Below are 115,343 nucleotides of genomic sequence, written 5' to 3'. Positions count from 1 at the left end.
ACAGCCATCCAGAGGTGCTACGGGCTATGAACCGTCCCTGGCAAACGGATGTGAACGAACGGCTCTTGGATCGGATTCGTGAGCAGCTACCAGACGCAGTCCTGCGTACCACGCTCATCGTCGGCTTCCCAGGGGAAACTGAAGATCACTTCAATCACCTCGCCGCGTTCATCGAACGGCAGCGTTTTGATCACGTTGGCGTGTTCACCTTTTCTCCAGAAGATGGAACCGCCGCAGCCGATCTGCCAGACAGGGTAGACCCTTCAATCGCCGCAGCCCGCAAGGATCGATTGATGGCGCTTCAGCAACCCATCTCAGCGGAAAGGAACCAACGATGGGTTGGACGCACCATCGATGTGCTGATCGAGCAACACAACCCCGAAACCGGAGCGATGATTGGCCGCTGCGATCGTTTTGCTCCGGAGGTCGATGGCGAGGTGTTGGTACTGCCTAGTGAGAAAGGTCTTCAGGCCAGTCCAGGAACGATGGTTCCTGTCTTCATTACCGGCTCTGATGTCTATGACCTCACCGGCCAGCTGGTAGACACCAACGTCATGGCGGTCACAGCCCAGACGTCTAAGTGAGTCCATTCCCCTGTTTGCGAGCCCATCAACGCAACATCTTTCTGACAGCCTCTGGCATCAGTACAGCAGGCTCGTTCGCTGGCATGACTGCAAAAGGCTGGATCCTCATGGACGGCACCAACAATCCAATGTTGCTTGCCGCCCACTTCGCCGCCCTTTCCCTGCCAACCCTGCTGGTCAGTGGAGCAGCAGGTACCTGCACAGACCGATTCGGCTGTGAACGGGTTCTTGTGCAAGCACAGTGGGGCCTTTTAGCAGCTGCGTTACTGGGAGCACTTGCCATTCCTCTGATGACAGGAACCGCGCTCGTGACAATGCTATTAACCAGCACTTTGCTTGTCGGGATCGCGAGTGCTTACGAACTCACTGCCCGCAATAAATACTGCGCCCTATTGATAGACGAGCCCAATCAACTGGCCCCCTATCTCTCTAGTTTTGCGATTGTGTTCAACGTAGGCAAACTCCTTGGGCCTCCCATAGGAGGATGGTTACTGGTCATCACAGGACCTGCGGCTGCTCTCAGCATTGATGCCGCAAGTTACTTACTACCGATCGCCAGTCTCCTCTGGTTACTCGATCCAAACCGAAGCCAAGAACAACGCAGCGTTCCGGGTAAGCAATCAACAATGCTCTATGCATGGCACAACAGCAGCTCTTCGCTTCGACATGTGCTGGGCTTCACCGCAACACTCTGCTTGGTAGGTTTTTTCCACCCTGGTCTAGCCCCTCTAATCGCCGACCAGGTATTGGGTTCAGATCCAAGAGATCTTGGCGTGTTCACCAGCGTGCTTGCAGCAGGGAGCATTGCTGGGGGGGTGGTACTACAACGCAATAGCCAACGATTCTGTAGACGCCCATTTCTCACTCTGAGTGGGTTCGCTCTCATCACTGCCATCGCCCAATTGGGAATGGCTCAAACTGAAAACACGCCACTAGCATTCAGCCTCACAATGACCCTGCTGATTGGAGCTGGTACTGCAGGCCTATTGAGCAGCTGCAACATGATCACCCAAGTGGGGTCCCCTCAGGTCTTGCGTGGGCGCATGGCAGGGCTAAGTCAAATCGCCTTCCTTGGGGGAGGAGGGCTAAGTGGCCTTCTTGCCGCTCAGATGGTGATTTCAGCGGGCATATCCACGACCTTCGCCACCGCAGGTGGAATCGGACTTGGCCTAGCCCTCTGGGGGTTCTGGCAAAAAGGCAGAACCGTACTAGAAGAGGTCAGATCAGCTTGATGCCTTTAAGAACCTTGGTTAGTGCGAATGCCGCCACCAGGCCAACTGCTACGAACACCAAATAAAAAACGACGCCCATGTGCAACAAATCAGGTGAACACCATTAGATCAGAAATCGGGACGGCACTTCCTCAAAGCGCCTAAGGTTTCAGCAATTCCCTATCCAACACTCGGAGAGGTTTCAGCCCCGAGTCGACCTTCCACATCTCTTCTCTGTCGCATAGATCTGCATGCGCACTCTCTTTATCTACCCTAAGTTCCCCAAAACATTCTGGAGCTACGAGAAGATCCTCGAGCTGGTGAACCGCAAGGTGCTGCTTCCACCTCTCGGACTAGTCACCGTGGCAGCCCTGCTGCCTCAAGAATGGGAAATGAAGCTCGTTGATCGCAACGTCCGAGAACTCAGCGAGGCCGAGTGGCAATGGGCCGAGCTTGTTGTGATCTCGGGGATGATCGTTCAAAAAGACGACATGCAGCGGCAAATCGCTGAGGCCAAAAGACGTGGGCTAACGGTTGCTGTTGGAGGTCCATTCGCCAGCTCTACGCCAGAAGCTCCCGAAATCGATCTGGCAGATTTCAAGGTGCTGGATGAAGGAGAGATCACCCTGCCAATGTTTGTAGAGGCCATTCAACGCGGTGACACCAGCGGCCGATTCAGTGCTGAAGGGGACAAGCCGGATGTGACCTCAACTCCCATCCCTCGCTTCGACCTTCTCGAGCTAGATGCCTACGACTCCATGTCCGTTCAGTTTTCAAGGGGTTGTCCATTCAATTGCGAGTTCTGCGACATCATCGTGCTGTATGGGCGCAAACCACGTACGAAAACACCAGAGCAATTAATTGCCGAGCTTCAGTCGATTTACGACTTGGGCTGGCGACGCTCGATCTTTCTTGTGGATGACAACTTCATCGGCAATAAACGCAATGCCAAGTTGTTGCTACCAGCCATTCGACAATGGCAGGAAGAAAAAGGCTATCCCTTTAGTTTCGCTACGGAAGCTTCTGTAGATCTCGCCGATGACAATGAGATGATGCGAATGATGCACGAAGCGCGTTTCGAAAGTGTTTTCTTGGGAATTGAAACACCTGATGAGGCCAGTCTAGAAACAGCTAGAAAGATTCAAAACACACGCCATCCTCTGGATGAAGCTGTCGACAAAATCACCGCAAATGGGATCCGAGTGATGGCAGGATTCATCATCGGATTTGATGGTGAAAAAGATGGAGCAGGAGCTCGGATTGTTGATTTCGTAACCCGCACTGGCATCCCCGCCGCAATGATGGGAATGCTCCAGGCCTTGCCAAACACAGCCCTATGGCATCGACTAGAGAAAGAGGGTCGCCTGATTGAGGACAAGGATGCTGCCAAAGGAGTCAATCAAACCAATCTGCTGAACTTCCAGCCCACCAGACCCATCCGAGATATCGCCAACGAATACGTCGAGGCCTTCTGTGCTCTTTATGAGCCCAACGCCTATATGGATCGCGTCTACTCCTACTACCTAAAAATGGGAGCTCCTCGTTGGCAAGGAACGGCAACATTACCCAGCTGGATCGATCTTCGCGCTCTAGCCATTGTCGTCTGGAGACAAGGCATCAAACGCAACACCCGTAGCCGTTTCTGGCGCTACATGCTGGGCATGGCACGAAACAATCCAGCCATGCTTGAACAGTTCTTAGTTGTACTGGCCCACAACGAACATTTCATGGAATACCGATCCATTGTGCAGCGAGAGATTCGCGAACAACTTGAATCAATTCCACCAGAGGAGCCCAGCCCCCAAAAAACTTTGCAAGCTGTCTGAATTGAACCTCAAAGCTCAATCTTGAACATAAGGCGTACCGCTGAGAAGACAGCTCTCAGCGCGTTGCAGTTCCCGCCCCAGATAAAGAGCATGATCAAGCTTGCTCAAGGGATATGGACCCTGCCCTTCTGTGAGCTTAATCCCTAGCTGCTTGGCAGTTCTTCCCCTGTAGACAGTCGCTGGGGATCGTATGCCTCCCCGACAAGCAAGAACCTCACCAGTCACAGGATCGGTAGCTCGGCCCAGTTCATCAACATCGTTCAGATAATGCTCCACGACCAGTTCTGCAGCTGAAGCATCCACCTGAATCAAGAAATAGCCACTTGGATCAAGCGCAATAAAGCGCTGCGAAAGCTGATCATCTATGGCACTGAGGGCATCAGACATCACTGGGAGGTCAATGGTTCTCTGGACTATTTCTTAAGCCTACAAATCAGAGCCTTGAATTACAAGCTAGAAGCATGGAATCTGCTCCTGACAATCCTTGAGTAGCCAAAGATAACAATCAATCCACGCTCCTCTTCACCATTGACCTCCTGATTCGAAAAGTAAAATGGCCACCTTCCAAGATCAGTTAAAATTTCACCGCATAGGTTCATTACTTAACACCTCCGAAGCAGAGGGAAATTCATCAGGGCCTTAACTTTGTCGGCGAGCTCAAGATCATAATCTTGAAAAATGCAAAAAAAAAGGCATCATCACTCTTCCCAAAATGCAGCACTAGCTATATTTGCGTGAGCATAAAGGCAAATAAACAGTTACAAGCCTGGAAGCACTGGTTTACAGCTTGGATATCTCTTTGCAGTTCGCTCAATAACCCATGCATACATATCAGCCCCATGCTCTTTTTCGATTTCTTCTGTGATAACCGAAATACTTGTCTTGGTATTCTCAAGACTAAGATGCCCCCATCCAAACCAGGAGCAAGTTGCATCTATCCAACCAATATCTCGTCCTAGATTAATCATCTCAGTGTCTCTCGTAATCTCAGTTGAGTTTTCTTTATTCTCTTCGACTTGAAGCTCAGGCCTAGCATCCACAGGCAGAGCAGTGAGAACCAGGTGCAAGAACAACAGCGAACGTATCATCGAACAGAAGACCATCGTAGGCGCTCTGAGTATTCTAGCTTGGCAACATCTGTGATCATCGATTAACAAAAATTGGGCTCAAGCAATCGCAATGAGGACTGGGCCAGATGAATGGAGCATGAGTGAAAGTTATTCCACAATTAACTGAGGGGTAAGCTCAACCCGAAACGGCAAATCAGCATTCACCGCCTCAATCTCCTCGAGCATTAGAGGATTGACCTTACGCAGCCAGCCGCGGATCAAAGCATCCATGCGCGGGTCATACCAACGATGCAAGCTGGCATGGGGCTTCGCCACAAAGCCCCTACGGCGCTTGTGTTGACCGCCTGCACCAGGATCAAAATTCTCTAAACCATGTTCCAACGCCCAGGCAATCGGCGCGTAATAACAAACCTCGAAATGAAGGCAATCGATCTCCTCCCTGCTCCCCCAATAACGCCCCCACAACATTTGTCTATCCTGTATACAAAGAGACATCGCTACAGGCTCTCTAGGGCTCTCACGATGAGCACTAAACAACACCACCTGATCTCTGAGCGACGAATCTGCCAAGGCCTCAAAAAACGCTTCAGAGAGATACTTGCTTCCCCAAGGCCCCCAACGAGCGCAATGCTGCTCATAAAAGCCATGCATGCACCTCAACAGCTGCACATCAAGTTCTGCGCCTGTCAACGCTGAAACCTTGAGCCCCGCCTGCATGACGGCCTTGCGTTCACGCTTGATATTGCGCCGCTGGTTGGCATTAAAGCTATTGAGATAGGCAGAGAAATCAGACTGTCCATCTGCTGACCAAAGGCTCTGCTGGTTCAACCAAGTGGCACAGCCAGCAGCTTCCGCCAAAGGCCGCCAATGCGGATCAACATAAAGAAAGTTACAGCTGAGAATCTGGTTGCGACGCGCAAAAGCATCGATGGTCTCCAGCATCAAAACTGTCAACTCTGCCTCGTCCTCCCCTGGCACCACATAGAAGCGATAGCCCTGCACAGGGCTCACAGGACTCATCCCCAGCAGTTTTGGGTAATACCCCAAACCAAGATCACCTGCCAGGCGAGCAAAGGCCTGATCAAAAACAAATTCGCCATAGCTATGCCCCTTGAGATATAGAGGGGCAACCGCTACAGGCGTGTCGTCTCGCCACAGGGCTAAGTGCAGGGGTTGCCAACCATGTTTGGCGGAAATGCTGCTTGAGTCTTCAAGAGCAGCAAGCCACCGCCAGCGAAAGAAAGGAATCGCCTGCTCACCAACCAGGCTTTCCCAGTGATGCAATGGGATCTCGTGAATGGAGCGGTGCCAGCGGGCTGAGAGGTTGGCGATTTGCAGCGCGCCTTAGGCACAGACTCAATCGACCATAACCAGCGGCCAGAGAGAAAGGGTATGAGTATGTTCGGCATTCGTAACTATGGTTTTTTCACCGTTGCATCAATGGTGTGATTCCAATAGCTAAGCAGCATCGACGGCCACTGCTGCAATGACACCGAGGAAAACCACAGCTGTGGGGAAGATTGCGGCTACTCCATCAACAGCAATACGGTGCAACAAAGTTAGAGTTTTTGGATCACAACTATCTGCGACAGAAAAGCCTTTGTGATCAGAAAAGAACTGAGGAGGAGATGCGAGCAGCGATGCTAATCGAAGCCCAGAAAAGTTTTCCTGGAAGATGGCGCCCACCATCTAAAGCAAACCTAGCCTGACAAGCTTGGAAAATTGGTGATCCTGACTAAAGCCTGATGAAGGCTTATCACAGGCAAAATCAAATCAAATGCAATGACTGATTGACTCAAATAAACTCAATTCCATCAGTAGCCAGGACCTCATCCTTATCCACATCAAGCAGTGTGGTGTGAATACCATCTGCTGTGAGCAATAAATCATCTCCGACTTGCTTAAAAGAAAGCTCCATTCCATTGCCAACAGAAATTCCATCGTTTCAAGCTAGTGAGAAGCTGTCAATCACATCATTAGCACTAGTAAGTTTATAGGAATCAGCTCCTCGATTACCTTTAATGGCGTCATCTCCATAGCCATAATCAAGGCGATGAGCATCAGTGTCTAGCATTCTTAGTTCACTCAATCTATAAGCAGGAACACCAAAGAATGATTTCATGTAGAGCTCAATCAACTAGGCCCGTCCGCACGGGAACCTTCAACGCGATTGCGGTCGTAACGCAGCATTAGTTCATTATCAGTTAAGGGCTCAACGGTTTGCAAATGCCAAGCCTCAGCGTCGCCAAGATCATCTGGCAAACCACCGCCTTCAAAGGGAACCCATGCATGCATGCCACCAAGCAATTTTGGTGTGAGGGTGAGTTGCAACTCATCGACAACATCAGCCTGCAATAGCGATGCGGCCAGCTGAGCTCCACCCAACAAAACAAGTCGAAACAGCCCAAGCTCAGCCAATCGATTGAGTGCCTGAGGCCAATCTTGCTCAAACAACACCTGACGCTCGTAACCAACAGGAAGCAAAGGATCTTTCGATCCCTTTGCTTTAGCTAAATGAGGGCTCAACAGCCAACGCTCAAGCGGCTGTTGAAAGAAAGGCAACTCTGCTGCATACCACTGCTGACGACTAACAACCACCGCCGTGGGCTGCGCACTATGCCCCGCAGACTTGCGCTGGTTCAACAAGTCCTGATCATGAATCAGACAAGTGCTGCGATGGGCACGCAACGTTCCGGCACCGAGCAAGGCCCCATCAGCCCAAGCCAAAGCCTCTTCTAAGACCCGTCGATCACCAACTCCACCCAATTGGGCCGGCCCACCAATCGCAGGTGCCAGCCGGCCATCCAAGCTGATCGCTAGGACAAGACGAAGCCAAAACTGCTTTTGCAAATGCTTGGCTAGTGAGCCGCCATAGCATGCAATACCTCAGGGATGGCTTCAAGCCTTGGGGTTTCCGCATAGACTTCAGCTGCATTATTAGGGCTTTCCTGCAACCGCACCTTGTGGAGATGGGCTCCGATCGCTCGGATCGGTTTCGCTAAACAATCAGAAATGTACAAGGCAATATTCTCTGCCGTTGGTACACAGTTAGCGAAATGAGGAATGTCTTTATTTAAGAAGGTGTGGTCAAAAGGTTCCACAACAATGTCATTCACAAGGCTTTGCAAAGCACCTAGATCACAGACCATGCCTGTTCGAGAATCAATTTCTCCGCGCACGGTGACATCCACAAAATAATTATGACCATGCCCATGAGGCCGCGCGCATTTGCCATAAATACGTTCGTTTTCCTCCTGACTCAGTTCGACCCTGGCAAGCCGATGGGCAGCCGCAAAATGAGTACGGATCGTTAAATAGGCGTCCATGGCATCTCCGTGATAATCAGCCCAGAGGTTTTCTTGTTCGTAAAGCCGAATGGCCACGATTGGCAGATGAGGCACTAAACGAGTCCAGATGATTCTTAGCAGAGCCTCCGTGGTTGGCAGGCAGCCCTCTGGCCTGGAAAGATCAAATTCCGGCCAAACATCGTTAAGGCAGCGAAAATCAAGCTGATCGGTTACCTCAGAGCGGATGGCATGCTTCACCTCAGAGAGGTTCAACACCATGCCATCGACATTAAGCCCGCCAGCCATGGCGACGATCAGCTCATAATTGTGTCCATGCCCAGCAGGCAAAGCACAGAGTCCAAAACGAGCTGCATTGTCATCGCTTGACAGTTCCGGTAAGTAATAGCGATGGCTAGCACTGAAAGCAGCTTTGCGAGTGATCACACAGCCGCGGCCATGACCATGGCGTTCCAAATCGGGGACGTCAGTCATCGCTCTCTCGGACTAGAAGTCATCCTAGAGATCTATAGACATTTGCGAACCAATGAACGACAGCCCAGCCCCTCACCCCCTCAAGCAAAGGCTTGGTGGTCGCAACCTCTATTTGGTGGGAATGATGGCCAGTGGCAAGAGCAGCACAGGCAGGCCTCTAGCCCAACAACTCAGCTATGGGTTTGTTGATACAGATGCCGTCATCGAACAACTTGCTGGCCAACCAATCCCGAAGATCTTTAGCGAAGAAGGAGAAGAAGGGTTTCGAACAATGGAGTCTCAAGTACTCAATGCCATTGGCCAACGCCATTCACTTGTTGTTGCTACTGGCGGGGGGATAGTGAGTAAGCCAGAAAACTGGGGGGTCTTGCATCAGGGCATCGTGATCTGGCTAAACCCAGGTCGAGAAGAACTACTCAGACGCTTACATGCCGACAGCGGCAATAGGCCTTTACTCCAAACAGAAGATCCAGAAGCAGCCTTCGACTATTTATTTGCCGAGCGCCTACCCCTTTATTGCGAAGCAGACTTGCATGTGGAAGTGAGAGCAGAGGAACCAGACGGGATTGCGCTAAAGATTATTGAGCTCCTGCCCCAGCTGTTATCGCCCCCTCTAAAAATGAATGATTGAAGCAAGTAATTTGTCGATACTAAAGAATATACCATTTAAGTCCAGAGGGTTGTGCTGATAGCCTATCCCAATCAAAAAAAAGACGATCCATCCTTAACTTGACAATAAACTAAAATCCCAAAGGAATTGAAGATAGTAATTACCAAGCGTCTTATAAGGATTCACTGTGCTAACACACATTAATCACATGACAAGGCAGACATTGCTGTCTTTAATAGTTGTCAAAAAACAACCATGCAAATCAGCAAGAACGATAACTAGAAGCACATCCATATCGGAGATCTAATCAATACAAACAGAAAAAACAATGAAATCTAATTAAAACAGAATCGGCCAGAGCGAAATACTCAAGCATTGCAGTCAGAAAAAATCATCAAGAAGATAGACGGCTATCTTCGAGGAAAGATAGACATCTCAATCTATAGATTGAGAATTCAGCTTGACTTAGCCTCAGGCGTATCAGGGTGAAAATCAACTTCCTTTCTCAAGCTAAATACGCAAGGTGCAATACATGCAACCAAGCGAAAGGCCGTCTACAATACAACCAGCAGAAGGAATGAGAAAATCAACCTAACAGATTCGATGAACCACTACTAGTGGCTGATTAGAGGCTATGGCACATCGAGATGTGATAGATAGCAAATAGCGTTTTCTCAATAAAAACAGTCGGCCAGAAGAACTGCGATCTCTAAATAGAGGCAACACTACGACAAATTGAGCCGGTGGCTTGAAACATAAACTGTGTTGCAGAGAAGAGTATCTGCTACAAGAACAAGCCAAGAAGGCTGCCAAAAGCTTTATCCGATTCTGAAAAAAGTACATTCAGGCAAGAAAGTAGCAACCTGGAAGACAGTGAATCAGCATCCAGGACGATGCTGGTAGGGCGCGGCCCTGCGGCCCGCTTTCGACAAGACAGGCATCTAAGTATATATACCTAGAAGTCTGCCTGAATGGGCTGGGTCTCTAAGAAAGCAACTTGGCGCCAATTAGAGCTAAGCTAAGCTAAAGCAAACAGATGGCGACCAGAAATTACATTAAACTACTGAGCACTGAAAATATTTTCAACAAATAACTTAAATCAATCTGCTATAATATAATAAATATCGGCATTAAATCTTAGTGAAATGATCGAAATTGATTTATGCTTTGATTGATTTCTAGAGCTTTTAACGATGGAGAATACAATTTCTGATTGCAGTGTCTTCTAAAGTTTATTCGGAGGCATCTCAGATGCGCATCCTTGAAAAAGGATGGACCCTCTTTAACAATTATTGGAATCAGTATTACAGAAAAAAGCACCCTATATTAAATTTATTTGCGCATTATCGAAAATATAGGTTGTCAATGATCTATAAAAGAGAATTAAATATTCAATCATTAACGTAAGCCTCTTGCTACTCTTCTTCTAAATTTATCTAAGATGTCTTCGTTAAAAAATAAAAGCAATCCAGACCCTTAGAGAGATATTCCAACCCAGACAATAGCTAAAAATCTCTAAGATTCTGCATTAATTAAAGATTATACTACATATGTTTGACTTTGAATAAGGCTATAAGCATTAAAGCATGAATAATGTTTTTTTACTGGGCATATAGACAATATATGCAGGACTAAATACATTTACCCAAAGCAGTCGCAAAAAACACTATCTATTGGGATAGTAATGAAGGATCAAGAAATATTTCTACGGCAAGAGGAAGGCAGCATACTGAGCATGAGAAATATTCGAATACTCACTGGCAATATTCTATCAAGGAGAAGGCTAATACACTGGATATCCTCCTAAGAGAAAGGCCTGTAGATGAAACGGATAAGTAGGAATAGAATATGATACCAATAAATAACATTAGCGATGGAAATCTGAATGTAATTCACATTATAAATCGATTACTAGAGGCAGTTAAATATAAATAAGATAAGATCTATGGCAGCATCGATCTAAATATACATAGCATGTGAAAGCATGTGGCAAAAGAGATGGGCTTGTCTATGTTAACTTTATTCTAAGATAGCAAGGTACCTTGATAGATCAATCATGAAGCGCTATTGGTAATATTAATTGGCAAAGCTAAAGACAGACATTAATAGATTAAACTAAGGGAAGCAAATCGAGGAAGTCTCAAATGTCTCTTCAGGTAAATCAACTCTAGAGGTGGGCGAATGATGGCCTGGCAAAGTAGTTCAAAAATACTCCATTTGAACGAGTCGTTCAAATGCGCTAGCGTATTGATAGCGGAGCGCCTCAATGACTGATTCAGCGATCGACTTCAAAGTCATCTCGCCAGATAGGCATAGTGCGGGGTCCGAGTCAATTGTCCTTCCTGAGACGCTTACGGAAGGGTTGAATGACGTTCAGATAGGTATCATGAGAGATACGGTTCATGCTGTCAATGTCAATTCAAGAATTGCAGCAGAGCTAGTTCGAAGCACTGCCGCTGAGCTCTATCGGCTTAAATGTGTTCTTAAGAAGCAACAGCAATGGACAAGGTTCAGGGAATCTGGAGTTATTCCAATGACTGCAGGCCAGATTAGAGACCTAACCTCGGCATGGGAGTCATGGCTCAAGAATACAGATGTGACCGACCAAGAACTGGTTGGCACTAGCATGAGAACGCTAGCAGCAATTGGGAAAGCTGATCCTGGAACTCGAAGAGATGCAGTAGGTAAAATGAAACGAGGCGAAAAGGTTACAGAGAAAGAGGTCAGCGATAAAGCCATTGAGGAGTTGGTTAAAGGCAATAAGGAGTGGGAAATAACCACATCAATGAAAAGGACAGACCTAATGAAAGTATGTACAGCTCTAAGAGATGAGAATAAAAAGCTAAATGCAAAGATTAAAGAATTGCAAGACGTTACAGTTTAAGAAAAACATGATGCCAAATACTCCTACGATTCAAGCTGCTCTTCACGAGCTAAACAAACAGATGAACGATCATTGCTTAAAGGATATTATAATAAATGGAAACATTGGACTATTGAGAGATGACAATCCAATGGAATATACAGAGAAGGAATGGAATGCAATCATGGACTATCTGAAGGAAAATATCAATATTGAGATTATCGCTCGGGTCAATTAGCAGGAGGCCGATTTAATAATTTTAGATTATTAGATATATTACAAGGCATTTGATTAATAAATCAAATATTTTATGCTTTTAAAGCAACCAAAGGTAGCATAACAAAAAAAGGTAAGCTAATAAGGAATATGGAGGCATCAATGATGACCTATATGCAAATATCAGCATAGATTTTACATAATCAATCAAATTAGAAAGCTAGTATTAGATAAATAGTCATTATTGGTGAAATGTATTCTTTCATTCTATTTATCATCTTGGATAGTCGTTGACTAAGTCTCTACTAGTTGTTGCACTAGCTAAAATGCAGAAGTTTTATACAACTAGATTCATAGAAAAATCTATTATAGTTATTTAAAAACATGCGATTAATATTATCGAAACAACATCCTCGAAGCTTAAAATAAATATATTGATTTTGTTGCTATTAATATAGATAAATATATTCGAATAAGCAAGTATTTAATATTTTCAATGTCTACACTAATCAATAGGCAAGAGCTAAAGCCTTGTAGGATTTGAGACTTTTCATAATGCGTTATACTTTCGAGTATGTTGTTGGTAGATTGAAGTATAATATGCTCTATAATGTAATGTAGGTAAATTATTTGTCTTTTATTGCCATAGGGTCCAAAAAGATAATTCATTGTAGATGAAATAATAGAAATATGATCATATATATTATGAGAAAATATCGTTTCTATCAACATTTCACCTGGCTGATGGTGCTATCCTAAATATTTATGAGACCTGATAACTAAGGCTATAATTCTTATAAAGGCTAGAGTTCATGCTACCACTTCCCATCTTTTTTGATCTTTCCCCTATATATTTTCAATATCTATTGGCAGCCTCAGTTATAGCCTTAGGGATACTAGTTTCGAGTATATTATATGTGAAGACTAAAGATCGGTTATGAGTAGTAATCTGCAAAGAGATCCTTCTATCATAATTAGTTTGTATTCTGGATAAATATAAAAAAATATCTATTAATATGCAGAATAAGTTAACTGAAAAGAGAATTGGTTTACTTTGCTCAAACTTTTTATACAGATATCAAAGATTCAGTCCATCTCTTTATGTTTCTTATAAGTTTAGGGGAATAATCGTATTAAATAAGATTACCAATCAATATTAAATGCTCTCTGATTTTCATAAAGCTTGATATATATATTCCACTTATATAGCATATAGAACAAAGCATTAATCTGTATTAGTTTTTATATTACTAATCATTCAACATCATGAAGTACATGAACATTTATTTCGATTAAAAGCTTGCAATCGACATTATCTGCGAATCAATCGATATGATTGATTTCAAAGCGATGATGTACGAAACGATCTCTATAGGAATAGATCAATCCCTTCGTTCTCATCAACTAAAATCTAACTTCAACAGCTAATGGCCTTAACAAAGGATGGTGTTCTGTCAAGTTGCGTGATCCCTACCAACTGTGTGCTTATCGAATGGAAGTTTGATAATGTAAAGAAATCATACGACAGGCTTATTAACATTTCCGAATCCCTGCCAAGGGTAAAAGTATTAGAAAAAACAGAAAATTATTGGCATGGTATTGTACGAAGCCTAATTTTTAGGTTTCCAGATGATCTTGAGATCCTAAAAATACCAAATAAAGGCATTATTCAAGTCAGATCTGCTTCTAGACTAGGACTTGGAGATCTAGGTGTTAATAGAAAAAGAATTAAAAGCCTTTACTCGCAATTACAAATGGATAAAAAACTATGATACAACTCTATTTGCCTATTATGGGAAAAATCCTAGATCCGGATAAATATATATAATTATCTTAAACCTATAGTAGGTCATCCATAACATTTGTCGCATGCGAATGCTATTATTAGGCCCTAATAATAGCATTATAGTAAGAATCTAACATCTTCTGTTTATCGATAAGAAAAATCATTTATGCAAAACAGATCATTACACTTAGGACTAAAGGTTCACTAGAGTCTCGTTCTGAATTTACCAATTCACTTGACCATTTCTTTTCTCCCACTACTTCATCGATAATCCTGAACCAGAAGATTGTGCATCTTTAAGTGATTTCCATCTCTCCTGGCATTCAGACAAAGTCCATTCTCGTATAGCATCTTTTCGATCTTGACTTGACAACTCCTTACACATTTCATCTGAAGGCTTCTTAATCTCTGAGTTGGGTTCTTCTGGATTAGGCTTGGTGTAATACAACTTTTTATAGCCTATTAAGCTATAAAAATTCAGGGCAAGGACTATATCTTATCAACTTACTTATACAAAATGTAGAAATTACTGATTTATAATCAAATCGCTTATATGTCAATTTTCTATATTAGATTAGCAAAGCACGCTTAAATATTGGCAGCAAAGGAATTATCGGACGTCAGTAAAATCTAATCAATATAAAAATCACTTGCTACTTATATTTCTTCAGATACTCTTCAAGATGCCGAGCAAACATCCTGAGTGAAAGCTTATAAAAAGAATTTCTCATTCTAAAATAAATTTAAAAATTGAAATAAAGAATAAAATGAAGATCTAATCATTATTAAAGGCATTTTGAACAGCACTGTAGAGATATATCTTTTTATTTTAGCTTGCTAGTGAATCCTTCACCCACTCAGTGTATGCTATGCGCAGATCATCAGTCGTAATCGAAAAACCAGCTTCCTTAGCGATAGAAACTAGGTCAGCATTTTCTTTCTTAACTTGATCTTGCAAAGTTTTATCTTGTTTGACTTTAGTCAAAAATTCCTTTAGTTGCTCATAGGACATTGAATCTGTGCAGGTTTCAATAAACTAGCAGCTCGGCAATTATAAAGATACATTCTTAATTAATCAAGATGGTAAGTGAATATGTATTCAAAAACCTAGATTTAGCAAACATATTTTTAATTCAAAGGTTTAGTACCTTTGTTCCAGTCAAAAGCCTCCTGTTGCTATTACATTGCTCTTTTTTTAAATCCTTCAACCACATACCCGAGTCTACAAATTGTTGTTTTGAAAAAACTGCTGGCTCTATCAGAATTTGCAATATAGATCGATTCTCACCTGTTTTAGAAAGTAAGCTCTTCAAAATTCAATCTGATATACTCATTTAGTCATCATATGCTATATATTTGCTATATTATTCTGTTGATTGCGAGATTTCAAGAGCTAGTTATTCTATAGGTGACAGATTTGAAGTTTCTCTAATGAGAATATGGCCATCTTTGTAATAAGGTTTTAAGTAATAGAAGAAATCATTCAAACCCTTTTTGCATGAGTAGATTGTTCTATTGAATGGCATTCAACCCTTGACTAAGACATAGAATAGATAAGAACAAGCATGCCTACGATGTTCTCAGATTTTTTTAGTCAGGCAAATCTTATGACGATGGCTTGCAATGCACTTTTAACACTCATCATAGGATTTATGATCATCACAGGTCAGCAAAAAGCACACTAACTATTAAAAACACAATTTAAAACCAGGTTGATGATCAGTCCATTCGACTAAACTGATCAAATAAATGCAGTCATGGCTAGATCTCTTAATTATTAAATTGAGAATTGATCGATAATCTCAACTACAAGCGGAATAAAGGTAAGTCTTATTAAGATTTGCCGAAAAATAACGTATCCCATATGAATTAGATGTAGTCATACCAACATAAGTTGTGATTTTTGAAAATTGTACGCTTCATGATCTCGAATAATAAAGCTAAAAAGCTCAGCTTGTAGGCATACGGTTGCCATAGATCATCATTGGCGCATTGTATGTCTCCATCACTAGCAAACTTGGTAAGATTTACACTTTTATCCTAAAAGCCAAACCCTAAATTAGTTGTTGAAGGAGAATTTTTAGAAATAAGTGGTGGCTTTACTGATTCAGGAAAGCATAAAACTGCTTGTGACCCTGCCAAGCAACCGATCAAAAAGATGCTGAAAACCTGTAAAAGCTTCATAGCTTAAGGATTGAGCTTCCCAATAATAAGCACTATCCAATGTATTGCCAATATCATCATGCAAAAATGTCTAAATCCAATTATTACTAGGATTGGATGCCCGAATCTATCCATTTAGATTGCGCTAAACTACATATGATTAATCTTAAACTTGATCGTGAATCAGCTTAATATCCCATATTTCTAATTATCTCAGCTCTCACTGTGACTAGATCTCTTGTCTTAGGTATTTTTCTAGCAATTAAGATTGATTAGGGCTAATTATATACCACCTCTAACAAAGTTCTAGCCCTTTAAGTAAAAACATTAAAGAGCTTTCAGCCTTCAGTAGATGTCCTAGAACACTGATAAGTGATTGATTTGACAAAAGCATAATCCAAACAATCAATTCGCTAGCCCAGGCAACAGCCCTAGCGCAAATATTAGGTATAAATACTTGTCGATAGAGCTATCTTGCTGCCATGCTCTAGGCATCGGCACCCCTCTTCTAGGGTTTTGCGCAAGTCCTTTCGTGGCTGAGGCAATAGCGATTCAAGCAACTTACTGAGAGGTAAGAGGTCATCAGCAGTCAATTAAGCATCTTCAAATTAAAAAATCAGGCCCGGCAAGGGCGCATAGCGCTTCGCCAACATTGAGAACGTTCACAACAGTTAGTGAATGAATTGGCAACGAAAAGATAAGTCTCACTTTGATGCCTGCAGCGTGATCAATACGCTAGATGTGTTGACCAAAAAATTCTCAATGACGGTAAAATTACTGGGCTATAGTTTTTTGCAAGAGGCAAATCTAAAGGCCCAATCATGCAAGATGTATAGCACCCAGCGAGAAGCGAGCAGGTCTTAAAGCAGATCGCTATTGCCTTTTTAAGGTTGCCAATAGGAAAAACTTTAACGCGCAAATAGCTTGCCATCTATTTATGCTTGCCTATAAAATCTAAACCTTATAACGGCGAATAGTCTAGAATTCTAATTATTTTATTCATCGCATCATGGCCAAATGCATTCTCTATGCAAATATCACATAAGAGTCAAGCAAGTGATGATTTGATTGTTTCACCCTTCTAGGCTGACAACTCAGCTTTCCCTTTACTTTTTAGAGATTTTTCGAGACCTTCAAGATCCTCATCCGTAATTTTGGTCTGCATTGGGCAATGCTTTGGACCACACATTGAACAAAACTCAGCTTGCTTGTAAATGTCAGCTGGCAAAGTTTCATCGTGATACTGCTTGGCTCGCTCTGGATCAAGTGAAAGCTCAAACTGTTTGTTCCAATCAAAGTTGTACCTTGCTCGGCTTAATTCATCATCATGATCTCGAGCACCCGGACGGTGACGAGCGATGTCAGCGGCATGTGCTGCAATTTTGTAGGCAATCAAGCCCTCACGAACATCCTCAGGGTTTGGCAGACCCAAATGCTCCTTCGGGGTCACATAACACAGCATGGCTGTTCCATACCAGCCTGCCATCGCCGCACCGATGGCACTCGTGATGTGGTCATAACCCGGTGCGATGTCTGTCACCAAAGGGCCAAGCACATAAAAGGGTGCCTCATTGCACTCTTCCATCTGCTTGCGCACATTGAATTCGATCTGATCCATTGGTACATGACCAGGACCCTCGACCATCACCTGCACGTCATGTGCCCAAGCTCTCTTAGTCAATTCTCCAAGGGTCTTCAGCTCGGCAAGTTGAGCTGCATCAGAAGCATCGTGCTGACAACCAGGGCGGAGAGAATCACCAAGTGAAAAACTGCAGTCGTAGCGCTTGAAGATCTCGCAGATGTCGTCAAAGCGGGTAAAAAGAGGGTTCTGTCTGTGGTGATAAAGCATCCACTGAGCAAGAATTCCACCCCCGCGACTGACGATGCCTGTCAGGCGTCCCTTCACCAGCGGAAGGTGCTCAATCAACAAACCGGCGTGAATGGTTTGATAGTCGACGCCCTGCTGGCAATGCTTCTCGATGATGTGTAGGAAGTCATCTTCGTCGAGCTTCTCAATCGAGCCATGCACGCTTTCCAGCGCCTGATAGACAGGCACAGTGCCGATCGGCACGGGTGAAGCATTAATGATCGCCGTGCGCACCTCATCAAGATTGACCCCTCCAGTGGACAGATCCATCACGGTGTCTGCGCCATATTTAACTGCCAGCTCGAGCTTCTTGAGCTCTTCAGCTACATCACTGGCGTTAGGTGAGGCGCCAATGTTTGCATTCACCTTGCAGCTGGAGGCGATACCAATCGCCATCGGCTCTAAATTTGCATGATTGATATTGGCAGGAATAATCATCCTGCCCCGGGCCACCTCCTCCATGACAAGCGATTCAGGCAAGTTTTCACGCTTGGCCACGTAGTCCATTTCTTGAGTGACAACGCCCTGTCGAGCGAAATGCATTTGCGAGACATTGGCCTGACCCTTACGGGCAGCCACCCAAGAGGCGCGCATGATCAAAAGGCGAAATGGATACCAGGGTTTGGCGAAAAACCAATGATCACGTCATTTCACTTCCCTGCGCCGGCACAACCCGTATCAGGTTCGGAGGGTGTGATCTCAGCCACTCAGAGATTGTTGAGTGGCACCCCTAGTGTTTTGCAAAACCTAGCAGTGGTTTTTGATCCGAGCCGCAATCCATTCCGCTAAACGTGCAAAACCGCATCGATCTTGTCCTGCAGCGCTTAAAGGTCCAACTCTCATAAAGGCATGGCTGTGTTCAACATGAAGTCAGTGCTCCTGCTCCTCGGTTTGGGTGCTGTGAAGTGCTGCAAGCAGCTTGCTACGGCGACTGCGGCGGCCCACAGCCCCGCTGATAATTAGACCCGCACCCACCAAAACTGCTGGTATTGACTGCAATCGATCGCTGCCCTGCCGATGCATCAAACAGAGCATGGCCAAAACGATCAGCAAAGGAGCTGCAAGAGATAACAAGGGATAGCCAAGACGCTTCATGTCCTCTCCAAAGCCAGCCTTGAACGCTCATCCATCCAGGCCAATAGGGTCGCGGTTAGCACCCGAATACCAACTCCAAGACTGCTCTCCTCTAGGCAGAATTGACCATTGTGTAAAGGCGCGCACCCATTAGGACCGCTCACCCCTAATCGGAACATTGTTCCACGAACATTTTGCAGTAGTTCTGCAAAGTCTTCCGCACCAAGAGAGGGCTGTTCAAGCCGCACCACACACTCTTTTCCTATCTGAGAGATAGCACAACTTTCCAATAGGTCTGTGAGTTCAGGATCGTTGTAAACAGGCGGCGTAATGCTGCGATAGCGCACGATCGCCTCTGCCCCAAAACTTCCACAGATGGCCTGAACAATCTGCTCGATCCAAGCTGGGAGCTTGTCAAAACCAGCCCCGTCCAAACAGCGGACCGTACCCAGCAGCCGAACTCGATCTGCAATCACATTGAAAGCCTGACCACCTTCGATCTTCCCGAAACTCACCACCACAGGATTCAAGGCATCCAAGCGACGACTGATCGCCTCCTGCAGTCCACAAACAACTCGAGCGGCAAGCCAAATGGCATCCATAGCTTGATGAGGCCTTGCACCGTGGCCTCCTTCACCGATCACTTCGATATCCAGCTCTCCCGCCGCAGCCGTCAAGCACCCACTGCGTACACCGATACTTCCAGTCGGCAATTCGGGACAAACATGAACCCCAAACAGGGCCTCGAGGCCATCGGTCGCCCCGTCCATACGCATCCAACGAGCCCCTTCGCACAATTCTTCTGCCGGTTGAAACAACAGCCTTACGCCTATTGGCAACGACTCCTCTTTTGCCAAAACCCTTGCAACCCCAAGACCAATGCAGGTATGCAGATCATGGCCACAGGCATGCATCACCCCCTCTCGCCGTGAGGCATAAACAAGCCCTGTGCGCTCTTCCACTGGCAGAGCATCCATATCCACCCGCAGGCCCACACATGGACCATCGATTGGCCCCAACTCCGCCAACACACCTGTGCGCCCAACCCCCTCAGACACCCGCCAACCATCCCCCCGCAACTGACCTGCTACAAGGACTGCCGTCTGATGCTCCTCACCACTCAGTTCTGGATGAGCATGCAGATGGCGCCGCAACTCAATCAGCTCGGGCAAAGCTTGATCAAGACGCTCGCTCCAATGAAGAAGAAGAGTCATGGAGCCTCCAACAAAGTAAGAAAATCCATCAGATCAGCCGTGGGCTGTGGTGGCCATCGGCGGATCTCCAACAACCAATCCCGTTGGCGATAGCGGTTATCCAGCCCGACTGCGGCATTCCAGTGGCTTTCAGCTTCACCAAATGAGCCGTAATGCCATAAAAGACCGCTAAGGGCCGCACGGGGATCGGCAAACATGGGATACCTGCGAATCAATGCACGCAATTCCTTCTCCGCCAGATCAAATTCGCCCAGCTGATAAACCGCTAACGCCTTGCTGGAGCTAGCCATAGCAAAGTCTGGGCTGGCGTCAGAGGCCTTTCTGTAAAGAGCTTCTGCCTGCAACCAGTCGCCCTGAGAGCCCAAAACATTGCCCAGGTTGTAAAGAGCCGATGCATTGACAGCATCGCGCTCAAGAACCCAGTTGTAATCGTTAGCGGCTTGCTGCCAATGATGCAATACCTCCTCAGCGATACCACGGTTGAGATGAGGGTCAAGCTCTGCTGGGGCCAATTCCATGGCCCTAGTCTGATCAACGATCGCACCCTCGGGATCACCCAAAATCAACCTCACATTGCCGCGATTGCTCCACGCCGCAGGCTGCTCGGGCGCAAGCTGAAGAAACTCATCCCAAAGAGATAGGGCTGCTTGAAAATCACCCTCTCGAGAAGCCTCGAGTGCCTGCTCAAACAGAGGTTGAAGTGCTGGGGTAGCTGCTCCAGTGACGGGATCCATGACCAGCAACAGCGCAACCAAAAGCAACCCTGACCATCTAGGCAGCCAATTTTTCAACCCCTGGAGAACGCTCATGGCAACTCCGGCCAACCAAGATGGCGTCGCCCCGCGCCAGTCACCACGCGCCCACGCGGAGTTCGCTGCAAAAAACCCAGCTGCAGCAGAAATGGTTCTACCACTGCTTCAAGAGTGGCTGGATCCTCTCCCAAAGCGGCAGCCAAAGTCTCCAAACCCACCGGGCCGCCGCCATGAGACTCCAGCAACAAGTCCAACAAGCGCCGATCACTGGCATCAAGACCCCGAGCATCGACTCGATGCAAAGTGAGAGCCTCATCCACCAATGCAGCATCGATTAAGCTCTCCCCGCCACAGACACTCGCTACATCACGAACCCGTCGCAGCAATCTGTTGGCGATCCTCGGTGTACCCCTACAACGACGAGCAATCTCCTGGCAGGCTTGCGCAGTTAACTGCAACCTCAGCAGCCCCGCCGCCCGCTCAACAATCGCTTGCAGATCATCCAGGCCATAAAACTCCAATCGCTGAATAAGACCGAAACGATCCCGCAGCGGCGAGCTCAAGGCACCAGCACGAGTCGTAGCACCCACCAGGGTGAACGGAGGCAGCTCCAATGCCCTGGTGCGAGCGGTACTGCCCTTGCCCACGGTGAGATCGAGACGCCTATCCTCCATTGCTGGATAAAGCAATTCCTCAGCAACCCTTGTGAGCCGGTGAATCTCATCAATGAATAAAACCTCGCGAGGTTGCAGATTCACCAACAGACCAACGATGTCACGAGGGCGCTCGAGAGCAGGCGCACTGGTAACCCGACACTTAACACCCAATTCTTCAGCCAAAACCATGGCCATGGTGGTTTTACCCAAGCCCGGAGGGCCGTAGAGCAAAACATGATCCAAAGCATCGCCTCTGCCCATGGCCGCCTTGACGGCAATCGCCAACACCTGCTTAAGCTCACGCTGACCGATGTAGTCCTCCAAACGTCTAGGCCTAAGCCCATCTTCTCGAGCTGGACTGGCCTCTTCCGGCAAAGGTGAAGCATCTACCACCCGAGACTTTGCCGCTGGCGGCTGGGAATCAGCTCGGCCAGCACTGGAAGACACAATCGCCATGTTGGAAGAGTACCGATCCCTGGATAGGGTCGAAAGCATCGGTAAACGCAGATGGCCAAGGGAGGAAACAAAAAAGCGACTGCTGCTGCTCGAGCCGCGGCCAACCGTCTACTCGCAGACAACCGTCTGGCAAGGCATCAATACGAGATCCTCGACACCCTCGAAACTGGCATTGAGTTGGTGGGAACCGAAGTCAAGTCAATCCGGGCCGGCCAAGCCAATCTCCGCGATGGCTTCTGCCTGATTCGCAAGGGCGAACTCCAGCTCCACAATGTTCATATCTCCCCTCATAGCCATGCCGGCAGCTACTTCAATCACGATCCCCTACGAACACGCAAACTGCTCGCGCACCGCCGTGAGATCGATAAACTTCGCGGCCAACTCGACAGAAAAGGGCTCACACTGATTCCCCTCAACCTTCATCTCAAGGGTTCATGGATCAAACTCACGATTGGGCTGGGCAAAGGTCGCAAACTGCACGACAAACGCCAAGAAGAGAAACGCAAACAAGCCGATCGAGAAGTGAAGTCGGCTCTGGCGCGCTACTGATCAGCCAAGGGGGGCAAGGAGGCTGAAGAAAGTTTTCTTTCGCCGAAGCACGAGGCGAGGCAATCTCGGTGTTCTAGAAGGGTGTTCTGATCGACCAAAGAAGCCATGAGCTGAATCCGGCAACGGATTCGGATTCAAAGCTGCTCAAGGCATAGAAGCTTGCTGATCGGCACGACAAGAGAGGGTCAATAGAGCTGTTGCCAAACCCTCGTTGGTCACCAGCACTTGCACAGGCGAGCCTGCTTCTGGCTCAAGGGTCACCACGCGCAACGATCCGCGCTCGGCAATGACATCACCCTGTGAGCCATAGACGGTCATCTGCATCAACGGCGTGCCCTTGATTTCGAGTACTAGTCGATGCCCAGCAGGCACCTGAATAGACATCAAGCGCGCAGCCCCAGGAGAAACCCTTGTAGAAAACACAGTGGGAATTGAATGTTTGGCCTTGAGGGTTTCGATCTGCACATCAGCCAGGCTGCGTAGAGCTGCCGCATACCAGAACTGCAAATAGGGCTCTGGAGGCTTCTGATCATTGAACAAGCCCAAAAGCAGTTTCTGTGCTCCTGCCGTAACCAACTGCTCAATCACACGGCCATGCACACCCAATTCGCTCAGAGCTTCACGCTCCTTCTGCCAGTCAGTGTTCTTCAACTCACCTAAACGCCTGCGCAGCTGAGGTGATAGCTGTTCGATTCTGACCAACCATTCCTCAGCCAAGTCATTCCAGGCCTGACGCAAGGGAACATCGTCCAGTGCATCGGAGGGGAAGCGACCACCTCTATGAGGGAAACGGGCTAGCACACTGGCATCAACCAACTGCAGAAACCAACTTTGTTTGACCTGCAAAGCCCGCAGCCGACTCAATAACTGCTGCCGATGGTCCACCTCTACTGCTGATGGGCTCTCCACTGAGACATTGCCCACGACATCTCTATCCCTGACAGGATCCATCCCTAGCGGGGAACTACGGCTGAGCAAGAACCAGCCAATCGCCGTACCTACCAATGCAGACGCCAACAAGGCACCTACAACAGACCAAAGTCTGCCTTCAGCAGCCTGCTCCCGTTCTTCAGCCCGCAGCCGCCGCCGCGGCTGATGGGCAGAACGATGTTCCGTCAAGAGCGATTGAGACGTACTCGAGGGGTGATCGGATAAAGGCACTGCTTGAGGCGCGAGTGCCAGAGGGCGATCTGCTCTGAGCTTAGGGCCGATGCTTTCGGGCATGATCACAGCTTGAAGGGCAGAAATCACATCCGATGCCTTTTCAAAACGCTGTTCAGGAGCCTCACTCAACATTCGCTGCAACACATCGAGAAAAGACCCATCCAGCTCAAAAGACTCTGGCCAGACCCAAGCCCGAACATCACTTTTCCAAAGTTCCTCGGGGCAACGACCAGTCAGCAAAGTCAGTGCTGTAACGCCCAAGCCATGCAAATCCATCCAAGCTTCAGCTGGTTCGGTGCTGCTCTGTGCAATTGAGCGATACGCTGAAGTCACACCACCCCAAGGGGTAGTCCCTTGGGGCTGCAGTAAGCCAAAGTCCAACAAAATCGGCAAGCCGTCCTGATGACGCCTCAACAGGGCGCTGGGATTGATATCACCATGCACCAACCCCTTGGCATGCAAGGCAATCAAAGGAGGTATCAGCTGCAAAAGCAACTGCAACACTTCTCCAGCGCCGAAGAGCAACTGACACTCGGCCCGTTGCTGCTGAATCTTTCGGTAAGTAACACCGTCCTGCCAGTATCGCACCGCCCAGAGGCTGACCTCCGCCTCGAACAATTCACCACATCGCGGCAACTGAGGATGAGAAAGAGATTGAAGCTCAGGCCAAAACTTCTGAAAGTGCTGCCTTGTAGGGGCATCGCTGATTTGATGAAGCACCACCGATCTCTGACCATCGAGGATGTCGACCCCACGCCAAAGCACACCCTGGATCGGCTTCGACTTCTGGATGGTCGCATCCAACCGATAGCGCTGTGCCAGCACAGTGCCGGCAACCACGGCGCTGGGTTCGCTCACGTGACGCCGAAGCATTGATGGGCTGATCGTACTAATGGCCAATCCATTGCAACCGCTTCCGCAAAGCTAAACAGCAGAATCGACTCGTTTCCAGAAGAAAGATTGCCTTAAAAATAATCTTTATCGCTGAAAATTAAATCGCCATAAACCTGCAGAAAAAGGTCCACGACTGTCAACAATAATATGGACAAAGCTACATCCGAAGGCCCATGCATGAAAACAGCTGTGATTAACCCAAGAGCAGTAACCGGTCCCCAGAAAAATTCATCAGCGACTTGGCTGCATGACTCACCTGACAACGCATTACAAGACCGTCGTCAACAAGTACCAAAGCTGGGCCCGCCACCGCCTATATGCATGCAGCTACAATCGAGACTAGGACGAGGGAAGTCAACTTCAAGGAATCAATCACGATAAGAGTCAAAGCAAATGCAGCCTTGAGAAATGCAAGAAGCGATGGTCTATGCCTGCATGTCCTATCACTCATCCAACCAAAACAGGGTGATGCAAATACATTTAAAATTGCAAACTAGATAATTGCAAAAGCAACTAAGACAAAATCAGCATCTACTCCATAAGCCTATAAGTACCCTACAAAGCAAGAACTCCAATCGCAAATCCTGGAAATGAAGCAACTCAAAACTCTATTGCGACCTTGCTGCTCTCAATTTAGAGCCTTAACCAGGGCCAAGATTGTGCTTCCTTAGACAAGCCCTTGAAAGCATCAAAAGCGCACCAAATCCAAACATTGAAAAAGGCAAGGTTATTCCATGCTCAAAAGATAGAACAGCAATTATCAGACCAAATTCTATACCCGCAGGCGCACGGATATAGATCATTGCAATCGCAAAACCGCGCTTGCTAGAACCACAAAAAATTCTGCTCTACTGAACCAACCTGAACAAACAACTACACTAGAAACCAGCCCATATGTGTGACCATGTTAGCGGAAAGAGATCATCACAAAAATAGACAATGGAAAGCCCTGTTATCAAAAAATTCATGGCAATTAAAGACTTTTCATCCGCACATATCAGAGCAGACAAGCGCACCCAATAACGGATTATTCAGGGCAAATTAATGTTCAAGAACAGCAAATTATAGCGCCACAGCCAGACAAAAGATAGCCTCAGATCAAGCACTAAGAGCACAAATCACAGCACGAAGCCTAGAGGCTGAATTAAAATGAACGCAGAAAATAATGGATTCAGCTGCCTCCAAACTTTACACTTTAGTTTTCAAATCGAAACAGAAACTTCAACCGCCCTGACTGATGATCAATTCAACCCAAGCAGAACATGCGAACCCAACATATTTTGCGACCAGATCGATCGATGCCACTCAGTAGATTGCCTGGATCGTTTTTCCAAGGGAACTTTCCCTATCAGTGCCCTTCGGTGACCAAGAGCTTTTCTATGACCAGATCCATTCGGCCGTGGTGCTTGGGCGCACAAGTGGGGATAAGTAAAACCGTTCCCTCATGCTGAACCTGCTCTTGGCAGTGCGTCAGCGAAGTGAATCGCTGGTTGCACCCCTTGAACCGGAAGATCTCTGCCTTCAGGGCATGGCCGATGCAAGTCCGCCGAAATGGCACCTTGCTCACACCACCTGGTTCTTTGATACCTTTTTGCTTCAGCCCTATCTCAAAGGCTACGAAGGCTGTGATCCACGCTGGAGTTATCAATTCAACTCCTATTACGAAGCGGCCGGGGCACGCCATCCAAGACCCTCACGGGGTGTCCTGACCCGGCCGACAATCAGGGAGATCTTGGCGTGGCGGCAACGGGTGGACGCTGCATTAACGCAACTCCTGACCTCCCCGGACGCTGACCAAGAAGACATCCAGCAACTAGCAGAACTGGGTCTACATCACGAACAGCAGCATCAGGAATTGCTGTTGATGGATCTCTTGGATGGCTTTAGCCGACAACCGTTAGAGCCTGCTTATCAAACTGGCGCCGATCATCATCTGGGACCTTTAGAGCCAACCCAAGCCCGCTGGATCTCCTGCGATGGAGGTCTCTATGAAATCGGCCATGCTGGCGCGGGATTCCATTTTGACAACGAGGGGCCCTCGCATCGCATCTGGCTGGAGGACTTTGCCCTGATGGATCACTTGGTGTGCAACGACGACTTCAGGTGCTTTATCGCAGATGGGGGGTATCAGCGCCCAGAACTTTGGATGAGTGAGGGCTGGGCCGTACAACAACAACTGGGATGGCAGGCTCCCCGGTACTGGCGCGGCGACGGGCCTGCAGATCAATGGCAGGAAGAATTCACCCTGGGAGGAAGGCGGCACTTGAATCCACAAGCACCCGTGCGCCATTTGAGCTGGTTCGAAGCCGATGCCTACGCACGGTGGGGTGGTGCTCGATTGCCCAGCGAAGCGGAATGGGAAGTGGCCCTACAACAGCATCAACCTCTGATCCACGATGCTCACGGCAAGCTATGGCAATGGACGGCAAGTCCTTATAGGCCCTATCCGGGATTCCTTCCCGCCCCAGGCGCTGTGGGTGAATACAACGGAAAATTCATGAGCTCTCAGTTTGTTCTTCGCGGCAGCAGCTGGCTCACACCGGAAGGCCATGAGCGCGACACCTACCGGAACTTCTTTGCACCAGCAAACCGTTGGATGGCAGCAGGACTGCGCCTGGCCCGATGAGCATCGAGCTGATTGACCTACATCCCGCCCCTGCGGATCTGAAGCAGCTGGTGCAGTCAGGCTTCAAATGCCAGCCGCGGCAACTGCCAGCTTGGGTGTTGTACGACGCGAAAGGATCACGCCTATTTGCCCAGATCTGCGAACAACCTGAATACGGCCTAACCCGCACAGAGATCAAACTACTAGAGGAGAATGCACCAGCCATTGCCAAAGCCGTAGGAGATGGCGTCATCGTGGAATTCGGCATCGGCAATGCCCGCAAGGTTTCCCCCCTACTAAACGCAATCCGGCCGTCAACCTTTGTGGCCCTGGACATCAGCCAAGCAGCTCTAAGGGATTCGCTAACCAGACTCGCCAGCACCTATCCCATGGTGTCAATGCTAGGTATCTGCTGCGACCACAGCAGCATGCAAGCGCTACCGCCCCACCCCCGGCTCGAGGGTGTGTGCTGCATCGGCTTTTTCCCCGGCAGCTCCCTCGGCAACTTCACACCAAAAGAAGCAGTGGCAGTGCTTCGTCGGTTCCGAAAGCTGCTTGGAGGTGGTCCCCTGCTGCTCGGTCTCGACCAACCCCGTGATCCAATCCAACTCGAGGCTGCCTACAATGATGCTGCAGGCATCTCAGCAGCTTTCGCGCGCAACCTGTTGCATCGTCTCAATCGTGAGCTGGAAGCAGATTTCAGACCGGACAACTTCTCTTATCGAGCCCGTTGGCAAGAGGAGTTTCATCGCATCGAAATGGCTCTAGTGAGCCGCTGCAGTCAAACAATCGTGATTGACAACAGCACCTGGTCATTCAGCGCCGGAGAACCACTCATCACCGAATACAGCGTCAAATACAACCCAGAAGAGGCAGCCAGACTGGCTGAAAAGGCGGGCTGGAGAATCAACCAACGATGGCACGACTCTGCAGATTCACTCTCGCTGCATCTGCTGGAACCGTCAGACTGAGCTGAGCAGAAAGAAGAAGTGCTAAATGAGCCGAGAGCAGCAACGCCAGAACGTGCGACAAGAACGTGAAAGCCTGATCCGGGAGCTAGAAGCAATCTACCGAAAGGCTTTTGAACGACTGACAGTGCTTGACCTAGGGGAAGGAAGCTTGGCAAGACTCACCCAACTGTTACTGCACTCGCGTGAGGGCGCTATCAAACCCCTGCAAGAAGAGATCGAAGCCCCACTAATCACCCGTGCCCCAGATCAGTCATGAGCTCAACCTGGCTCGACGAACTGGAACGAGTCTTAGAGGAGAGGTTGACCGACTTCCTCCGCGAGAATCCATATCAGGAGTTACTCCTCCACCAACAACACCAAAAAGACCATTACCAAAACCTGAAAAGGCAGCGACAGCAACTTCAAAAAGAAGCAGAGGAACTTCGCCGGCAACTCCTCACCCTTGCCGGCACAGTTCGGGAGTGGAGCACTCGATCAAATCGTGCCAGAAAGGCAGGAGCCTCGGCCCTGGCTGATCGGGCCGATCAACACATAGCCGATTTAATGGAGCAGGGTCGGCAACTTTGGTCCGATTTGGATCAACTGGGCAATCGCTTCAAAGACGTCGAGCAGAAATTTTGCGCACTTTCTGAACAGTCAGCAAGAGATAGCTCCACTCTTGAAGAGGATTGGACACGATTCGCAGCCCAACAAGAACTACAAGAGCTCATGCGAAAACGCGACAAGACTAATTAAGTCAGGCTTTTGGGGCCGGAGGCTCAAGACTCACGTTCTCCGGAGGAGGAGTTGGGTCTGGATCAGCAATCAGCATGTGCTGCAGCACAATTTCTGGACGCTCGCTATCACGCCAGCGAATGCGATAGGCGGGCATCTTGGTGCCGCGACTGGTGGTCTGCTCAACGGGTTCCATCACCCACCCGCGCCTGGATCGACCCTGGGGATTGCGCTTGACCACCGCATCGGCGTGTTTGAAGCGGAAACCTACGCGCTCGCCACTCATAGAAATAGGACCATGCCATTGAGTTAATTATCCACTGCGACGGTTCCCGACCTTGAAGATTAAGTTTTGAGCTCCGGTCGAAGCAGAGGGAAAGCAATCACATCACGTATTGAAGGGCTATCGGTGAACAACATCACTAAGCGATCGATGCCAATACCCAAGCCACCGGTAGGGGGCATGCCCACCTCAAGAGCCTGAAGGAAATCCTCATCAACCCCATGAGCCTCCAGGTCCCCAGCCTGACGACGTGCTTGCTGAGCCTCAAGCCGCTGACGTTGATCAAGGGGATCGATTAACTCACTAAAAGCATTGGCTGTTTCCCGACCCACAATGAACAATTCAAAGCGCTCGACCAATCCTGGTTTGCTGCGATGTTGTCGGGCAAGAGGCGAGATCTCAATCGGATAATCAAGCACAAATGTTGGCTGGATCAGACTTACCTCCACTGCTTGTTCAAAGGCCTCATTAAGCAAGCGGCCCACACTATCGGCCTTAGACGGCACCTCTAAACCTGCCCGCGCCATAGCCGAAGCCGCTACCGCACGGTCAGCAAAACCCATGAAATCAAGCCCCGTCGCCTCTTGCACCAGTTCGTGCATGCTGGCTCTCCGCCAAGGGGGCGTTAGGTCGATTTCTATGCCTTGATAAGTGATCCTCGTAGACCCACAGATCTGAGTACAAACTGAGGAAATCAGCTGCTCAGTAAGGACCATCATGTCGATGTAATCCGCATAGGCCTGATAGACCTCTACAGACGTGAATTCAGGGTTGTGACGGGTACTCATCCCCTCGTTACGAAAGATGCGCCCAAGCTCATAGACCCGCTCAAATCCACCAACCACAAGCCTCTTGAGATGCAACTCTGTGGCAATTCGCAGATAAAGAGGAAGATCGAGTGTGTTGTGGTGAGTAATGAATGGCCTAGCTTCGGCGCCACCGGCCTCAGCCTGAAGCACCGGTGTTTCGATTTCCAAGAAGGCACGATCATCGAGCCATCGACGGATTGCACTCACCATCAATGCCCGGCGGCGAAAAGTCTCACGCGACTGAGGCGACACGATCAAATCCAGATAGCGTTGCCGATAGCGCTTCTCCACATCAGCTAAACCGTGCCACTTATCTGGCAAGGGTTGCAATGATTTGCTCAAGATCTGCCACTGTTGAACCTTCACCGAAAGCTCACCACGGTCAGTGCGACGAAGCACGCCTGTGACCCCAATCCAGTCGCCCGCGTCAACAAGAGTGGTGAGCTGATCAAAAGTTCCTGAAGCCAGCTCATTTGATGCAGCCGCATCAATGGTGGCCTTCTCCAAATACAACTGAATCGTGCCGGTCTCATCCGCCAAGGTATAGAAAGCCAACTTGCCCATGACACGACGGGTCATCACCCGACCAGCCACAGACACAGTGAGAAGCCTCTCCTCCCCCTTGGCCAAATCAGCATGATCCGCCTGCAAGTTAGCGGTGCGATGGCTTGACTCAAAGCGCAGGGCATAAGGACCATTCCCCAGCTCTTTGAGGGCTTTTGCCTTTTCCAGGCGAGTCTCACGCAGCTCAGACAAGGCACTTAGGACTGACCTCGCCATCTTGCCGGTCGATGGAGTCGCTGCTCTACTCACCCCATCGACTTAATCAACTCGCAACGGCAACCGAAGCAGGAGCAGAGGCAGAAGCAGAAGCAGAAGCAGAAGCAGAAGCAGGAATATCCCCAACGCGCTGGGAGGAGTAACCAATTCCACGAACCGTAAGGATTAGCTCTGGATTGCGCGGGTCTGGCTCGAGCTTGCCACGCAAACGAGCTACATAAACATCGACCACACGCAAGTCGGCCGCCCGGCGAGGGGGATAACCCCAGAGCTGCTCCAAGATTTCGGCCCTGGGTACCACCCGTCCAGGTTCACGGAACAACAGTTCCAAAAGACTGAATTCGGTGTAGGTGAGGCCAATACGCTCTCCTGCACGACTCACCTGGCGGCGATTGGTGTCAACCACCAAATCACCAACTCGCAGAACACCCTGCCCAACTGGCAGATCTCTGATTTCAGCCGTAGCGGAACCTGGACCAACCCGACGCAGAATCGTGGCAATACGAGCCTCAAGCTCCTTGGGACTAAAGGGCTTTGGAATGTAATCATCTGCCCCAAGATCAAGTCCAGCCACCCGTTCAGAAATGGCCTCTAATGCTGAGAGGAAAATAATTGGCACACAAGACTCAGCCCTAAGCCTTCTACAAACAGCAAAACCATCCATCTTGGGCAGCATCACATCGAGCACAAGCAAATCAGGCTGTTCTCGATGAAAAATCTCAAGAGCCTCTTCCCCGTCCTCGGCACAAATCACCCGATAGCCAGCCAGTTGAAGTCGCATAACCAAAATCCGGAGGACTGCTGGCTCATCGTCAACGACAAGAATGGTCGCCTTCGGATTCCCGGGAGCCTGCGTCTCAGACCCATCATTGCTTTGGTACTGAGATAACCCCCCCGGATGTGACATATGAGCATTTCCTCATGAAGAAACACAACCTTAACCTTCCGCCTTGAGCAAAAATCGCTAACGAGCTTGAGAAATAGCAGTTTTTCTATTTATTTAAGAATTAAAAGGTACTTATACTTAGGTATCAATTGCTAATTGGTGGCACTTTGGGGCCATCTGGCTTCTGCGTAGCGGTTCCACTGACGAACAGCCTCTTCCACGGCCTCATCGCTGCTGATCTGATCGAGCATCGCCCGCTGTAACTGGGTATAAATAATGCTCTGCAGACGTTTGATCCCCGGAAAAGCCGGAACCAAAACTTTCGCCCGCTTCAAAGTCTTGGCAGACAATGCTCTAGCAGAGCGGATCTGAGCAGCCTCACGCGACTCCGGACGCTCAGCATTAAGAGCAATCTGAACCTGTCGCAAGGCGTTTCTTGACGATGGCAACACCTTGGCTTGCTGCGCAAAAGTTGCCTGATTAACCCCATTGGTTAGAAACAAGGCAAAATCAACGGCTTCCTGCTGGCGCCTGCTCTGACGAGGCACAACCAATGTCATCACAGCGACATTCGCATTGCCATCACTACCGACAAGCGGTGGATAGGAGTTAGTCACCCTCGCCACAGCCGGAGCGTTTGTCTGGATCGTGCGTAGGAATTCAGCCCCGCTCGCCAACATGGCCAACTCACCACTCTGATAAAGCTCTATCGCTCGCTTCTGACCCTGGCTTATCACCTCTCGAGGCAGGAGACCTTGCCGATAAAGATCGGTCCAGAAGGCAAAAGCACGTTGACCCTTTGGAGTATCAAAACCAGCCCTCCTCCGAGAATCCAGCAAAGTGACTCCCATCTGAACCATCGACTCAAGCAGTTCAGTCGAATCGTCAGGGACCACAGTGACGAATAGACCATAACGACCTGTGCGCTCACGAATGCGGCGCGCATAGGAAGGTACATCCTGCCAACGTCGCGGTGGAGCATCAAGTTCGGCTTGTCGCAACAACTGCTGGTTCACCAAACTCAGCCGTACCGTGAGATACCAAGGAATGGCGATCTGTCGCCCCTCAGCATCCAGGCCAGACTCCCAAACCGAGGGAAGGTAGCGGTCGGCTGCATCGTCTGGAAGCAAAGGCGTCAGATCCCTAATCCCCCCTTTGCTGGCAAGATTTGCAGCAAAGGGGGGATTGAGATTGACCACGTCTGGTGCGGTGCGCGCGAACACCGCAGCCAATAACTTGCGCTCCACTGATCCCCAGGGGAGATCTGTCCAACGCACCAGCGCGCCGGGATGATTCTGCTGCCAGTTTTTGATAACCCCCTCCATATAGGTGTTGAACTTCGGCGCCAGTTGCAACGTCCAGAGCTGCAAATCAGTTGAAGATCCCTGCTTCGGTCGACAACCCCAACCAATCAAGGCTGCACCAAGCACCACGAGGCCTGCAACAACAACCTTTCTTCGTGACCGCAGCATTCTCATGACCTGTTCAAGCTCGAACCAGCCGCCGCCAAATCAACAGCATCCATGACACCAGCAGAGGAGCAACCAAACCGGTAATCAACGACTGTGCCAAAAAGGTATGCAACCCCCAGGAATGAAGCCAAGACTCCGAGCTATCGAACTGAATCAAAAGTGTTTGCAGCCAAAGACTCAAGCCAACCAGAGCTGTACCGATCCATGCCAATAATCCGAGATTGAAACTGCCCTGAATCGGTGGAGCACGCCTGCCTAGCCGCCCCCACCACCATCCAAGCGCCATCAACGCCGGCAGTTGACTCGCACCACCAAGGTTAAGGCCATCCAATACCAAGCCAAGACAAAGGCCAGCAGTGAGTCCAGAGACAGGTCCATCAACAAGGGCCCAAGGCAACAACCACAACACCGCCCAGCACGGACCCACCCCAGAAAGGCTCACCCAGGTCGGTGCAGCGAGGGTCAGCCAAGGCACAAAGAGGCTTGAAGCCAAGCAAATCGGTTGCTGATGAAGGCGCGCCATCAGCGAATCTGCACCTGCACCCAATCGATGGCTTCTGGTGCAGCGATTAACTGAACAGCTGCACGAGGAGCCGGAACTGCGCGGTCATCCACTTTCTGAATCACCCCTACAGGCAGGCTGGCGGGCAACAATGTGCTGGCAGGCGAGATGCTGACAAGATCACCTGGCACTGCATAGGGATTCTTATCGAGAAACTCCAACTGAGGCCTACTCGTACCCACACCAACCAAGAGTCCATGACGCTTGGTTCGCGGTATCCAAACTCCAACCCGACTACCTGGCGCAGTGAGCAGTTGAACACGTGCAGTGGCAGGGGTGACACTTTGAATTCTCCCCAGTAATCCTCCTGGCCCCATCACAGCATCACCCTGAGCAATGCCATGCAATCGCCCCTTGCCCAGTTCCAGTTGCTGCCACCACCCCTTCGGGGTACGGGAAATCACAGCCGCGGGAATGCGCCCAGATCCTGAGGCCTGACCAAGAGCAAGCAACCCGCGCAGTCGTTGATTGTCCTGCTCAAGCAACCGAAGTTTGCTCTGCTGCTCGAGCTGAATACCAGACTGGATCCATTCTCGCTGGGCTGATCCAGGCCAAAACGGCCGACTAAGAAGGGCATAAGCATCGGCAAAACCGGCGCCTTTACTCCAACGCACCAAGCCAAGCGCTGCCACTAACAACAGCCAAGGCAAACCTCCACGCCAACGCCTCCAGCGGAAAGATGCCTGCCAAGGGGAAACCCCCATCGATTCAGGCCGTCATTGAAGAGCGAGTGAATTCCGGAGTATCAAGCACCCTGCGAAGTCGCTTGTAATCCTCGAGGACCTGGCCACAACCATTGACCACACACAACAAGGGATCCTCTGCAACATGAGTAAAGATGCCTGTCTCATGGCTAATTAAATCGCTTATCCCGCGCACCAAGGCTCCTCCACCAGCAAGCATGATGCCACGGTCAACAATGTCAGCAGCTAATTCTGGTGGTGTGCGCTCAAGGGTCCGCTTCACGGCCTCCACAATCACGTTGAGGGGTTCTGCTATCGCCTCCCGCAAGTCTCCAGCCTGCAAATTGATCGAACGTGGCAGACCGGAGAGCAGATGCAGACCCCGCACATCCATGGCCTGCTGATCAAACTCGTGATTGGGGAAAGCCGAGCCAATGCGGATCTTGATCTCCTCGGCCGTGCGCTCACCGACGACAAGGTTGTGAACCTTCTTCAAATAAACCCCAATGGCATCACTAATTTCATCACCAGCCACTCGAACCGACTCACTCAACACAGTTCCTCCCAAGCTGAGTACCGCCACCTCGGTTGTGCCTCCTCCTATATCAACGATCATCGTTCCAATTGGCTCAGTAACAGGCAGACCAGCTCCAATGGCGGCCGCAACAGGCTCATCAATCAGATGAACTTCCCGAGCTCCTGCCATGCCTGCCTCCCGCACGGCACGCCGTTCGACACCGGTCACTCCGCTCGGGATACCCACCACCAAGCGAGGAGCCACAATGCCTCGACCTTCATTGCCCTTCTGAATGAAGGTCTTCAGCATCTGCTCAGCTGCATCGAAATCAGCGATCACGCCATCGCGCAGTGGACGCACGGCGCGAATATTGCCAGGGGTACGGCCAAGCATCAACTTGGCATCGTCACCCACCGCCAGAGGCACACCATTCTCCAAGTCCAGGGCTACGACAGAGGGCTCCTGAAGCACAATCCCTCTGCCCGACACGTAAATCAGGGTATTGGCCGTACCAAGATCAATGCCGATGTCGCGTGATAGTTGAAAGCGACGAAAAAACACAAGCTCTGGACTCAAGTCGGCGAATCATAGGTGTCGTAGCCAATGCAGCTTGTTACACCCAGCGATGAGGGTGGAACTCCTTATAAGCAGCCACTTAAACCGTGGCGCATCATTGACCAAACTCAAACAAATAGGTTTCATTCATGAGCGTAAATTCCGTCACACTCGTCGGTCGAGCAGGCCGTGATCCAGAAGTTCGCTACTTCGAATCGGGAACGGTTGTCGCCAACCTCACCATGGCCGTGAACCGTCGCAGTCGCGACGACGAACCAGACTGGTTCAACTTAGAGATCTGGGGCAAACAGGCTCAAGTCGCGGCGGATTATGTCAAAAAAGGATCTCTGCTGGGTATCATCGGTAGCTTCAAACTGGACCGCTGGACCGATCGCAACACCGGAGAAGAGCGAACCAAGCCTGTTGTGCGGGTGGACCGTCTAGAACTTCTAGGTTCAAAACGTGATGCAGAAGCGAGCAACTTTGGCGGAGGGGGATTTGGGGACGGCCCAAGTGAAGAGGAAGTCCCCTTTTAAGACTCATTGATCAATGAGTTTGATGACGCCTGCGCCAAATGCGCAGGCCCAACCACACCACTGCAGCCAACACCGCAATAACCAGGGCCCCCTTAACAACCTTGGAGACAGGATCTATCCACAGCTCCACATTGCTATAACCCTCCCCAAGCCCCAACCCAGCCAGGGTGAGTAGCAAAGTCCAGATCAGGCTGCCTGCTGTTGTCCAGATCAGGAAAGGTGCGAAAGGCATCAATTCAATGCCTGCAGGCACAGAGATCAAGGTACGAATACCAGGCACTAGCCGTCCCCAAAACACCAACGCCGTGCCGTAACGATTAAACCAACGACGGCTGCGCGCAAGTTCTGCCGGACTGACACCGATCCAACGACCATGTCGACCGAGCCAAACCTCAAGCCTTTTCTCATTGATAACCCGCCCAATGCCATACCAAGGGAGAGCCCCCAACAAGGTGCCCAACAAACCGGCCAACACCACTGGTAAGAACTGCAGCTGCCCCTGCTGCACGTAGAAACCGCCAAGAGGCATGATCAACTCGGATGGGATCGGTGGAAAGAGATTTTCCAGAAACATGGCTGCGAATATCGCGCCATACCCCATCCACTGGTTGGCCTCCACCGCCTGGCCGATCATCTCCGGCAACTGAGTAATCAGTTCAGAAAGCCCCATGGAGCCTACGCATAACCAGGCAAGTCTTCCATGAGGCCGGAGTTCCTGATGGTCATGCGATCAGCAACGCTCGCAGAAGACTCACAGAGATCAGCACTCTTCACGCACCTCAACGCCTCTTTAGGCCTCAACAATGTGCCGACGAATCATTCGAAAGGCATCTTTCAATGTTTCCTGATTAATGATGGCCTCACGACCAAAGTATTGACCTACCAAAGTCACTCCAAGCTGACTATTAACAACCGGTCCAGTCAAAAACTAAATTTCACCATAAAATAGGCCAAGAATGCAGGCAGGACTATTCAAGGCCACAAAATATTAAGCTGGCGGAATTAATTCGCTGAAACCAACTTTTTTGTTTTCACATTCAAAAAATAGCGTTTATTCAGCCGCATTGATATCTTTTTAGCACTCAATCTATAACAACTCTTGTGGCATCTTCTTGCCAGGCAGACAAGCCTAATTATGAAAAAACAAGCTTGCCTGCCTGGAAATAATCAGTAGCGATAATGGTCGGGCTTATACGGACCTTCAATAGGCACACTGATGTAATCGGACTGCTGCTTGGTGAGCTCAGTAAGCCTCGCACCGATCTTCTCCAAGTGAAGGCGAGCCACCATCTCATCGAGGTGCTTCGGCAACACATACACCTGATCGGCATACTGATCACCTTTCGAAAACAACTCAATTTGAGCTAACACCTGATTGGTAAAGGAATTGCTCATCACAAAGCTCGGGTGCCCAGTAGCACAACCAAGGTTCACCAAACGCCCTTCAGCCAGAAGAATGATCTTATTGCCGCTGGGAAGAGTGATGTGATCAACCTGGGGCTTGATGTTCTCCCAAGGATAATCCTTCAAAGATGCAACATCAATCTCATTGTCAAAGTGGCCGATATTGCAAACAATAGCCTCATCTTTCATACGGATCAGATGTTCATGGCGAATCACCTGAAAGTTGCCTGTGGAGGTTACAAAGATATCTATATCCTGAACCACCTCATCCAAACGCACCACCCGATAGCCCTCCATCGCTGCTTGAAGAGCACAGATGGGGTCAATTTCAGCAATCATCACAGTGGCGCCAAGGCCCCGTAGCGACTGGGCTGAACCCTTACCCACATCGCCATAGCCCATCACCAAAGCCACCTTGCCAGCAACCATCACATCAGTAGCCCGCTTGATGCCATCCACCAAAGATTCACGGCAACCATAAAGATTGTCGAACTTGCTCTTAGTCACCGAATCATTGACATTGATCGCCGGGAAAGGCAATTCACCACTCTTTTGCATCTGATACAGACGCGCGACACCCGTTGTTGTCTCTTCTGTCACCCCCTGAATATTGCTCTTGATGCGGGAATAAAAATTGGAGTCCTGGGCCAACTTGGTACGAATCGAAGCAAACAATGCCGTCTCTTCCTCGTTGCCAGGGTTATCCAGTACAGAACGATCGCTCTCGGCCTTGCTTCCAAGCATCACCAAGCCAGTTGCATCACCACCGTCATCCAAGATCATGTTGGGAGTGCCACCATCACCCCACTCGAGGATGCGATGGGTATAGGCCCAATACTCATCAAGGGTCTCGCCTTTGGTTGCAAACACAGGCACACCGCTAGCGGCAATCGCAGCAGCAGCGTGATCTTGAGTAGAAAAAATGTTGCATGAAGCCCAGCGCACATCAGCACCGAGGGCCACCAGCGTCTCAATCAACACACCAGTCTGAATGGTCATGTGCAGACTGCCAGCAATGCGAGCCCCCTTGAGAGGTTTTTCGCTGCCATGCTTGCCCCTGAGGGCCATCAAACCTGGCATCTCAGTTTCCGCAATGCTCAATTCCTTGCGGCCAAAATCCGCCAAGTTGATGTCTGCTACGACGTATTGAGGAGGGGCCTGCAACGAGGCCGTTGATGTGGGCACTGCCACCATGGTTCAAAGCTCCCTTGGGGGAATCGTGTACGGAAATCTCAGCGAAGTCACCGAGACTTCGGGATCGCGTAAAGGTCAATCTACAGATAACTCATGGATTCTTGAAAATCTTGATGCCACTCGATGCCTAGGAATAGTCCTTGTACAGCGGCTACCTGCTTTATCAGTGCTGTTGCTAGAGGGGCCGCTGGGAGCTGGCAAAACCTCTGTGGTGCAAGGCATCGCAACCGCTCTCGGCATCCGTGAACCGATCACATCACCTACATACGCTCTTGCTCAGCACTACCCGGACGGGAATCCGCCTCTGATCCATCTGGACCTCTACCGCTTGGAGCAACCCAACAGTGCCAATGAGCTATTTCTGCAAGAGGAAGAAGAAGCCCAAGCACTAGGTGCCCTCATGGCCGTGGAATGGCCCGATCGATTAAGCCTGAACTTGCCTGAAGCCTGGAGATTGCAATTGCAGCATCGAGGTCAAGGAGGCCGTCTGGCTCAGTTCACGTCACCTGAGGCGGACTTCAAAAACGCCTCCACTTGCATCTGAGACGGCTGCGGATCGATACCACCAGCCCCTCCACAAACAAGCGCGCCACAGGCTGCTGCAAAACGAACCATCTCCCGGGCCTTGATCAGATCTCGTTGAGATGAGGCATCCATCAAAAATTGATGCAGCAATCCTGCAGTGAAAGCATCACCAGCACCGGTGGTGTCGACAACTGAAGGGGGAGAAAGCGCTGCAAGCTCCCCCACACAACCCCCTATCCACCAGCGCACCGGACGCGCCCCATCTGTCACAACAACATCCGGCTGCTGCGGAAGGGATCCCACAATCACTGCAGGGTCGTCAGTGTCAAAGAACCAAACGGCCTCTTCCTTAGCCAGTTTGAGCAGAGAAGCACGCTCAAGAAGCGGCGCAATCGCTTGCAAGGCCTTCTCATCAGGGCCACTATCGGGAGAACGGCGAGGATCCCAGAAGGTTGGACGCCAGTTCACATCCAATGCGATCTGAAGACCTGCTGTTTGCGCCTGCTCAACGCACCAAAGCAGAGCTTGGGCTGAAGCTGGAGTGGCCAAAGGAATGGAGCCGATCAACAACCAGCGCGCCTTAAGGACCAGCAAAGGCCAAGTGGCCGCCCACTCCTCTGCAGACAAGGCCTGATCGGCAAAACCGTCTCCGCGGTCGCCTGCAAAACCCTGAAAGACCCTCTCACCATCAAGATCACGGCGCACCAAGACAATGCGACTGGGCCGGCGCTGATCAGTCTGCAAACCAGCCAGGTTCACGCCTCGAGTGTCAAATAATTCGCGAAACCTGGTCCCGATGGCATCGTCTCCAAGACGACCTAGAAAGGACACCTTGGTACCAAGCCGAGCTAACCCACAAGCCACGTTGGCAGGGGCTCCTCCTAGACAATCCTCCACAGGCTGATCAACAGCTGGATCTCCCCCCAACGGGCCAAGACGATCCACCAACGCCTCGCCCAAGCAAATCACCTCAGGCTCATGGCTGTGAACCGGATTGGTCCCCGTCATCAGTTAGCAGCTACTGAGATGAAGCTAGGAACGCTGGCTCAGCGTGTCTGCGCGAAGATGATCAATCAACTCGGCAATCATGCGCGCATTGGCTGCCGGGAAGGGATAGTCAGAAAGATCTTCAGGCTTCACCCAGCACACCTGCTGACTCGCCAAAGGCTTGGGTTCTCCTGCAATCCAGCGGCAGAGATGAACAACAAAGCGAAGCTTCTTATGGCTATAGGCATGGTCAAGAGCAATCAGCTGCTCACCCACCTGCACTTCAATCGCCAATTCCTCCCTGAGCTCGCGAGCAATGGTGGCTTCGATGGTTTCACCTGGCTCCTGCTTGCCACCAGGGAATTCCCACAAACCACCAAGTAAACCCTCATTCAGCCGCTGATCAATTAAGACCTCACCCGCTTCGTTCAATACGACCCCCACACCAATCACCTGGAAGGGAATGGGCTTGCTCGCATCCTTCACGGGGAAGTGGCTTGGCTCTCCAGCAGCGTAGGCAGCACATCTGCGTTGCCAAGGGCATAACCGACAACTGGGACTCCTAGGAGTACACACCAAAGCCCCCAAATCCATCAAGGCCTGATTGAAATCCCTTGGCCGCAAAGGATCGAGAAGGGCTTCACTCCACTGCCAAAAACTGGCCTGTGCTCTTTGGGGTGGCTCCAAGCAAGCATGAAGTCTGGCCAGTACACGACGCACATTGCCATCAAGAATCGGCAATGGCTTGTTCAATGCACTGGAAAGGATGCTCCCTGCCGTGGTGCGACCAATACCCGGAACAGCCTGCCAAGCCTCAAGAGAAGAGGGCAGAGGGGAAGCGGCCAATTGACGCGCCGCCTGATGCAACCTGCGGGCACGAGAGTAATAGCCCAGGCCTTGCCACAGCAACAACACTTGGCGCTCTTCAGCAGCAGCCAAATGCTGCATCGTTGGCAACACCAACATCCACTGCTCCCAGTAGGGACGCATCACCCTCAACTGGGTTTGCTGGAGCATCACCTCAGCAATCCAAATGCCGTAGGGCGAGAGATCTTCGTTTGGTTCGGGCCAACGTCCATCGACGGTGAACATCCACGGCTTGATAGCAATGTCCTTGCGACCATGGACTTGCCACCAAGCCAAAAGCTGCTGACGTATCTCAGGCCAACGTTTATCGAACAACTCTCGGCACTGTTGACTCGAACCTTCTAACCCTTTAACCATGAAGCCGCCAAAATGAATCAAAAACTGGCCAACAAGCTCTCAAGAGTGATCTGGGCTGCACCGAGTTTTTAAGGCACCATTGCAGCGTTCGTTCAACCAGGCCATTGCTTGAAGCAAACGATTCTTGATATTGACCTGCTGGCTTTTGAACAGGGCACGAAACGTCAACAAGCAGCTGTCGTTGACGGGCTAATCCGCAGCCTCGGCACAGGGTTTGTAGTGACCACCAGTGATCTCCCCTCTGCTCTTCTCGATGAGGCCTATGGGATGTTGAGCCGTTTCTTTGCTCTAGAAGCGACAACAAAGCGACAATTCAACGTGCCTGAAGCCTTTGGTCAGACTGGCTATACAGACACACTCGTCGAAACAGCGGCAGGCGAAAAACTTCCCGACTGGAAAGAAATGCTCAACTGGGCATTACCACTACCAGATAACCACCCGTTACGCCAACGTTTCCCCACGCTCTATCCAGAACAACTCCTACCAGAAGTAGCCGTACCAGGAATCACTGGAGTGTTGCAAACCTTCCACAAAACCATCGCCGAGTTGCAGCGTCGCGTGCTGCGAATCATCGCTACTGGCCTTGGTTGCCATGATGATTTTTTCACTGATCTGGTACAAGACGCACCAACGCTCACCAGAGCAATCCGCTACCCACCCATGAACGAAGCCCCTACTGAAGAACACATGTGGGCCGCCGCCCATGGCGACATCAACCTGATTACAGCCTTGCCGCGAGCCACGGCCCCAGGTCTGCAGGTCTACATCGATGGCTCTTGGGTTGATGCCATTGCGCCTGAAGGGCAAGTGATCGTCAACAGTGGCTTGATGCTTGAACGGATCAGCAATGGCCTTATCCCAACCGGCTGGCACCGCGTCTTAGCGCCAAGTCAATCCAATCTTGAGCGGCTCAGTGTTGTTCAGTTCTGTCACCCCAAACCATCCACCCTGCTCACACCCCTCAGCAGCTGCGTCAATGCAAGTCATCCACAACGTTTTGCAGGCGTGATGGCTGCCGATGCCCTCGAAGAAGTGCTTTACCAAATCAAATTGATGGATTAATAGCTCCAATCAGTCGATAACTACCAGATATCAACGTGCCTCGCGATGCATCCAATCGAGTTGAGCAGTTGTTATCTGAGCAACTAAAAGCGTACTTGCCATAAGTCAACTCACAAGTTGACAGAAAAAATAAATGCCTTACACCGACTAACGCACTGAAAAAACTTACTCAATACAAGAGACGTAATTCACAAATCATTAGCAAGAATAAGAAGAGAAGAAATAAACCCTATAATAGGCAAGCAAATGGAAAGGCATTACATCCAACCATTCATGAAAGAGCATATTCAAAAAATGGAAGAAATGAAAATATTGGCAGATGGGGAGGAGATTGCAATTCTCGACATCCTAGACAGGAACATCAACGACATTAAAAGCCAATATGAAAATGCTATGCACAGCATGAAAACAGCCGAAGAGATTCTTCCTGTTGCGTTAGGACTAATACAAGCGTCACTCGCAAAAGAATTCTACCTGAATGCTGGAGGGAAGATATTAGAAGGTGTCTTTAAAGGCATGAATTACCTTCCAGTTTCTCTTGGCTCTGTTCTAATACCTAAATTACTAGGCACTTACGAGAACAAAATAGCCAAATACTTGTCAAAAAAAGCGGAATCATCAGATCACTTTCTTGAAATCGGATGTGCAGAAGGCTACTATGTTGCTGGACTAGCATATAAATGCCATAATTTATATTCATCAGGCGTAGATATAGATCCATCCTCTGTACATTTGGCTTCACTGCTATGCAGCATAAATGGTTTAACTCAGAGAACAACAATAGAATCAGACCTGGAGAAGACTGTTCACAAACTTTCTGGCAACACTCTTGTCCTGATCGATGTTGATGGTGGAGAAATTAATATCATTAGGAAATTCTTGACTTTTGCTAATCAAAATAAAAATATTAACACAATCATTCTTGTCGTTGAAACAGACCTAAATCTCGACGGAACTTCCAATGCCGAGGAAATAAAGATCCTCCTGCTCAGCAACATCTTCGAAATAAAAGAGACTTTGCATCATGACATTAAAGACAGCTTTTCATCATTAACCAAATCCATGTCTGACATAAATAGATTTGCTTGCGCACATGAGCGCGGCATTCCCAATCAATCATGGATAATTGCCGAGTACCAATCAGATTACCCAAGGAATACTTAACAACCACAAGCATCAAAGAGAGAAGTCATCTAGCCATAAGGCTTAATGAATTCACAGAAAATATCCACCTGCAATGGAGCATCCACTGGCAAATAAACATATGCCAATACAAACGCGCAAAGCATGAAGCAATCAGAAATCAACGCTCGCCTACTCAGATTTCATCTGCCACAACTTAAAAACTATTTTTGTTCTCTTTAGCAACAGCAGTGCTGACATTTAGAATAGCCATGTCTATGCTAAACAGCGGGGATAAATAAGATATAAATGACCTTAGAAGCATTCAACAACTTCCTGGCCAACTAAAATGAACAATGACGCCAAAGCATTCGGGATTGTTGACAACGATGGGAAGGAATTAACAGTCTCAGAATACTTAGACATGCCAATCATAGAAGGAGAGTCAGCGTACAAAAATGCTATAAAAGGCGGTGATTTAGCCACTGTATTTAAAATACTTGCAGCACTAAGAAGGACAATACTAGAAAAGAAAGTCTATCTAGAGTCTAGTGGTCAGATCATAGGAGGAGTTTTTAAAGGCATGAAGTACCTTCCCACTGCAAGAAACTCAGTCTTAATGCCTAAGTTACTTGGAACATATGAATCCGAAGTCTCCGAACTTTTAATTAAAAGAGGCAAGACCCTGAACTATTTTATCGATGTTGGCTGTGCCGAAGGCTATTACGTTGCAGGCCTTGCATACAGGTTCCCTGAAATTGATTGCATAGGAGTTGATCTTGAGCCTGAATCAAGAATTCTAGCTGCAACGCTATGCGACATCAATGGCTTAAAAGGAAATACTTCAATTTTTGAAAATATTGATGGTGCCACTAAGACTCTAGCAGGGAAGGTGTTAGCCCTAATTGATGTAGACGGGGACGAGATTAATGTGATCAATAAAGTCATTAACTTTACTAAAGATAATAGAAATATTAGCTCGCTTGAGCTTGTAATCGAGACAGATCGCAATGATTGCGGAACATCAACAGAAGAAGAAATCAAAGAATGCCTTCGATCACTGGGCTTTACAATTCAGCAAATCATTCGACAAGATATACATAACAGGATTTCACCAGTGACCAAATCTTGGGATTATTTAGACCGAGTGATCTGCGGGCACGAAAGAAGTTATTCTGAGCAATCGTGGATTGTAACTAGCAATTCATCAACCTATTATTAGCATCAATTAATACTCCAGTTTGTGCAATCGAGACGCAATCTGTACTTTCCGGTGAACCAGTGAGCTAAATTGGTACGAAGAATGAGCCAAATCAACTCATCTGGGAGTGCTCATTCATGCGAATTATGGATAGCTAATGAATTCGCAAGTAGTCATTTACTGACTTTATTCAGCCCCTTACCTCGCGATGCATCCAGCTGATCCAATCAGCTGAAATTTGCTTCGGGCACACCGCCTCACATTCCAAGTTGCTGCTGCAACTACCAAAACCCTCCTCGAGCATACGCTCTTGCAGCGTTTTCGCCCGGCGTTTGCTCTCAGATTGTCCCTGAGGTAACTGACCTAAATGGGCCAGTTTGGCAGCCACAAACAAACTTGCTGAGGCATTACGACAACTGGCCACGCATGCACCACAACCGATGCAAGTAGCCGTCTCAAAGGCAGAGGAAGCTTGATCCTTCCCTATCAACATGTCATTGCCATCCGGAGCCTGGCCCGTATTCACAGAGCAATAGCCACCAGCTGCAATCAACCGATCAAAAGCCGCACGATCCACCACTAGATCTTGAATGAGAGGAAAAGCTCGTGCCCGCCATGGTTCCAGCGTCAATGTGTCGCCATCAGCGAACTGGCGCAGATAGAGCTGACACACAGTGGTGCCGGTCTGAGGCCCATGGGCCTGACCATTAACAAGAAAGCCACAGCTACCACAAATACCCTCGCGACAGTCGTGATCGAAAGACACCGGGCGCTTGGCTTGAGCAATCAGCTGTTCATTGAGACGGTCAAGAGCCTCCAATAGCGACATGTCGACAGAAATCTGCTCAAGCCGGTAGACATGAAAAGCACCGGAACTGTTGCTTGACGCCTGACGCCAAATACGCAGCGTGAGCGAAATTTTACAGCTCATCGATAAAGACGTTCACTGGGCTTCAAGCTCGTGAAGTTGAGCGCCTCAGCATGGCGAATCGGCTCGCCCCGCCCACGATCTTCCCAAGCAGCAATGTGGGCAAAGTTCTTATCATCACGTCGAGCTTCACCTTCTTCTGTCTGATGCTCTTCACGGAAATGAGCTCCACAAGACTCCTCTCTCGCCAAGGCATCGCGCAACATCAACTTGGCCATCCCAAAGAAATCAGTAACCCTCAACCCCTTCTCGAGTTCAGGGTTAGGTCCCTGAACCTCTCCAGGGATGCTTACCTCAGCATGAAAACGCTGCTCCAGCAATGCCACATCTGCCAACCCAGCACGCAGCCCTTCGGCATCACGGCTGATACCGCAGCGGTCAATCATCACAGCTCCAAGCTCACGATGAAAAGAATCAACCGACCGTTGACCCGCCCCCTTGAGCAAAAGCTCAATCCGCCCACTGGCCCGCGCCAAGGCTTCGCGGCAAGCCAAATGATCACCAGCAACAGGCCTGGTGGTATGGCCTGCTAACCAAGCAGTGACGGTCGCCGGCGCAATGAAGTAGCCATCAGCCAAAGCTTGCATCAAAGCACTAGCGCCTAGACGATTCGCACCATGCTCAGAGAAGTTGGCCTCACCAAGCACAAACAAGCCAGGAATCGAGCTCATCAGGTAGTAATCAACCCAGAGACCACCCATCGTGTAATGGGGGGCTGGAGAGATCCGCATTGGTGTCAGCAACGGATCCTCACCCGTAATTCGCTCATACATCTCCAAAAGGTTGCCGTATCGCTCCACAATCACCTCTCGCCCCTGACTCGAGATCGCATCACTCAGGTCGAGATAAAAGGCTTGGCCACCAGGGCCAACACCATGCCCCGCCTTGCAGAGCTCCCTGGCACGGCGTGAAGCTACATCTCTGGGCACCATGTTGCCGTAGGCCGGATACTGACGCTCAAGGAAGTAATCACGCTGGGCCTCAGGAATCTCAACAGCTGAACGCTGATCTGCAGAATCTGATGGCAGCCAAACACGGCCGTCATTGCGCAAGCTCTCGCTCATCAAGGTTCGCTTGCTTTGATAGGGATCACCACTTGGAATGCAGGTTGGGTGGATCTGGGTGAAGCAAGGGTTCGCGAATAAAGCTCCCTGACGATGAGCCCGCCAAATGGCACTTGCATTGGATTTAAGTGCATTTGTCGAAAGGAAGTAGACGTTGCTATAGCCACCAGTTGCTAACAAAACAGCCTGAGCGGTATGCACTTCCAATTCACCACTAAGCAGGTCACGGCACACCACACCTCGGGCCACGCCATCCACCTTGATGAGCTCCAAAACGTCGCGACGACAAAGCAACTCCACCTGACCAAGAGCCACCTGACGCATCAACGCCTGATAAGCGCCGCAGAGCAATTGCTGGCCAGTCTGTCCGCGAGCATAAAAGGTGCGACTGACCGAAGCCCCTCCCATTCTTCTAGTCGACAGTGTTCCGTCGTACTCACGCGCAAAGGGAACCCCCTGAGCAACGCACTGATCGATGATCGCGCTACTGATCTCAGCCAAACGCTGGCAGCCTGCCTCACGCGCACGGAAATCACCGCCGCGAAGGGTATCGACAAAGAGGCGGCTAACACTGTCACCATCCACAGGGCGAGGGCGAACGGCATTAATGCCTCCCTGGGCGGCCACTGAGTGTGCTCGTCGAGGACTGTCGTGAAAGCTGATCACACGCACCTGGTAGCCCTGCTCGGCCAAGGTTGCCGCCGCCGAGGCCCCAGCCAACCCCGTACCTACCACCAACAACTGAAGATTCCGTTTGCGCAATGGGCTTATTGATGGCAGCGATCCTTGCGTGCGGTTCCATGCATCGGCGATCGTGCCTGATGGGAGACGAGGATCAGGCAAACCATTCATCACTGACCCATCTGCAACGCTGAGGCAGAGACCAGCAACGCCACCACGCTGAAGCCGCCGCCCACAAGCAACGCCAGCATGCGGAAGACGCGCCGAATGCGAAAACCATTAGCTGGATCAAGCAATCCCAAGCTGCGATGAGCTGCCTCACCACCGTGGAACAGGTGCAAGCTGACAGCCACAGCGGCCAATAGATAGAGACCCACGTTTGCAGGCTGAGACAACAAAACACCCAGCGCTAGCAGCTCCTCGCCGGCGGGTGGCCTGGGCCAGCGCAGCTGCAATAGATGCACCACCAGAAAGCCAAGCAAGGTCAAACCACCAATCGCCTGGCTACGTGCTGCTAAGACAGCAAGGAGATCACCTCGGCGGCTCACAAGACCAGCACGATTACCAGCTCGTCGATTAACAATCAGCTTGGCCAGGCTCAGGCCCAAGTGCATCAAAGCTGCAGTTAAAAAGGCAAATTCTGCAAACGGCAACCAAGCAGACTGATGCAAAGCCGCTGCATAAGTCTCAAAGCTCGCCGGTGCAAAAGGCGCCATCGCAACTCCACCCAGATGGAGAAGCAGGAAAAGCACCAACAGCAACCCTGTAGCAGCGCTCCAGACCCTGAGCGAATCCGCCCCCATGAATGCGGAGCACAAAGGTCAAACAACCCTAAAGAAACTCTTGGGTCAGAGAATAGGAGTACCTATACCTATCGTTCATCACGGGTCAACCTTCGCCAGAGCAAGCAGATGCGAGGAAGGTTATCGTCCGCGGAAAAGCACGTTCTGATGGCATCTAGCTCCACCACCTTTGCTCTGCTAGGGGCCGTCTTGATGGTGACGAGCTGCAGCCATAAGGCTGCTCACAAATTCATGACGGTTGAGGCAACCCGAATCACCTCAACCAATTTTGCGCCAATGGTCAGTGCCCTCAGCATGCTGGAGTCGACCAAAAACGTGGCCTTAAAACCACAGACCGACGGCACAGTGATCAAAATTCTCGCCAAGGATGGGCAACGCGTTAAAGCTGGTCAAACCATCCTGGTGCTCGACAACGAGCAACAAAGTGCTGCCCTCGACTCCGCCCAATCCGAAGCAAAGAAAGACCAACTCAATGCTGAGCGTTATGAGTTCCTCTACCAGCAGGGTGCAACATCAGCCAAGACTCGCGACAAATATGCAGTGCAGGCAATCCAGTCGCGAGATCAGGCAAAAGCCGATGCAGCCACCCTCGGCTACAAATTCGTACGCGCACCAATCAATGGCCTAATCGGCGATCTGGACAAAGTGAAACTTGGCGACTACGTGAAGAAAGGGCAAACCATTACAGGCATCGTTGACGATTCGATGCTGTGGACAATGATGCAAATCCCAGCAACGCAAGCCAGCCAGGTGCAACTGGGGCAAACGGTGATGGTTGCATCCCAAACCACACCACCATTAACAGGGCAGGGCTCCGTTGTCTTTATCTCGCCCTATTACGAGCTGAATGGAACAAATAAGTCTCCAAACACACTCATGGTCAAAGCAGCCTTTCCCAACCTCACGGGTAAGTTAAAAACTGGACAATTTGTCAAAAGTCAGATAATAACGGGCCAATTTACAAGCCTTGCTGTTCCTGTTCAAGCGGTATTTATGGAGGCCCAACAACCATTTGTCTACGTTGTTGTACCACTAAGCAAAGCACTCCCAAAAATCAAAGCATCAAGCTCATTACCCGAAGCAACCAAAAAGAAGCTCGAATCATTACCTACTAACACACCGATTGTGTTGCAAAGAGCTGTCACCCTGGGCCAACTGCAAAACAACCTCTACCCATTGAAATCAGGCCTGCAAAAAGGCGAACAAGTTGTTTCAAGCAATACAGCACTACTGCGTAACGGCATGGCCGTGAAGATTGCGCCAGCACAAGCCACCAAGAAAGGAAGCAACTGAATAAAGCATGGCGTTCTCCGACAATTTCATCAAAAGACCAGTTCTGACGACAGTCTGCAGCATCCTCATCGTGCTGGTAGGCATTATCGCAATCCCTTCCTTACCAATCGCAAACCTGCCAAATATAGCCAGTCCACTGATCCAAGTCACAGCAAACTATGGCGGCGGAAATTCGCTAGTCACCGAACAAGCTGTCACCAATCCGTTAGAGCAACAGATCAACGGGGTTCCTGGCGTTAACTACATCTCGTCCACCAGTGACATGGAGGGGCAAAGCACAATCAATGTCTACTTCGATGAGTCAACTGATATCAATATCGACCAAGTCAATGTGCAAAACCGCGTTTCCCTGGCCATGCCCCAGCTACCGGAGCAGGTTCAGGCAACGGGTGTTTCCGTTGAACAAAGCAATCCATCCATCCTACTGGCATACCAAGTTGGTTCAACGCAGGGTCAATTTGACGCTAATTACCTCAATGGCCTTATTTATGAGCAGCTCTATTACCCCCTTGGCAGAGTCCCAGGGGTTGCCAATGTTGCCGTGCTGGGTGGAGCCAATCCAGCCTATTGGCTATTTATCAATCCCGACAAGCTGGCAGCCAACAAACTTACTGCTGAAGACATCATCAATGCTATCAAAAGCCAGAACAGCGTAGCGATTGGAGGCCTTGTAGGTGGCCCTCCTGCAACAGGAGACCAATCCTATACATACCCAATCCTGGTTGAAAATAATGGCAATCTTATCTCCATTGAAGACTTCAATAACCTCATCATTAGTCGCACTACAAGTGGCAATCTTTTGCTGCTAAAAGATATTGGCGAAGTGATTTATGGCTCCAATACTTTTACAGCTGATGCAATCGACGTGAATGGGCACCCAGCCATGACACTGGCTGTCTACCAGACACCTGATAGCAACGCATTAGACGTTTCCAATGACGTCGTGAAAGTAATCGATCAGTTTGCTAGCGCAGCTCCACCAGGGGTCAACGTGTCGCAGATCTACAACATTGGCCAATTTATTGAATCCTCTGTTGAAGGAGTCGTTGATGCCCTTGGGCTTGCAATTGTACTGGTGCTGCTCATTCTCTTTCTTTTCCTGCAGAACTGGCGAGCAACAATCATTCCGAGCTTGGCTATCCCAATCTCTCTCATTGGCACCTTTGCCTTCCTTAAAGTCTTCGATTTCTCTATTAATCAACTCACCCTGCTTGGCCTAGTCCTCGCTACCGGATTGGTGGTCGATGATGCAATTGTGGTGATCGAAGCTGTATCAAAAAACATCGAATCGGGGATGCGTCCTCGCCAGGCAGCACTGGCCTGCATGGGAGAACTATTTGGCGCCTTAGTGGCCACAGCTTTGGCCCTAATGGCCGTTTTCGTACCAGTGGCCTTCTACCCAGGTGGCATTGGCATCATCTACAAGCAATTCGCCCTAACCATTGCCTTCTCAATTGCCATCTCAGCATTTAACGCCCTAACTTTCTCCCCAATGTTGTCAGGCTTGATTCTACGTAGCGACAAGCCTCGAGAACCCAAAGGTTGGGGCTGGATCCTCGCAGGAGTGTTATTGGGATTGGCATTTGGTCGCTTCACAGCAACTGCTTTCGGCAGCTGGACCTACGTACTTGGTGTGGTGTTGGGTGGCATAGCTAGCAGCAACCTCCCTTTCATTTTTCGTCGTTTCAACAGCTTTTTCGATGATTTACAAAAACGTTATTCCCAACTGATCAAATCGTTAATCAGCAAACGCCGCTTAATACTGGCCAGTCTCGCTGGTGGCATCCTGCTGACTGCCTTCGCCTTCACTGCCATTCCCTCTGCCTTCATCCCGGAAGAAGACCAAGGTTATGGATTGGGTTTTTACCAGCTTCAAAATGGCGCCTCACTCAGCCAAACCCAACAAACAGGAAAGCAAATTGCCGAGCTGCTCAAAACCGAAAAGAACATCGATGCAGCGGCAATTGTGAGTGGCTTCGGTTTCAATGGCTCCAGCCCCGATCAGGGTGCATTCTTTTTTGGCCTTAAGCCTCTCAATGAACGCAAAGGCAACAGCAACAGTGCAGCAGCCATCGTCGATCGGCTTAACGCCAAGTTAGAGAAGCTCAGTAGTGCCATTGCGGTTTCTGCCCAACCTCCTGCTGTCCCGGGCTTCTCATCCCAGGGAGGTTTTTACTTCCAGTTCAATGATCTCAGCAACGGGTCCTACAGCTTCAACCAACTGGATGGGCTTGCCAATGATCTGATCAAAGCCGGTCAAGCGAGCAGCGAATTCTCCAACCTTTACACCCAGTTCATTCCCAGCGCTCCGGCCTTCGGACTCCAAGTCGACCGAGCTGTGATGGGAGCCTTAAACGTTGACTATCAGGAGGCAATGAACACCATCGCCACCCTGGCTGGAAGCAACTATTCAGGCCTCACATACGAAAACGGTCAAGTCCGCAACATCTATGTGCAATCATCAGCCGAACAACGTAACGACATTAACGACATCCTGAGTTATTACGTGCGCAGTCGTGATGGCGAGCTTGTACAAGTCTCACAGTTCGCCTCCGCAGACCTGAGCAGTGCGCCCCCAGTCATCAGCCATTACAACCTCTACCGCACAGTGCTCATTCAGGGTGCGGAGGCCGTCGGCAAAAGTTCAGGCCAAGCCTTACAGGCCATTCAAAACCTCTTCCAAAAACAAGACTTCTCCAACATCGGCTACGCCTTCACCGGATTGGCTGCACTGCAGTTATCTGCAGGCAGCGCAAGCATCATGGTCTTCGGACTCGGACTGCTCATCGTCTATCTGGTGCTATCTGCCCAATACGAGAGCTATGTCACACCCGTCATCATTCTGATGACTGTGCCATTAGCGATGCTTGGAGCGTTAGCGTTTCTAGCAATCCGCTCGATCGACCTCAACATCTATGCCCAGGTTGGCCTGGTGACCCTCATCGGCCTGGCGGCGAAGAACGGCATCCTGATTGTGGAAGTCGCCGAACAAAATCTGAAAAGCGGCATGACCCCGAGTGATGCTGTGATTGCCTCGGCCGAATCCCGCTTACGGCCAATCCTGATGACTGCTATTGCAGCCTTAGCCGGCTTCCTCCCTCTAGTGCTAGCCAATGGAGCTGGTGCCCATAGCCAACAATCACTGGGCACTGTGATTTTTGGAGGCCTAGTAGTTGCCACAGTGCTGTCTCTAGGAGTGGTACCGCCCTTTTATGTTGTGGTGAAGCATCTAGAGGAGCGCTGGTTCAGCAGCGAACCACAGATTTGACAAACGCCGAAAATCACATTTGGACTTGGCAGGATTGGCAGGTGGCTTGGAGCAGATCAGGCACTGCAGATCATGCCAATTCAGCAACGCTGCTCATCCACGGCTTTGGAGCCTGCAAGGAGCATTGGCGCCATAACCAATCGGTGTTGGCCCAAATAAGCCCCTGCTACGCCATCGATCTCCTCGGCTTTGGTAGCAGCAGCCAACCAAGGGCACGACTGCGGGGTGAAGCCCCCCATCAAGGTGATTTCTGCTACGACTTTGATGGCTGGGGAGCCCAGGTCGCCGCCTTCTGCCGCGAAGTGGTGCAGATCCCTGTGCGCATTGTGGGCAATTCAATCGGCGGCGTGATTGCGTTACGTGCCGCCCAGCTCCTCGAAGAGGCTTGCGACGGTGTCGTTCTGATCAACTGCGCCCAACGCACCTTGGACGACAAGCGATTAGACGAACAGCCCAGCCTGATGCGCTGGACTCGTCCCTGGCTGAAAAGTCTGGTTCAGCAGCGCTGGCTAAGCAACAGCCTCTTCCGCAACGCAGCAAACCCGATGGTGATCAAGCGGGTGCTGAAGCAGGCCTACCCCAGCGGAAACAATCTCGATCGATCCTTGGTGAGCATGCTGCAAAAACCAGCCGATAGACCAGGTGCTGCAGAAGCCTTCCACGGTTTCATCAACATCTTCGACGACTACCTGGCGCCAGAACTGATGGCTGATCTCAACATGCCAGTGGATCTGATCTGGGGGGCAGCCGATCCATGGGAACCGTTACAGGAAGCCCGTCGCTGGGCTGCGTTGCTGCCTTGTATCCGCTCCATATCAGTGGTCGATGGTGCAGGGCATTGCCCACACGACGAAGCTCCTGAAGAGGTCAATCCGCTGCTGCTCAGCATCATTCAGCAAGCCGCATAGGCCTCAACCGTTTCACTCAACTGGCGCAGACCATTGAGTCCATGGCGCTCCAGATTGCGAACACGATCACGACTGATGTCGAGGATGCGGCCAATCCCGGTGAGGTTCATCGGCTCGCCTCCGTCGATTCCATAACGCATCCGCAGCACACGACCCTGCAGCTCGGGCAACTTTTCTAGCAAGGTACGTAAATCGCCTTTCATGCAATCCACTTCCACCTTCTCACTCGGTAACTCCTCTTCCCCGGCAAGCAACTCAAGCAACTCCGTTTCATCCCCATCTCCCACCTTCATCTCCAAACTCATCGGCTGACGGGCACGGCACATCAGATCCTTCACCTCCTCCTCGGGCAACTCCACAAACTCTGCAAGTTCGCTCACTGTTGGCGTGCGCCCCATCTCCTGACTTAATTCTCGCTGGCCTTTCTTGAGCTTGTTCAGCATCTCCGTGATGTGGATCGGCAGACGGATCGTTCGGCTCTTCTCCGCAATCGCACGCGTGATCCCCTGACGAATCCACCAATACGCATAGGTCGAAAACTTGTAGCCACGTGTTGGGTCGAACTTCTCTACTCCCCTCACCAAGCCGATCGTTCCCTCTTGGATCAAATCAAGCAGCTCCATATTCCGTTTGGTGTACTTCTTGGCAACACTCACCACTAAGCGCAGGTTCGCAGACACCATCCGCTCCTTCGCACGTCGTCCGCTCTGCAACTTCTTCTTGAGCTGCAACGCAGTCAATCCAGCTGCCTTCGCTAGCTCTTTATGACTCGCTGGCTCACCTGTTTGACCTTCCAGTTCAGACTCAAGCTGCTCTAAAGACATCAACTCCTGCACCTGACGACCCAGCGTGATCTCCTGCTCATGGCTCAGTAGCGGCACTCGACCGATATCGCGCAGGTACGAACGCACCAGGTCGACATCTGTGGGCAACTGACGAGCCGGCACAACCGCTGATTTATCAAGGGATTTGGAGGCTGCGGATACGGCCACGACAACTCTATTGCGTTTTGTAAAGCTTACCCCCCAGGCAGGCCAAAAGACCCTACGGAAAACCCACCTCATCGGAATGCATAGGTAGAAATACCTAGAACGCTAGGCCATTTGTTTGCTGAAGCAGCCAAGCCGCTGTCCGTAAATAGATAAAGACCCCAGCCACATCAGTTGCTGTCGTAATAAAGGGAGCCGACATCAGGGCGGGATCCAGACCCATTCGATCGAACAACAAAGGCAAAGCAGCCCCAGCGGTAGCAGCCAGAGTAGTGATCGCCATCAGACTGATCCCTACTGCTGCACCCACAAGAAGACTTTCACCCCGCCACCAAGCAAAGGGAACAACCACAAGCAACATCAACAAACCCAAAATCCCGCCCGCCATGGCCTCACGCAACACCGCCTTCATGCGACCAAGAGCCTGGATGCGCTGAGTACTAAGACCTCGAATCACCACAGTGGAACTCTGAGCGCCAACGTTGCCGCCCGTACCGATCAACAACGGGATGAACGCCGCCAACAGCACAACATGCTTCAGCACATCGTCGTTCATGGCAATCACTTGACTAGTAAAGCCATTCGCTACCACCAATACAGCCAGCCACACCACTCGACGACGCGCAACAACCAACAAATTGCTCTGGAAATAGTCGTCTTCATCCCCCGCCTGCACAGCTCCAGCGGCATAAAGATCGCGTGTGGCCTCCTGTTCAATCACGTCAATCACGTCATCGACGGTGACGATCCCTACCAATCGCTGTTCTCGATCCACAACTGGGACAGCCAAAAAATCGTATCTCTGAATCGCTCGGGCCACCTCCTCTTGATCTGTGTCGGTGCGCACATTCACCACATCGCGGGTCATCACATCCCCGATGCGTGCCTCCGGCTCAGCAGTCACGAGATCTCGCAATGAAAGGATCCCGGTCAGGTGGCGCTCGCCATCAGTCACATAGAGGCTATAAATCGTCTCCGTGTCAGGAGCTCGACGCCTCACGATCGTGAGAGCCTGAGCTGCACTGTGAAATTCCTTGAGGTCAATAAACTCGGTCGTCATCAACCGACCAGCGGTTTCAGGCTCATAACCAAGCAACTGAGCAGTAACCCGTCGCTCTGCTGGGCTCAGTTCTGCCAGCAATCGTCGCACCACCTTGGCAGGCAGCTCATCAAACAATTGCACCCGGTCATCGGGGGACATCTCCTCCACCAACTCGAGCACCTCACCAGAGCGAAGGCGTTCCAGCAGACTCTGCTGAACAGCAGGCTCTAGGTATTCGTAAACCTCAATGGCCTCGTCCTTGCTGAGCAAGCGGAAGGCCAGAGCCTGCAGGGTGCGAGGCAAAATGCCAATGGCTTCAGCGATGTCAACCGGTTGCACCGGATGAAGCAGCATCTTCACGGCGTCATAATTGCCTGCTGACAACAGCGCTTGCAGCTGCTGGGCCACTAAGTCCACCAGGTCAGAGCCGCTGACGACGGCCGCCTCCGGACTGGTTGCCCCCGTTGCCTCGTTCATCGGCCCGCCGTCAAGGCGAGCACACTGTATGGCGGATGGTCCTCGCTAGGGTCTTGAAGACAAAACCAAATGTCCATGGCCATCAACATCAGCCAGATTGTGGTTCGCACTCCAGAGGGTGCTGAGAAATCCCTCAGCGAATACAGCGGCACGGTGCTGTTAATCGTGAATGTGGCCAGCAGATGTGGATTTACCAAGCAATACAAAGGCCTGCAGGCGCTGCAAGACACATACGGCCCTCAGGGACTAAAGGTGCTGGGCTTTCCTTGCAACGACTTTGGCGCCCAGGAGCCCGGCACCCTCGAGGAGATCAAGAGCTTCTGTTCCACCACGTACGGCGCCAGCTTCGAATTATTTGACAAGGTGCACGCCATGGGCAAAACCACCGAGCCCTACACCACCCTCAATCAAACTGAACCAGCAGGAGATGTGGCCTGGAACTTCGAAAAGTTTCTTGTGGGTAAGGACGGCACCGTGATCAAACGTTTCAAAAGCGGCGTGGAACCTGAGAGCACTGAGCTCAAGACAGCTATCGACCAAGCCCTGATGGCCTGAACTGCCGACCAATCAAAAAGCCAAGGGCTGCAACAGCAAGACCTAAGCCCATTGTTAGACCAATCAATCCCAGCGCTGACAACCAAGCACCCTGAGAAATCATGGTGCTGCATTTCACCATCCAGCTGCTGAAAGTAGTGAGAGAACCACAGAAACCCACCCCCAGCAACAACTGACGGCTTGGACGGAACGGCAAACCAACCACCAACCCCAAAATGGCAGCTCCAATCACATTCACCAGCAAGTCGTTCTGAACCTGCCAACGAACCAAGGCCCCAGGCACAGCCCCAAGAGCTACCAGCCACATCTCATTCCATTGATTGGGGAAGGGTTGCGTCGTATTAGCCATCAGCCAAGCCAACGCCTGCAGCTACAGCCAAGAGACCTCCCAAGACCGAGCCCACAGCAAGCACTAGGGCCTCACTCCAGCGATGCTCTCGCAAGGTATTAAGCACCTCTACCGCAAAAGTCGAAAAGGTGCTGAGAGAGCCGAAGAAGCCCACACCAATCAACAAGATCAAAGGCGATGCTCCACTTGCTGGTGCACATTTGGCCTGCAAGGCCAAGACCAAGCCAAGAGCGAAAGCAGCAACCATGTTCACCGTAAAAGTGCCCCAGTGCTTCCTCGGCACCATCGGCGCAAGGTGGTTCACCACTCTGAGGCGCAACCAAGCTCCTGGCACAGCACCTATGGCTACAAGTGAAGCCTGCCATGCTGGCAACGCCAGATCAGACATTGAGCCAGCCACGCCTCACAACCCCGGCCAAGCACTCCCCGCTACCCGAGGCGATCTGTACTTGCAACCAGTCCTTACCATCTTCACCATGCCAACGACGGAGCACATTCAAGGGGGTGCCAACGGCCAGTCTTCGCAAGCTGGGAGCCACAGCCAGAGGGCTAACTCGCAATTCACAGCTTGTCCCAGCAAACAAAGGTCCTGAGCTATCAGAACGACGAATTTCTGGCTGGCGACGCTCACCCCCACCAGCCGGCAAGGCTGCAGGAGCTAGCAAGGCCACCCCTAGGACCCACCCCCAACGGAGCACAACACCCATCAGATATCTAACGCTGCCATATCGAGCTCAGCGCTGTGGGTTTCAATGAACTCCCGGCGGGGGGCAACCTTGTCGCCCATCAAAATTGTGAAGATACGATCAGCCTCTAATGCATCCTGAACCTCCACCCGCTTCATCATCCGGGCAGAAGGGTCCATGGTGGTCTCCCACAACTGCTTTGGCATCATTTCTCCGAGACCCTTAAAGCGCTGAATGGTGTAGTTGGCCTTCTCGGGGAAGCCTGAGAGTGTCGTCTGCAAATCAGCCTCGTTGTAGCAATAGGTATGGTTCTTACCTCGCTCAACCTTATAAAGAGGAGGGCAAGCAATATAGATATAACCACCTTCAACTAATTCTTTCTGGTAGCGGTAGAAAAATGTAAGTATCAGCGTACGAATATGAGCACCATCAACATCAGCATCAGTCATGATCACCACACGGTGATATCTAAGATTTTTTGAATCAAATTCTTCTCCTTTGATACCTAATCCAAGCGCAGTAATCAGCGCCTGAATCTCCGTATTTTTATATATTTTAGCATCATCTGTCTTCTCAATATTTAGAATCTTACCGCGCAAGGGAAGAATTGCTTGAAAGCGACGATCTCGGCCCTGCTTTGCAGAGCCACCAGCAGAGTCACCCTCCACGATGTAAATCTCTGATTCCGAGGGGTCCCTAGAACTGCAATCAGCCAGTTTTCCTGGCAACGTAGAACTCTCAAGTACGCTTTTGCGACGCACTAATTCTCGAGCACGGCGTGCAGCTTCAGCTGCATTGAATGCCTGGATGGCCTTCTCAAGAATAAGGTCAATCACCGCAGGATTAAATTCCAAGTACTGACTCAATGCTTCACCAACCAAGCTGTCGACAATGCCGCGGACTTCGGTATTTCCCAACTTGGTTTTTGTCTGCCCTTCGAATTCTGGATCGGGCACCTTTACAGAAAGAACAGCCGTCAGTCCTTCACGAATATTTTCTCCAGCCAGATTAGAATCGGCTTCCTTGCGTTTGCCCCGCTTACGGGCAAACGTATTGAGAGTACGGGTAAGGACTGTCTTAAGCCCTTCAATATGAGTCCCCCCATCTACAGTGCGAATATTATTAGCAAATCCGAGAATGCTGTCTGAATAAGCATCAACGCACCATTGCAGTGCTGCTTCAACCTGCACATTATCCTTTTCAGCATTCACATAAATAATTTCGGGATGAAGAGCGTCCTTTTCCTCGTTCATATAGGTGACATATTCTTTGATACCACCCTCATAAAAATAGACCTCCTCATGAGGAGCCCCTTCAGCATCTAAAACAGACTGACGCTCATCGCGGAAAACAATCCGCACCCCACCATTGAGATAAGCCAGTTCACGCAAACGAGCAGACAGGGTGGCGTAATCGAAAACAATGCCAACAGTAAATATCTCTTCGTCCGGCTTAAAACAAACGCTCGTGCCAGTGCGCCCCTTCTCTGAAGCAGGCTGGGCTTCGGAACGAAGACTACCGATCGCAGTCCCACGTTCAAAGCGCTGACGGTGCACCTGTCCTTGACGCCGCACCGTCACTTCCACCCATTCACTCAGGGCATTGACGACAGATACCCCAACTCCGTGCAAGCCGCCAGAGACCTTGTAACCGCCACTGCCGAACTTACCGCCAGCATGAAGCACGGTGAGCACCGTTTCCAAGGCACTCTTGCCTGTCCGGGAATGAACGTCGGTGGGAATGCCACGGCCGTTGTCAGATATTGATGCGGAACCATCTGGTCCAAGCACCACGAGAATCTCATCACAGTGCCCGGCCAAGGCCTCATCAACAGAGTTGTCGACAACCTCAAAAACAAGGTGATGCAACCCCCTTGGCCCAGTGGAGCCGATGTACATCCCCGGACGCTTCCTAACGGGCTCTAGCCCTTCCAGCACCTGAATTTGTTCGGCGCCATAGGCAGCCTGGACTTTGGAGTCTTCGCTCATTCAATAAATCCGCAGCCAGGAAGGGTTGTTCTAAGAGGCCTCATCGGCGAGAAACCTCGACCTGGCAAGCTCATTTTACCACTGGCTCACCACTGGCGCTTACAACGGTCACTGAAGCGTCATTGCTCATTAGAGACTACCTAAACGTTGCTGACATGACACTCATCACAGCTGCTCATGCCCGCCTCTAAGCCGCTTCTGATTGCGCTGCTCGGGCCCACAGCAAGCGGCAAAACATGCCTGGCCTTACAGCTGGCAGAACAGCTGAAGCTGAGCGTGCTCAATGTGGATTCCCGCCAGCTCTACATCGGCATGGACGTTGGCACCGCCAAGCCAACCAAAGAACAGCAGCGGCGCGTGCATCATCACCTGATTGATCTTCGTCGCCCAGATCAACCGATCACCCTGCAGGAATTCCAGGCAGCCGCGCAACTGATCCTTGCACAAAAGCTAAGGAAACAAAGCATGCCATTTCTAGTTGGCGGCAGTGGTCTTTATCTCAAAGCTCTCACTTGTGGGCTGCGTCCACCAGCAGTGCCACCCCAACCAGAGCTCCGCAAGCAGTTAGGCGAGCTAGGCCAACGCACCTGCCAACACCTACTCCAAGCCGCAGATCCCACCGCTGCCAAACGAATTGCCCCTGCTGATGCCATGCGGACCCAACGGGCTCTGGAAGTGGTTTATGCCACTGGCAAACCGATCACCACTCAACAAGGCTCAAGCCCACCTCCTTGGCGCGTGCTGGAACTAGGCCTCGACCCACACAACCTGCGCGAACGCATTCGCCAACGCACAACAGAGCTCTATGCCAATGGTCTCATCGAAGAAACCGAACACTTGAGTCAGTGCTACGACACCGATCTGCCCTTGCTGCAAACGATTGGCTATGGGGAAGCACTAAAGGTGATTCAAGGCCTACTCAACCGTGAACAGGCCATCGCCCTGACCACACGTCGTACTCAGCAGTTCGCCAAGCGTCAGCGCACATGGTTCCGCAGACAACATCACCCCTATTGGCTCAAAGGTGAGGAACCGCTGAGCGAAGCGCTATCACTGATTCAAGCGGGTCTAAGCTAAAGGGTGCAGACATAAAACCTTCTGGTCTCCTTGTCGTCTGCTCTATTCCCTTATCTCACTGAATGCCACCACGTCCTCGTTTTGACCGTCGCGCACCCGTCAGGGAGCTCCCCAACATTAATGACCGCATCAATTATCCCAAGTTGCGGGTCGTTGACGCAGACGGAACTCAGCTCGGGGTGATCAACAGGGAAGAAGCCCTTGATGTAGCAAAAGATAGGGAACTCGATCTGGTCCTTGTCAGCGAGAAAGCGGATCCACCCGTTTGCCGAATCATGGATTACGGCAAATTCAAGTTTGAGCAGGAGAAGAAAGCCAAGGAAGCCAAAAAGAAGTCGCATCAGACCGAAGTCAAAGAAGTCAAAATGCGCTACAAAATCGATCAGCACGACTACAACGTGCGCATCGGCCAAGCCGTGCGATTCCTCAAGGCTGGTGACAAAGTCAAGTGCACCGTTATCTTCCGGGGTCGGGAAATTCAGCACACTGCCCTGGCTGAAACGCTGCTACGACGTATGGCAAAAGATCTGGAAGAACAGGCCGAAATTCAGCAAGCTCCTAAGCGTGAAGGTCGGAACATGATCATGTTCCTTACACCGCGCAAAACACCGCTGATCAAAACAGATAAGGAAAACCAAATCCCTACGCGTGCGGTTCGCACCATCACAGCCCCACCTCGAGCCACTGCTGCTGCCAAAACACAGCTCAACAAGGATCAATAAATCCCTAATTTCAGAGAAATCAAGCACCTGCTAGTCCTTGAGAGCAACCTGAACCACTCAGTGTGTTCTGGTCGATCAATTCAGAGGGTTCGACCCCTCTGAATTCCCTATAGCAACAACGCTTTATCCAAAACCTGCTGTGTCCAGTCCAAGCCTGGATAGCCCGCCCACACATCTCGCCAGGCAGAGAGTTGACTTACCAAAGAGATATTGCCACTCTCTCTGCAGCCAAGCAAAACATTCGACCTGAGAGCAGCAGCAAGGCGGGCCTGTATGCAAATTCTTTAAATGAGCTCAACAACAAAACCACTGTCAAGCTCAGCCATGCCAAGGCAAAGTGAACTGTCACAGCATCACAGGACACACGCGCGATTGTCATGAAGGCCTCCTGCTCTTTAAGGTGGCCGCATTGCAACCTGGCCTACCGGCGTGCGATTCCATATTCAGCAGGAAAGCGACATTCCGGCTTCGGCCCAGCTTTACAACCAAATTTGTTTCGCAATCGCCGCACGTCATTACCCACCTGGCCACAGACTGCCCAGCACTCGCCAGTTAGCCATGCAAACTGGCCTTCATCGCAACACGATCAGCAAGGTCTATCGACAGCTGGAAACAGATGGTGTTGTCGAAGCCATGGCTGGTTCAGGTATCTACGTGCGCGACCAGCAAAAGCCGCGCGAAATCAAAACCCCTCCCCATATTCGCAATCGAGGTACCCCTGACCTTGACCAGGAAGTGCGCAAGTGCGTCGATGGTCTGCTCAATGCTGGTTGTACTCTCCAGCAAACTCGAGAACTGTTAACCCGCGAAATTGACTGGCGCCTTCGCTGCGGGGCGAGAGTGTTGGTAAGCACTCCGAGAGAGGATATTGGCGCCTCCATGCTGATTGCAGAAGAGCTGCAGCCCCACCTTGATGTTCCAGTTGAAGTGGTACCGATGGAGGAGCTGGAAAGAATTCTTGAAAGCTCAAGCAACGGCACTGTGGTAACCAGTCGCTATTTCCTGCAACCGCTGGAAGAGCTAGCTAAACGCCACGGAGTTCGGGCCGTCGCAGTAGACCTCAATGACTTCCGCCAAGAGCTCGCCATGCTTAAGGAATTGCGGCCCGGCAGCTGCGTAGGGCTGGTAAGCATCAGCCCAGGCATCCTACGAGCTGCCGAAGTCATCCTGCACAGCATGCGCGGCAATGAACTACTGCTCATGACAGCAACACCGGATGTAGGCAGCCGCCTACTGGCCCTGCTCCGAGCAGCCAGCCACGTGCTCTGCGACCGCCCCAGCCTGCCCCTTGTCGAGCAAAGCCTGCGCCAAAACCGTTCCCAATTGATACGCATGCCCCAACTTCACTGCGCAGACAGCTATCTCAGCACCAACACGATCGAACAACTCCGCAAGGAAATCGGCCTGCTCAGCGCCTAATTAAGCTCACTAATCTGGGCAAATGCTCACAGCCATAAAGACCGACCTAGCAATCATCAAAGAACGAGATCCAGCAGCCCGAGACCTGCTTGAGATCCTGCTTTGCTATCCGGGCTTTCAGGCCTTGACACTGCATCGAATCAGTCACCGACTTTGGCGATCCGGATTACCTTTGCTGCCACGACTACTCAGCCAGATCACACGTGCCCTGACTGGCATAGAGATCCATCCAGGCGCCCAGATCGGTCACGGAGTATTCATCGATCACGGCATGGGTGTTGTGATCGGCGAAACAACGGAGATCGGCAACCGCTGCCTGCTCTATCAAGGCGTAACTCTCGGTGGCACAGGAAAAGAGCACGGCAAACGCCATCCAACCCTGGCAGAAAACGTAGTCGTTGGAGCTGGCGCCAAAGTTCTTGGCGCAATTCACGTGGGGGCCAATACGAGAATCGGTGCCGGATCAGTCGTTGTGCGGGACGTTGAAGCCGACAGCACGGTTGTGGGCATCCCAGGGCGAGTGGTGCATCAAAGCGGTGTCCGTATCAATCCATTAGCCCACTCAGCACTACCAGACGCAGAGGCCGATGTCATACGCAACCTGATGGAGCGTATCGACCAACTAGAAAATCAGGTAACAGCTTTGCATTCTTGCCTACAAGAGCTAAGTACTGATCGTGTTCCTCAAGATCTTCAAACCGGACAAGCTCAAAACCTCAAAGACAGGGAAATCATTGAGTTCCTAGGGGATACTCCCAGTAGCCGACAGTAAGTTAGACAAGCTATTAAATAAACTCAAACATTCGCAGCCTCTTGAGCAGGAGCAGGCTGGAACATAAACATCGAATAAATCACATTACGACGCATATTTGCCATCATCTCGAGAAACATATCGTAGCCCTCATTCTTGTATTCAATGAGCGGATCTTTTTGCCCATAGCCTCGCAAACCTACAGATTCACGCAGAGCATCCATCGCCTGCAAATGTTCCCGCCAAAGTGTATCGATCTGCTGAAGGATAAAGAAACGTTCTGCCTCCCGCATCAACCCAGGTCGCTGCTGCTCAATCTGACCTTCCTTAATATCATAAGCATTGCGCAGTTGCTCCTGAAGAAAAGACTTAAGCTCCTCCATACTTAACCCCTGCAACTGCTCAGGCTTTAGATCCTCAAGCAGGTAGACAAATTGCTGAACCTTGCTAACCAGTTGGCCTAAATCCCATTCTTCAGGGGGCAAGTCAGGGTTCACATAAGCCTCAACAATGTCGTCCATTGTTCGCTCTCCATAACCAATCACCTGCTTCTTGAGCCCGCGACCTTCAAGCACACGGCGACGTTCGGCATAAACGGCACGACGTTGATTGTTCATTACCTCGTCGTACTCAAAAACCTGCTTACGAATGTCGTAGTAATAGGTTTCTACCTTTTTCTGAGCCCCCTCTAAAGAACGGGTCAGCATGCCCGACTCAATGGGCATATCCTCCTCCACGCGGAAAGCATTCATCAACGACGCCACCCGTTCTCCTCCGAAGATGCGCAATAGGTTGTCTTCCAAAGAAAGGAAAAAACGGGTACTACCTAAATCCCCCTGGCGGCCGGCACGACCACGAAGTTGATTGTCAACCCTGCGAGATTCATGACGTTCTGTACCAATCACATGAAGACCACCTGCTTCCCTCACTCGAACCTCCTCCTGGGTCACTACCACGTCGTATTCAGTCTTTACTCTTGCGATCGACTCTCTTAAGGCAGCAATCTGCGCATCATCGGTAGGTGCTTTTTCAGCAGCAGTGGAGATGCGATCCTCTAATTCGATCACGCTCAGTGCCCTATCTCCCCAAACCTTCACAAGCTCACGAGCTAACTCCGCAAGGAACTGATCAGTGTCATCAGTGAGCGAGCAAGGATAGAGACTCCCGATTGCACGGGCCTCGCTTAAGACATGGCCATGAGATCCATTCGAAGCAGCGGCCTTGGCAGCGAACCCACCACCTGTCTCGGCAGCCCTCTGCAATGGCACTGGTGGACGATGACCCTCCTCAGGCCGCACCAATCTTGGTAGCAAAACCTCACGCAATTTGAGGCGTGCCATGTAATCGCTATTTCCGCCGAGGATGATGTCTGTCCCACGGCCAGCCATGTTTGTGGCAATCGTCACAGCACCTGCACGGCCAGCCTGGGCCACGATCTCCGCCTCACGTTCCACATTCTCCGGCTTGGCATTCAAAAGATTGTGGGGAATCTCCTGTTCTGAGAGCAGGGAACTCAACAGTTCGCTTTTCTCAACACTGGTCGTGCCAACCAGAACAGGCCTTCCCTGCTTATGAATTTCAGCCGTCTCGTTGGCCACGGCACGCCACTTGGCTGATTCAGTCTTATAAACCTGATCCACCCAATCCGCACGAGCCCGAGGCTGATTGGTAGGGATCACTGAAGTCTCAAGCTTGTAGGTCTTCTCAAACTCCACCTCTTCAGTTTTAGCGGTGCCGGTCATGCCAGCCAAGCGGGGATAAAGCAGAAAGAAATTTTGATAAGTAATCGAAGCGAGAGTCTGAGTTTCAGGCTGAATCGCTAGCTGTTCCTTGGCCTCAATCGCCTGATGCTGTCCGTCGCTCCAGCGCCGGCCTGGCATCACACGACCTGTGAACTCATCAACAATCACAGCTTCACCATCGCGGACGATGTAATTCACATCCCGAACAAACAACTCCTTGGCCTTTAATGCATTGGTGATGTAATGGGCCCAAGGATCAGCGGGGTCAAACAGATCCCTCACTTTGAGGTTCTGCTCAGCCTTGGCAAAGCCTTCATCTGTAAGTGTGCAACTGCGTTGCTTCTCATCAACCTCGTAGTCACCCTCAGGATCAATGCCATCCTTGCCCTGTTCTGCAGCCCGCTCGAGAGCAGCGGCCACATCTGCAGCCTGCTGATACTTCTCCTGGGGACGCTCCACCTGTCCTGAAATGATCAAGGGAGTACGCGCCTCATCGATCAGGATCGAATCCACCTCATCGATGACGCAGTACTGAAACTCCCGCTGAACCACCTCACTCAGATCGGTGGCCATGTTGTCACGCAGGTAGTCAAAACCCAACTCTGAATTGGTGGCATAGGTGATATCGCAGGCGTAATTGCGCCGCCGCTCAGCAGGGCTCATGTCCTGCTGGATCAAACCAACACTGAGACCGAGAAAACGATGCACCTGGCCCATCCATTCAGCATCGCGCCGTGCCAGGTAATCATTGACCGTAACCACATGCACCCCACGGCCAGTGAGGGCATTGAGGTAGCTAGGCAGAGTGGCTACAAGAGTCTTCCCTTCACCGGTCTTCATCTCACCAATCTGACCCTCATGCAGCACCATGCCGCCAATCAGCTGCACATCGAAATGACGCATGCCGAGCACCCGTTTAGCAGCCTCACGTACAACAGCAAAGGCTTCTGGGAGCAGCTCATCAAGTAAAACTCGCTGCTTAGGAAAACTGACGACAGTCTCAAACTGCTGGCGAAAATCGGCCGTTTTGGAGCGCAGCTGGTCATCGCTGAGCAAGGCGATGTCCTCTTCGAGGATATTGATGTCAGTGACGATCGGCTGGTAACGCTTCAGCTTGCGGGCATTGGGATCACCCAGCAGGAGCTTGAGCATGATGTGAGGGGCTACCAGATATATACCTACACCCTAACGAGGACGATAATCAGCTTCATTCGAAATTTTTGAGTACCATCACTGAACGATAAAATTCATTGCTTACCAACCAACTATCAATTATCTAACGTTGGCAATCAGGAAAGGGTCTGCCCTTAAGTTCTGCGGCATGAAGCCCAGAACCCCAAAGACCAAGAGATCAAAAAGCTTTCCAAGGGTGGCAAGACGGAATGAGCAAAGCCTCAGGACTGATCAAAACGGGGCTTGCCTTACTGCGTCTGGCTAAGGCAATTGAACCAATTAGGCCATCAAGCGCTGAAACCCTTCGTCTAACAACCTTCAAGGCACTGAAGCTGCTCCGCTGCAGCCGCCGAGCAATCGTCACTGGGTTGGAGTTGGTCTGGAGGCTGGGATGGCGCCATCAGTCGAAAAATCCCAAATTTGCACTATGGATGGCCTTGCTAATCCGAATGCCAATGCCAAATCAATAACTCTGGAACGAATCAAGCTTGCCCTCAACGAAATCGAGACATGCCGAAAAGCCAAGTATCAGCTGATATGCAGCCGCTGAAACCATCGCGGTAAGCTCAACCAACCAACTTGCAAAGCTCCTCAGTCAACTGCGCATTCTCTAAATTAAGCAAGTGTTCTTCTAGCGTCACTATGACGTTCGTGGATATGTACCACGCACATGGCGCCCACCTATCAGAACTACGCCTACGCGGCTAGGTAGTGGTCGCATCGAGTTCAAGACTCACAACAACTTTCCCACAGAAAATAATAGATCACGGAATCGTAATCAGCCAGCGCCTCAATCAAGGGCTTTCCCTTGGAGCCTATCGAGACTTCTACTGATTGTTTACTAAAGAGCCCAATCTGACATAGCCCTACAATCAACTTTTACTGGCTAATGACAGCAACCTCACGATTGAAGGAGAAAGCAAGTTGCCAATTGCACCAATGAGATTAGCGAAAGACTCCAGACAAATAATCCAATACTTGCCGAGCAATAGACTCAACCTAAAGAGCTTTCACCACATTTAATTCTATCTTATTGGCATCAATTCACCTCTAATCCGCAATGCTTAATTGCTAAAATTTTGCAGCAAAGATAACCTCATCAATCAAGTAGAAGCCGGGCTCAGCCAAGCAATTATCATTACCGCAGCCAAAACCTAGGCCAGGCAATTCCTAATCCATATACTGCTCAATCAACCTGATGCAGGGACAGACCTCGAGCGATTGAAAGCGCGGGAGCCAAATGATGAAAAAGCAAGTGATTTATAACCTCCAAGGCTATCCAGGCCTACCAATGCCAGTCAGTCAGCTGCTGCCATGGCTTTACAGGCCATGGAAACTGGCCGAGGAACGACCTAGAGCAACTACTTCGTTCCCGCTTCAGCGCAAAAAGAATGGATTGGCTCAACCAGTTCCTTAAACTCAATAACAGAAATCATTGATAGGCTCGGACGTAATGAAGCTGCTCTGATGCGTCTTTCAATTCTGGTTGTGTCACGCACACCCAACCTGCTCAACCAAATGCTGGAGAGCGTGGCAAAAGCCTCCAGCCTTGAGTGTGCAGAGATTGAAATACTCTGCTCATGGAATGGCGCAACGGAAGCCGAACAGGCAATCAGCAATACATCTGGCTACGAATTCCTGATCGCTCAACGTGAGCCTTATCACTTCGCCAGCAACATGAATCGTCTTGCCGAGCAAGCCGAAGGAGAGTTGTTGCTGCTGATCAACGACGACGTCCTCCTGGATGCAGGCAGCATCGACGCAGCCATCAACTGCTTGGAGCACCAACCCAAGGCAGGCCTTGTAGGAGGACGCCTGCGGAGTAGCGAGGGCGAGCTGACCCATGCCGGCATCCTCTTCGATAGCCGAAATTCCCCCTATCATCAACTAGATCGAATGCTGCCTGCAGATGCAACAGCCTTCATGGGATCAAACCGAATCATGCCAGCAGTAACGGGAGCATTAATGCTGATTAGACGCCAACACTTCTTAAGTTTGCTTCTCAATGAGAACTACAAAGTTTGTGGCGAAGATGTAGAGCTTTGCTTAGATCTTCGCCAACGTCATCAATTAGAAATTTGGTATTGCCCAGCGGCAAGTGGAGTCCATGAATCTGAGAGTACGCGGCAACAAGAGAGCGAACAAGCAGGCAATACAGAAGACCTATGTCGTATACGCAGGCGTCGCCGACAATTCATTGAACAAGCTAACAATGTTCAACTGTGTCATGACCTACTCGCTAGCAGCCTAGAGACAGAAAGCCTGCGAACCCTGGAGCTCCAGCGGCAACAGTACTTTAATGACCAAAAGAATCATCTGAAGCATAGGAAAGATAAAATTAAAGATGAGCTGAAGCATTGGCAAGATCAAAGCCACTCCTTACAGCTCACAAGACTCCGTCAACAACAGGAACTGGAAGAAAGCAAGCGGGAGTTAAGCCAGTTGCGCAGAGCTCAGTCAACACCAGTAGCGACATAGCATGCGGTTTATATACTTACTGACAAGCCAAGAATTAACCTTTCAATATCAAATCATCCAAATAGAGATAAGCCGGTTCGAATTTATTCCCATCTTTCCTACTCAATCAGTGCCAGTTACTCCCCCAAGAATTCTCATGGCATAACACCCCTTCCTCTCAAGGGGGTAGGGTTTGGCCGATCGCCTGGCCTTCATGGCACTGCTCACAAACGATCCCAACCATGCAAGCCGCCTTGCAGGCAAGCGCATCGTCATAACCGCCTATGACCTTGAACAGAGCGAACACAGGGGCATTGCTGTTTACTCCAAGGCCCTGATCCGTAGCCTCAGAGAGACAGGGGCGGAGGTTTGGCTGCTAACAGAGTTTGACTTCCCGATGAGGAGTGCAGGTCTTCATCGACTACCGGCGGAGATGCAAGAGCTTCTACATAGTGCCAAGGTTCTCGACTCACTCGCAGAAGGAGACAGTGGCCCCGCAACTAGCTGGCTGGAGAAAAAAATCAATCTTGCAGGTAAATTTCGCAAATATTGGCGATGGCTCGAAGACATTTGGGAATTCGCACGCCGTCCGCGCTATTACCCAGCCCGCAAGATTAAAAAGATCAGGCTAAATAAATTGTTTGACAATCCATACCTACGGCACGATCGTCTAGGCTACCTGCAATACGTTGAAGGGATATTATGCGCGCGCAAAATATTCTTCTCAACCCAAGTCGCTGCTCTTCTCAAAAGCCAAAAGCCTGTTCGCGTTGATCTCGAAGGGTTTGATGCACTTATAACGTGCTGCCCACTGAATATTAAACCGCTTTATACTTCAACTTTCGTGCAAACTGTGCACGATCTAATCCCAATTGAATATGCCCAAACATCAGATAATCTTCTGGGTTTTAGTCACCGCTTGCAAGCCTGTCTACCTGCAAAAAGGATTTTTGTCTCTGAATCAACAGCAATCAAATTTCATGAGCGAATCAAAAGACAAAAAACTATCGGCCATGCAATTCATAAAAAAAACCAAAGACAACAATGCAACGAAAAAATCCTGGTCCAACCACCTTCTCTGATCATCCCTAGTTGGATCGCCGAGGATCCGAACAGGGTTAGTGACCTCAGGCCTGTCAGCTATCTACTTCGAAAAAAAGGAAAAAGAAAAAGGAAAGGCAACCAGAAAGAGAAAGAAATACTAGAACCTTTTAAGTTTTTACTTTTCAACTCATCAGTAGAAGCACGCAAAAACCTTTTATTCCTTGTCAAGGCATACTCTGAATCCAATCTAGGCAGTAAAGGAATTCGACTTTGCGTCACAGGAAAACTAAAGAAAGATACCTACAGCAAGGCAGTAAGGGAAATAGTTATGAATGAACCAGGTATTTTACTAGCTGGCTACATTGATGAAAGCACAAAATTAGACCTCTATCTTAATGCAATGGCCTTACTGAGTCCATCACTAGTTGAGGGCTTTGGCATCCCAGTTCTCGATGCTTCATGCCTTGGAATGCCTGCAATTGCAAGCAACTGTGACTCTCATCAAGAAATCCAAACGCAATTCGATTTCAACCAATACGTATTGCTAATCAATACACTCGAAAGCCGTGATTGGGCAGCGGCAATGCAATCAGTCTATGGGGTCTCGACTGGTTTATGCGATCAACCATCTGAAGAGAGAAAACGCCGAATTAGCAGGTATCAGAATAAGTACAAGCTGATCAACAGACAATTCCAGAATGGCCTAGAAGAGTTAATTGAATAACTTAGTCCACATTGACTGAACACAATCAAACCGACACCCTATTTTAGACCAAAAAAGGTAAGTTTGGCCGCTCATGATTGAGCAAGCGCAATGCAAGCCAGATGCCTACCAGGTTGACTAGCAACAAGAACAGACCATCTGACCATTGCAATTCACCCGACATCAACGTGTGTCGAATGGAGCTGAGAATCCGATAAAGCGGATTGAGATTAGCCGTCCAAGCCATGTGTCGGAGAGTTTCTTTCCTATACAGAATTGGCGAAAGCAAAAAACACAACTGCAAAACAATTGGAACCAATTGATAAAGATCGCGATAGCGTGTACCAAGCAAGCAAACCAATACTGGCAACCAGTAGAGGAATAAAAACAAATTAAGCAATGGCAACCAGCCAACCAAAAAAAGATTGGCCAAAAGATTATGTTGAAAAATACTCAAGGCAAGTATTACCAATACAAACGACTGCACAAAAGTCTGCAACTGAAATGCCCACTCCTCAAGGGTATAAAAGACAGGGTTAAGGTTGCTATTATGCAGATGACTATGATTATGCTCAAAAAGATTAGGTGCTGTACCAATAGCACCAGCAAGGCTATTCCAAACCACCAAACCGACGCCTAAATACACCACATAGGAACTGAAATCCGGAACCTTAAACACGGTGCCGTAAACAAGTGCTAAAGCCCCAATCGAAAAGAGATTGGAGAGGCCGAGCCAAAAGCTACCGAGCAGCGTGCGCACAAAGCGTGCTCGAGTGCGAGCAGTCGCCGTAAACCACCAGACCCTACGCAACCTCCAAGCCTCACGCAGAGTATGGCGCACGGATCGCGGCCGAAAACCAGAGCTAACCGTCACGCGCTTTTTTGATATTGAGTAAGAGCCTCTTCAAGAGGACCATCAAAAACGATTCGTCCCTCCTTAAAAACCAAACCACGCTGACAAAAACGTCGCAGCAACTCGTTTGAATGAGAAGCCAAAAAGAGAGTCCCGGTGGTACTCAGAAAGCTGTGCATGCGCAGCTGAGCCCGCTCATAAAAACAAGTGTCGCCCGCACCAAAACCCTCGTCCAAGGCCAAACATTCATGAGTACAGGCTGTCAGCACAGCGAACAACAAGCGAGCAACCATCCCCTGGCTGTAAGTCTTGACAGGCAAGTGAATAAAGTCTCCTAAGCCGGAAAAATCAACCACATCCTCTGTGAAAGCTTGGAAGCCGCCCAGGTTGCCCTTCACCCACAGATAGTGAGCCTTGATCGCCTGCATGCCACTCAACTCAGGGCTAGTAATGAAGCTCTTGTTGATCATCGGGAACACCCGAACACGTGCCTCCAAAAAACCGGCGGTGTGCTGATAGATCCCTGAGATCAGCCGTAGAAACGTTGATTTACCAGCACCGTTGTGGCCGATCAATGCCACCCTCTCCCCCTCGCGCACTGTACAGCTCACATCCTGCAAAGCCGTAATCACGGCCCCCCCCCGACTGCGACTGAGTTTGCCACCAGTGACAGAACGAATCAATGTCGCCTTGAGAGTTCGGGTCTCTGTTGTACAAACCGGGATATCAAGCCGCACATTCCGAAGAGTCAACACCACTGGGCGTTCATGTCCGTCAGAAGCTCCGCAATGCTGGCTGTCTGGCGCTTCAGGCTGAATTGCTTGGCGTGGGTCAGGCCCGCTAGTGAGAGATGCTGCCAAAGGCTGTTGTCGCAAGCGAGTTGCTGGAGCTCACCTGCAAGGCTAACCCCACCATCATCTAGGTCGAATATCAACGAAACGCCATCGTGGAGTTCGGTATGTACAGGAATCCGGCTCGCCAAGGTTGGCAAGCCGCTGGCCTGGGCCTCGAGCAGAGGATAATCAAAACCCTCCATCAGGCTGGTGGAGAGCAAACAGAAGCTCGAGCGCAATTTCCGCCCCAAAGCATCTTCCGATACATAGGACAACCATTCCACCCGACCAGTTAGCTCTAAACGTCGTTCCAAGCGAAGCAGCTTCGAACTCTCACGACCACGTCCGCCCACAACAACAAGATTGCCCAGCCAATCTGGCTCTAAAGCAAGCAACTTGGCAAAACCTCTTAAAGCCAAAGAGATGTTTTTATTTCGAGCATGACGTGCTATCAGCAGCACGTCTTGACTAGCAGGTTCACGAATGGGATCAGAACAAAGCTCCACACCATTCGGGATGACGGTGACACGCTTTGCCGGCAGGCCCTCTTCCAACAAGAGATCAGCCACATGACGACTAATGGCGATCACCCTTGTGGCACCCTGCAAATGCCTTGGCAACCAAAGACGGCTACGCCAATAAGCCCGACGACTACTTGGGTAATAAAGAGGAGTGACGTCATGGCAGGTAATCACCTGAGGTCTATTACGGACTCCCAACAGCCGATCGGTGTAAGGGGAATAAATCACAGCCGGATCGGCTTCTGCTACCAACTTCCGCGTCGGTACAGCGTGCTGCACGAGTGAATTTGCCTGTAGCCAACGCATGCGTCGAGATTGCTGCTCCTGTGGCAACAGCGCATCAACGGCCAATTCAGCCTGACCATCAACTCTCAGTCGTATTTGCTTTGGAAGTGACTGACCAGTCGCCGTTGGCCAAGCCATAAGCATGCGCTCCACATAGCGACTAAGGCCTGTTGGTGCAGGTCTATAGAGAAGCAGATTGAATAGAAATGGCGAATTCATCTGCACATCTGACAGGCCAAAGAAAGCAAACAAAGGTCGAACAAATCAGCTTGCAAGCGATCCAATTGCTGATGACCTCGCCAAGTCAAAGTCGCCGGAAGCATTTCCTCGCTGAAGGGATGCATCAACAGCTCCAACTAACAAGCCATTCTGAGGGCGCACTGCAGGGCGAAGCGCATCGCAGTATTGCCGCCAAGCTCACTTAAACCCCTTGAGAGCATCTCCAAAACAATTTCTACTGAAGCCAATGAATCAACCACCGAAAGACCGATCTACACTATCCGGCATAAAATCAATACCACCAAGAGATCGAATACATGGTGAGGAAAACACCAATTACGAGTCCTTGAGACCTAGCTTTAACTAAATCCATGCAAATATGGTGCGTGGTGACTCTTCGAACACTCTCCTTATTGATTATTAAGTTGTTCAAGTGAGTGGCTCTTGCCAGCAATTTCTGCGGCCGTGAATCGGATTGAGAAAGTGGATGGACAGCACACTTCAGCAACCTTAAAAGCTTCAGTCAGCATTAGATAGCTATCACGACAAAAGGGAACTTTCTGGAACTAATTCTTGGAGCAATACAGTTAAGAGCCAACTATTACAAACCTGCTAACATGCCACCACGATGTCGCCATGCGGCCTCAAAAGCAAAAGGCCCTCCACACGTATAGACGGCCCTGATTCACCATGCGAACAAGCGCGCAACTCATCCAGCAAAGAGGCCCCTAATACCTGCGCAAACTTCTGATCAGGGTCAAGCTGTTTGCGAATCCCTTGGGCCCGCCAAACCTGCAAGAGCGACTAGCCACTTAGTCGTTACGCAAGCAGCTCGATGATTAACTTGCTTCAGTCAGAGAGAAGATCTAATTGGAGCAACTTCTGTCGCCAAACCGCGTGGGCGAATTCGTGGTCATAACGATTAATAGCCTGCTGACAAAGCCGAGCATGCAGTCCTGGGTTAGCAAGCACCTTCTGCAAGACCCCAGACAGATCAACAGGAGAACCACTCCATGGCAGTTCCGGCAAAGCACTCACCCAGTGCATTCCCGATTCGGGTAGGTCATAAGCCAAAGAAGGTATGCCACTGGCCATGGCCTCCAACTGAACAATGCCAAAGGCCTCATTACAACGATCAGAAGGCAGCACCATCACATCAGCCTTTGCCAGCAACTGAAGTTTCCTTCTCTCACTCACCCGGCCCTGAAATAGCACCTGCTGGTTAGAGCGGCGATGCAAAGCAGCGAAATCTTCTAGACGTGAACGATCTGGTCCATCGCCCAGAACCAGCAATCTCTGAGCAGATTCAGTAAATGCGAAAGACTCCAATAACCAATCGACACGCTTATAACTTTCAAGACGGCCGATGAAGATGATTGTGCCGCTAAGCAGCTGAGCTCGACGCTCTCTCCGCAGCAACAACAACTGCTCCTCCACCAGTGCAGGTAAAGCGCAGGGAAGTACCTTGATGCGCTCCGCGGCTACTCCACGAGCTATCAAGGCTTTGTTCAAAACCGGCGAGGTGGTAATCACCCGACTAGAACGCAGGCTTTGAAGTGCCAAATACAGATAAAGCAATTCAAGGCGACCCACCAAGCCTGAGCGCGGACGAAGAAAAGCATGCCAATAAATCGTGATGCGTCGCTGTGGATGCAGCAGCCGGGCCAGCATTGCCAGCAGCAAAACTGTTGGGCAAGGGAGGTGAGCAAGTAATGATTGCCGCCGCCACATCAGGCGACAAAGCTGCCAAGAAGGGAAGGGGACATACACACGCCCAAAAGCCAGTGATGGCAAACACTTACGGCTATATTCAACAGGGAGTGGGTCCCTATTCACAGCGGCTGAGCGACGCAGGCTGACCACAGGCGCCAACAGTTCCGCCGAAATGCCGTGAGCAACGCGCTCTACCCCACCGAAACCAGGCGGCCACTCCCGCAAAAACTGCACAAAAGGCGCATCAGCTTCAGTTCTCATTTGGGGATGACGGCGACACAAGCTCATGCTTAATCGAGAAAACTCTTGAGATGATTGAATATTTCCTGGTCGGAATCATTGTTCTCAAAGTTCTCCTGCAACATCAACCGATAGGACTCAGCGTGATAATGGTCGAACCAAGCAAGTGAACGCAATATGTCCAAGCTATAGGAAACATTGTAAATTTCAATGGCGACACCATCACGAGAGAAAGAACCAAATCAAGCAACCTAGCAATCAAGCCTTCACAAAGTAAATCAACAACACCTCTAAAGAAAAGCCAACGACATCCCCGAAATGGGAGAGACTTTCAGAAGAGCAGTAACAGAGATCAGTCTTATTCGAGCAAAAGTGATCGTCACTAAAATGATAGCTTTGAATATATTAAAATAGCACAAAATATCAAATGGAGAGGCCAAAGACTGAGCGAAGATTCATGACCAATCGCGTCACTGGAGATCAGAACCAGATAAGTACTTGAAGGAAAATTCCTCAAGAGATCGCCAGAAATATGTAGCCAACAATGAACCACAAAAATTACAATGCTTGGCTAGCAATTGCAACGCAAAAGCTGGTCTGGCGCCGTAAAAGAAGTTAAACTACAGGGATGCCTATCACACTTTCACGGAGCAAACTGGCTCAATAAATTGTATTTACAAAACTAATCATACTGCTGCCTCCTGATAAGGGCTGATCAGCGATCCCTTGAGAGAAGACTTCGAGCAATCGCTTCAGTTGCACTAATAAATCATAATCTTCCTGCCCACATGTAAGCAAAGAAAGCGACTTGCTCTGATTAACAACCGAAGCAGGTAAGCTGCACAATCTTGAATCACCATACTTAATGGTCTCGAGGTTATCTCAAGAAGAAGGCGTCTATCTACCTTTGATGACTTTAACCATCATGAGCTGAAAGAGCTTTCGTTTTATTAGCTTGAAAGCATCGGTGCCACGGCGCAATGGTGCTGTAAGACGCCAAAAGAAAGCCTGCTGCATTTGCTCAAGTCGTTCATTACTAAGGCGCAACTCCTCTTTCAGCAATGATACTGAATCATCAGGCATTGCAGATTCTTCCATGGCATTCACCTTTTGCTGGAGACCATGGAGCGTATCAAGCAAATCAGCAAAGGTTGAGATTATGGTCTGATCCCTCTCGAACTGTCCAGTTTGACAGTCAGCCGATAAAGGCTTAACTGGATTACGAAAAGATTGAATCGCAAAATTGCGACGAAATTCAAGAGACGGTTCACCTTCAGAAAAAATCTGATCGTATTGATCTATCAAGAAAGAAGGCACTTCGTGAAACAGCTCGCAGAAAAGATCCGAAGAAAAACCACCGGACTTCAGTTGGCCATATAGATGCCTGCAAAAAGAGGCGAGCTCTCCTTGACTAGAACCTTGTGAAGGAACACTTACTTCTGCAAAGTTACCCAACTGATTACGGCGAAGATTCGGTCGAGTACACTCAGCATGCTTGGCGAGAACATGCCGGCGCACATCAACATCAGGCTGCTGCAGGCTTAACGAGGGGGCCACAAAACAGATCAAGCGGTCAATCTGATCAGCTTGCCCTTCCATAAGAGTCTCATAAGAAATCAAAGCATCGAGAGACGAATCAAAGAAAAGGGAACAGCCACGGTTGTAAAGCAACCACATCAATAAGCCCTTCTCCATAGAAAAGCCATCACGCCAATGCAAAGACTGAGCAACATCAATGGGGTTGCGCATTGGCACTAGACAGGGAACCCGCTTAAGCAACAAATGCTGAAAGAGTGGAAACGTAATTGAAAGGCGAGGATCCTTATCTACCCAGCCAAACTCAAGTGCATAGGCTTCAAAATCCTGCTTCCGCTGAATAACACAATGCAGATATTTCCCCTGAGTCCACCAGACAGGCAACAATGGTGGTCGATCCCAGGCATATCCAGCCAGTTCAAGCAGCTCATCATTAAATGGACGCAGTAAAGTGGACTCGAAGTAACCACGAGGATTGTCAACAGTTCTATCTAAGTCTGAGGGTCGACGCCAATTCATAATGGCTGTCAACAAGCTCGAGACGTAAGACGTACCCGAGCGATGGCAGCCAGCAACAAACATTTTTTTACTTTTGAGCCTGAAAAATCAGATTAACACATCATTTCCTGAAGACTGCGATGCACAAAACTTAGAGCAATAAGCTAGCGCCATCACTACTCTCAACCCCCATAAATAGCTTACAATGCTAAGTTTAACGTCACAATTCCTACCCATTTGCTTCGATCAACTGGCTGGCAGCATAAGGCCTCACTGGGAAATAGGCCCTTCCCGAAGCAATGCAGACAACGCTTCTTGCGAATATTTAGAGGCACCTATTCCAGATCAACTCATAGCAATCCATTGCCATGTGTATTACCTAGATCTCCTACCTACATTTATCGATGCATGGGAAAACATTCCCAATCGCTGGCTTTTGATCAATACCGATACAACCACTAAAGCCAGAATTATCGAAGCCATGCTGCAGGCTCGCAAGGAATCGCAATATCGCATTAAAGTATGCCCGAATCGAGGGCGTGATCTTGCCCCCATGTTGATCAACTGGAGAAAGGAAATTGAAAGTTGTGAGCTATTAATTCATTGCCACACAAAAAAAACACCACATGCTGATGGAGTCTTTGGCAACAAATGGCGCCAGTCGCTGCTTCAAACCACCTTCCCAGAAAAGAAGCCCTGCATCTTATTTAAACAAATACTTAAACAAAAAAATACCGGTCTCATCATCCCCTGGCCGCATCACTTTGTGGCTCATAACGTGAACTGGGGGAGCAACTTCCCACAGGTCTATGCATTGATGAAAGCGATGGGATATGAAATTAGCAGAGACACTTTATTGTTTTTCCCAGCAGGTTCTTTTTTCTGGGCCCGAGTCGATGTTCTACAGCCTCTTTTCAATCTAGAGCTAAGAAAAGAAGACTTTAGTCCGGAACCAACTGGAGGTGATGGATACCTAGCCCATTCGATTGAACGCTGCATTGGTCTTTTGCCCATGCTGATGAACCGGCGAAACTATGCCTACTGGGTGAGCGATGCTGTACATGAGATTGATTGTGGAGTTCATGAAGACCTCTTGGCTGAATTGCCACTCAAAAACGAAATCACTCCATCCTCTACATCCTTATTCAATCAAGGAATGTATCAAGCTCTCGCTTCGTCAGGGCCAAGAGATCGGTCCATCCCCTTGCCGTGATACCAGCCAAGAGTTGATTAGATAAGTTGAATTGCTATATCTGTGAAAATTATTTAGCATGCAATGAGGCTAGGCATCAGTGATGATTTTTCCAGCCTCAGATCACAAAATTATGTGTTAGGAAACACCATATCAATATAGCGAGATAGAAGTTCATTAGCAATCTAGACTTACAACTTGAAAGTAAAACTTATCCACGTAATACTTCAATCCAATTAGCCGCATACCAAGCTCACTGCGTAATGAATACAGGGCAAAGAGACGAGTAATCATCAACTGACATAGCGCACGGCTTGGAGATCATGAAGAAAAAGAAACTATAGTATAGATTATCATCCTTATACAACGCAATATCATGCAACTTCAGACCACGAAAAACATGGCCCTACTGCGATAGTAGATCTCAAAGTGGCGACTAATATCAATCTGGAGGATTAAGAAGTAAGTCGCTCGAACTGCTCCCTAGCCACCTTAGAAGCTGATCATTGAATGCCACCAAGCCACTGGACTTGCAAAAGTAAAACGGATAACCAAAGCAAGCAGCAGTTAAAGGTCTGAATTCATAAGGCTGAGGACTTTCCCTAACAAAGAGCCAATAAAAAAGTTGCTGGGCGACGATACTTTGTCAAAAAATATGAACAAATCTCAGAATTATTCCCTTGACACAAGAAAGTATTATGCCCAAATAGTACTCTTACCTAACTAAGCAATGGGAGTCTGCAAGCATCTCAACGACTATTCTGAAGATCTTCAGTGCCTTTGGTGAATACATCCGTCAGCAGAGTGATCACTGGACGCTGACGAACAATGACATTCGTAGAGACTTGCATTCCTGGAGCAAGACGACTCATCATAAATTTCTTATCTTCATTAGGCTCTAGCTCAACAATCATGGGAAAAGTATTTGGCCTACCTGAGCTCTCATTTTCCCGAAGAGAGTCAGCACCAATTCTCAAAACACTTGCCTTTAAGTAACCATATTCACCTGGGGGAAAAGAGGAAACAGCAATTTTTACAGGCATACCTTCCCTAACAAATCCGAGGTCACTATTAGAGAGAAAAACCTTGGCTTTTAAACCACCGTCAGGGATAATTCGCATCACCTCAGCTCCATTACCAATCACACTACCTTTAGCAACCATGAGGTTAAACACTGTCCCTGATTGCACCGCTTTCAAGGTGAGATTACGGCGCTGCTCTTTAAGCGCTACAAGGGTTGCCTCTAGATTGAGAATCTGGCGGTTGTTAGAAATAATCTGACGGCCTGCTCTTGCAGTTGCAGCATTTATCTCTTCCTTTGATTGAATAGCACGAGATTGGAGCTGCTGTAACTCATCAGCAGCAGCAAGGTAACTAAACCTTGTATAACCACCACTTTCGTAAAGCATTTTAATCGAGTCCAACATCTCCTTCTTGAGCTGAATAGTACGATTTTCCGATGCAAGCCTTTCCCTCAGCTGCCGCAATCGTGATGCTGTCTCCTGAACACTGAGCTGCAAAGATCTGGTTTTATCCTCATCAGCAATCAACGCAGGAGGATCTGGAAGATCAGTACTCGCATAATTGCCTTGTTGATCAAGGAGCAAGTTGTACAACTGATTCTCATAGCGATAAATAGCTAACTGTTTACGAGTGGCCGCCAACTGGGCCTCATTACCTTCATTTTGCACCACCATCAGAGGGTCCCCCAAGGAGACCTCCTCACCTTCCTTAACGAAAAGGCGCCTCACAATCCCTCCAGTAGGAGTGTTCACGGCAACCTTGCCAATCACCGGTTCCAGTGTTCCTATCGCCATTACAGTCTGATCCACCTTACCTAAAAAGCCCCAAATCACTGCTGCTGTTGTTCCAGCAGCAATCGTCCAGATCACAAGTGCACCCCAATGTTCCGCCTGCTCTAGCAACCCGGGGCTATCGTAAAAAACAGCCTTACGTCGATCACGCTTGATTGGCCAAATACGTGCAAGTAATTCACCACGTTTTGACTTGTCAATGCCCTCCCCCACAGAGAGCTGATGGTCTAATGGGCTATTTTTTTTAGATGTCAAAGCTGGTTCAGTAGAAGAATCAGAGTCAGGTAGTTGAGGCATCCTGTTGTCGATAAAGGGCGTAATAAAGACCCTTGCGAGCCAATAATTCCTGATGAGTTCCCACCTCTTGAAGCAATCCATTCTCCAGCAACATAATCGAATCAGCTGAACGAATCGTTGCCAGTCTATGGGTAATAAAGAACACAGTGTCCCCTACCAATTCCCTACGCAAATTCTCACATAAGGTTCGCTCAGTAAGATAATCTAGAGCACTCGTAGCCTCATCAAGAATCAGCATCCGGGGGCGACTAAGAATTGAGCGTGCAATAGCCAAACGCTGACGCTGACCACCAGATAAGGATGCACCTCGTTCGCCGACGCGAGAGCCATATCCCTGAGGCAAATCCATAATAAATCCATGGGCACAGCTGATACGGGCTGCATGAATCACCTCTTCATCGGAAGCATCCGGTGCATTCAGAGAAATATTGTCACGGACAGAGCCATCGAACAGCATGGAGTCTTGGGGAACGATTCCGATCTGTTGACGCAAAGAATCAATGTCAACTTTGGAGATGTCGTAATCATCAATGCGGATGACACCTTTCTCAAGACGGTAGAGACGTGGCAGGAGCTTCATTATCGTGCTTTTACCACTGCCGCTCTGGCCAACAATGCCGATAAATTTGCCGGCATCAATGCAAAAACTTATCGACTTCACCACTGGAGGCAAATGGGGATTAAAGCTAAAGCTCACATCCTCAAATTCCACCTTGCCACTAATCGGCGGCAGAGCGATGGGACTCTCATCAACAGGTTGCTCAGTCGGTGCATCAACGACATCGGAAAGACGTTCAATGGAAATCTGAAGGCCCTGAATAGTTTGCCAAGTCCCCGCTAGACGGATTATTGGATCAACAACATTGCCACTAATGATGCGGAAGGCAATGAGCTGACCAATAGTCAATTCGCCCTTAAGAACCAAATAAGCTCCTACCCAGAGAACCGCTAAACCTCCTACCTGTTGGAAAAAGCCACCAATGGCACCTGAGGTTGCTCCAATCAATGAAGTTCGAAAGCCGGCAGAAATCGTACGTGCATGACGTTGTTGCCAACGCCAGCGAAGGTTCGTCTCAGCATGCTGGGCCTTGACCGTCTGAATTCCAGTAAGGGATTCAATCATCAAACTTTGAGCAGCAGCAGCCGATTCGGCAGCAATGCGCAGTTGCCGCTTAATGATCGGAGCCACCAAATAAACCATTGCCAAATAAAGAGGCACCACACTTAGAGAAACAGCTGTCAAAAGGCCGCTATAGCTAATCAACACGAAAAGATAAATCACTCCAAAAATCACATCAAGGATCAAAGTCAAGGCTGTGCCAGTCAGGAATCCACGAATGCTGCCTAACTCTCCAATACGTGTTGAAATTTCACCAATCGGTCGCTTATCAAAAAATTCCAATGGCAGCTTAAATAAATGAGTGAAAATATTTCCGGTTGTCGCTATATCGATCCTATTCGTCGTATCCGTAAAAAGAAAAGTGCGAATCAAACTTAGGATACTTGAGATAATGCTACTGCCAATAAGTAGCACGCCAAGAAAGTAAAGGGTATTGAAGTTCTGCTGGCCGATGACCTTATCAATAATCTGCTGGATTAACAGGGGTTGAGCCAATCCGAAGATTTGCATAAAAAATGATGCCACAAATACCAGTACCAAAGACTTCCGATATCTCTGCAAATAAGGGAAAAAGTAGGTAACGTCAAAGCGACGTGTCGATGTATTAGGGCGACGGCTGATAGCAACAGCACGAACAGTGGGATGTTCTTTTTCAAGGCTCGCCAAGTCCAGATAGCGCTCACCCTCACGCGGATCAATGACCCTCAACTGTCCAAGTCGTTCACCTGTTACTAGAACAAGAGCATCCTCATCAGGGAGTTCAAGTAAGGACGGCAATGACAGCCGGCAAAGATGAGCAACCGGCAAATCCATCAAAACAGCAGAAAGTCCAAGGCTGTCAGCGATCTGGCCAAGGCACTCAAGCGTAGGAGAAGGCTTTTCTCCCACCATGCCCTTCAACATTCGATCAACAACATCGCGACGGAAAGGCACGCTGAGAGATTCACAGATCATCTGCATTAGCGCAGTTCCCTGCTCGACTCCGCTGCTGCCAAAAATGGTTTTCACCATCAAACCCTCCCGATCCTTTCGAGGGCGAGGATTCTCCTCTTGCAATGCTGCCTTCAGCAGGGCTTCACCATCAGGGTTCTGCCATTCGGGCAAGGCTTCGACAACCTCTGCCTCTGTAGCAGGCGAGCCATTTGTCTCCGATGGCATAGGAAGCACTGAGGAAACCATGAGCTCCTCCAATGCAGCCCCAGGGCAACCGATCAAGCGAAGGCCATGGGTCGATCGCTCCAATGCCTGAAGCAAAGACTCTCTAGAGAGGCCTTTTTGTCCCTGCAAAGATATGTCTGCTAATAATTGACCGTGGCAGGGCAACAACCAGCTAGTACCGTCATCGAAGGGGAAGCCATCTAGATCGGAGGAGCTCAGCAACTGCGCCGTGGTCAATGAAGACTGGAGATGATCCAGCTCATCGAGAATGGTTCGATCCTGACGAGGACGCTCCACAAGTAAAGGACGCAGAGCCGCATAAACATCCTCCCGTTGGGGATGAGACTCCACCCAAACCGACAAGGATGGCACCTCCTGCCACCAACGCTGCCAAACCAACAACGGAACTGCCAAAAGCTTTGTTGGACCGGTGGTCCTACAGGTAGCCGCAGCCACTCCCTGCAAGCCACTCCAGAGTCCCCACCATTCACCAGTGTGAACTCGGCGGATAGTAAACGACTGCCCCATGGCATCCCGGCCGCTGACGCGAAGGGTCCCCTCGACGACAAGGCATACATATGTAAAAGGGACATTTTCAGCAGCAAGCTGCGCGCCTACGTCCAACTGCCAGGCTTGAACTTGATCTTCACTGGAGGCGAGCAACGCTGGATCAACCCGATCTAGCGGAGCAGACCCAAGCAATAGCCGCATCCTTGAGGAAATGGATGCAGTCATAAGGAGGGAAGGTACTCAGGTGGTTCAATACTCTCATCCGACTCAAGAGCGGTCAGCTGGCGAGCTAGCCACTCTTGGTAAAGCTCATCCATCAATTGGTCCCTCATCTGTTCATTAAAACGGGTAGTAATACGGCTATCAAGACGCAACAAAATGTGGGTATTCTCAATAGGGAAGGGCCCGATCAGATCACCCTCATTGGCCTGTTCTAGACGACTATTCACCTCAGGATGGCCAGTACTTGGGTGAATAGGGCCGATACGACCTCCCTGTGCACTTTCAGGCCCCTCAGAAAAACGAATCGCTGCGGCTGCAAAATCCAACTCTCCCTCACGAATCGCTAGGGCAAGCTCTTCAATGCGTGACTCGCTACTGCAGCGCAACACAGAAAAAATAATTCGGTCACGTTGACGCTTTGTGCGACTGAAGTGTTCTTCGACATGCAAGCTGAAAGCCGCATTACGGAATAACTTAAGGCGCTCTTGGCGACAGCTTTGCTCATCGCCAAGCTCATCAAAACGCTCTTGACTGAGCGGTACTAGTGCAGCAATCAGATCCTCTAACCAAGCTGTGAGTAACACGCGTAGCCTCCCCGTACGCTCCATCAATTGGCAAGAAGGAGTGTCAATTTGAGGCCAACGCCAGCGACCAAGGTCATCAAGGTCTGGAGGAATGGCGGGGATGGGACCCTGCCAAGAGAATTGCGATTGAATTGCTAATTGCCCCTGCTTGTCAAGCGATTCAATACTCATAGGACAATGGTCATTTATTGATATTAACTGTTTCTTTCTGCTCGCCAAGAAGCCTGACAAGTCGTTCCCGAACTTGTTCGAGAACACCGCTCCATTCGCCCAGTCGCCGTTGCCGAATTAAAACCATAGAGCGGTACCAAGGAGTGTCCGATCTGCCCCGCATCCAGCGGAAATCGGCATTGTGCTGAAGCATCAGCCAAACTGGTTTATCAAGAGCTCCTGCAAGGTGAGCGACCGCAGTATCAACACTCAAGATAAGATCCAACTGACTAATCACACAAGCCGTATCAAGGAAATCGTTAAGATCACCGGCATGGTCGACCACTCCCCGCTCCCCTAACCATGGGACGAGCTGATCAGCATCTGAACCAATCTGAAGCGAATGAACTACCACAAGTCGCTGCTGCCGCCAATTTTCAAAAAGTTGCATAAGCGGTTCTAGCGCCATCGATTTATCCGCATACATATCTTTGTTATCAACTCCTGAAGCCCAAACAAGGCCAATATGAATAGCGAAGGGCTTGCGATGCACACACAGCCGCTGAGGAATTTGACTGGGTTCTCGCAAATAGCCAGGCATCATCGGAACAGTGTCGCGACTGGTTCCACAAAGCCTAGGCAAACTCAATAGAGCAACATGATGACGAAATCCTTGCAACTCCTTGGGTATGTGCTCAATAATGGCTGGAGTATGCGGCACCAAGCACTCACGCAAAAGCGGAATTAAGGGCTTGCGGGTGGACAGGGTGACCTGAACACCTGCCTCGATCAAAATCGGTATATACCGCGCAAACTGAATATTATCTCCATAACCTTGTTCAGCCCAAACTAATAATGTCTCACCACGTAATTTGTCTATATCACCGTCCCACATCTTATGAGGAAGTGGAGTTTTGACCTTATCGGGCAAACTTAATCGTGTGTCATAAAAGTGCCATCCTTCTTCGAATTCACCAATTGTGAGCAAAGTCAGTCCAAGATTGAACTTGGCATCATTGCAGCTCTCATCAAGAGCCACCCCGCGCCGCAAGGCTTGACAAGCCTCTTCAAAACGCTCCTGAACAGAAAGAGCACCACCCAAATTGATATGAGAAGGGGCATGCTCGCTCTTCTGACTAATCGCCATCTCAAACGCATCGATAGCCTTGTCCCAACGTTCTTTCAACTGCCACGTCAAACCCCAATTGCAATGCATATCAGGGTTGTGATGCTCTAATTCATCCGAGCAACAATAGTGGGCCAGAGCCTCGTCAAGACGCTTCTGATCACGTAAACAATTTGCGAGATTATGATGGGCAGAAGCATGTTTAGGATTGTTAGCCAAACATCTCTGGAAGTGATTTATCGCATCATCTAGACGATCCAGTTCAGACAATGCATTGCCGCAGTTGTAATAGACATCTGCAAACTCTGGTTGCAAGCGAATCACCACTTGATAAGAACGGATAGCCTCCTCAATACGACCAATTTTTCGCAGAATAACGCCATAGGTATTCAAATATGTTGCATTGACTGGATCCTCTGCAACAGCAGCGCGAATCGCAATCTCAGCTTCTTGTCCGCGTTCGAGCGAATGCAGACAAGCAGCCTCCAAATGATGCATCTCTGCCTTGAGCACAGAGGATGGGGTCCCAACACCCAATTTCTTTACAACCAACCTGGAGTCCTCTAGAGCCTGCTCCAAGCGACCGCAATGATAGTGGTCCAGAGCTACCGATCCAAGAGCCTGAATTTCAGTGCTGGATGCAGTCACTGGCGAAGCTGCCTAATTACAGTCAAGTATCTATCGAAGCGCATGTCAAACTTACTGAATCGCGAATCCGCTCTGTGAGCAAGAAGGGCACTGCACGCAAGAAGGGCACTGCACGCAAGAAGGGCACTTCTAGCCTAAAAGGCTCAACTGGAATCAAATCTACAGCAGTCACAAAGTCTGTTTATCAAGTCAACCAAGCTGAATCCGTTTTCAAAACAGCTTGTATAGCTCACCAAAATGGAGATATTGGCAAAGCTATTGAAGCATATAAAGGCACTATAAATTCAGATCCAAGTCATGCGAGTGCTTGGCGAAACTTAGGAGCACTCCTACGTCAACAAGGGCAACTTGCGCAGGCCAGACAATGCACTGAAAGAGCTCTGCAGCTTGACAGCAAAGACGGATCGCTTTGGGGAAACTATGGGAATGTACTACGAGATCTAGGACTACTGGAGGAATCTGCTGATGCCTTCCGTAGCGGACTACAGCGAAATCAAGAATCTCACGGACTACTGCAAGGCCTTGCTATCACTCTTGGACGCAAAGGTGAATACCAGCAAGTTGTCGAGCTGCTTACTCCTGTTGTAGATGCAAGCAGCAACCCAATAAACGGGAGTAATAGCCTTGCAGAGCTACTGCTCGAGCTGGGCAACGCCCATCACGCTCTTGGCCAAAAAGACCTCGCTCTTAAATATTGGCATCAAGGCACCCATGGGGCTGAAGGTGAGAAACGCCTATTCATTGGTCTGAATATTGCGCAAGTACTCTGCGGCCAAAAGCAATTTGATGAAGCCAGCAAAATCTGCGAAAGTCTTGAGCCACTATTCCCCACTAGTGCAAATCTCATGTATGCCGAAGGCGTTATAGCCAAAGGCCAAGGGCAGTACGACAAAGCAATCAATCTGTTCGAACAGTCACTAAAACGAGATCCTGCCTATCCAATCTGCCTCAATACATACGGTCTTCTACTTCGGGACATTGGTCGAAGCCATAGAGCGAGGGGCTGCTTCGAGGAAGCATTGAAACATGATCCAAACTTTGGGGCGGCCATGAACAATCTGGGCTCGGTGCTCAAAGACGTTGCTCGTTATCAAGAGGCTTTGATTTGGCTACGCAAGGGAGCAGCCGAATTAGACAATCCGGCCGCCCATTCCAATGTGCTATTCACCCTGGTGGGCTATGAACTCGAGCCTGCTGATAAGCGCTTCGCCGAAGCCAGGCATTTTGCGAAACGATTTGGACGAAGCGCTTTTGAACGCTGGCGCGATGTCATTCCCGACCCTGCACCCGAGCGAGTGCTCAAGGTTGGATTGATCTCTCCTGATTTCTGTCGACATGCGGTCAGCTACTTCGTGGAGCCGCTACTCGAACATTGGGATCGGAAAGAGATAGAAATCACACTTTATTCCTGCGGAGAGCAACAGGATGACTACTCAGCCAGACTCAAAGATAAAGCCGATCAATGGCGCGATTTTCGCGGACAAAAAGATGAGGCGTGCATCACCCAAATCCAACGTGATGAAATTGACATCCTGATTGATTTAGCTGGACACACCGCCGGGAATCGGCTCACGGTACTAGCCGCCAAGCCTGCACCAATCCAAGCCACTTACCTGGGCTACTACGGCACCACCGGACTTAAGGAGGTTGATTATTGGATCACCGACGATGTCCTTCATCCCTCCGAGAACGATGACAATGATCCTTGCTCTGAAACTCGATGGCGCCTCAAACGTTGTTATGTGAGCTATAGACCAATTAAAACGGCACCACCTGTCTCCCCACCACCCTGCCTAAAGCAAAACAGAATCACCTTTGGTAGCTTCAATCAAACTCGTAAAATCACAGAACAGACTGCCAAGAACTGGTTAACAGTTCTTGATGCGGTACCAAATTCATGCCTATTGCTAAAAAGCAAGAACCTTGGCGAAGAAGTGGAGCAGGCCCGAGTTCGCCAACTTTTCTCAGCACTAGGCCTAGCACCAGATCGACTTGAATTGCGTGGACATTGCACCAGCCTCGAGGATCATCTGGCCACATATCACGACGTGGACGTTGCTTTAGACACATACCCCTACACAGGATGTACGACAACTGCCGATGCACTTTGGATGGGAGTTCCTGTCCTAACCGTGGCAGGACAATCGATGGTCAGCCGACAAGCAGCAGCAGTACTTGCCGGCGTGGGATGCGCAGACTTGATCTGTAAAGACGCTGCAGCAATGGGTGCGCGAGCTTTCGAGCTATGCAAGGATCGCACAGCTCTACTCCATAGACGTCTACAACAACGTCAACAGGTAGCCAATAGCGCGCTCCTGGACCACAAAGGTCTTGCAAAAGAACTGTCTACCAGTTTCCGCACATGGTGGCATCGATGGCTCAACACACAAGGCTGGAAAAATCCAGACAGCCATCTACAGCAACCAGCCTGGCCCCTCACCTGCTCATCAGCCAGTGCAATGGCTATAGATGCACCTAAGCCGAGCCAGCAACTGCCTATTTGGCTTGGAGCCATGTCATCTCAAGATTCGCGAAGCTGGAAAGAGCAAGGGATAGAAATAGTTCCACTGCAAACACTTAGCCCCTGGGGTGGAATTGTGAAGCTATTCCGGCCTTACAACAAGCAACGGGTTCTTATCTGGATGGAGCAAGGTTTATCTGAGAAGGATCTGAGCTGGTGGCAGAGGGTCTACCCCCAGTTGCAATGGGATTGTCAAGGACCACTAGCCAAATAATGCGGCTTTTACTTGTACACCAGAACTTCCCTGGCCAATTCAGAGATATATCGCCTGCCCTTTGCGACAAGGAGCATGAGCTTAAAGCTATCGGCTGTAGCCAACGCCAATGCGATAGCCGCATCGAAGTTCTGCGCTACGAGCATGGTGATCATCAACTAACAGGTGTCCACACCCAAACGAAGGAGGTAGATGACTGGATCCGACGATCTGAGAAGGTGGCTGAACTAGCCCTGATCTTGAAGAAGCGAGGCTGGGCGCCGGATGTCATCCTGGCTCATCCAGGCTGGGGCGAAGCGATGATGCTACGCCAAGTCTTCCCGGGCAGTCCAATGCTCATCTGGCCTGAGCTTTGGCTACGAGCCAACCATCTTGGATTGGACGAGGAACAACAACTCTCAGTACAGCAAATGCACTACTTACGAACCAAAAATTGGTTATTGGACGGAGCCATGGCCGATGCAACGATGGCAGTCCTACCAACCCGTTATCAAGCAGAAAGTTTCCCCGCCAAATGGCGTAACAAGATCCGCGTCATCCACGAAGGTGTACCCGAATCACTACTCGATGTTCCTCGACTTCAACAACTCACGCTAGGGAATGGAATCACACTTGAATCTGAGGTGCCTGTGGTGACTTTCATCAGTCGCAATCTAGAGCCCATGCGCGGATTCCCTACTTTCATGCGGGCCTTGCCAACTTTACTGCGGCATCACTCTCAGGTTCATGTTTTGGTGGTAGGAGGAGATGAGGTAAGTTATTCCAGTGCCCCTGATGATGAAAAAAACTGGCGGCAGGTAATGCTCAATGAACTGAAGGGTCAATTCGATCCTCATCGAGTGCATCTATTCGGCCGCATGCCGCATGATCAACTTGTCAAGATATATCGCCGTAGCAACCTGCACGTCTACCTGTCCAATGCGTTCGTCCTGAGCTGGAGTCTGCTGGAAGTTATGGCCTGTGGCACTCCTGTTCTGGCTAAGGCCAACCCAATGATGGAGGAGCTGATCCAACCTGGAGTCAATGGCGCCTTATGGCGCGGCGATCATCCCTTAAGCCTTGCCATGGCCATCGTGGAGTTGCTCAACCAACGGGAGCAGCTAAAACAATGGGGTAAGGCTGGGAAACAGCACCTGAAGCCAACATTTCTGCAATCTCACTGCATTAATCAACTGGAAAGGCTACTTACGGAACAGGCAGCTCGCTTCTGATGCAGCATCAACTGCAGCTGCTCAATAAACATCCGCGGGACCACATCCTTATCACAAACGGCAGAGGATCGAACCTTTTTAGCAAGTTGCCTTCTTGATGCAGCACTCTTATAGCGATCGGTAAGCCATCGAGCTTGGCTGGATAAATCAGCAGGATCTAGACAAATGTGATCACCCAAACCGACGTGTTGAAGCAACGCTGCCGATATAGCACCGGCGTAGTAAGGGGTCGGACAGGTCAGAACCGGAATACCCATCGCCAATGCATCCAAAGTTGTGGTGGTGCCACTGACAGGATGACTATCAAGATGAAGATGAATACGGCCGTAATCAGCCATAGCCTCACTGGCGGATCTCGCATAAGGAAGGGGCTGCAGTTGATGTGGAGCAACACCCGCATCCTGCAAACGAATCAAAAAACGACGACGCACAGCAGGATCGTGAAAGGAATGACTACGGAACTGCAAGACCGCATCCGGGATGTCATGCAAGATTGCACCGTAACGCCGCAACGTTGAAGACGTCAGTTTGCGTGTGTGATTAAAACTGCCAAACACACGATGCTGCGACTCGCTGTGGCGGATCGATTCAATCGCCGGCAGATCATGAAGCTGCGGAAGATAACAAAGGCTTGAGCCTGGCAAGGCCCAAAGTGGTTCAGCTCCTGGATAGGAAGAGCTAATCCATTGCATAAGCGCCTGATCAACTATCCACCAATCGCAACAACGTGCATAGGTGGGGCCAAAAAAACCTAAATAAGTGACCTGCAACGTCGCCAAGCGCTGGGAAAGAAATGCGGGATGATTATCAGCTGTATGACCACCAAGATCGAGAAGCAAATCTGGTTGTTGCTGGGAAATCCTTAAGGCCATCTGGGGCACCTCACTCGCCTCCAATGGCCACCATTCGTCTGAAAGCTCGCGAAGCTCGTCACGGATATGGTCATAATCACGAGGATGACCAACAACACTGATCACCTGAAAGTGAGACTTAAGCATGCGAGCAATTGGCAACCAGAAGCGGCCAACAGGATGGTTCCGCAAGTCAGAAGAAACAACAACCAAAAGTGGACGTTCACTAATGGTGACTCTCTGCGTAATTGACTTAGTTATAGGTATTTGCTCAGATTCAATAGGACCGAACATTTTTTGGGCCAATTGATCAAAGTGCCTATGCAACTGATCCAGAAATTCATGGGGCAACTCCTCAGAACCCAGCGACAAGAAGAGCAGATTGCTTATCGAGCCAATAGTGAATTCAACAGGTGATGCCTCATAGAGCCTGCGGAACAGATCAAGGCAACGTGATGCCTCCCCAATAACAGATAACGCTCGGATGTGATGGTCACTGATAGGGAAATAACGCCCATCATTTTGAGCTGCTGCTACTGAAAGCCACATCTGCTCAAAACGCCCCTGAGACCAAGCAACCTGCAACATAGGCAGGTAGGGGTATGCCTGCGTATACCAATCGCCAGGCCTGAGCATACGTTGAGGGGCACCCTTTAGCAATGCTCCAGTGGGCTCGCTAGTCAGACAGTGATAACTAAGGTCCTTCCTTTCAGGAAACTTTAAATACAGAAGAATGGCCAAACGTTGAAGTAAGGATATTTTCTCTTGCGGTTCAAGCAACTGCGGCAAACGATAATGAATGATCCACAACATCAGTGCGTCAGGCAACTCTGAATAAGCAAGCAACTGCCTTAAAGCCTCTCGTGGATCAGATATTTTTCCTATGTTCTCTTGAGAACGCTCAAACGTAGTACCAGGAGATCCTGTCACTTTCACGCCATGACTTCGCTGAAGCAAACGACAAGCCTCTACCGCATTAACGACATCTAGGTCACCACGCAAGCTCGCTGCATGAATGGAGACTTCTGCATCCAAACGCCTCCCTTTGTAAAAAGCTTGCTCCCAGAGAGGAAGCGGCAGAAAGCTGTTATCAATCACGAGTCCATGGCATTGCAAAGAGATTAAAGGAGCAGGAACACGGCAACAAAAAAGCCCCCGCAAGGGGGCTTTTTTAAATCGACTGATATCAGAAGTATCAGCTGAAGATCGGGAAGGTCCTTCCGAAGCCGAATATCGCCGAACCATTACCACAGAAGGTACCCGACTGGAAGAAGTCGGCACTAATGCCAGCATTACCAAAGAAGCTGACCAGCGCTCCTCCGGTCCAACCCAACGTCAGGTATCTAGATGTACCACCCACCGTCACCAAGCTGCCGGCAAGGCCTGATCCTGATCCACCGATCGAGAAGAGGGCCGAGGTGGCGGCAGAGAAGACATCAGTGGTTGACACATCACCAGCACCGGTAGCTGCTCCGAAACTGATAACCAGACCAGAGTTATGGCTAACACCAAAGCCCAAGTTACCTGTCACCGTATTGGCTCCAGCGAGATTGATCGTGTCAACTCCACCGCCGGTTTCGTTCCAGAAATAAGCCGTGTTATGGGAATTACTGATTCCAGAAGAGAAGTTGAAGTTGTCTGCTCCAGCACCGCCCCAGAAACTCACGCCAAGAGCGCCAACTGAGATGCCCCCCGAGAAGACGTCAGCAGCAATACCGCCGGCAACAGTGGTTCTAGTGAGATTGACATTGTTGAAGACAAGGCTATCAGCACCAGCACCGGCATCAATTGTTGCCCCTTCTATAGCAGCATTGAAGGCCAAGCTGTCAGCACCTCCGCCTCCGTAGAGCGCAGCTGCTCCGATGGCTCCTGAGAAGGTTGCCATATCAGCGTTAGCTCCGAAGCTCACCTGAGCACCGGTTCCGATGTATCCATCGAAGATGGCAGTGTTCTGACCGCTGAGAATCGCTACATCACCATTGGTAAAGAGACCGCTGATTCTCGTGGCTGCTAAAGCACCACTGAAATTAAGGCTGTCAGCACCTGCGCCTGCATCGATGGTTGCAGCTCCGATATCTCCATTGAAGTCAATGGTGTCAGCACCACCACCGCCATAGATCGAAACTGCTCCGATGGCCCCAGAGAAGGTGGCATTATCAGCGTTAGCTCCGAAGCTCACCTGAGCGCCAGCAGTTCCCAAAGCGCCAAAGACAATAGTGTTCGTTCCTAGAAGCTTGAAGGTGTCAGCACCATTAAGAGTAAAGGCGTTAGTGACGTTACCGCTGGAGAGTGCTGCACTTGCGAAGTAAAGGCTGTCAGCACCTGCGCCTGCATCGATGGTTGCACCAGAATCAACAGCACCACTGAAGGCCAAGCTGTCACCACCACCACCGCCATAGATCGAAGCTGCTCCGATGGCTGCGTTGAAGGTCGCCATATCAGCGTTAGCTCCGAAGCTCACCTGAGCACCGGTTCCGATAGCGCTGAAGACCGCTGTGTTTTGTCCAAGAGCGAACACATAATCTCCACTGTTCGCAGCGGCATCAATTGTGATGCCCGAAGCAACGTTCCCAGTGATATTCAGAGTGTCTGAACTGTTAATAGTGGCCGTATTGCCAGCGGCTCCGAGGGTGAGCGTGAGCGTGTCATCACCAGCGCCCAGGCTGATAAAGCCTCCGCCATAAATACCGGTCAAGGTTGCATCGTCAGCCGCTGCAGAGAACACCATCGTCTGGGTTCCGCCACCACCCCAAATGGTTGAGCCGGTCACATTGGTAGTAAAGGTGATGTAATCAGCACCACCATCGGTAGAAATAACAGCACCGCTGACGGTGTTACCAAAACTGATGGTGTCGGTACCGCCACCGCCACCAATAGTTGTATTGGAATTCACAACCGCACTGAAGACCAAGCTGTCAGCATCCGCACCACCAGAAATTGAGCTGGTGGTGAACTTCGCACTAGCTCCAAAGGTCAACGTGTCAGCACCAGCACCACCTAGAACAGTGGAGTTGCTCAAAGTGCTGTTGAAACTTAGGGAGTCACCATCGGCGCCTAGGTCGATCGTGCTGGTATTGACTTCACTCAGCAAATTGATGGTGTCGCCACCGCCGCCGCCATAAACAGAAGATGCAGAAACGGTGCTAGAGAAGACCATCAGGTCAGAACCTGCATCACCACTTACCAACGCTCCAGCTTCTACCAAAGCAGCGAGGGTAATGGTGTCTTGTCCAGCACCACCCAAGACGCTGCTATTGCTCAGAGTCTTCGCGAAACTAATGCTGTCCTCGCCAGCACCACCGTCGAGCGCCGATGCTGTCAGAGCCGCAGCAGTAGTGACAACAAAAGTATCTTTACCAACACCACCCGCAATGGTGCTACCAGAGGCATGAACACTGAGCGTGAAGGCTTCATCGCCAGCTCCAAAGTCAACCGTGGAGCCATACAGTGAGCCGCTGATCTTGATGGAATCAACATCACCGCCGCCATAAATGGCTGCGTTACTGAGCGTACTGATCGCGAACGTGTCAGCACCAGCACCACCAGAGACGCTGCTTGCCTGAACAATATTGGAAGCGAACACATAGTCTGCTCCAGCGCCAAGGTTAAAGGTGGCTATACCACTGGCACCATCCAAGAAACGAACAGAGTCATTGCCACTATTCGTCGTGATGCTATTCACACCAGTCAAGGCCTTCTCAAACGTGATCGAGTCAGCACCAGTACCGGTAGTGATCGTTGCTGATGCTGCTGCTTCTTGATAGGTAATCGTCTTATTACCTGTCACCGTCGCCTGGGACACCTTGACCAGGTCATTCTCGCTCGATTGCGTGAACAGAACTTTGTCAGCACCAACACCCATATCGATGGTAAAGCCAGGTGTTCCCGTCGTCCTGGTGCCAGACATCACGATGCTGTCTGCACCGCTACCACCAGAGACACTGCCACCGACCACAGAACCAGTGAAGGTCAGCGAGTCGCCACCACTTCCACCAAACAGGCTGTCGCCAGAGAAAACATTCAGAACTAAATCATTGGCTCCGCCGTGAAGACTGATCGTGTCACTTCCAGCACCACCTTTGATCGTGGTGGAAGTGGCCAGTGCCGACAGAGAAGCAAAGTTGATCAAGTCATTGCCTTCTTCTCCCTCGATGTAGCCGTTACCCATCGATGAGGCGATATACAACGTGTCGTTGGCGGCACCAGCCTTAACAGTGGTGCTAGTTAGCGCGCCAGTGATAGTCACCGTGTCAGATGATCCACCAAAGAGGATGGAATCAATGCCCGCGCCGGTATCCACACGGCCCGAGGCCGCACCACCCGTGAAGTTGTAGCTGTCATTGCCGCTGCCGCCATAGATCGAATCCGCGGTCATGCCGCCTGATATCGAAATCAGGTCATCTCCCTTGCCAGCAATGATCGAGCTGCTAATAGCACCAGAAGCAACAACAATGCTGTCTGCTCCAACGTTGGCTTCTAAGTAGCCCTTGGAAACGCTATTGATTTGGAACGTGTCGTTACCACTGCCACCAAGAACAGTCGTCAGCTGATTGAGTCCAGCAATAGAAAGGCTGTCATTACTATCACCACCATCCACATACCAATGAGTAGAAGCACCAGCTACTTGGATGGTGTCAGCTCCAGAACCACCAACCAAAGATGATGTACCAGCAAGGCCTCCAACGCTGAGGAAGTCGTCACCAACGCCGCCATCAATCATCGCAGCGGTGGATACTCCGTTCACCACATAGACGCTGTCATTATCAGAGCCGCCATAAATGCTGCTGGCAATAAAGCCACTGTCTATCGAGATTTGATCGGCACCGACATTGCCATAGACCTGGCTACTGCTCACCTGGCCCACGAGCGAAATCAGGTCGGCTCCACCAGTACTACCGCTGCTGCCCTCATCTCCAAAAATGCTGGAAGACGTTAAAGCTCCACCAACCCTGATTGTGTCTTCACCAATGCCTGTCTGAATCGTGGCAGATACAACAGAGTTACCAGCGCCAGCACCAACAAAATTGAAGGAGTCATTGCCCTCGCCGCCATAGACACTGGCCTTCGTTCCTCCACCAGCATTGACAACAAGGCTGTCGTTACCAGAGCCGCCATAAATCGCACCCTCATCAATACCTGCAGCGATGCTGACCATGTCAGCACCGTCACCCTCGGTACTACCACTACTGGCCCCAAAAATGCTGCCGCCACCTAGCAAAGAACCCGTAAGAGTGACAGTGTCTGCATCTTTACCACCTTCAATAAGGCCTTTAGAGAACGAGACCATATTGAAGACATCATTGCCGGAGCCGCCAAACAGCGATGCCGACTTGCCACCATTACCAATACTGATGGTGTCATCACCAAGGTTCCCGTAAACGGCACCCTGAGAAATCGCAGCAATACGGATGCTGTCATTCGCATCTTCCGTAGAAGCAGAAGAGTCACCGTAAACAGCAGCACTGCCCTGAAGCGTTCCGGTGATGACCACCGAGTCGAGACCGCTACCGCCAAGAATCTCACCAGCACTGAAGTTGCCGTCGATACTGATTAAGTCGTTAGCCGCTCCGCCATATAGCGATGTCGCTGTGGCAGCACCACCAACGCTCAAGGTGTCAGCACCAGCATTGCCGTAGAAAACAGCAGCAGAAGCACTTGCCGCCGTAATTGAGTCCGCACCATCATTTGAATCGCTGCCATCAGCAGGATTGCCACCAAACACCGTGGTGCCGTTGGCAAATGTACCGATCAGGATGCTATCGGCACCAATACCACCAACCAGAGACGAGTTCTTAGCCGCAGCAGCAATGGTGACCGTGTCAGAACCGCTGCCGCCGGTAAGACTCGCTCCATCTGCATTAGCAGCAGAAAGGGAGTCGTCTCCGTCCTGCAAAGCGGTCAAGCCACTCAGGCTGCCACCCACCATCACCGTGTCAGCTCCGCTGCCGCCATACAACGAACCAGCCAAAAGATGGCTATCCATGCTGATGAAATCTGCACCAGCTCCGGAATAGATCGTGCTGTTCGAAACCGAGCCACCCACCGTTAAGGTGTCAGCCCCATCGCTTGTGCTATCAGGATCTGCGACAGAAGTCATGCTCACTAGAGCATCCGCAATCTTGCCACTCACACGCAGTGAGTCAGTACCAAGCTGACCGCCGACTTGTCCACCCACAACAGCAGCGATGTCCAAGGTGTCATTTCCCTGGCCGCCAGCGACTAGCGAATTACTAGCTTGCTGACCAATCGAAATCGAATCATTACCGGAATTACCTTCAATATTGCCGCCGACCACACTGCCGCCGACAATCAAGCTGTCATTGCCCTGACCGCCTAAAACGGAGCTGCTAGTTACAGAACCACCGACATTGATGCTGTCATTGTCTTGGTTGCCATAAAGCTGTGAATTGCCGACGACATTGCCGCTAATGGTGATGGTGTCTGCACCAGAAGCACCAAAAACGGTTGTAGCACTCACGCTACCGTCAACACTGATCAAATCAGCGCCAATACCACCCAGAACGGAGCTGTTCAGGGCATTAAGGGAAATGTTGAGCGTGTCAGCACCGCTACCGCCGGTCAGCGTGCTACTGGTAAGACCTTTGCCAAGGCTGATCGAATCGTTACCAGCTTGGCCAGACAGCGAGCTGCTTACAACTGAACTCGCAACGGCGATCGTGTCAGCTGATTCACCAGGCCCAGCATCGAGCGTTGAACCCGTTACTGCTTTAGTGAAACTCAGCAGATCAGCGCCACTGCCACCACTCAACGTTGAATTGCTAACTGTTCCTACAACGCTGTAAGTGTCATCACCCTGACCGGCATGCAGGAAGCTGTTGGCAATCCCACCTGCAATGGTGATCGTGTCGTTACCACTATTGGCTTCTAAATAGACATTATTAACCCCGTCACGCAGACGAATGCTGTCTTCTCCTTGTCCTCCATAAAGGCTGGCGGTATTCAGCTCGCCTTGAATATCAAAACTATCGTTCTCCTGGTTGCCATAGAGAGCAACGCTAGTTAAGTCGTAATTTCCAAAATTAAAGCTGTCACCACCAGAGCCACCCTCAACCGTGCTACCAGCGCCCAGGCCAGGAACTTTCGAATTGGCAAAAAAGCTATCAGCTCCACCAGCACCAACCAAGCAACTGTTGGAGTAATTCGATCCAATACTGTCTCCGGCCGAACCCCCCAGAATCAGCTGGTCCGCAGCTGTTCCAAGGAGAGTATCCCCTGTACTGGAGCCTGTAATCGTGCTGTTGATGTTCGCCATTAGGTGGTTCTGCTTAAGGGTGCCGTGCGGCTCTGTGGGGCGGACTGCCGAGCCGCAACTCGACGATCAGTACTAGTGCACTACAAAAGCGCAAAGCATTCCATCGCAAAGATTACATACGAAGTCGACTTAGGTCAACCAGGAATTTACGGCGTGGTCAAAACGAATACAAAGGCTAAAACAACCATCAGCCAAGGCAACAAGAAGGAAAGCATATTCAGGCCAAGTATGCAGTTCATTCATACTTGGTTGATTTGAACGAACCTCCAAGCAAATAACAAGTAGTACGTGCCCGGGGATATTAATTGTATTAACAAAGAACTACAGAGCTAGTACCTAGGTACTGTTAGCGATCTATTGACGGAATGCCATGCTCCCAGAGAGGAAGCGGCAGAAAGCTGTTATCAATCACGAGTCCATGGCATTGCAAAGAGATTAAAGGAGCAGGAACACGGCAACAAAAAAGCCCCCGCAAGGGGGCTTTTTTAAATCGACTGATATCAGAAGTATCAGCTGAAGATCGGGAAGCTCTGTCCGAAGCCGAATATCGCCGTTCCATTACCACAGAAGGTACCCGACTGGAAGAAGTCGGCACTAATGCCAGCAGCACCAAAGAAGCTGACCAGCGCTCCTCCGGTCCAACCCAACGTCAGTTGTCTACCACCACTTGAAGAACCAACCGTCACCAAGCTACCGGAAAGGCCTGATCCTGATCCACCGATCGAGAAGAGGGCCGAGGTGGCGGCACTGAAGACATCAGAGGTTGACGAATCACCAGCAACGCCAGCTGCTCCGAAACTGATAACCAGACCGGAGTTATGGCTAACACCAAAGCCCAAGTTACCTGTCACCGTATTGGCTCCAAGGAGATTGATCGTGTCAACTCCACCGCCGGTTTCGTTCCAGAAATAAGCCGTGTTATGGGAGTTACTAATGGCATCGAAGTTGTAGTTGTCTGCTCCAGCACCACCCCAGAAGCTCACGCCAAGAGCGCCAATTGAAATACCTGTTCCTGCGAAAGTGTCAGCGCCCTCACCAGCGTAGACACTGCTGTTGACAAGCCTAACGCCATCTGTGTTCCGGTTGAAGACAAGCGAATCATCTCCAGCCCCAGCAACTATTTTAGTTGTGCTTATGTGACCAGGACCACCTGCAAAGGTAATGGTGTCAGCGCCAGCGCCCAGGCTGATAAAGCCTCCGCCGAAACCGCCGGTCAAGATTGCATCGTCAGCCGCTGCAGAGAACACCATCGTCTGGGTTCCGCTACCACCCCAAATGGTTGAGCCGGTCACATTGGTAGTAAAGGTGATGTAGTCAGCACCACCATCGGTAGAAATAACAGCACCGCTGACGGTGTTACCAAAACTGATGGTGTCGGTACCGCCACCGCCACCAATAGTTGTATTGGAATTCACAACCGCACTGAAGACCAAGCTGTCAGCATCCGCACCACCAGAAATTGAGCTGGTGGTGAACTTCGCACTAGCTCCAAAGGTCAACGTGTCAGCACCAGCACCACCTAGAACAGTGGAGTTGCTCAAAGTGCTGTTGAAGCTTAGGGAGTCACCATCGGCGCCTAGGTCGATCGTGCTGGTATTGACTTCACTCAGCAAATTGATGGTGTCGCCACCGCCGCCGCCATAAACAGAAGATGCAGAAACGGTGCTAGAGAAGACCATCAGGTCAGAACCTGCATCACCACTTACCAACGCTCCAGCTTCTACCAAAGCAGCGAGGGTAATGGTGTCTTGTCCAGCACCACCCAAGACGCTGCTATTGCTCAGAGTCTTCGCGAAACTAATGCTGTCCTCGCCAGCACCACCGTCGAGCGCCGATGCTGTCAGAGCCGCAGCAGTAGTGACAACAAAAGTATCTTTACCAACACCACCCGCAATGGTGCTACCAGTGGCCTTCACACTGAGCGTGAAGGCTTCATCGCCAGCTCCAAAGTCAACCGTGGAGCCATACAATCCACCGCTGATCTTGATGGAATCAACATCACCGCCGCCATAAATGGCTGCGTTACTGAGCGTACTGATCGCGAACGTGTCAGCACCAGCACCACCAGAGACGCTGCTTGCCTGAACAATATTGGAAGCGAACACATAGTCTGCTCCAGCGCCAAGGTTAAAGGTGGCTATACCACTGGCACCATCCAAGAAACGAACAGAGTCATTGCCACTATTCGTCGTGATGCTATTCACACCAGTCAAGACCTTCTCAAACGTGATCGAGTCAGCACCAGTACCGGTAGTGATCGTTGCTGATGCTGCTGCTTCTTGATAGGTAATCGTCTTATTACCTGTCACCGTCGCCTGGGACACCTTGACCAGGTCATTCTCGCTCGATTGCGTGAACAGAACTTTGTCAGCACCAGCACCCATATCGATGGTAAAGCCAGGTGTTCCCGTCGTCCTGGTGCCAGACATCACGATGCTGTCTGCACCGCTACCACCAGAGACACTGCCACCGACCACAGAACCAGTGAAGGTCAGCGAGTCGCCACCACTTCCACCAAACAGGCTGTCGCCAGAGAAAACATTCAGAACTAAATCATTGGCTCCGCCGTGAAGACTGATCGTGTCACTTCCAGCACCACCTTTGATCGTGGTGGAAGTGGCCAGTGCCGACAGAGAAGCAAAGTTGATCAAGTCATTGCCTTCTTCTCCCTCGATGTAGCCGTTACTCATCGATGAGGCGATATACAACGTGTCGTTGGCGGCACCAGCCTTAACAGTGGTGCTAGTTAGCGCGCCAGTGATAGTCACCGTGTCAGATGATCCACCAAAGAGGATGGAATCAATGCCCGCGCCGGTATCCACACGGCCCGAGGCCGCACCACCCGTGAAGTTGTAGCTGTCATTGCCGCTGCCGCCATAGATCGAATCCGCGGTCATGCCGCCTGATATCGAAATCAGGTCATCTCCCTTGCCAGCAATGATCGAGCTGCTAATAGCACCAGAAGCAACAACAATGCTGTCTGCTCCAACGTTGGCTTCTAAGTAGCCCTTGGAAACGCTATTGATTTGGAACGTGTCGTTACCACTGCCACCAAGAACAGTCGTCTTCTCATTGAGTCCAGCAATAGAAAGGCTGTCATTACTATCACCACCATCCACATACCAATGAGTAGAAGCACCAGCTACTTGGATGGTGTCAGCTCCAGAACCACCAACCAAAGATGATGTACCAGCAAGGCCTCCAACGCTGAGGAAGTCGTCACCAACGCCGCCATCAATCATCGCAGCGGTGGATACTCCGTTCACCACATAGACGCTGTCATTATCAGAGCCGCCATAAATGCTGCTGGCAATAAAGCCACTGTCTATCGAGATTTGATCGGCACCGACATTGCCATAGACCTGGCTACTGCTCACCTGGCCCACGAGCGAAATCAGGTCGGCTCCACCAGTACTACCGCTGCTGCCCTCATCTCCAAAAATGCTGGAAGACGTTAAAGCTCCACCAACCCTGATTGTGTCTTCACCAATGCCTGTCTGAATCGTGGCAGATACAACAGAGTTACCAGCGCCAGCACCAACAAAATTGAAGGAGTCATTGCCCTCGCCGCCATAGACACTGGCCTTCGTTCCTCCACCAGCATTGACAACAAGGCTGTCGTTACCAGAGCCGCCATAAATCGCACCCTCATCAATACCTGCAGCGATGCTGACCATGTCAGCACCGTCACCCTCGGTACTACCACTACTGGCCCCAAAAATGCTGCCGCCACCTAGCAAAGAACCCGTAAGAGTGACAGTGTCTGCATCTTTACCACCTTCAATAAGGCCTTTAGAGAACGAGACCATATTGAAGACATCATTGCCGGAGCCGCCAAACAGCGATGCCGACTTGCCACCATTACCAATACTGATGGTGTCATCACCAAGGTTCCCGTAAACGGCACCCTGAGAAATCGCAGCAATACGGATGCTGTCATTCGCATCTTCCGTAGAAGCAGAAGAGTCACCGTAAACAGCAGCACTGCCCTGAAGCGTTCCGGTGATGACCACCGAGTCGAGACCGCTACCGCCAAGAATCTCACCAGCACTGAAGTTGCCGTCGATACTGATTAAGTCGTTAGCCGCTCCGCCATATAGCGATGTCGCTGTGGCAGCACCACCAACGCTCAAGGTGTCAGCACCAGCATTGCCGTAGAAAACAGCAGCAGAAGCACTTGCCGCCGTAATTGAGTCCGCACCATCATTTGAATCGCTGCCATCAGCAGGATTGCCACCAAACACCGTGGTGCCGTTGGCAAATGTACCGATCAGGATGCTATCGGCACCAATACCACCAACCAGAGACGAGTTCTTAGCCGCAGCAGCAATGGTGACCGTGTCAGAACCGCTGCCGCCGGTAAGACTCGCTCCATCTGCATTAGCAGCAGAAAGGGAGTCGTCTCCGTCCTGCAAAGCGGTCAAGCCACTCAGGCTGCCACCCACCATCACCGTGTCAGCTCCGCTGCCGCCATACAACGAACCAGCCAAAAGATGGCTATCCATGCTGATGAAATCTGCACCAGCTCCGGAATAGATCGTGCTGTTCGAAACCGAGCCACCCACCGTTAAGGTGTCAGCCCCATCGCTTGTGCTATCAGGATCTGCGACAGAAGTCATGCTCACTAGAGCATCCGCAATCTTGCCACTCACACGCAGTGAGTCAGTACCAAGCTGACCGCCGACTTGTCCACCCACAACAGCAGCGATGTCCAAGGTGTCATTTCCCTGGCCGCCAGCGACTAGCGAATTACTAGCTTGCTGACCAATCGAAATCGAATCATTACCGGAATTACCTTCAATATTGCCGCCGACCACACTGCCGCCGACAATCAAGCTGTCATTGCCCTGACCGCCTAAAACGGAGCTGCTAGTTACAGAACCACCGACATTGATGCTGTCATTGTCTTGGTTGCCATAAAGCTGTGAATTGCCGACGACATTGCCGCTAATGGTGATGGTGTCTGCACCAGAAGCACCAAAAACGGTTGTAGCACTCACGCTACCGTCAACACTGATCAAATCAGCGCCAATACCACCCAGAACGGAGCTGTTCAGGGCATTAAGGGAAATGTTGAGCGTGTCAGCACCGCTACCGCCGGTCAGCGTGCTACTGGTAAGACCTTTGCCAAGGCTGATCGAATCGTTACCAGCTTGGCCAGACAGCGAGCTGCTTACAACTGAACTCGCAACGGCGATCGTGTCAGCTGATTCACCAGGCCCAGCATCGAGCGTTGAACCCGTTACTGCTTTAGTGAAACTCAGCAGATCAGCGCCACTGCCACCACTCAACGTTGAATTGCTAACTGTTCCTACAACGCTGTAAGTGTCATCACCCTGACCGGCATGCAGGAAGCTGTTGGCAACCACACCTGCAATGGTGATCGTGTCGTTACCACTATTGGCTTCTAAATAGACATTATTAACCCCGTCACGCAGACGAATGCTGTCTTCTCCTTGTCCTCCATAAAGGCTGGCGGTATTCAGCTCGCCTTGAATATCAAAACTATCGTTGTCCTGGTTGCCATAGAGAGCAACGCTAGTTAAGTCGTAATTTCCAAAATTAAAGCTGTCACCACCAGAGCCACCCTCAACCGTGCTACCAGCGCCCAGGCCAGGAACTTTCGAATTGGCAAAAAAGCTATCAGCTCCACCAGCACCAACCAAGCAACTGTTGGAGTAATTCGATCCAATACTGTCTCCGGCCGAACCCCCCAGAATTAGCTGGTCCGCAGCTGTTCCAAGGAGAGTATCCCCTGTACTGGAGCCTGTAATAGTGCTGTTGATGTTCGCCATTAGGTGGTTCTGCTTAAGGGTGCCGTGCGGCTCTGTGGGGCGGACTGCCGAGCCGCAACTCGACGAATGGAACTGGCTTTAAGCACCAAAATGCCAATGCAGCCCAAACTTAGTCCTTGTAACATGAGGGATATTACAGAGGAAAATGCCTAAAGGTCAACAATCAATCAATTACTGACAAACAGTTTCTACAGTGGCACCAAGACCAGGCTGTGTTTGAGTGGTGATAGTCAATACCACTACATGACCTGGCAACTGATAAAGGCTGAAACACTTGCAGCTCAACAAGCTCCTGAAGCTAAGCAGGTTGAAAATTGCAGCATTGACATAGCACAGTTCATTACAAATGCGCCAACAGATTTTCTAGAGCCGCTACTTAGCAGTCCTTTCGGACGAGTTTATACATTGTTTCTAGAACGATGCTGCACAAGAGAATTCACAAGTTCAGAAGCCCGGCAACAGAAAAACGAGCTGAGTCAGCAATTGCGGCAGAAAGGATGCGAGACCCAAGAGGGTTGGGCCGTGCTGTTGGCCTTGATGCCTTTTTTTCCTCCAGCCCAGCTAAAAGTAGAAGATCCCTCATCAAAGCTTCCAGCCTGGCTATTGAAGCTATATAGCGAACGCTATGAGAGCAGCGCCTCATCCTCTGATCCTATTAATACAACAACAGTCAAGCAAGCTCCAACTCCGCAAGGGCAACCTTCATTTGACGACAGGATCTTTCTCAATAGAGTTCTAGGCCTATCCAACCTTTATTACATCGATCCGGAAGATCAAGAAATCCTGCAGGAACTAAGAGATGTGCGCATGCAGACTATCAACTTGATTTTGGCCACTTCAAAGGAAGAGCTCGGGCGGCAATTCCAAGCAGACTTCGGTGATCGCTTTTGGGCCATGGCCCAGAGTGGAGTTCAGAAAGAGCCTCTCAATGCCCAGGAAGCAGAACAGAAGAACTCACTCCAAAATTGGCTGACATCAACGCCTCAGAGCTTGCATGCAGAAGGAGGTATACAACGCTTCGTCTCCACTATTCTTTTCGCCAGTCCAGGCAGCGTGAAGCTGGCCAATCCTGAGCAGAACCTGCCAGCCTGGTTCATCGAAGGCTTTAAACGCTACTGCTCGATGAGCGCCGCTTGAGAAACGTAAAACGTGCGAATCCTGTTTGTTCATTGTAATTATCCCGCCCAATTTCGCCATCTGAGCTGCCACTTTGCAGCTGATAGCCAGCACGAAGTTGTCTTTCTCGCCCAAAACAGAGAATGGACTGCCACTGACATTGAGGGCTTGCAACATGCTCGTTACCAGCTTGGACGGGATCCGCAGGGTGACATTTGTCATCCGTATCTAAGACGCTACGAAACTGCCGTTCTTCATGGTCAGGCAGCACTTCGGGCGGCCATGCGTCTGCAACAGAAGGGATATATACCAGATTTAATTGTGGGCCATTCTGGCTTCGGCAACACTCTTTATCTGAAAGAAGTGTGGCCGAAGGCAAAATTCATTGGCTACTTCGAGTGGTATTACAACAGCAGAGGGTCGGATGTGGGCTTTGGAAGTCAGGAGCCTCCCAGCCCGGACACCTCTCTAAGGGTGCACACATACAACAGTCCGATCATGATGGATCTGGCAAAAGCAGACGGGGCTCTCTGCCCAACACACTGGCAGGCGGCCCAATTCCCTAAAAAAGTAAGAACTCTGCTGGATGTGGTCTTTGATGGCATCGACGTGGACACCCTGCAACTGTTCACGCCCGAACAACGACAAGACGCCCTAAACATCCGCGATATACAAATACCCTCCAAGGTTCCTTTGGTTACTTATGTAACCCGATGTTTTGAGCCCTACCGCGGATGGCCTCAAGTCGCTGAAGGCCTGGCAATACTCATGCAACGCAATCCTAGAACCCATATCCTGCTGGTTGGATCCGATGATGTTGCCTACGGTGCCAAGCGAGGAGATGGACTTAGCTGGAAAGAGTGGGCTCTGAAGGAATGGCCGATGGATCCCAGCCGCCTCCACCTCTTGCCAGCTCTTCAATATGAGGAATATCTCGCCGCATTACGTCGCAGCTGGGTACATGTGTACTGGACAGTGCCATTCATTGTCAGCTGGAGCCTAATGGAGTCTCTGAGTACTGGTTGCTGTGTAGTAGCCAGCTCAACACCACCCGTGCAAGAAATGATTGAAACCGGCAAAGAAGGCATGTTGGTTGATTTCTTCAACCCAGAATCTCTGGCGCAGCAAGTTGATCAACTGTTAAACGATGAGTGGAAACGCAGAGATCTAGGGATAGCAGCACGCCAACGCATACTTGACAGAGGATATGACCTCAAGACTTGCCTAAAGGCTCAGCTGAAGCTAATCGATCGGGTCATGGCTGAATGATGAGCCACGGGCAGCGGAATGCTGATCCCGTGACCTGCAACAGCGCTGGTCTCGACATGTTTGCCGCAGGAGATCCTCTGGCCGCAGAGAGACTGCTGCGTCAGGCCTACAAGTTGATGGCTGATGAGCCAGGGATTCTTGTCAACCTAGGCCTGTCATTGATGCAGCAGGGTCGAGTTGAGCCCGCCGAACGCTGCTACCGCATTGCCCTCAACAGCCCGGATATCAAATGCCGAAGAAGTGCAGCTAAAAACCTAGGGTTCCTATTGCTGTGGAAAGGAGAATTTGCCGAGGGTTGGTACTGGCATGGCCAGCGTTTTGCAGAAGAGACATTTATGCAAAGCCAATGGCGCGGAGATCCCCTCAATGGTCGAACCCTAACCATCTGGAATGACGTGGGTATGGGCGATGCCTTCCAATTCGTGCGCTATACACTCCCACTGATTGATCGAGGCGAGAGGCTGCGTTGGGCTGTAGCGGCCAGCCAGATCGATATCTTCCGGCAACGCCTGGCTTGGCCCTTGAATGAAGTAGTTAATCGCTCAAAAGTGAATCGAGATCAAGGTGAGCAAATTCCACTCATGAGTCTGATTCCTCTCATGGATATTGACACCAGTTGGGGCAGAAACTTCCGCCAAAACACATGGACAACCAAAGATAATTCTGAACGCAGCCAGATCGGGATCTGTTGGGCGAGCAATCCAAACGATCAAACTATGCATGCCTACAAAAGCAGCTCCCCAGAGCGTCTGATGCTGCAGCATCAGAGCAGGAATCCCAATCAACCTCTGCTAAGCCTGCAAACCGATGAACATGAGGCCCACCAAAAGCTCGGCCTCAGCGCCACCTCCCGCAACTGGCTGGATACACTTGATCGGATTAGCAAATGCCAAAAGGTCATCAGTGTGGATACGGCCGTTGCCCACCTTGCTGGAGGAGCAGGCTGCCAAGTAGACTTACTTTTAGGGAATCCACCGGACTGGCGATGGCGACAATTCCCAGGGATAAAATCAATTTGGCACAAGAATCTGACGGTTCATCCTCTTAAACCGGACTGACCTATCGGGCGCCCCCGCACACGAATTAGCAAAGGCACCTCTAGGGTGCGCCGATGGGAAATACCGTGCTCCCAAAGACCATCCTCACCCCAACAATCGCCATGATCAGCTGTAACGACAATAGTTGCAGCTGAAAACGCTTGAAGCAAATCGCCCAACTGACAATCAACGTACTCCAAGCACCAACGTTGTCGGCGTCGGCAATCTCTGCGGCGATTAACAGTTTGAAAAGGCACACAAGGATTGTCTTCTGGGTCCCAAGTTGCGCTCTGATGCCAATAAGGGACATGTGTCTCGCCGATATTTAGAAAAATCAAAGCAGGGCCATCAGGAAGAGTTGTTAGATGGCGTTCCAACCAGTCCAACTGCTCAGGCAGTCCCCAGGTGAAACCTGGGAAAAAGAACTGGTCAAACTCATCGGTAAGGCATCGACCGGTCTCGCTATTGGGATCAAACCAACCCACAGCGCCGGTACCAATTGTGGGGTATCCAAGGCGTCGAAAACCCTCGATTATTGACCGCCCCTCCAATTTAAAAATTTCTTCCTGCTTGCCGAGCCAACCACCATGGGCCAAACGAAAAAGCTTGGCAAACTTTGAATTCAGGAATGGAGCAGGCTCAAGAACACTCGGGAGAAACCCCTTGAATATGGCGGAGTGGGACCCAAAGGTGAAATGACTTGGTGCCCAAGCACGCTGCAATGGAGCCACTGCTGAAATTGCAGCGGTGGCACTGCGGCGAAAGGTGTCATATCGACAGGAATCAAGTGTGATCAGCAACACGGACTGATCATGAATATTTGGCCAGGTCACGGAGATTCAAACTCCTTCAGCAAATTCATCAATCGCTTCATGCTCACATTCCAACTCATAGATTGCATGGCCGCGGCCTGCTGCTGACCCTGCTGCCGCCAGGAACCCTTCTCCGAGGCAACCTTTAACCAACATTGCAAGAGCTCTTCAGGATCAGTTTCCCCCCAGAAACCACCGTTGTCTCGACCATAAGGTGCTACTACATCAGGATTAACACAACCAACACCAGAATCACCCACTGACAAACAATGCCCCATTCCCATATCCAGCAAATCAAGGTGCCCCGTATTGGCACTGACCACAGTCGGCACACCGCAAGCAAGAGTTTCCATAGCCATCAAATTGGTACCACCCTCGCAACGACTGGCAAAAACAGCCACATCGGCCTGCTTAATCAAATTGGGCAACTGACGATTCACCACGCAAGGCAAAACCCAGACGTTTTTGTCCGGCACTCCATTGGCATCTAACCAAGCAGCAATACCCTTAGAGCGACCCTCTTTAGGAGCCCCAGTAACATATGGTGAGCACCCAATAGTCTCAATAGCCACGTTACCAACATTGCCCCAGGCAGCAATCAACAAAGCATCAGGATGAATTCCCAATAAGCGGCGAAAGGCAGCGATGACGATATCTTGACCCTTACGGGTCTCAAGCTTGCCTCCAGAAAAAATCACTATCGAACGTTTGATCAGCGTCGGAACAGGCGCAGGGTTAAATAACCCCGTATCTACACCCTGATGCACAAGCTGAGCTTGTGAAATACCCAGCTGAGTCAACAACGACTGATTCCAACGGGAGCCGGTGACAACCAGGTCAAAAGCTTGCAAAATCTCCAACTGCTGCTTGGAAAAATCACTGCATTCGAAAAAAGTAACGCCCACATGACGTTGAGCCTGACATCGAGGAGGTGGTACTACATTTCCCAACGGTGAAAACGCAACAGAAGCCGAGGTAGGTAAAGGTAGTGATCCCTTATTTGTGGCCTCCTCTAAAGAGCGACAGATACTTTTCGAGCCAAGTTCAAGATGCTCAAGAGCTGCCAACCAGTGTAAGTCACAATGCTTCGTGCGATCATTAGGCGCAACCAACACAGGCTGATAACAACCCTGATCCATGAGTGCCTGAGCAAGCTGAATACCGTAATTACCCCAACCGGTATATGGCGTTAGGGGCCAGTCAATCAGAGCTTTTCTCATCGAGATAACGAATTAACAAGGTTCATGAAATTGCGGCCAGCATGTTCAACAGTTAGGAAAAGTCCATTCTCAAGAGCAGGTTTCATGACCTGAAATGTCTTCAGCATTGCAAGAGTGGCTGCACTTTCAAGAGGGCCATGAAAAGTTATATCCACCTCACCAGCATGACCACTAGAGCGATAAACCTCAGCCTGAGTTCGATTTAAAAAGAAACAGCCAGAATGCAGATTGAATGGCTGATCAAAGCATATTGTCTTACCAAGATGCTCCAAACAAAGCCTATGATAACTGCTACAACGATAGGCCTCAGACGCCAAAGGATTGTAATCACCGTCGATGTAAAAGCGGTTAATATGGCCAGAATTCTCCATAGTTTCTATCCGATTAGGCATAAGCAAATAGTTATCACCAAAAGCATAATTAAAGGTCCGTAATTTCAAGAAGAAGTCAGCATCCGCAATCACGATGTCGTCCTCTAGATAAGCAATGTAGTCGTAGGGGCTCCCATCCTCCTCTGCCTGCCTACTAACCATGGCCAACATCTCCTGACAGGCAAATCCGAGCAGACGTGGATCTTCCACATCACAGCAAATCGGACGATATAAAGTTGAGATTTGAGGCAGTTGATCCAGAACATGGTCGTCGCCAATGACGCAGATCCGCAAATCAACTTCTCCTCCGCCATCGGCCACGTCATCGACTCGACGATGACAATGGTTAAGCGTTGCAGCCGAAGGGCCGAATAGACGATGCAAGCTAAGGATGAGTTGACTAAGAGCTCTGATCCTCGGAGCCGGATCTGCAGCCAGCGAGCCATGCCGCCCATCACCTGATCGGTAAAAATGCACGACTCCGATCAATAGACGCATAGGACAACCGTTGCTGTATGAGCAAACAATTAGCCTGACATTAGTCTTCCGCTTATGGATTCAGCATCTCGCCCTGCCCGACCTCTAACGCTGCGACGACGCTTTAAGCGCTGGCTCGTGCGTATCCGCACCTCGCAAGCACTAATTCCGACCTTGCTAGTACTTTTTTACCTAGGAATCATGGTTGGGCTCGCTCAGGTGGCAGATTCCTGGATAGTTGGACTGGCAGCGATGCCACTATTTTTTGCAGTTGTTCTCACTATGGGCTGCCTGCTGGCCTATCTACGAGATTTCTACGCATGAGCCGCACGTACCCTGCAGCTCTATTTCTTCCAGGTGATGCCTTCGACACCGACCGCAATCAGGTTATGGGCCGAAGGGTGGCCGGCAGTGGCTTTGTCCATGGGATTGCCTCCTCCCTTATCAATGAGGAGCTAACTGTGATAGTTAGCGACCGCAATGACTTCGCTAAGCTTCGCGATCAACTGCAGCCCTGTCTAGAAAGCGGCAGCAATGTGCGGCTGCAGCTGGGCCTTAGTAACTCATCAATCACCAACTCCGGATGCGTCCATCTGCCTGATCCAGGTTTAGCGCACTGGAGCTGGTTGCGAGCAGGGCGCTCCTCTGACAATTTCTCTATCACCGGGGTCACTCATACCCTCTGTTCCCGAAATGTGATGAGCAACCTGGAACAACTGATCACGGCACCACTAGAGGAATGGGATGCGCTGGTGTGCACATCACAAGCAGCACTCGGAGTCGTTCAAGAAGCCATGGACTGTCAGCGAGAAAAGCTCTCACGACGCTTTAGGCAGTCATTGCCATTTCCCAAAGGTCCCCAACTCCCCGTAATCCCACTCGCCATTGATCCGACTCCTTACCAATGGCGAGGAAGTTTCAATAGCCGCGAGGATCAGCGGCAGGAGGCCCGTCAAGCATTGCAGCTGCCGAACGGGGCCATTGTCGTGCTGTTTTTAGGACGACTCAGCTTCCATAGCAAAGCTCATCCCCTTCCACTATACCGTTCACTCGCAGAACTAAGCGCTCAATATGAAATCATCTTATTAGAATGTGGTCATCTCTTTAGTGATGTCATCGCCGCGGCCTTTGATGAACTCGCCAAGCAATTTCCTTCTCTATCCATTCGGCGTCTTGGCGGCCTAATTCCAGCAAGTGAAGAAGAGAAAAAACTTGCACTTGCAGCAGCCGATATCTTTTGCTCTCCAGCCGACAATTTGCAAGAAACCTTTGGCTTGAGTGTGCTGGAAGCCATGGCCAGCTCCCTTCCGGTTGTTGTAAGCGATTGGAACGGGTACAGGGATCTCGTAGAACCGGGGGTGAGCGGCCTCTTAGTAGCCAGTCAGGACGTTCTAAGTAGCCGATCAGAAGCTGATGGGATCGAACGAGACTACCGATTGGGGTTGATGGACTACGACACCTTCGTAGGCCTTCGCAGCCTGGGTGTCTGTATCAATCACCGCGACCTAATACAAGCGCTAAAAATCCTCTGCAGCCAAAGCAAGTACCGACGAGAAATGGGAGAGAAGGCACAAGAGCAACTTGAACAGAAGTTCAGTTGGTCAGTAGTTAGTAGTCAGTACCGGGAGCTCTGGAATGAGCTCAAAAGCCGGCGCCAAAACGCAGCCATGGATAGTCAGAGAACACTGCCATGGCCAACAAGTCACTCCGGAAGACTTTTCAATGGCTACAGCCATGGCAGCTTTCCACAAGGCCCCTGGCTACTTCATCCAGCCTGCACAGATGCAGGCATCCTTCCGGGGAAAATGCAAAGGAGTTTCATCGGCCGCTTCTGCCCGAATCAAAGGCTAGAAACTCTCAGCAGAAGCCTAAAAAAACTGCAGCAACAAAACACTAGTCTTAGTTCTGCCGAGCTCAATGAGGTTTTCCTGTCCCACCATATTGCAGCCCTTCACCATTCATCGATGACAGCAACTCTCCTGAAGCTCGGAATCCTGGAAAACACAAGTTCATGAAACGACGACGGATCCTGTTCGTCTGCTATCCAGACACGAACCATCCCATCGGTGGTGTTAAGCAGATCTATCGCCAAGCAGAACTTCTTCAAAAAAATGGCTGGGAGGCCCTCGTGCTTCAGCAAGAACGAGGCTTCCATGCTGATTGGTTCGAGAGCGAGGCTAAAGTTATAGATCTTCAAAGCTATCTAGAAAGCCCGCCCGCCGCCGACCACGACTTAATTGTTCTCCCTGAAACTTGGCTAAAAAATGTGCCGTCTTATTTGGTCGGCATTCCCAAGGTGATCTTCAACCAGAACGCCTTCTACAGCTTTGGCCTAGAAAATAACTGTGATCCATCAACCCTGAAGCTCTACCAGCACCCTGATATCAAAGGTGTATTAACAGTATCTGAAGACAGTCGTAGGCTTTTGGTTGAGGGTTGCGGGATCGACAGTGAACGTTGTACTGCGTTAATTAACGGGATTGATGCCAATCTCTTCTATGTCCCCAACCAAAAGGCTCCTCACATCGTATTCATAGGGCGAAAGCAAGCGGATCATGCACGCAAAGTCGAATTGATGGCTAAACGGCGCCCTGCCTTTTCCAATTACAACTTTCGCGAATTACCAAGAATGCAACACGAAGAAATAGCCAAGGAACTTCGTGAAGCCTTAATGTTTCTAAGTTGCGGCCACCCAGAAGGATTTGGACTTCCCCTTGCTGAAGCCATCGCCTGTGGATGCCTCGTTGTGGGATATCACGGGCTAGGAGGGCGAGATTTTGCTTTACCTCATATGAGAGTAGTTGAATTTGGAGATCTGATGGGCTTTCTTGATGGGATCGAAGCAGAACTAAAGCGCTTCGAAGCCAACCCGAATGCGGTGATCCAAGAGCGTTTCCAGGCCTCTAGGACTATTCAAGAGATATACAGCTTGGAAGAGGAACGCCTCTCATGCCTGAACGCCTGGGAGTCTTTGGCAATTTAAGAATTCAGACATATACCAATGCCGACCTCTCCTGCCATGCATGAGCCATCAGTCCAGCGGTACGACGGCCGCGAACTAGGCTCACATCCACACATAGCCATCTTAGGAAGCTGCAAGGTCGGGAACTTTGTCGTCACCCTGCCACTACTGCGGCTCATACGACGGAGATATCCAGCAGCCACAATCGATTTCTGGGGAAGCGAGGCAACGCGTGATTTTGAAGAAGCCCTCTGCGGAGAATATGAAAAAAAGCCTCTAAACTGGCGATGTTCTTGGGATCAAAAAGACTCACTCAATACACTGCAAATCATCGCCGAAACCGCCAAAGCCCGTACAGAGATTGCGGGTCAGCTTGATCTACTTATCAACTGCGATGGATTTAACCCTCTTACCCAGACCCTGGCAAGCTGGCTAAGACCAAAGTTCGTGAGCGGAGGCAGCCTAAATGCTACCGGCAAAGATTTATTAAAATGGGGAGATCTGCCCAACCAACGTTTTCTAGCCGATAAAGATTGGGACTCAAAAGATTTTCTTGAGCGCTATAAAGGTCATTTCAATAGCAACTACATAGCTGAATTATTGTGTCGAATTGCTTTTCTTAAGCCAGACAATTTTGACCTCACAAACATCGACCTGCCGTCCTGTCAACCAAGCTTTGAAGTGCCAGATGTTTTAATTCACTGTACAACAACACGGGCTGCGAAAATATGGCCCTTCAAATACTGGGGTGAAGTTATCAATTGGTGTGAGCACCAATCCATCAGTGTTGGTCTAGTCGGTGCAACACCAAAACATCAAAAACTAGAATACCATGCAGGCAATAAAGAAGAGCAATTACTAAATAATCATCCAAAAACATTAGTGGATCTAAGAGGGCGTACATCTCTTATCGAGCTAGCAGGAGCCTCTAAAATAGCCAAAGCTGTTATCAGCATAGATGCCGGACCGATGCATATCGCTGCAGGAGTCGGAACCCCTACACTGGCGATTGTGGGAAATGACAAATACGGAGATGGAGTCAGTCCTATCCGGTTGTGGCTACCTAGAACAAATTGTCTTCAGAGAACAGTATGCAGCTATTCCAGTAAGAAATTCAGCCAGAATCATTTCAAAAATGACGATTTAGCAGAGGCTCGTCGGTGCATGCTCGGAGTGAAGCCTCAACAAGTGATCAACTGGCTCAAGAGAGTACTGTCATGAACCTGCTGGTCATCACCAATCTTTATCCACCTCAAGAACTCGGTGGATACGGTCGTTCTATAGCCGACTTCGTTTGGGGGCTGCAGAAACGTGGCCACCGAGTTCAAGTCATCAGCAGTGATGCACCCCACCTCGGAGCAAGCAGTTCAAAGGGGCCAAACAATGAAGAGGTGGACCGAAGGCTGCAACTCAAGGGCACCTACGAAGGTGGAGTAAAGCAACTGCAAGACAGACAAGCTCTTGACGCAATCGATACTGCCAATACTGCTTTGATGAATACCTGGCTATCTCAAGGGCATTGGGACGGAGTCTTAATAGGCAATCTGGATCTCATCGGTCCTGAACTTCTCCCAAGATTGCTTGAACGGCCAATCCCCGTACAGCATCACGTGGGCTTTGTGCATCCACCCTTCCCAGCGAACCTTTGGCCACATCAGGGTTCTTACAGAATGGCTGCGGCCAGTCAAGCCGTGCGCCAGGCGCTTACAGATGCTGGGCTATTGGTGGAGGAGGAGGCCGTGATCTATCC

General features: G+C 50.1%; 94 protein-coding genes and 1 riboswitch (2 of these 95 only partly in view). Of the genes, 40 read left to right on the top strand and 54 right to left on the bottom strand.

What is annotated here, in order from left to right; all coding sequences use genetic code 11:
• Positions 1 to 584 carry the 3' end of a 30S ribosomal protein S12 methylthiotransferase RimO gene (gene rimO / locus SIB79_RS12875; RefSeq protein WP_063403079.1) on the top strand. 835 nt of this gene lie to the left of the window's left edge, so 584 of the gene's 1,419 nt are visible here — the last part of the coding sequence; its start codon lies beyond the left edge, outside the window; it ends in the stop codon at positions 582 to 584.
• On the top strand, positions 581 to 1,816 hold the full coding sequence (locus tag SIB79_RS12870; RefSeq protein ID WP_063403078.1) for an MFS transporter: 1,236 nt from the start codon (positions 581 to 583) through the stop codon (positions 1,814 to 1,816). The genes rimO and SIB79_RS12870 overlap by 4 nt, the downstream gene beginning before the upstream one ends.
• Here the strand turns inward: SIB79_RS12870 and SIB79_RS12865 are convergent.
• Complete coding sequence (locus SIB79_RS12865; RefSeq protein WP_041384239.1) at positions 1,803 to 1,895, bottom strand: cytochrome b6; 93 nt, start codon at positions 1,893 to 1,895, stop codon at positions 1,803 to 1,805. The genes SIB79_RS12870 and SIB79_RS12865 overlap by 14 nt on opposite strands.
• 151 nt (positions 1,896 to 2,046) lie before the next feature.
• Between SIB79_RS12865 and SIB79_RS12860 the strand changes: the two genes are divergently transcribed.
• Complete coding sequence (locus SIB79_RS12860; RefSeq protein ID WP_063403077.1) at positions 2,047 to 3,621, top strand: B12-binding domain-containing radical SAM protein; 1,575 nt, start codon at positions 2,047 to 2,049, stop codon at positions 3,619 to 3,621.
• 15 nt (positions 3,622 to 3,636) lie between these two features.
• Here SIB79_RS12860 and SIB79_RS12855 read toward each other — a convergent pair whose 3' ends face one another.
• The 8 genes from SIB79_RS12855 to SIB79_RS12820 all read right to left on the bottom strand — a co-directional run bounded on the left by SIB79_RS12855 (position 3,637) and on the right by SIB79_RS12820 (position 8,470).
• Positions 3,637 to 4,008 (bottom strand): DUF4346 domain-containing protein, encoded by a 372-nt coding sequence (locus SIB79_RS12855; RefSeq protein ID WP_063403076.1) that lies wholly within the window; start codon positions 4,006 to 4,008, stop codon positions 3,637 to 3,639.
• Between the two features lie 371 nt (positions 4,009 to 4,379).
• Entirely contained in the window at positions 4,380 to 4,661 is a 282-nt protein-coding gene (locus tag SIB79_RS12850; protein ID WP_413681117.1) for a penicillin amidase, read from the bottom strand.
• Positions 4,662 to 4,838: 177 nt separating this feature from the next.
• The gene (locus SIB79_RS12845) at positions 4,839 to 6,023 is read right to left on the bottom strand and encodes a GNAT family N-acetyltransferase (protein ID WP_196757580.1); all 1,185 of its coding nucleotides are present in this window, start codon (positions 6,021 to 6,023) and stop codon (positions 4,839 to 4,841) included.
• 126 nt (positions 6,024 to 6,149) lie between these two features.
• The gene (locus tag SIB79_RS12840) at positions 6,150 to 6,380 is read right to left on the bottom strand and encodes a hypothetical protein (protein WP_063403073.1); all 231 of its coding nucleotides are present in this window, start codon (positions 6,378 to 6,380) and stop codon (positions 6,150 to 6,152) included.
• A gap of 106 nt (positions 6,381 to 6,486) precedes the next feature.
• On the bottom strand, positions 6,487 to 6,609 hold the full coding sequence (locus SIB79_RS12835) for a hypothetical protein (protein WP_268873537.1): 123 nt from the start codon (positions 6,607 to 6,609) through the stop codon (positions 6,487 to 6,489).
• A gap of 27 nt (positions 6,610 to 6,636) precedes the next feature.
• Complete coding sequence (locus SIB79_RS12830) at positions 6,637 to 6,828, bottom strand: hypothetical protein (RefSeq protein ID WP_063403072.1); 192 nt, start codon at positions 6,826 to 6,828, stop codon at positions 6,637 to 6,639.
• Positions 6,825 to 7,541, bottom strand: coding sequence for a RibD family protein (locus SIB79_RS12825; RefSeq protein WP_063403071.1), 717 nt, complete (start codon positions 7,539 to 7,541; stop codon positions 6,825 to 6,827). Before SIB79_RS12825 ends, SIB79_RS12830 begins: the two co-directional genes overlap by 4 nt.
• A gap of 8 nt (positions 7,542 to 7,549) precedes the next feature.
• Complete coding sequence (locus SIB79_RS12820; RefSeq protein WP_063403070.1) at positions 7,550 to 8,470, bottom strand: 6-carboxytetrahydropterin synthase; 921 nt, start codon at positions 8,468 to 8,470, stop codon at positions 7,550 to 7,552.
• A gap of 52 nt (positions 8,471 to 8,522) precedes the next feature.
• On the opposite strand from SIB79_RS12820, the gene SIB79_RS12815 reads away from it, so the two are divergent.
• The 3 genes from SIB79_RS12815 (at position 8,523) to SIB79_RS12805 (ending at position 13,931) form a co-directional block, all read left to right on the top strand.
• Positions 8,523 to 9,101, top strand: a complete 579-nt coding sequence (locus SIB79_RS12815; protein WP_063403069.1) for a shikimate kinase — start codon at positions 8,523 to 8,525, stop codon at positions 9,099 to 9,101.
• A 2,245-nt stretch (positions 9,102 to 11,346) separates the two neighbouring features.
• Entirely contained in the window at positions 11,347 to 11,964 is a 618-nt protein-coding gene (locus tag SIB79_RS12810) for a hypothetical protein (RefSeq protein WP_063403068.1), read from the top strand.
• A 1,622-nt stretch (positions 11,965 to 13,586) separates the two neighbouring features.
• The gene (locus tag SIB79_RS12805) at positions 13,587 to 13,931 is read left to right on the top strand and encodes a DUF1499 domain-containing protein (protein WP_063403066.1); all 345 of its coding nucleotides are present in this window, start codon (positions 13,587 to 13,589) and stop codon (positions 13,929 to 13,931) included.
• Positions 13,932 to 14,774: 843 nt separating this feature from the next.
• On the opposite strand, the gene SIB79_RS12800 is transcribed toward SIB79_RS12805, so the two are convergent.
• The 6 genes from SIB79_RS12800 to ruvB all read right to left on the bottom strand — a co-directional run bounded on the left by SIB79_RS12800 (position 14,775) and on the right by ruvB (position 22,127).
• Positions 14,775 to 14,957 (bottom strand): Nif11-like leader peptide family RiPP precursor, encoded by a 183-nt coding sequence (locus SIB79_RS12800; protein WP_063403065.1) that lies wholly within the window; start codon positions 14,955 to 14,957, stop codon positions 14,775 to 14,777.
• A gap of 2,232 nt (positions 14,958 to 17,189) precedes the next feature.
• Complete coding sequence (thiC, locus tag SIB79_RS12795) at positions 17,190 to 18,569, bottom strand: phosphomethylpyrimidine synthase ThiC (protein ID WP_063403064.1); 1,380 nt, start codon at positions 18,567 to 18,569, stop codon at positions 17,190 to 17,192.
• 44 nt (positions 18,570 to 18,613) lie between these two features.
• A riboswitch (TPP riboswitch) is annotated at positions 18,614 to 18,717 on the bottom strand.
• A gap of 128 nt (positions 18,718 to 18,845) precedes the next feature.
• Positions 18,846 to 19,070, bottom strand: a complete 225-nt coding sequence (locus SIB79_RS12790; RefSeq protein ID WP_063403063.1) for a DUF3188 domain-containing protein — start codon at positions 19,068 to 19,070, stop codon at positions 18,846 to 18,848.
• Positions 19,067 to 20,263 carry an amidohydrolase gene (locus tag SIB79_RS12785; RefSeq protein WP_063403062.1) on the bottom strand — a complete coding sequence of 399 codons (1,197 nt, stop codon included), beginning with the start codon at positions 20,261 to 20,263 and terminating at the stop codon, positions 19,067 to 19,069. Before SIB79_RS12785 ends, SIB79_RS12790 begins: the two co-directional genes overlap by 4 nt.
• A complete protein-coding gene (locus SIB79_RS12780; protein WP_063403061.1) occupies positions 20,260 to 21,072 on the bottom strand; it encodes a tetratricopeptide repeat protein in 813 nt (270 codons plus the stop codon). Before SIB79_RS12780 ends, SIB79_RS12785 begins: the two co-directional genes overlap by 4 nt.
• The gene (gene ruvB, locus SIB79_RS12775; RefSeq protein ID WP_063403060.1) at positions 21,069 to 22,127 is read right to left on the bottom strand and encodes a Holliday junction branch migration DNA helicase RuvB; all 1,059 of its coding nucleotides are present in this window, start codon (positions 22,125 to 22,127) and stop codon (positions 21,069 to 21,071) included. Before ruvB ends, SIB79_RS12780 begins: the two co-directional genes overlap by 4 nt.
• A 51-nt stretch (positions 22,128 to 22,178) precedes the next feature.
• On the opposite strand from ruvB, the gene smpB reads away from it, so the two are divergent.
• Positions 22,179 to 22,676: an SsrA-binding protein SmpB gene (gene smpB, locus SIB79_RS12770; protein ID WP_011824876.1), complete on the top strand. Its 498-nt coding sequence runs from the start codon at positions 22,179 to 22,181 to the stop codon at positions 22,674 to 22,676.
• A gap of 144 nt (positions 22,677 to 22,820) precedes the next feature.
• Here the strand turns inward: smpB and SIB79_RS12765 are convergent, their stop codons facing one another.
• The gene (locus SIB79_RS12765; RefSeq protein ID WP_063403059.1) at positions 22,821 to 24,713 is read right to left on the bottom strand and encodes a protein kinase domain-containing protein; all 1,893 of its coding nucleotides are present in this window, start codon (positions 24,711 to 24,713) and stop codon (positions 22,821 to 22,823) included.
• Positions 24,714 to 26,178: 1,465 nt separating this feature from the next.
• Between SIB79_RS12765 and egtB the strand changes: the two genes are divergently transcribed.
• From egtB to SIB79_RS12745, 4 genes are read left to right on the top strand one after another with little or no spacing between them, the layout of a single operon-like run.
• The gene (egtB, locus tag SIB79_RS12760) at positions 26,179 to 27,360 is read left to right on the top strand and encodes an ergothioneine biosynthesis protein EgtB (RefSeq protein WP_063403057.1); all 1,182 of its coding nucleotides are present in this window, start codon (positions 26,179 to 26,181) and stop codon (positions 27,358 to 27,360) included.
• Positions 27,357 to 28,310 carry an L-histidine N(alpha)-methyltransferase gene (egtD, locus tag SIB79_RS12755; RefSeq protein WP_063403056.1) on the top strand — a complete coding sequence of 318 codons (954 nt, stop codon included), beginning with the start codon at positions 27,357 to 27,359 and terminating at the stop codon, positions 28,308 to 28,310. The genes egtB and egtD overlap by 4 nt, the downstream gene beginning before the upstream one ends.
• A 25-nt stretch (positions 28,311 to 28,335) precedes the next feature.
• Positions 28,336 to 28,566: a hercynine metabolism small protein gene (locus tag SIB79_RS12750; protein ID WP_063403055.1), complete on the top strand. Its 231-nt coding sequence runs from the start codon at positions 28,336 to 28,338 to the stop codon at positions 28,564 to 28,566.
• Positions 28,563 to 29,045 (top strand): hercynine metabolism protein, encoded by a 483-nt coding sequence (locus tag SIB79_RS12745; RefSeq protein WP_063403054.1) that lies wholly within the window; start codon positions 28,563 to 28,565, stop codon positions 29,043 to 29,045. The genes SIB79_RS12750 and SIB79_RS12745 overlap by 4 nt, the downstream gene beginning before the upstream one ends.
• A 1-nt stretch (position 29,046) precedes the next feature.
• Here the strand turns inward: SIB79_RS12745 and SIB79_RS12740 are convergent, their stop codons facing one another.
• The 7 genes from SIB79_RS12740 to SIB79_RS12710 all read right to left on the bottom strand — a co-directional run bounded on the left by SIB79_RS12740 (position 29,047) and on the right by SIB79_RS12710 (position 35,577).
• Positions 29,047 to 29,310 carry a hypothetical protein gene (locus tag SIB79_RS12740; RefSeq protein WP_006042532.1) on the bottom strand — a complete coding sequence of 88 codons (264 nt, stop codon included), beginning with the start codon at positions 29,308 to 29,310 and terminating at the stop codon, positions 29,047 to 29,049.
• Positions 29,311 to 29,369: 59 nt separating this feature from the next.
• Positions 29,370 to 30,896, bottom strand: a complete 1,527-nt coding sequence (gene lysS / locus SIB79_RS12735; protein WP_081215627.1) for a lysine--tRNA ligase — start codon at positions 30,894 to 30,896, stop codon at positions 29,370 to 29,372.
• Between the two features lie 46 nt (positions 30,897 to 30,942).
• A complete protein-coding gene (gene rpaB / locus SIB79_RS12730; RefSeq protein ID WP_063403053.1) occupies positions 30,943 to 31,803 on the bottom strand; it encodes a response regulator transcription factor RpaB in 861 nt (286 codons plus the stop codon).
• A 131-nt stretch (positions 31,804 to 31,934) separates the two neighbouring features.
• Positions 31,935 to 33,254: an ABC transporter substrate-binding protein gene (locus tag SIB79_RS12725; RefSeq protein WP_063403052.1), complete on the bottom strand. Its 1,320-nt coding sequence runs from the start codon at positions 33,252 to 33,254 to the stop codon at positions 31,935 to 31,937.
• Between the two features lie 13 nt (positions 33,255 to 33,267).
• Complete coding sequence (locus SIB79_RS12720) at positions 33,268 to 33,777, bottom strand: hypothetical protein (RefSeq protein ID WP_063403086.1); 510 nt, start codon at positions 33,775 to 33,777, stop codon at positions 33,268 to 33,270.
• The gene (gene mreC / locus SIB79_RS12715) at positions 33,777 to 34,520 is read right to left on the bottom strand and encodes a rod shape-determining protein MreC (protein ID WP_063403051.1); all 744 of its coding nucleotides are present in this window, start codon (positions 34,518 to 34,520) and stop codon (positions 33,777 to 33,779) included. The genes SIB79_RS12720 and mreC overlap by 1 nt, the downstream gene beginning before the upstream one ends.
• A 4-nt stretch (positions 34,521 to 34,524) precedes the next feature.
• Positions 34,525 to 35,577 (bottom strand): rod shape-determining protein, encoded by a 1,053-nt coding sequence (locus SIB79_RS12710; protein WP_063403085.1) that lies wholly within the window; start codon positions 35,575 to 35,577, stop codon positions 34,525 to 34,527.
• Positions 35,578 to 35,720: 143 nt separating this feature from the next.
• Between SIB79_RS12710 and SIB79_RS12705 the strand changes: the two genes are divergently transcribed.
• A complete protein-coding gene (locus SIB79_RS12705) occupies positions 35,721 to 36,107 on the top strand; it encodes a single-stranded DNA-binding protein (protein WP_011129520.1) in 387 nt (128 codons plus the stop codon).
• Between the two features lie 10 nt (positions 36,108 to 36,117).
• On the opposite strand, the gene SIB79_RS12700 is transcribed toward SIB79_RS12705, so the two are convergent.
• Together SIB79_RS12700 and ahcY are read right to left on the bottom strand one after the other, a co-directional pair.
• Positions 36,118 to 36,777: a DedA family protein gene (locus SIB79_RS12700; RefSeq protein ID WP_063403050.1), complete on the bottom strand. Its 660-nt coding sequence runs from the start codon at positions 36,775 to 36,777 to the stop codon at positions 36,118 to 36,120.
• 497 nt (positions 36,778 to 37,274) lie between these two features.
• Positions 37,275 to 38,705 carry an adenosylhomocysteinase gene (gene ahcY, locus SIB79_RS12695; protein ID WP_063403049.1) on the bottom strand — a complete coding sequence of 477 codons (1,431 nt, stop codon included), beginning with the start codon at positions 38,703 to 38,705 and terminating at the stop codon, positions 37,275 to 37,277.
• On the opposite strand from ahcY, the gene tsaE reads away from it, so the two are divergent.
• Positions 38,704 to 39,249, top strand: a complete 546-nt coding sequence (gene tsaE / locus SIB79_RS12690; RefSeq protein WP_063403048.1) for a tRNA (adenosine(37)-N6)-threonylcarbamoyltransferase complex ATPase subunit type 1 TsaE — start codon at positions 38,704 to 38,706, stop codon at positions 39,247 to 39,249. The two genes, ahcY and tsaE, sit on opposite strands and share 2 nt — an antisense overlap.
• Here tsaE and SIB79_RS12685 read toward each other — a convergent pair.
• Positions 39,198 to 40,238: a carbohydrate kinase family protein gene (locus tag SIB79_RS12685; RefSeq protein ID WP_063403047.1), complete on the bottom strand. Its 1,041-nt coding sequence runs from the start codon at positions 40,236 to 40,238 to the stop codon at positions 39,198 to 39,200. The genes tsaE and SIB79_RS12685 overlap by 52 nt on opposite strands.
• A 24-nt stretch (positions 40,239 to 40,262) precedes the next feature.
• On the bottom strand, positions 40,263 to 41,441 hold the full coding sequence (mutT, locus tag SIB79_RS12680; protein WP_063403046.1) for an 8-oxo-dGTP diphosphatase MutT: 1,179 nt from the start codon (positions 41,439 to 41,441) through the stop codon (positions 40,263 to 40,265).
• A 108-nt stretch (positions 41,442 to 41,549) separates the two neighbouring features.
• Between mutT and SIB79_RS12675 the strand changes: the two genes are divergently transcribed.
• The 3 genes from SIB79_RS12675 to SIB79_RS12665 all read left to right on the top strand — a co-directional run bounded on the left by SIB79_RS12675 (position 41,550) and on the right by SIB79_RS12665 (position 44,847).
• Positions 41,550 to 42,503: an isopenicillin N synthase family dioxygenase gene (locus tag SIB79_RS12675; RefSeq protein ID WP_063403045.1), complete on the top strand. Its 954-nt coding sequence runs from the start codon at positions 41,550 to 41,552 to the stop codon at positions 42,501 to 42,503.
• Between the two features lie 273 nt (positions 42,504 to 42,776).
• Positions 42,777 to 43,667 carry a hypothetical protein gene (locus SIB79_RS12670; RefSeq protein WP_063403044.1) on the top strand — a complete coding sequence of 297 codons (891 nt, stop codon included), beginning with the start codon at positions 42,777 to 42,779 and terminating at the stop codon, positions 43,665 to 43,667.
• Between the two features lie 307 nt (positions 43,668 to 43,974).
• Positions 43,975 to 44,847 carry a class I SAM-dependent methyltransferase gene (locus SIB79_RS12665; protein WP_063403043.1) on the top strand — a complete coding sequence of 291 codons (873 nt, stop codon included), beginning with the start codon at positions 43,975 to 43,977 and terminating at the stop codon, positions 44,845 to 44,847.
• 169 nt (positions 44,848 to 45,016) lie between these two features.
• Here SIB79_RS12665 and SIB79_RS12660 read toward each other — a convergent pair whose 3' ends face one another.
• From SIB79_RS12660 to SIB79_RS12650, 3 genes are read right to left on the bottom strand one after another with little or no spacing between them, the layout of a single operon-like run.
• Complete coding sequence (locus SIB79_RS12660; protein WP_063403042.1) at positions 45,017 to 45,757, bottom strand: succinate dehydrogenase/fumarate reductase iron-sulfur subunit; 741 nt, start codon at positions 45,755 to 45,757, stop codon at positions 45,017 to 45,019.
• Positions 45,754 to 47,670 (bottom strand): fumarate reductase/succinate dehydrogenase flavoprotein subunit, encoded by a 1,917-nt coding sequence (locus tag SIB79_RS12655; protein WP_063403041.1) that lies wholly within the window; start codon positions 47,668 to 47,670, stop codon positions 45,754 to 45,756. Before SIB79_RS12655 ends, SIB79_RS12660 begins: the two co-directional genes overlap by 4 nt.
• Positions 47,670 to 48,302, bottom strand: coding sequence for a succinate dehydrogenase cytochrome b subunit (locus SIB79_RS12650; protein WP_063403040.1), 633 nt, complete (start codon positions 48,300 to 48,302; stop codon positions 47,670 to 47,672). Before SIB79_RS12650 ends, SIB79_RS12655 begins: the two co-directional genes overlap by 1 nt.
• Positions 48,303 to 48,449: 147 nt before the next feature.
• On the opposite strand from SIB79_RS12650, the gene SIB79_RS12645 reads away from it, so the two are divergent.
• The 3 genes from SIB79_RS12645 to SIB79_RS12635 are packed head-to-tail and all read left to right on the top strand — an operon-like array spanning position 48,450 to position 53,771.
• Positions 48,450 to 49,595: an efflux RND transporter periplasmic adaptor subunit gene (locus SIB79_RS12645; RefSeq protein ID WP_413681116.1), complete on the top strand. Its 1,146-nt coding sequence runs from the start codon at positions 48,450 to 48,452 to the stop codon at positions 49,593 to 49,595.
• Positions 49,596 to 49,602: 7 nt separating this feature from the next.
• Positions 49,603 to 52,863: an efflux RND transporter permease subunit gene (locus tag SIB79_RS12640; protein ID WP_063403039.1), complete on the top strand. Its 3,261-nt coding sequence runs from the start codon at positions 49,603 to 49,605 to the stop codon at positions 52,861 to 52,863.
• Positions 52,860 to 53,771, top strand: a complete 912-nt coding sequence (locus SIB79_RS12635) for an alpha/beta fold hydrolase (RefSeq protein ID WP_063403038.1) — start codon at positions 52,860 to 52,862, stop codon at positions 53,769 to 53,771. Before SIB79_RS12640 ends, SIB79_RS12635 begins: the two co-directional genes overlap by 4 nt.
• Here SIB79_RS12635 and SIB79_RS12630 read toward each other — a convergent pair.
• Complete coding sequence (locus SIB79_RS12630; RefSeq protein ID WP_413681115.1) at positions 53,756 to 54,763, bottom strand: RpoD/SigA family RNA polymerase sigma factor; 1,008 nt, start codon at positions 54,761 to 54,763, stop codon at positions 53,756 to 53,758. The two genes, SIB79_RS12635 and SIB79_RS12630, sit on opposite strands and share 16 nt — an antisense overlap.
• A 94-nt stretch (positions 54,764 to 54,857) precedes the next feature.
• Positions 54,858 to 56,279 (bottom strand): magnesium transporter, encoded by a 1,422-nt coding sequence (gene mgtE, locus SIB79_RS12625; protein WP_063402799.1) that lies wholly within the window; start codon positions 56,277 to 56,279, stop codon positions 54,858 to 54,860.
• Between the two features lie 75 nt (positions 56,280 to 56,354).
• Between mgtE and SIB79_RS12620 the strand changes: the two genes are divergently transcribed.
• Positions 56,355 to 56,834, top strand: coding sequence for a glutathione peroxidase (locus SIB79_RS12620; RefSeq protein ID WP_063402800.1), 480 nt, complete (start codon positions 56,355 to 56,357; stop codon positions 56,832 to 56,834).
• On the opposite strand, the gene SIB79_RS12615 is transcribed toward SIB79_RS12620, so the two are convergent.
• Genes SIB79_RS12615 through gyrB form a run of 4 tightly spaced genes read right to left on the bottom strand, consistent with a single transcriptional unit; the run spans position 56,809 to position 59,857 of the window.
• Positions 56,809 to 57,183 carry a fluoride efflux transporter FluC gene (locus SIB79_RS12615; RefSeq protein ID WP_063402801.1) on the bottom strand — a complete coding sequence of 125 codons (375 nt, stop codon included), beginning with the start codon at positions 57,181 to 57,183 and terminating at the stop codon, positions 56,809 to 56,811. The genes SIB79_RS12620 and SIB79_RS12615 overlap by 26 nt on opposite strands.
• Positions 57,176 to 57,562, bottom strand: a complete 387-nt coding sequence (locus tag SIB79_RS12610) for a fluoride efflux transporter FluC (RefSeq protein WP_196757556.1) — start codon at positions 57,560 to 57,562, stop codon at positions 57,176 to 57,178. Before SIB79_RS12610 ends, SIB79_RS12615 begins: the two co-directional genes overlap by 8 nt.
• A gap of 1 nt (position 57,563) precedes the next feature.
• The gene (locus SIB79_RS12605; protein WP_011129501.1) at positions 57,564 to 57,890 is read right to left on the bottom strand and encodes a hypothetical protein; all 327 of its coding nucleotides are present in this window, start codon (positions 57,888 to 57,890) and stop codon (positions 57,564 to 57,566) included.
• Entirely contained in the window at positions 57,890 to 59,857 is a 1,968-nt protein-coding gene (gene gyrB / locus SIB79_RS12600; protein WP_063402803.1) for a DNA topoisomerase (ATP-hydrolyzing) subunit B, read from the bottom strand. The genes SIB79_RS12605 and gyrB overlap by 1 nt, the downstream gene beginning before the upstream one ends.
• Before the next feature lie 177 nt (positions 59,858 to 60,034).
• Between gyrB and miaA the strand changes: the two genes are divergently transcribed.
• The 4 genes from miaA to cysE all read left to right on the top strand — a co-directional run bounded on the left by miaA (position 60,035) and on the right by cysE (position 63,847).
• On the top strand, positions 60,035 to 60,934 hold the full coding sequence (gene miaA / locus SIB79_RS12595; RefSeq protein ID WP_063402804.1) for a tRNA (adenosine(37)-N6)-dimethylallyltransferase MiaA: 900 nt from the start codon (positions 60,035 to 60,037) through the stop codon (positions 60,932 to 60,934).
• Between the two features lie 62 nt (positions 60,935 to 60,996).
• Positions 60,997 to 61,656, top strand: a complete 660-nt coding sequence (infC, locus tag SIB79_RS12590; protein ID WP_011129498.1) for a translation initiation factor IF-3 — start codon at positions 60,997 to 60,999, stop codon at positions 61,654 to 61,656.
• Between the two features lie 429 nt (positions 61,657 to 62,085).
• Positions 62,086 to 63,075: a GntR family transcriptional regulator gene (locus SIB79_RS12585; protein ID WP_063402806.1), complete on the top strand. Its 990-nt coding sequence runs from the start codon at positions 62,086 to 62,088 to the stop codon at positions 63,073 to 63,075.
• 22 nt (positions 63,076 to 63,097) lie between these two features.
• Entirely contained in the window at positions 63,098 to 63,847 is a 750-nt protein-coding gene (gene cysE / locus SIB79_RS12580) for a serine O-acetyltransferase (RefSeq protein ID WP_063402807.1), read from the top strand.
• Positions 63,848 to 63,870: 23 nt separating this feature from the next.
• On the opposite strand, the gene secA is transcribed toward cysE, so the two are convergent.
• Entirely contained in the window at positions 63,871 to 66,720 is a 2,850-nt protein-coding gene (gene secA / locus SIB79_RS12575; protein WP_063402808.1) for a preprotein translocase subunit SecA, read from the bottom strand.
• A gap of 230 nt (positions 66,721 to 66,950) precedes the next feature.
• On the opposite strand from secA, the gene SIB79_RS12570 reads away from it, so the two are divergent.
• The 3 genes from SIB79_RS12570 (at position 66,951) to SIB79_RS12560 (ending at position 69,219) form a co-directional block, all read left to right on the top strand.
• Positions 66,951 to 67,211: a hypothetical protein gene (locus SIB79_RS12570; RefSeq protein ID WP_063402809.1), complete on the top strand. Its 261-nt coding sequence runs from the start codon at positions 66,951 to 66,953 to the stop codon at positions 67,209 to 67,211.
• Positions 67,212 to 67,981: 770 nt separating this feature from the next.
• Positions 67,982 to 68,158 (top strand): hypothetical protein, encoded by a 177-nt coding sequence (locus SIB79_RS12565; RefSeq protein WP_155724529.1) that lies wholly within the window; start codon positions 67,982 to 67,984, stop codon positions 68,156 to 68,158.
• Between the two features lie 50 nt (positions 68,159 to 68,208).
• A complete protein-coding gene (locus SIB79_RS12560; RefSeq protein WP_063402810.1) occupies positions 68,209 to 69,219 on the top strand; it encodes a glycosyltransferase in 1,011 nt (336 codons plus the stop codon).
• A 157-nt stretch (positions 69,220 to 69,376) separates the two neighbouring features.
• On the opposite strand, the gene SIB79_RS12555 is transcribed toward SIB79_RS12560, so the two are convergent.
• Positions 69,377 to 69,505: a hypothetical protein gene (locus tag SIB79_RS12555; protein ID WP_413681114.1), complete on the bottom strand. Its 129-nt coding sequence runs from the start codon at positions 69,503 to 69,505 to the stop codon at positions 69,377 to 69,379.
• A gap of 126 nt (positions 69,506 to 69,631) precedes the next feature.
• On the opposite strand from SIB79_RS12555, the gene SIB79_RS12550 reads away from it, so the two are divergent.
• On the top strand, positions 69,632 to 70,966 hold the full coding sequence (locus SIB79_RS12550; protein ID WP_413681113.1) for a glycosyltransferase: 1,335 nt from the start codon (positions 69,632 to 69,634) through the stop codon (positions 70,964 to 70,966).
• A gap of 43 nt (positions 70,967 to 71,009) precedes the next feature.
• On the opposite strand, the gene SIB79_RS12545 is transcribed toward SIB79_RS12550, so the two are convergent.
• The 3 genes from SIB79_RS12545 to SIB79_RS12535 are packed head-to-tail and all read right to left on the bottom strand — an operon-like array spanning position 71,010 to position 73,656.
• Positions 71,010 to 71,819, bottom strand: a complete 810-nt coding sequence (locus SIB79_RS12545) for an ABC transporter permease (RefSeq protein ID WP_236072452.1) — start codon at positions 71,817 to 71,819, stop codon at positions 71,010 to 71,012.
• Positions 71,816 to 72,556: an ABC transporter ATP-binding protein gene (locus SIB79_RS12540; protein WP_063402811.1), complete on the bottom strand. Its 741-nt coding sequence runs from the start codon at positions 72,554 to 72,556 to the stop codon at positions 71,816 to 71,818. The genes SIB79_RS12545 and SIB79_RS12540 overlap by 4 nt, the downstream gene beginning before the upstream one ends.
• Positions 72,547 to 73,656 (bottom strand): glycosyltransferase family 4 protein, encoded by a 1,110-nt coding sequence (locus tag SIB79_RS12535; protein ID WP_063402812.1) that lies wholly within the window; start codon positions 73,654 to 73,656, stop codon positions 72,547 to 72,549. The genes SIB79_RS12540 and SIB79_RS12535 overlap by 10 nt, the downstream gene beginning before the upstream one ends.
• 71 nt (positions 73,657 to 73,727) lie before the next feature.
• Here SIB79_RS12535 and SIB79_RS12530 point away from each other — a divergent pair, with 71 nt between their 5' ends.
• Positions 73,728 to 73,862: a hypothetical protein gene (locus SIB79_RS12530; RefSeq protein WP_268873528.1), complete on the top strand. Its 135-nt coding sequence runs from the start codon at positions 73,728 to 73,730 to the stop codon at positions 73,860 to 73,862.
• A 406-nt stretch (positions 73,863 to 74,268) separates the two neighbouring features.
• Here the strand turns inward: SIB79_RS12530 and SIB79_RS12525 are convergent, their stop codons facing one another.
• The 3 genes from SIB79_RS12525 to SIB79_RS12515 all read right to left on the bottom strand — a co-directional run bounded on the left by SIB79_RS12525 (position 74,269) and on the right by SIB79_RS12515 (position 77,679).
• Positions 74,269 to 74,454, bottom strand: coding sequence for a hypothetical protein (locus SIB79_RS12525; RefSeq protein ID WP_063402813.1), 186 nt, complete (start codon positions 74,452 to 74,454; stop codon positions 74,269 to 74,271).
• 51 nt (positions 74,455 to 74,505) lie between these two features.
• On the bottom strand, positions 74,506 to 75,657 hold the full coding sequence (locus SIB79_RS12520) for a glycosyltransferase family 4 protein (protein WP_236072456.1): 1,152 nt from the start codon (positions 75,655 to 75,657) through the stop codon (positions 74,506 to 74,508).
• 849 nt (positions 75,658 to 76,506) lie between these two features.
• Positions 76,507 to 77,679, bottom strand: a complete 1,173-nt coding sequence (locus SIB79_RS12515) for a hypothetical protein (RefSeq protein WP_155724530.1) — start codon at positions 77,677 to 77,679, stop codon at positions 76,507 to 76,509.
• Between the two features lie 169 nt (positions 77,680 to 77,848).
• Between SIB79_RS12515 and SIB79_RS12510 the strand changes: the two genes are divergently transcribed.
• The gene (locus tag SIB79_RS12510; protein WP_074161298.1) at positions 77,849 to 78,856 is read left to right on the top strand and encodes a rhamnan synthesis F family protein; all 1,008 of its coding nucleotides are present in this window, start codon (positions 77,849 to 77,851) and stop codon (positions 78,854 to 78,856) included.
• A 728-nt stretch (positions 78,857 to 79,584) separates the two neighbouring features.
• Here SIB79_RS12510 and SIB79_RS12505 read toward each other — a convergent pair.
• The 4 genes from SIB79_RS12505 to SIB79_RS12490 are packed head-to-tail and all read right to left on the bottom strand — an operon-like array spanning position 79,585 to position 86,464.
• The gene (locus tag SIB79_RS12505; RefSeq protein WP_063402816.1) at positions 79,585 to 80,946 is read right to left on the bottom strand and encodes an HlyD family efflux transporter periplasmic adaptor subunit; all 1,362 of its coding nucleotides are present in this window, start codon (positions 80,944 to 80,946) and stop codon (positions 79,585 to 79,587) included.
• Positions 80,930 to 83,959, bottom strand: coding sequence for an ABC transporter transmembrane domain-containing protein (locus SIB79_RS12500; protein ID WP_063402817.1), 3,030 nt, complete (start codon positions 83,957 to 83,959; stop codon positions 80,930 to 80,932). The genes SIB79_RS12505 and SIB79_RS12500 overlap by 17 nt, the downstream gene beginning before the upstream one ends.
• Positions 83,956 to 84,711 (bottom strand): peptidylprolyl isomerase, encoded by a 756-nt coding sequence (locus SIB79_RS12495; protein WP_063402818.1) that lies wholly within the window; start codon positions 84,709 to 84,711, stop codon positions 83,956 to 83,958. Before SIB79_RS12495 ends, SIB79_RS12500 begins: the two co-directional genes overlap by 4 nt.
• 10 nt (positions 84,712 to 84,721) lie before the next feature.
• Positions 84,722 to 86,464 carry a tetratricopeptide repeat protein gene (locus SIB79_RS12490; protein WP_196757553.1) on the bottom strand — a complete coding sequence of 581 codons (1,743 nt, stop codon included), beginning with the start codon at positions 86,462 to 86,464 and terminating at the stop codon, positions 84,722 to 84,724.
• Between the two features lie 74 nt (positions 86,465 to 86,538).
• Here SIB79_RS12490 and SIB79_RS12485 point away from each other — a divergent pair, with 74 nt between their 5' ends.
• Both SIB79_RS12485 and SIB79_RS12480 read left to right on the top strand, forming a co-directional pair.
• Positions 86,539 to 89,199 (top strand): tetratricopeptide repeat protein, encoded by a 2,661-nt coding sequence (locus SIB79_RS12485; RefSeq protein ID WP_196757554.1) that lies wholly within the window; start codon positions 86,539 to 86,541, stop codon positions 89,197 to 89,199.
• Positions 89,199 to 90,410 (top strand): glycosyltransferase, encoded by a 1,212-nt coding sequence (locus SIB79_RS12480; protein WP_063402821.1) that lies wholly within the window; start codon positions 89,199 to 89,201, stop codon positions 90,408 to 90,410. Before SIB79_RS12485 ends, SIB79_RS12480 begins: the two co-directional genes overlap by 1 nt.
• On the opposite strand, the gene SIB79_RS12475 is transcribed toward SIB79_RS12480, so the two are convergent.
• The 3 genes from SIB79_RS12475 to SIB79_RS12465 form a co-directional block, all read right to left on the bottom strand.
• Positions 90,368 to 92,359, bottom strand: coding sequence for a hypothetical protein (locus tag SIB79_RS12475; RefSeq protein ID WP_413681112.1), 1,992 nt, complete (start codon positions 92,357 to 92,359; stop codon positions 90,368 to 90,370). The genes SIB79_RS12480 and SIB79_RS12475 overlap by 43 nt on opposite strands.
• A gap of 97 nt (positions 92,360 to 92,456) precedes the next feature.
• Complete coding sequence (locus SIB79_RS12470; RefSeq protein ID WP_413681111.1) at positions 92,457 to 98,534, bottom strand: hypothetical protein; 6,078 nt, start codon at positions 98,532 to 98,534, stop codon at positions 92,457 to 92,459.
• Positions 98,535 to 99,043: 509 nt separating this feature from the next.
• Positions 99,044 to 104,329 carry a beta strand repeat-containing protein gene (locus SIB79_RS12465; protein ID WP_413681110.1) on the bottom strand — a complete coding sequence of 1,762 codons (5,286 nt, stop codon included), beginning with the start codon at positions 104,327 to 104,329 and terminating at the stop codon, positions 99,044 to 99,046.
• A 243-nt stretch (positions 104,330 to 104,572) separates the two neighbouring features.
• Between SIB79_RS12465 and SIB79_RS12460 the strand changes: the two genes are divergently transcribed.
• From SIB79_RS12460 to SIB79_RS12450, 3 genes are read left to right on the top strand one after another with little or no spacing between them, the layout of a single operon-like run.
• Positions 104,573 to 105,466, top strand: coding sequence for a hypothetical protein (locus tag SIB79_RS12460; RefSeq protein ID WP_063404162.1), 894 nt, complete (start codon positions 104,573 to 104,575; stop codon positions 105,464 to 105,466).
• Between the two features lie 12 nt (positions 105,467 to 105,478).
• Positions 105,479 to 106,714, top strand: a complete 1,236-nt coding sequence (locus SIB79_RS12455) for a glycosyltransferase (RefSeq protein ID WP_063404164.1) — start codon at positions 105,479 to 105,481, stop codon at positions 106,712 to 106,714.
• Positions 106,711 to 107,772, top strand: a complete 1,062-nt coding sequence (locus SIB79_RS12450; RefSeq protein WP_155724680.1) for a tetratricopeptide repeat protein — start codon at positions 106,711 to 106,713, stop codon at positions 107,770 to 107,772. Before SIB79_RS12455 ends, SIB79_RS12450 begins: the two co-directional genes overlap by 4 nt.
• Here the strand turns inward: SIB79_RS12450 and SIB79_RS12445 are convergent.
• The 3 genes from SIB79_RS12445 to SIB79_RS12435 are packed head-to-tail and all read right to left on the bottom strand — an operon-like array spanning position 107,751 to position 110,652.
• On the bottom strand, positions 107,751 to 108,584 hold the full coding sequence (locus tag SIB79_RS12445) for a hypothetical protein (protein WP_063404168.1): 834 nt from the start codon (positions 108,582 to 108,584) through the stop codon (positions 107,751 to 107,753). The two genes, SIB79_RS12450 and SIB79_RS12445, sit on opposite strands and share 22 nt — an antisense overlap.
• Complete coding sequence (locus SIB79_RS12440; protein ID WP_063404170.1) at positions 108,581 to 109,783, bottom strand: glycosyltransferase family 4 protein; 1,203 nt, start codon at positions 109,781 to 109,783, stop codon at positions 108,581 to 108,583. Before SIB79_RS12440 ends, SIB79_RS12445 begins: the two co-directional genes overlap by 4 nt.
• Positions 109,780 to 110,652, bottom strand: coding sequence for a hypothetical protein (locus SIB79_RS12435; RefSeq protein WP_063404172.1), 873 nt, complete (start codon positions 110,650 to 110,652; stop codon positions 109,780 to 109,782). Before SIB79_RS12435 ends, SIB79_RS12440 begins: the two co-directional genes overlap by 4 nt.
• 54 nt (positions 110,653 to 110,706) lie before the next feature.
• Here SIB79_RS12435 and SIB79_RS12430 point away from each other — a divergent pair, with 54 nt between their 5' ends.
• The 5 genes in view from SIB79_RS12430 to SIB79_RS12410 are tightly spaced (at most 18 nt apart) and all read left to right on the top strand, a layout consistent with a single transcriptional unit that may run on beyond the window.
• A complete protein-coding gene (locus SIB79_RS12430; protein ID WP_063404174.1) occupies positions 110,707 to 110,955 on the top strand; it encodes a hypothetical protein in 249 nt (82 codons plus the stop codon).
• Positions 110,952 to 112,646, top strand: a complete 1,695-nt coding sequence (locus tag SIB79_RS12425; protein ID WP_063404175.1) for a glycosyltransferase family 4 protein — start codon at positions 110,952 to 110,954, stop codon at positions 112,644 to 112,646. Before SIB79_RS12430 ends, SIB79_RS12425 begins: the two co-directional genes overlap by 4 nt.
• Positions 112,643 to 113,614 (top strand): glycosyltransferase family 4 protein, encoded by a 972-nt coding sequence (locus SIB79_RS12420; RefSeq protein ID WP_063404176.1) that lies wholly within the window; start codon positions 112,643 to 112,645, stop codon positions 113,612 to 113,614. Before SIB79_RS12425 ends, SIB79_RS12420 begins: the two co-directional genes overlap by 4 nt.
• An 18-nt stretch (positions 113,615 to 113,632) precedes the next feature.
• Positions 113,633 to 114,814 (top strand): glycosyltransferase family 9 protein, encoded by a 1,182-nt coding sequence (locus tag SIB79_RS12415; RefSeq protein ID WP_081215688.1) that lies wholly within the window; start codon positions 113,633 to 113,635, stop codon positions 114,812 to 114,814.
• Positions 114,811 to 115,343 carry the start of a glycosyltransferase family 4 protein gene (locus SIB79_RS12410; protein WP_063404178.1) on the top strand. Its footprint extends 664 nt past the window's final position, so 533 of the gene's 1,197 nt are visible here — the first part of the coding sequence; its start codon is at positions 114,811 to 114,813; the stop codon falls past the right edge of the window. The genes SIB79_RS12415 and SIB79_RS12410 overlap by 4 nt, the downstream gene beginning before the upstream one ends.

Source organism: Prochlorococcus sp. MIT 1342, from assembly GCF_047304495.1.
Lineage (GTDB): Bacteria > Cyanobacteriota > Cyanobacteriia > PCC-6307 > Cyanobiaceae > Prochlorococcus > Prochlorococcus marinus_D.
This window is presented reverse-complemented; position numbering and strand designations above follow the sequence as displayed.

Bases quoted from the DNA above. Each gene is read 5' to 3' on its own strand.
- SIB79_RS12765 (WP_063403059.1), bottom strand. From the start codon at position 24,713: ATGCTTCGGCGTCACGTGAGCGAACCCAGCGCCGTGGTTGCCGGCACT.
- mgtE (WP_063402799.1), bottom strand. From the start codon at position 56,279: ATGAACGAGGCAACGGGGGCAACCAGTCCGGAGGCGGCCGTCGTCAGC.
- cysE (WP_063402807.1), top strand. From the start codon at position 63,098: ATGCTCACAGCCATAAAGACCGACCTAGCAATCATCAAAGAACGAGAT.
- SIB79_RS12465 (WP_413681110.1), bottom strand. From the start codon at position 104,329: ATGGCGAACATCAACAGCACTATTACAGGCTCCAGTACAGGGGATACT.
- SIB79_RS12805 (WP_063403066.1), top strand. From the start codon at position 13,587: ATGGCCTTAACAAAGGATGGTGTTCTGTCAAGTTGCGTGATCCCTACC.
- smpB (WP_011824876.1), top strand. From the start codon at position 22,179: ATGGCCAAGGGAGGAAACAAAAAAGCGACTGCTGCTGCTCGAGCCGCG.
- SIB79_RS12460 (WP_063404162.1), top strand. From the start codon at position 104,573: ATGACCTGGCAACTGATAAAGGCTGAAACACTTGCAGCTCAACAAGCT.
- SIB79_RS12785 (WP_063403062.1), bottom strand. From the start codon at position 20,263: ATGACTCTTCTTCTTCATTGGAGCGAGCGTCTTGATCAAGCTTTGCCC.
- SIB79_RS12840 (WP_063403073.1), bottom strand. From the start codon at position 6,380: ATGGTGGGCGCCATCTTCCAGGAAAACTTTTCTGGGCTTCGATTAGCA.
- SIB79_RS12550 (WP_413681113.1), top strand. From the start codon at position 69,632: ATGCAAGAGCTTCTACATAGTGCCAAGGTTCTCGACTCACTCGCAGAA.
- SIB79_RS12685 (WP_063403047.1), bottom strand. From the start codon at position 40,238: ATGACGGGGACCAATCCGGTTCACAGCCATGAGCCTGAGGTGATTTGC.
- SIB79_RS12500 (WP_063402817.1), bottom strand. From the start codon at position 83,959: ATGACTGCATCCATTTCCTCAAGGATGCGGCTATTGCTTGGGTCTGCT.
- SIB79_RS12745 (WP_063403054.1), top strand. From the start codon at position 28,563: ATGAGCTCAACCTGGCTCGACGAACTGGAACGAGTCTTAGAGGAGAGG.
- SIB79_RS12645 (WP_413681116.1), top strand. From the start codon at position 48,450: ATGGCATCTAGCTCCACCACCTTTGCTCTGCTAGGGGCCGTCTTGATG.
- SIB79_RS12720 (WP_063403086.1), bottom strand. From the start codon at position 33,777: ATGGCGCGCCTTCATCAGCAACCGATTTGCTTGGCTTCAAGCCTCTTT.
- SIB79_RS12530 (WP_268873528.1), top strand. From the start codon at position 73,728: ATGACCTCGCCAAGTCAAAGTCGCCGGAAGCATTTCCTCGCTGAAGGG.
- SIB79_RS12750 (WP_063403055.1), top strand. From the start codon at position 28,336: ATGAGCCGAGAGCAGCAACGCCAGAACGTGCGACAAGAACGTGAAAGC.
- SIB79_RS12700 (WP_063403050.1), bottom strand. From the start codon at position 36,777: ATGGGGCTTTCTGAACTGATTACTCAGTTGCCGGAGATGATCGGCCAG.
- ruvB (WP_063403060.1), bottom strand. From the start codon at position 22,127: ATGGCGATTGTGTCTTCCAGTGCTGGCCGAGCTGATTCCCAGCCGCCA.
- SIB79_RS12440 (WP_063404170.1), bottom strand. From the start codon at position 109,783: ATGAGAAAAGCTCTGATTGACTGGCCCCTAACGCCATATACCGGTTGG.
- SIB79_RS12640 (WP_063403039.1), top strand. From the start codon at position 49,603: ATGGCGTTCTCCGACAATTTCATCAAAAGACCAGTTCTGACGACAGTC.
- infC (WP_011129498.1), top strand. From the start codon at position 60,997: ATGCCACCACGTCCTCGTTTTGACCGTCGCGCACCCGTCAGGGAGCTC.
- SIB79_RS12420 (WP_063404176.1), top strand. From the start codon at position 112,643: ATGAAACGACGACGGATCCTGTTCGTCTGCTATCCAGACACGAACCAT.
- SIB79_RS12560 (WP_063402810.1), top strand. From the start codon at position 68,209: ATGCGTCTTTCAATTCTGGTTGTGTCACGCACACCCAACCTGCTCAAC.
- SIB79_RS12520 (WP_236072456.1), bottom strand. From the start codon at position 75,657: ATGAGCTTGTGTCGCCGTCATCCCCAAATGAGAACTGAAGCTGATGCG.
- secA (WP_063402808.1), bottom strand. From the start codon at position 66,720: ATGCTCAAGCTCCTGCTGGGTGATCCCAATGCCCGCAAGCTGAAGCGT.
- SIB79_RS12810 (WP_063403068.1), top strand. From the start codon at position 11,347: ATGACTGATTCAGCGATCGACTTCAAAGTCATCTCGCCAGATAGGCAT.
- SIB79_RS12815 (WP_063403069.1), top strand. From the start codon at position 8,523: ATGAACGACAGCCCAGCCCCTCACCCCCTCAAGCAAAGGCTTGGTGGT.
- SIB79_RS12820 (WP_063403070.1), bottom strand. From the start codon at position 8,470: ATGACTGACGTCCCCGATTTGGAACGCCATGGTCATGGCCGCGGCTGT.
- SIB79_RS12860 (WP_063403077.1), top strand. From the start codon at position 2,047: ATGCGCACTCTCTTTATCTACCCTAAGTTCCCCAAAACATTCTGGAGC.
- SIB79_RS12865 (WP_041384239.1), bottom strand. From the start codon at position 1,895: ATGGGCGTCGTTTTTTATTTGGTGTTCGTAGCAGTTGGCCTGGTGGCG.
- SIB79_RS12650 (WP_063403040.1), bottom strand. From the start codon at position 48,302: ATGGGGGCGGATTCGCTCAGGGTCTGGAGCGCTGCTACAGGGTTGCTG.
- SIB79_RS12605 (WP_011129501.1), bottom strand. From the start codon at position 57,890: ATGGGTGTTGTGCTCCGTTGGGGGTGGGTCCTAGGGGTGGCCTTGCTA.
- SIB79_RS12790 (WP_063403063.1), bottom strand. From the start codon at position 19,070: ATGAAGCGTCTTGGCTATCCCTTGTTATCTCTTGCAGCTCCTTTGCTG.
- SIB79_RS12425 (WP_063404175.1), top strand. From the start codon at position 110,952: ATGAGCCGCACGTACCCTGCAGCTCTATTTCTTCCAGGTGATGCCTTC.
- SIB79_RS12740 (WP_006042532.1), bottom strand. From the start codon at position 29,310: ATGAGTGGCGAGCGCGTAGGTTTCCGCTTCAAACACGCCGATGCGGTG.
- miaA (WP_063402804.1), top strand. From the start codon at position 60,035: ATGCCCGCCTCTAAGCCGCTTCTGATTGCGCTGCTCGGGCCCACAGCA.
- SIB79_RS12565 (WP_155724529.1), top strand. From the start codon at position 67,982: ATGATGAAAAAGCAAGTGATTTATAACCTCCAAGGCTATCCAGGCCTA.
- SIB79_RS12495 (WP_063402818.1), bottom strand. From the start codon at position 84,711: ATGAGTATTGAATCGCTTGACAAGCAGGGGCAATTAGCAATTCAATCG.
- SIB79_RS12655 (WP_063403041.1), bottom strand. From the start codon at position 47,670: ATGAATGGTTTGCCTGATCCTCGTCTCCCATCAGGCACGATCGCCGAT.
- SIB79_RS12435 (WP_063404172.1), bottom strand. From the start codon at position 110,652: ATGCGTCTATTGATCGGAGTCGTGCATTTTTACCGATCAGGTGATGGG.
- ahcY (WP_063403049.1), bottom strand. From the start codon at position 38,705: ATGGTGGCAGTGCCCACATCAACGGCCTCGTTGCAGGCCCCTCCTCAA.
- SIB79_RS12835 (WP_268873537.1), bottom strand. From the start codon at position 6,609: ATGGAGCTTTCTTTTAAGCAAGTCGGAGATGATTTATTGCTCACAGCA.
- SIB79_RS12415 (WP_081215688.1), top strand. From the start codon at position 113,633: ATGCCGACCTCTCCTGCCATGCATGAGCCATCAGTCCAGCGGTACGAC.
- egtB (WP_063403057.1), top strand. From the start codon at position 26,179: ATGCTGAACCTGCTCTTGGCAGTGCGTCAGCGAAGTGAATCGCTGGTT.
- SIB79_RS12570 (WP_063402809.1), top strand. From the start codon at position 66,951: ATGAGCAAAGCCTCAGGACTGATCAAAACGGGGCTTGCCTTACTGCGT.
- SIB79_RS12615 (WP_063402801.1), bottom strand. From the start codon at position 57,183: ATGGCTAATACGACGCAACCCTTCCCCAATCAATGGAATGAGATGTGG.
- SIB79_RS12535 (WP_063402812.1), bottom strand. From the start codon at position 73,656: ATGAATTCGCCATTTCTATTCAATCTGCTTCTCTATAGACCTGCACCA.
- SIB79_RS12665 (WP_063403043.1), top strand. From the start codon at position 43,975: ATGAACAATGACGCCAAAGCATTCGGGATTGTTGACAACGATGGGAAG.
- SIB79_RS12450 (WP_155724680.1), top strand. From the start codon at position 106,711: ATGATGAGCCACGGGCAGCGGAATGCTGATCCCGTGACCTGCAACAGC.
- SIB79_RS12430 (WP_063404174.1), top strand. From the start codon at position 110,707: ATGGATTCAGCATCTCGCCCTGCCCGACCTCTAACGCTGCGACGACGC.
- SIB79_RS12510 (WP_074161298.1), top strand. From the start codon at position 77,849: ATGCTAAGTTTAACGTCACAATTCCTACCCATTTGCTTCGATCAACTG.
- SIB79_RS12780 (WP_063403061.1), bottom strand. From the start codon at position 21,072: ATGAGCGTTCTCCAGGGGTTGAAAAATTGGCTGCCTAGATGGTCAGGG.
- tsaE (WP_063403048.1), top strand. From the start codon at position 38,704: ATGGTTCAAAGCTCCCTTGGGGGAATCGTGTACGGAAATCTCAGCGAA.
- rpaB (WP_063403053.1), bottom strand. From the start codon at position 31,803: ATGTCACATCCGGGGGGGTTATCTCAGTACCAAAGCAATGATGGGTCT.
- gyrB (WP_063402803.1), bottom strand. From the start codon at position 59,857: ATGAGCGAAGACTCCAAAGTCCAGGCTGCCTATGGCGCCGAACAAATT.
- SIB79_RS12470 (WP_413681111.1), bottom strand. From the start codon at position 98,534: ATGGCGAACATCAACAGCACGATTACAGGCTCCAGTACAGGGGATACT.
- egtD (WP_063403056.1), top strand. From the start codon at position 27,357: ATGAGCATCGAGCTGATTGACCTACATCCCGCCCCTGCGGATCTGAAG.
- mreC (WP_063403051.1), bottom strand. From the start codon at position 34,520: ATGGGGGTTTCCCCTTGGCAGGCATCTTTCCGCTGGAGGCGTTGGCGT.
- SIB79_RS12480 (WP_063402821.1), top strand. From the start codon at position 89,199: ATGCGGCTTTTACTTGTACACCAGAACTTCCCTGGCCAATTCAGAGAT.
- SIB79_RS12670 (WP_063403044.1), top strand. From the start codon at position 42,777: ATGAAAGAGCATATTCAAAAAATGGAAGAAATGAAAATATTGGCAGAT.
- SIB79_RS12620 (WP_063402800.1), top strand. From the start codon at position 56,355: ATGGCCATCAACATCAGCCAGATTGTGGTTCGCACTCCAGAGGGTGCT.
- thiC (WP_063403064.1), bottom strand. From the start codon at position 18,569: ATGCGCGCCTCTTGGGTGGCTGCCCGTAAGGGTCAGGCCAATGTCTCG.
- SIB79_RS12505 (WP_063402816.1), bottom strand. From the start codon at position 80,946: ATGCCTCAACTACCTGACTCTGATTCTTCTACTGAACCAGCTTTGACA.
- SIB79_RS12725 (WP_063403052.1), bottom strand. From the start codon at position 33,254: ATGCTGCGGTCACGAAGAAAGGTTGTTGTTGCAGGCCTCGTGGTGCTT.
- SIB79_RS12855 (WP_063403076.1), bottom strand. From the start codon at position 4,008: ATGTCTGATGCCCTCAGTGCCATAGATGATCAGCTTTCGCAGCGCTTT.
- SIB79_RS12660 (WP_063403042.1), bottom strand. From the start codon at position 45,757: ATGAGCTGTAAAATTTCGCTCACGCTGCGTATTTGGCGTCAGGCGTCA.
- SIB79_RS12800 (WP_063403065.1), bottom strand. From the start codon at position 14,957: ATGTCCTATGAGCAACTAAAGGAATTTTTGACTAAAGTCAAACAAGAT.
- lysS (WP_081215627.1), bottom strand. From the start codon at position 30,896: ATGGCGAGGTCAGTCCTAAGTGCCTTGTCTGAGCTGCGTGAGACTCGC.
- SIB79_RS12705 (WP_011129520.1), top strand. From the start codon at position 35,721: ATGAGCGTAAATTCCGTCACACTCGTCGGTCGAGCAGGCCGTGATCCA.
- mutT (WP_063403046.1), bottom strand. From the start codon at position 41,441: ATGGTTAAAGGGTTAGAAGGTTCGAGTCAACAGTGCCGAGAGTTGTTC.